Genomic DNA, 115,343 nt, shown 5'->3' with positions numbered 1-115,343 from the left:
TTAATCATCTGATCAACAGCACGCCCGGCATGCAGCAAATTAACTTGCCCATTCTCATCAATTTCTGATGATTTATCATTAATAAGGTTTTCAATCAGCGTTGCCGTCACATTGTTGTAGTAGGGGCGGGCGCCTTCGCCAAAAATGTGGGGCAGTATCACGTTCGTAAATTTGGAAGCGCGTTGCTCAAATGCGACCTGCGCGGCCCGTTTCGAGCGACCATATACTGAATCATTTTTTGAATGGATTGAATTTGCATATATAATGTGTGGCTTTGCGTTTACTGTTTCACATGCCCACAGCAACCGATTTGCGATATTTACATTTGCTGTTTCAAGTGCTGTTTCCTCCGCACGGTTCACACCTGCAAAATGCAAGACAACATCGGCCGACTGAATAGCGCGCAAAAGCTCGTTATCATCGGCAAATTTTTGTCGATCAATTGCCGATATCTGGTATGGGCTTGGATCACCCTTAAAATTTGCAGCACAATTTTCAGCGTGCAAATGGGCAGCAGCATGCCAACCCAACAAACCGTTTGCGCCAGTGACTAATACTTTTTTTAAAGTCATCTGTTCTTCCAACTCGCAAGCTCAGATTGCAATTCAGGAAGAGAAAGGAGCAGTTTCTTAATCCCCTCCCGGTCTAGTTGTTGCGTGTTGTGTGAATGATAGTCTTCAAAGTGAACAGCGGTTTGATCACCTTCGGTAAAATACGGTTTGTAATTTAGGTCTCGTTGGTCAAGTTTAATCCGAAAATAATCACCCATATCGTCAGCCTGCGCCAACTCTTGGGCGCTAGCAAGCGTCTCATAAAGTTTTTCTGCATGACGCCAGCCAATCGCTTCAACAGCATGATTTGGCACTTCAAACAATTCAATTAAAGCGCTTACCAAATCCTCGATTGTGGACGCGGGCGCCTTTTTAATGAAAATGTCCCCTTGATGTGCATGTTCAAATGCATAATGGACGAGGTCAACTGAGTATCTCAAGGGCATTAGAAATCGTGTCATTCGAGGCTCGGTAATGGTAATCGGTTTGTCAGATTTTATCTGTTTGACAAATAGAGGGATCGCAGACCCCCTCGAATACATCACATTTCCATATCGGACACATGAAATTGTGGTTTGATTCCCCTCTCCCAACTCTCTAGCAGCAGCTTGTGCCACTTTTTCCATCATTGCTTTTGACATGCCCATAGCGTTTACCGGGAATACCGCTTTATCCGTCGACAGGCATACCAAGTTCCTCACATTGTGGCCAATTGCAGCACGAATTACATTTTCGGAACCTAAAATGTTGGTCTTCACAGCCTCAATCGGGAAAAACTCGCAACTCGGCACCTGTTTCAACGCTGCAGCGTGAAATACGCAATCAACACCTCTAACAGCACGCTCAACGCTCTCGCGATCTCTGATGTCACCGATGTAAAACTGGACTCGATCGTCGCGCAATTCATTTCGAAGCGCATCCTGTTTTTCTTCGTCCCGACTAAGGATTCGAATTTCATCGGTGTCGTTGTCAAGCAGACTGCGCAACATGGTTTTACCAAATGAACCTGTGCCACCCGTGATCAAAATTCGTCTTTTTGAAAAATTCAAAGTTCTGTATCCTAAATTGCTATTCATGTTCTCTGGGCATTGGCCTATCAGATGGATGATTCAATTTGATTGTGGTTGTACACTCAAAAATCCATTTTTATGAATCCTTTTATGATTAGTATGTCAACAGTATGATTGGCGGAGCAGCACCCTTAAAAAATGAAAAATGTTGTAATCAATTTAGTTCATATCATTTTTCTGGTTGGGTGTTTCATCCTGCCAATGATATTTGGTTCGGCGGCAGGTGCCGCAGCACTTCTCATCAGCTTAGGCTGGACGATTTATCTTTTATTCTTGAGAAATTACAACGTTCCAACACACCAGTTTCAGATTATTTGGACCTGCATTGCACCAATGTTTTTCATTATTTTCAGTTTATCTAGTATTGGCTGGGATTCAATGAAATATGGCTTCAACACAATAGCGTTTGTATTAGCCCTTGGTGTTTTTATACATTTCAGTTCATATAGAATAAAAAGTTATATGGAATATCTACCTTTATTTGCGACGTTAGGTCTTTTATTTGGAGTTATTTGGGCCCATCTTCAACAAGATCTTGAAATTACGAGAAGACTAACACCACTTATTGGCGGAGGATCTAATCTGGCAGCGCGAATTGCAATTTTGCTTGCTGCGTTTTCCACCATTTTCATATTATTGAACCACACCAAATTGATGAAGGCAGCTGTGTATGTCATCATTCAAATCCTGACTATACTTTTGGTAATTTACGCAGGATCACGTGGAGCCCTATTGGCAATTCCTATCCTCATCGTTGCACCAATTATTTTTGTTTTGCCTTGCCTTTGGCTAAGATCAGTTGCTGTATGGATTTGCATTTTTGCAATGATTGGCATTGCAATATTTGGATTTTCGTATTTTGACCCAAACGAATTGGCGAGTGACCTTAAAACGCGACTATTGTCAGTCGCAAATGGCGAAGGTATGGATGCCTCGACTGAACGTCGCTATCAAATGTGGCAGGTGGCGTTTCAATCTTTCCTCGAACATCCGATAATCGGCACAGGTTGGCATAGTTTCATTGAAGTTACAGAGGGCACAATACTGGAGAGTTATGCTGAAAATGGAAACTACTTCAATTTCCACTCCGACATCGCCAATTTTGCTGTTGCAGGCGGTATTATTGGCCTTTTACTTTATTTTCTGCTCTTGTTTGCACCGCTTATTTTCTGGGACACACCTAAAGATCATCCCTACTTCCGGGTGCGCCTTTATTGGGCCGTGATTATGCCTATCTTGTATCTTGTACTAGGCCTCACGGATATGGTGATGGGGTTTGACTATCCCACCATGTTTTACGCTTTTACCTTTGCGATTATCTGGGGGCTGACTGAACAAAAGAAGGGATCTGACATAAAAAATGGAGCACAAACTTTGGTGAATTAAACCGATCGGCACAGTTGAAGTCAACATTAGGAGCCATAGGATATAGCCCTTTCTTTTCAAAAAGATAGCAGAATGACATCTTGCTTCCGAGTGAGGAATGCGCGTGCTGTTCTAAAGTGCAAATTCTTCGTCTCTCGCTAAGCGGGCGAAGATACTGCGACCGAGATGGAGCGTGCCAATTTGTGCTTTTTTTGCCATGCCAGACAAATAGCCAGGTGGATTATTGACCTCACCAGCAATGTGTTTTTCGTAAGTTAGTCCAATAGCCACAGATGATGAATGAGGGCCTAGCTGTGTGGTTAGACGTGTCCAATGATCTGGAGCGATACCGATCATCAATCCCATTTGCTGTGAAGCCCTTCTTAAATCCTCCCAACCTCGGAGCGGACCACAAAGCTCTGTTGCTAGCTTTAAATAGTTGGGGCAGGCTTGGGTGAATGTTTCAAATGTAAACCCACGCTCTGACGGTTCATTATTTGGCACATCTGGTTTGGCTTTACAGTTTGAATGAGATTGAATTGTATTTTGTATGTGGGGTTCAATTTTGAGCTGACAGGGGTTCGCTTCTGTGGCGATTTTTTCAGATGAAACTATTTGTGTTGAGGCCAAATCCAATGCCCTGGCGAATAAATTTTCGATAATGTGATAGAGATTTGTGAGTTTCTCCACAATCGCATTCAGTGTCCCCTGCCCGTTTTTTGATTTCGGCAAATTGGAAAGCAGTTCATTGAACTCTCGCTCCAATCGTTCCCATGGACCTGAGAGACCGGCTTCAAGGGCCTCCACAAGCCGTGTCCGGATGGTACGGCGGGTGCAGGTAAGCTTTTTGCGCAATTGCTGCTCTACGGCTCGTTCAGCCATGATTTTGTGGTGAAGCGCCTCCAACTCCCCTGCCCTAGCGGCCAAGGGGCTGAGATCAAACCCATAGGCCTCCACAATGCGCCCTGCCCCATCGCGGTGGCCATAACGTTTGCCATTTGGACTGTCGTGGAAACTGATGAGCCCGAGTTCACCCAAGCGGCGCAAATGGCGTTTAAGGGCTGGCAGACTAAACCCTGTCTGATCCATCAAATATTGATTGGACGGCCATACAATTGCGCGTTGCCCCTCTTCCCAGTCTTGGGGCTTTGAAAAGGCAAATAGAATATCGAGCAACATAAGTTGCGCAGGTTTCATGCCGATATGCGCCGCCACTTTTTTTACAGCTATGATTGCCTTCGATTTGGGTACAGAAAGCCCCTCGCCGACTTGCGCATGCATCTCTGCAGCCACAAGGCCCGGCGTCGGCTTGCGCCAACCTAAATTTTGCATGGTTTTTTAAAATTCAGACAAAGAAATACACCCTGCCAAACATGAATGCTTGACATTTTTTTCCGAAAGTGATTCCTTGATAGGTGCTTAAGTTATCGAGGAAGGCTTTCGAACCGTCGGGTTTGGAGGCCTTTTTCTTTGCTTAAATTTCCTTTCCTGGTTCGTTGTGGTTTAAAAACCTTGTCAGTTGACAAGGTCTGTTATTGCCCTTTGCGGAGCTGGTTGTATTTGGCCAAAAGCGCATCCATCTCGCGCTCTAAAAAACTGGCAAATTCAACCTGATGTTGCTTCTTCAGTTTGATGCGAACCTCGTTTTTGCCTTTTTGCATGGTGCCCACTTCTCCAAGCGAAACTGATGGCGCGCGGGCCTTCGTTGGCTTTTCCGGTTTGGCAAGCTTTATAATAAGGCCGAATCGGTCATCCGGGGATAAGTTTTTTTGCACCTTGTCAGCTGACAAGGTTTCCAAAAGCTGGTTTTCGTCGGTGCCGTCCTTCAAACAATCAGCCAGTTCAATCCAGCGTGGTCGACCAATGCCTGGCGCGCGGCCAATCAGTTGGATCAGTGGCGTGCCCACCTGTTTGATGACATAGCGGAATTTAGACAGCTGGGCGTCATCAACACTCAGCGCCGCTTTAATGTCCTTGGGCTTGAGGCCGGCGCGATGCATTTCATCTGCAAACAGGGCGCGTTCAATCCAGCTTAGATCCTGCCGGTTAGCGTTTTCGATGCCTTGGGCGACCACAAGGTCACGATCAGAATAATCGACCAAGATCGCTTTGACGGGCAGCCCCAATTCTTTCAGGGCCCGCCACCGACGATGGCCATAAACAATCTGATGACGGTCCGGCTGTCGTGGGTGCATGCGCACGGTGATGGGGACCTGTTGGCCCTCATCGCTCAAGCTTTGTTTGAATTGATTGAATGCCTCCACATCATCGTCCGGCAAACGATCCTGAAATGGCGACGGGTCGATCTTATCGGCATCAAGCCTTAAAATCTTGTCCGCGCTCTGCGCGTCCGCCAGCAATTGGTCGCGTTCTTCTCGTAATTGAGAAAGCGTGCGTTGTGTGGTGCCAATAATGCCTGCGGCAACCCGGCCCGGCGTCTTTTGTTTTTCGTCAGGTTTTGGGTCGGGCGTGTTGGTTTTCGGTGTGTCGCCCGTTAAATCGCCAAAGCTAGAAACAATGGATTTGCGCTTGCTCATTTTCGTCCCCATGCATCATGGATTAAATCGAGCATGGCGCCATTGACCAAATCCATGGCTTCGCGCGCCCGCTTCAATGTGTTGCGCTGCACTTCGCCCGCTTCCACTTCATAAATGGAACGCTTGCCCAATCCAGCCGCTTCCACGGCTGTGCTTTCAAGTGCCGTGGGCAACAACACATCAGTGGCAAAGAGGTGGCGCAATAGCCCCACAATTTGCGCTTGCGCCTGATCGTTCGGGTCGTGGCGCGTCACCAAATAGCGCATAAAATCTTTTTGCATGGTGGCGCCTGCATTGCGGATCACGCCCACAAGGTCGCCCATCATCAGCAAAAATTGGTTCATGGACGCCACGTCCATCATCGCGGGGTGCACAGTGACCAGCAGACCGGTGGACGCATAGAGCGAGGCGAGGGTCAAATAGCCAAGGGAAGGGGGCGTGTCCAAGATCACGATGTCATAATCATCGTCGACCTGTTTTAGCGCCTGATCCAGTCGTTCAAAAAAGATCGATCCATGATTGTTTTCGTTGAGCGCCAGCACCCGCGGCGTGTCATATTCAAACTCCATCACCTCAATATTGCCGGGAATCAGATCCAAGCCGGGGAAATAGGTTTTGCGGATTACTTCGCGAATGGGGCGTTGTTGATCGTCATAGCGCAAGGCAGCATAAATGGTTTCGTTGCTGGCCACATCAAATTCTGGCTGGGTGCCGAACATGGCGGACATGGAGGCTTGCGGGTCCAAATCAATGGCCAAAACCCGATAGCCATGTAGCGCCAAATAATGGGCGAGGTGCACGCTTGAAGTGGTTTTTGCGCTGCCGCCTTTAAAGTTGGCGATGGCCAAAACCTGCATATGTTCACCGTCGCGCCGATGCGGCAGATAGGTGAGGGCATCATTGGGGTTTTTCTCGGCAAAGTATTGCCGCAGCTCGTTAATTTGCTCCAGCGTATAGGCGCGGTGGTTGTTTTCCAGCCGTTCAGGGGTGGGGCCTTTGCCCTCAATGGAAAGGGTGCGCAAACTGGACTCTGAAATCGAGGTGAGCTTCGCCACCTCCGGCGTCATAAAACGGCGCAAAGATTTTTGCGCCTGCGGCGGATACATGCGCTCGCGCAGATTTTGCAACTGATTTGACAGCATCTCTGCATGCCGCAAAATCTTGTCGACGGAGTCTTCCTCATTTGGGTTGACGCTGATTAAATCTTCTGTTGCCATTTTCTGCTCTGACGTAAAAAATCACTTGGACGGTCTTTTTGCGTCAGAAAGTTGCCACAGATTCGTGATTCCGTCCAGAAATTTAAGGTTAATGCTTGGTTAAGGGGTGGGCAAGGCCTCTAAGTGGTCCCGGATCACTAAAGATATGCCGTGGGGCACTCGCGCATATCATGCCATTCCGCCCTCAAAAATGTGCCAAAATTCGTTCAAACACGACAGGGCCGTACACCCATTTTTCGCGGCCTACGGCCGCGTTTCGCTTTGGAACAAAGCGGGTCGAAATTTTTGGTTTTTGGGGCCGATTCTGCGGGTATCCTAGCATTTGTTGGGGCAAGGCCATAGGGCCGGGCACCCAATGGGCGCCCGGCGGGTGTGTTAGATCATAGCTAAGGCGAGATAAAGGGGCAGGCCGAAGGTGAGGTTGAAGGGGAAGGTGATGCCCAGGGAGAGGGATAAATAAATCCCGGATTTGGATTGGGGCAGGGCCAACCGCATGGCGGCGGGGACTGCGATGTAGGAAGCTGAAGCGTTCAGCACCATAAACAGGAAGGTGCCGCCGGTGGATAGCCCGATGGGTTGCGCTACGGCCCAGCCGATCAGGGCGCCGAGCAGGGGCATGATGATGCCGAACGCTAGAATGCCCCAAGAAAGGTCTGCGCGGTTCAACAGGAGGCTGCGGCCGGCCGATAGGCCCATATCCAGCAAAAACAGGCACAAGACGCCGGTAAAGGGCAGCACAATGAAAGGTTCGATCTGCGCCAGGCCGGGTTTTCCCGTTGCGGCACCGATCAAAAAGGCGCCCACCAGCAGCACTATGGAGCCATTGGCAAGAATGTGCCGCGCCAAATTCGCGTCCACCTTGGTTTGGCTTTTGCCGCGGCTGGCAAGCCAAAGGGCGGAAACGATGGCGGGTGCTTCCATGATCGCGGCCACCGCGACCAGATAGCCTTCGCTGTCCATGCCGCTGGTTTCCAGCAGGCTGGCGGCGGTGACAAAGGTGACGATTGAAATGGAGCCGTAGTGGCCAGCCACGGCGGCGGCGTTGATCCGATCCAGCTTGGTGATGGCGCGCAACAGGGCATAGGCCAAGACGGGCAACAGGAGGGACAGGAGCGCACCCGCTGCCAAACTTGCGAGCAATTGCCCGGATATCCCGCTTTCTGCCACGCTGACCCCGCCTTTAAACCCGATGGAGAGCAGCAAATAGATCGACATGACCTTGGCCGCACCCTCGGGAATGGACAAGTCGCTGCGGGCAAAAGCAGCCACCAAACCGAGCACGAAAAACAAAATGGTGGGGGCCATTAGATTGCTGGCCAACATGTCGAGGGAAAAGGTCATCAATTCTCCTTTCAAGAGGGGGCGGATTTGAACCGGTCCTGCTCTTGACGGAGTTGGGATATAATTACAAATATATATAAACGTTGATATGCATAGGATGAAGCTATGGTAAGGCCGACCATTCGCCAGCTCGAATATATTGTGACGGTTGCTGATGTGGGGCGCATTGGCGCGGCGGCGGCCAAGCTGCATGTGAGCCAGCCCAGCCTTTCAGCGCAATTGGCGGAAGTGGAGGCTGACCTGGGGGTGGCGTTGTTTCATCGGGATCGACGCGGGGCGACACCCACTGAAGAGGGGCGTGAAATTGTGCGCCGGGCGCGGCTTATCTTGCGCGATTTGGCGGATTTGCGGGCGGCGGCGAGCGGGGGAGGGGCCTTTGTGGGCCGATTGCGCCTGGGCGTTCTGCCCTCGATCAGCCCCTATTTGCTGCCCAATGTGGTGAAGCGGCTGCACTCAGATTATCAGGATTTGCGGCTTGTGGTGCGCGAAGAAAGCACGCGGGACCTGGATGAGGGCCTGCGCTCGGGGCGGTTGGATATGATCATTTCCACGCCGGAAGATCATGCTTCCGGGTTGGCCACGCCCTTGTTTAAAGAGCGTTTGTGGGCGGCGCTGGCGCTTGATGATCCGCTGGCGAAAAGCGGGGCGGCGATCCGGTTGGATAAGCTGGCCAACCGCACCTTTTTGACGCTTGGCCCGCAACATAGGCTGTCGCACATTGTGGCGGGATTGGCCGGGCAGGTGGGTGGACATCTCTCTGACGAATATGAAGGCACCAGTTTGGACGCGATCCGCGCCATGGCCGCCGCTGGGGTGGGGGTGGCGATTTTGCCCGAAATCTACACCAAAACTGAAGCCCAACGCGGCACGGATGTCCGGCTGCGCCGGATTGATGTTGCCCGGGCTCAGCGGGATATTGCCCTCGTGGAACCACACCGCAGCACGGCCAGCCAAAAAAGCGGGGCACTGGCGCAAGTGTTGCGCGAGGAAGCCGCCAAACTGCTCAGCAAGTAACAATCAGGCTGTCAGGCCCAATTCCTGATCACTCGCGCGATGCGCATATTTATCCTTTGGCGGCCACGGCCGATCGCGCCAATCGGGCGTAAACGCAAAGCTCGATTTCTCACGTCCCGCCAACAGCGCCCCATTGCCGGCCCCCAAGGCGTAATCATAATAGAGTTTCACAATTTCTTCGCGGCTGACCTGTTGTGTCGCCGCGTGAGCAACGCAGGCATTGCGCAATTTTAACAGCCGGGCAAACTCTTCTGTTTGCGGGATGTCGAAATCCTCAAAATAGTCCAGAAACCAGAACCGCATAAACAGTGGCGTATAGACGGCTTCCGCCAGCCCAAACTCTTCAAAAAGGAAAGTGTTGTTGGGGCTATGATGGGCCAGAAAATCGTTTAGCGTGCGATAATGGCTGAGCATTTTATCGATATAGGATTGCCGCTCGTCAGGCTTCTGGTTCATCACCATCATATAGCCGGTCATGGTCAACGGCCCTTCAAAGGCAATCAGCATATTTTCAACCGCATGGCGCAGCGGATCTTGCTGGCGTATCGGCTTGTCCCCGATCACTTCGTCCAGATAGCGCAGGATCACCAGGCTTTCTTTCAAGATGTCCCCATCCGCCGTTTCCAAAACGGGGAGGGATGTTGTGCCGCGCGTTTTGGCCAGCAATTCCGGGTCGCGCGGCTTGGTGATGTCCACCACATGAAAGTCAACTGCGTCTTGCTGACCTTTTAGGTCCAGCAAGATTTCAAGCCGTTGGGAAAAAGGACAAACCGGAATGTGGTACACGTTGATCTTTTGGCTCATTTGGTCTGTCCTTTTCGATTGGTTTATTGCTTTACGCCCACACCATGACGCAGGATCATAAAGATGAATAGGCCCATTGTGGCAATGGTGACAATTGACCCCACCTTAGCCAAAGTTTCCCCCGCGCCGCTGATGGCCATGGCAATGCCGGGCACCAAGATGATCACCGCCAACAGGCTGATGCCCAAATGGATGGGCGCGAGTTTTGTTTGGGCGGCACCGGGCGTTAGCGCGTAATAAATGCCGTAAATTGTGAGCGTGACAAAACCGATCAGGTTCAAGTGCCCATGGGCAGGCGACAGGGTGTGATCATGGGTGGCAGACATTTGAATGCCCCATGCCATGCCCGCCAGCGCACAAAGCGCGCCTGCGGCAAAAAACCATTTTGATAAATCTCTCATTCTTCCTCCTCCATTTTCTGAACCAGAGCTCTCCCATTGCCCAATTGTTAAAACTGACGCTAAAATAAGCCAAATTGATTTTGCTTATTTAGGTTATTGATCAGATGAATTTCGCGACTTTTGATCTGAATTTGATGCGGGTGTTGGACGCGCTGTTGCGCGAGCAATCCACGGTGAAGGCGGCGCAAAAACTGAACTTGTCGCAATCAGCGGTCTCCAGTGCGCTGTCGCGCTTGCGGCATACGCTTGATGATCAATTGTTTATTCGTCGGGGCAACCGACTGGTGCCCACCGACTATGCGCAGAAAATTGCGTTGCCCTTGCGGGAGGAGCTGGATCGGCTTGAAGCGCTGTTCGCGCAACCGAAATCTTTTGACCCTTCCGCGGAGCATATGGATTTCCGCATTGCCGCGTCTGATTTTTTTGCTGAGCTTTTGATGCCGGTCCTCGCCAACGATATGGCAAGTGCCGCTCCTAACATACAACCCAAATTGATTGATTTGGTGCCCGATCGCTATATTCAAACGGTGGAGCAGGGCAGTTCCGATTTGGCATTAATTCCAGATGAAACCGTGGGCAACTGGGCAGAAAAAGAGTTTCTGTTTCACTCGGCCTTCGCCGTGATCGCAAGGCGAAATCACCCTGCGCTTCAAAAAGCCAACATTAAAGCCGGCGAATTGATGCCGCTGGATTTATTCTGTGCGCTGCGACATGCCCTGTTTTCGCCAGAAGGCAACTCCTCCGCCATGGGCGATGCCGCCTTGGCCAAACTTGGCCGCACGCGAAAGGTGGGCATGACCTTGCAGGTTTTTTCCGGCGTCTGCCGCGTGGTGAGCGAAAGCGATATGATCGCGCTGATTCCCTGGCAGTTGGGTCAAAAATGGGCCGATCAGATGCAGCTCGACATTTTTGTGCCGCCCATGCATGTCCCCGTCGTCAAAATTGTCGGCGTCTGGCACAAACGCTCCACCAACAACCCAGCCCACCGCTGGGTCCGCGAGCAAATCTTTGCAGAAATGAAAAAGCTGGATGCGATCCAGCCCGACCTGTCCGCATGGCCGCAGGCTGGGGCGTAAGAAGTCGCTGAACAACTGATAGACGGTAAGGGGTCGACGCGTGTCTTTGCCGGCCCATATCGACAAATGCGGCGCGATGATTGATACTTCTCAGCAATATTTTGAAGCATTTGGGCTGCACCCTTTTTACGACCACGATTTTTTTGAATTTTATTGAGACATTTTATGAGACTTTTGACCGTACTTCTCGGCTTGCTTGTGACTGTTCCCCTCACCGCGTGCACCTCACTCAACGAAATGACGCTCAGAGATATTTCTAGTCCCGAGCCGGTGGCGATGAGTGTAACGACCGAAGTGAACCCGCATAGCGGATTGAAGAAGTTCGGGACCAAACCCGTCTATTTAAGGACCAAGAATAATGACATTCTCTACTTACTAAGGGGGTGGCGAAAGTCTGAGTCCAACGCGTTTAAGTCAGCACAAATTTATGTGACCTTTCCCTTGTTGGACAATTGGGTGTTTTTTGACGCGGCGCATAGCGAAGGCAAGGCTTTGGACGTCACGGTGTTAAGCCGCAACGTTAGAAGCTGCTCACAAGATGGGTGCAACATAAGTGAAAGCATCGCCATTCACCTGACGCAGGGTCAATTGCGCCAATATGCCAAAACGGGTTTTTTAGGCGAGATAAGTGGTCGGAACGGAGCTGTTGTCCTCCGCATTCCGGCTAAGTTTTTCCAAGGCTTTTTGATGCGATTTGATGCCGTCTAGCGGCGACCAAAATTCCCCTAAATCGCCTTCATATTCACCCGTTTTGAAAGCTCTTCCGCGCTTTCCACGCGCTCGGAATAACGGTCAACGAGATAGTCGGCTGTGCCGCGGGTGAGGAGGGTGAATTTCATCAATTCTTCCATCACGTCCACGACCCGATTGTAATAAGGGGAGGGGAACATGCGGCCCGCTTCGTCGAACTCATTGAAGGCTTTGGGGACCGAGGATTGGTTGGGGATGGTGATCATGCGCATCCACCGGCCCAGCACCCGCATTTGATTGACGGTGTTGAAACTTTGCGAGCCGCCGCAGACCTGCATCAATGCCAAGGTGCGGCCCTGGGTGGGGCGCACGCCACCGATGGGGGCGAGGGGGAGCCAGTCGATCTGGGTTTTCATCAGCCCGGTCATATTGCCGTGCCGCTCCGGCGAGCACCAGACTTGCGCTTCTGACCAAAGCGAGAGTTCGCGCAACTCCTGCACCTTTTCATGCTCTACATTGTCTTCATCCACCAGCGGGAGACCTTTGGGATTGAAGAGTTTCACTTCCGCACCTAAGGCTTCCAATATCCGCGCCGCTTCCTCGGTCAGAAGCCGGGAGAAGGAACGTTGGCGCAAAGAACCATAGAGCATCAGCACGCGCACTGGATGGGCGGGCTGGGCCGCGAACAATTTGCTGTGGTCAATCGGGTGCAGCTGGTCGGCGACCAGATTGGGCATATCGGGTTTTGGATCGGTCATTGGGTTGTTATCCGGGGAAATGTTGCTTGGTGCGGTTGGCCAGGGCGACGAGTGACAGCATCACCGGCACTTCCACCAACACGCCGACCACGGTTGCGAGGGCCGCGCCGGAATTGAGGCCGAACAGGCCAATGGCGACCGCGACCGCCAGCTCAAAAAAGTTGGAGGTGCCGATGAGGGCACAGGGCGCGGCGATGCGGAAGGGTACCTTCATTTTCCATGCGGCCAGATAGGCTACTGCAAAAATGCCATAGGATTGCAGCAACAAGGGAATGGCGATCAACAGGATCAACAGGGGGTTGGCCAAAATAACATCGCCCTGAAAGCCGAATAACAGCACCACGGTGGCCAACAGCCCGGCAATGGAGGCGGGCTTGAGTTTGGCGGTGAACTCATCAACGGCAGCAACACTATGCGCGCGGGCGATCAGCGCTTTGCGGGTGAGATAACCCGCCACAAGCGGCACCAGCACATAAAGCACCACGCTCAACACCAGCGTGTCCCACGGCACGGGAATATTGGTGACGCCCAACAGCACCGCCACGATGGGGGCATAGGCGAAGATCATAATGAGATCATTGACGCTGACTTGCACCAAAGTGTAGTTCGCATCGCCCTTGGTGAGGTGGGACCACACAAACACCATGGCAGTGCAGGGCGCGGCGCCCAACAAAATCAGCCCGGCAATATAGCCATCAGCTTCGGCAGGGGGGATGAAGGCCGCAAAGATATATTTGAAAAAGACGACGCCCAACAGCGCCATGGTGAAGGGCTTGATTAGCCAGTTCACCACCAAGGTGATCGCTAGGCCCTTCGGTTCTTTCGCCACATCTTTGATGGAGCTGAAATCGACCGATACCATCATCGGATAAACCATCGCCCAAATCAAAATCGCCACAGGCAGATTGACTTTGGCCACTTCCAACTGCGCCAGAAACTGCACCAATCCGGGCATCACTTGCCCAAGACCGATGCCGACAATGATGGCGAGGGCGACCCAGATGGAGAGGTATTTTTCAAAGGTGCCAATGCCGCCCGGCGCGGCGGTGGTTTGCTTTGGGGATGACATTTATGCGTCCTCTTTCATCTGGCCGATGGCCATCATTTCTTGTTTTAATGCAGTGGGGTCAAGCTGATCGAAAGGTAATGCTAGGAACCGCGAAATCCGCGCTTGCAATTGGTCATAGGCCAGATCAAACGCAGCTTCGACCGCCTTCGGCGGCGCGGTCACCGCGGCGGGATCTGGAATGCCCCAATGGGCGGTGGTCGGTTTGCCAGGCCAAATCGGGCAGGTTTCGCCAGCGGCATTGTCGCAAACCGTAATGATATAATCGAGCGTTGGCGCATCGGCCCCGGCAAACTCGTCCCAGCTTTTAGATCGAGCAAAGCCTGTATTGATCCTATGCTTTTCCAGTGTTTTTAGAGCTTGGGGGTGCGGCGCGCCTTTGGGCTGCGACCCGGCGGAAGAGGCAATAAAGTCTGGGGCGCCGAGATGGTTGAACAGCCCTTCGGCCAAAATAGAACGGGCTGAATTGCCCGTGCACAGAATGAGAATGTGAGCGGCTTTACGCGTCATCGCAATTGTCCGTTGAACAGGTGATTTGTTGAATAAATGGCTGGCATAATTGCGGCTGGCCACCACAACAATCTTCCAGCAAAAAGGAAAGCATGGCGGTGACCCCATCCATATCCGCATAATAGCGAATAGTGCGGCCCTCGCGCTGGTTTTTCACCAGGCCCGCATTCAGCAGCACCGAAAGATTGGCCGACATGGTGTTTTGCTTAACCTGCAGCTTTTCGCCAATTTCCCCTGCCAACAGCCCATCCTCACCGGCTTTCACCAGCAGGCGGAACACGTCAAGCCGGGTGGCTTGGCTCAGGGCGGCAAAGGCCTGGGTTGATTTGTTTGTATCCATATATCATGAATAATTGATATATTTGAGTGGGTCAACCGACTTTCCGAAAAAGGGAATAATCGATGGCCTAGTGGCTGGTCATGGGGTGAGAGCTCACCCAGAGTTCAACGCTTTCTTCAGCGCTCACCACCTTGGAGAAATGTGGTTCTGTGGTGTCATGATGGATCGTGTCGCCGGGCTTCATATGATAGATCTTGTCGTCCAAATGATATTCCAGTTCACCGGATATCAAATAGCAAAATACTTCGCCCTTATGCTGCATCTTCTCCGCCACATGCCCTGGTGGTCGATGAATGATGCAGGGGTAAAACAGGGCACCCGAAAATCCTGGCCCGAGCTTTTCATACCAACGGCCATTTTCCCCCAAGCTATAACTTTGACGCTCATCAGCTTTGGTGAGCGGTTCAAACGGTTCGCTCACATTCAGCAATTGCTCGATAGAGGTGTTCAGCACCCGCGCAATCCGCATAAAGGACGACAGAGATGGCGCGCTGATGCCGCGTTCCACTTGCGAGATAAAGCCCACCGTCAGCTCGGTGGCGTCGGCCACATCCACCAACGTTTTGCCCAAGGCTTTACGGCGCCGCCGAATGGCAAAACCGATTTCTTCATTGCTGGGTTCGGGACGGGAATTGCTCACGGTGGGACCTTTCGAAAAACGCGGCTGAAAAGCCAATGTGCAACGGCAGCACTCGAAAGACAAGTCCTATAGCATTACTATAATAAATTTTAGCTTGACTAAATAAGAATAGGTCGTCAGTTTGAATTGGATACAATCTGCAATAGTGCAAAATTCATCTCTGAGGGAGGAAACTAGGATGAAAAAACTATTGATGGCGACCGTAGCTGCCGCCGCAATGTTTTCAGCAGTGCCCAGCATGGCCATTGAACGCGGCGGGTCTTTGACCTTTGCGCGCTATGATGATTCCACGCTGATCGACCCAATTTACGCTGACCGCAATCCAGATATTTGGATGGTCACCAACCTTTACGACACTTTGTTGCGCACCGAGGCGGACGGCAAAACCGTGACCTCTGGTTTGGCCGAAAGCTATGATGTGGCTGAAGACGGGCAAAGCGTGACGCTGACCTTGCGTGACGGCATCAAGTTCTCTGATGGTACGCCGATTGAGGGCAAAGATGTTGTCTTCTCGCTTACCCGTGCCTCGGATGCCGATCTCAGCCCATGGGCTGGATTGCTGAGTTCAATTGACGAGGTGACCGCCGATGGCAACCAAGTCACCATCAAGCTGAACCGCCCCGACCCAACCATCGTTTTGATGTTGGCCACGTTCAACACCGCCATTGTTTCGGCTGATGCGTTTGAGGCAGCGAACGGTGAAACGGATCAGGAAAAGGCTCAAAGCATCGCGATTGATGGCTTTGTGGGGTCCGGTCCCTTCATGATGAAATCCCATCAGCGCGGCACCTTGATGCAGTTCGGGGCGAACCCGCATTATTGGCGCGAAGGCGAAGATGGCGAACCCTTGCCTTATATGGATGGCATCAACTTCCTAGTGATCCCCGACGATGCGACCCGCATTTTGAAACTGCAGGCTGGTGAAGTCGATGGCGCTGAATTTATCCCGTTTGCCCGCGTGGGTGAATTGGAAGCGGATCAGAACATCAATATGGAGCTGTTCCCGTCCACCCGTATTATCTATTCGCCGATCAACACCCGCGAAACCCGCGCCGATGGTTCTGCCAATCCGTTGGCGGATATGAAGCTGCGTCAAGCGCTTAACTATGCGACAGACAAGAACGCGCTGGTGCAATTGGTGCTACAAGGGGCAGGCAAGCCTGTTTCATCTGGCTTGATGGCGTCCACCACCCAATTGGCCACTGATAATGGCCCGATCTATCAATATGATCTGGATAAAGCCAAAGCGTTGATTGCCGAGGCGGGTGTGCCGGATGGTACCGAATTGACCCTGACCATTCTGGCAGGCTCGGCTGATGACGCGATCATTTTAAGTGCGTTGCAGCAAATGTGGTCACAGATCGGCATCGATTTGAATGTGGAACAGGTCGATGGACCCACACGTGGCGCGAAAAACCGCTCTGGTGAGTTCGACATTCACACCTATGGCTGGGTGAATGATGTGAACGACCCGGCGCAGGTGGCTGGCTGGTTGGGCTATTACCCAACAGCAAAAGCGGTCGGCACAGGCTGGAACAATGAAGAGTTCAACAGCCTTTATGAAGCCTCCAATGTGGAAATGGACCCGGCAAAACGCGCTGAACAATATGCGCGGATGCAGGACATCTACAATGAAGCAGCACCATTGCTCTTTATGTATGAAACGCCATTTGCGGTCGCTTTGTCCTCAGATGTGCAGGGCTATGTGCAAACCCCATTGGGCAATAATGAGTTCGCATCCACCTGGATCGATCGCTAAGTCCTCCTCCTATGGGTCTTCATCTCACTGACCCTAACCTCGGCATGTGGGCGCCTTGGCGCTCACATGTCCTTTGAGATCAATTATGTCGACCATATCCTATTTCTTTTCACGACTGTTGCAGATCATCCCGACCTTTTTGATTGTGATGGTCATTATATTTTTGCTGGTGCGCGCCTTGCCGGGCGACCCTGCCATTGCGATGGCCGATGCAAAGGCCACCACAGAACAGTTAGAGCAAATCCGCCAGCGTTTGGGGCTTGATCAACCGCTTTGGATGCAATTTGGCATTTTTGTCAAAAATGTTTTTACCGGCAATTTGGGCGATTCCATTCTGATGAAAGCGCCAGTCACTCAAGTGATTTTGGAGCGCTTGCCCGCCTCAGGCTTTCTCACCCTTTACGCGGTGCTGTTCTCTTTGCTGATTGCGGGGCCGTTGGCTTTTGTCGCCGCGCTTAACCGCAACACATGGCTCGACACATCCATTCGCACGGCGTTTCAAGTCGGGCTATCTACACCCGTCTTTTATATTGGCTTGTTATTGCTCACCTTTCTGGCCGCGCAGTTGCGCTGGTTTCCGGTGGGCGGGTATGGCACCACCTTTTTGGAACACATGTATCATTTGCTTTTGCCGGCGCTTACCGTGGCACTCTACACCTCTGCGATCATCATGCGCAATTTGCGGTCCTCGGTGATTGAAGTGGTAGATGCGGAATATGTGCAGTTCGCCCGCGCCAAAGGCCTGCCAGAACGAATTATTCTGGGTCGCCATGTGTTGCGCAATGCGTTGATTTCAACCGTCACCCTGTTGGGCCTGTCCATCGGCAATTTGATGAGCGGCACCTTGGTCACCGAAACCGTGTTTGCGGTGCCCGGCGTGGGCCGTTTGATGCTCGATGCGATCTTTGCCCGCGACTATCCGCTCATTCAGGGTCTCACGCTCACCTTCGCCGTGCTGGTGTCCATCATCTTTTTGCTCACGGATCTGATCCAGGCTTGGCTCGATCCCAGATTGCGGGTGGCGTAAATGGTCAAAAAACTCTTTTTCCGCTTGCCGCGTAAATCGCACATGGTGGCGCTCAAGCGCCCCAGCTTTTTGCTCGGCCTTTTTATTCTGATCAGTTCCATCTCGCTGGCACTGTTTCCAGATCTGTTCGCGCCTTATGATCCGAACGTGTTTGATTATACGGCGATCAAACAACCGCCTTCGGCGCTGCATTGGTTCGGCACCGACAATTTGGGGCGAGACACTTTTTCGCGGGTGATCTGGGCCTATTCGGTCAATATGCAAATGGCGCTGTTCGCCACCATTTTTTGCTTGGCCATCGGTATCTTTGTCGGGGCGTTGGTGGGCTATTATGGCGGGGTGGCCGATATGATTTTTGGCCGCTGCGTTGACGCGATCATCACCTTTCCCTTTTTGGTGTTGGTGATTGCGGTGGTCGCGGTATTGGGGCCGGGCCTCACCAATATGTATATCGCCATCACCCTTGTGGGTTGGGTCTATTATGCGCGGTTGATGCGCGCTGAAATCATGGGCCAACTCGGCAATGATTATGCCGCCGCGGGCAAGGTGATGGGCTATTCTGATCGCCGCATCATCTTCCGCCATTTGCTGCCCAACGCCATCACCCCGGTGATTGTCTATTGGATGACCGATATGGCGCTGGCCATTTTGCTCGGTTCTTCCCTTGGCTATCTCGGCTTGGGCGCGCAACCGCCCCAGGCAGAGTGGGGCGTGTTGATTGCCGAAGGGCGCAACTTCATCACCACCGCATGGTGGCTCAGCCTGATGCCGGGCATTGCGATTGTGTTGACGGGCCTAGGCTTTTCACTGGTGGGCGATGGCATCACCGATTTGATGCGGCCACGGGGATAGGGGACAGATATGACACAATCAAATTCAGCCCTTCTATCGGTCAAGAATCTCAGCACCTCCTTTCATGTGGGCGGGCAAAAACTCCGTGCGGTTGACGAGGTCAGCTTCGACCTAGCGGCGGGGGAAGTGCTGGGCATTGTGGGCGAAAGCGGTTCGGGCAAATCCATCACCTTGCGCTCCATTATGGGGCTGGCGCGACGCTATGGGGAAGTGACCGGCGAAGTGATGTGGCAAGGCGAAAATCTGGTCACCAAGCCCGAAGCGCAAATGCGCAAAATTCGCGGCAAAGACATTGCGATGATTTTTCAAGAACCCATGTCCTCGCTTAATCCGTTGCTGACAGTGGGCGTACAGATCAAAGAAAATCTGGTGGCCCACACAGAACTGGACAAAAAAGCACGGCACCTTCGCGCCATCGAATTGTTGGATCTGGTTGGGATTCCCGATGCATTGCGACGCTTGAATGATTACCCGCACCAGTTCTCCGGTGGCATGCGCCAACGGGTGATGATCGCCATCGCCTTGGCCTCCTCACCAAAATTGCTATTGGCGGATGAACCCACCACTGCGCTTGATGTGACCATTCAAAATCAAATTCTGAAATTGATTTTGGACCTGTCGCATGAGTTGGGCATGTCGGTGATTTTGGTGACCCATGATCTGGGCGTTGCGGCGCAAACCTGTGATCGATTGGCGGTGATGTATGGCGGCAAGCTGGTGGAAAAGGGAAGTACGCGCGATGTGCTGCGCAACCCGTTGCATCGTTACACCATGGGATTGCTGCAATCGGTGCCGGAAAATGTCGAGCCGCGCACCCCGCTCTTTTCGCTGCCGGGCACGCCGCCCAGCCTGATGAATTTGCCAAAAGGCTGCGCCTTTGCCCCGCGCTGCGCCCATGCTGTTGACGCTTGTGTCGAGACAAAGCCGCCACTTGAAGGTACGCAACATCAAGTCGCCTGTTTCAATCCCACCCAACCGCCCGTTGGGGCAGGGGGGCAATCATGACCGAAGTTCTCAAAACCGAGAATATCGTGCTGCATTTTGCCAAAAATCGCTCTCTTGCAGATTGGGTGATGCGGCGACCGCAGCATAAAGTGAAGGCGCTCAATGGCGTGTCGCTGCGGCTGGAAAAAGGCGAGACCCTTGGCATTGTGGGCGAAAGCGGGTGCGGCAAATCCACTTTGGCGCGGGTGCTCGCCGGGCTTTATCAACCGCAGCAGGGTGCGATTGAGTTTTATGGCGAGACCATCCTCAACGCCAAAGGCAAAGCTCAGCGCGACTATAACCGCCGGGTGCAGATGATCTTTCAAGATCCCTATTCGTCTTTGAACCCCCGGATGCGGGTGGGGGACATGTTGCGAGAGGCCCTGAGTGTGCACAAGATGCGCGCCGAACGTGACATCCCCGCCCGCATTGCCGAGCTGCTGGAACTGGTGCGCCTGCCGCAAGATGCGGCGGACAAATTCCCGCACCAATTTTCCGGTGGCCAGCGCCAGCGCATCGCCATCGCCCGCGCCTTGAGCGTTGAGCCGGAGGTGCTGATTGCCGACGAACTGGTTTCTGCCCTTGATGTGTCGGTGCAGGCGCAAGTGGTGAACTTGCTGCTCGGCTTGCAGGAAGAACTTGGGCTGACTGTTTTGTTTGTGGCGCATGATTTGCGCCTGGTGCGGCATGTGTCGCATCGGGTGGCGGTGATTTATCTCGGGTCTGTTGTTGAAATCGGCCCGGCGAAAGAATTGTTTGCCGCGCCGCGCCATCCTTATTCCGAAGCTTTGTTGAGTGCGGCCCCATCGCTCGACCCAGACGATAAGGGCAATGCCATTCCCCTCAAAGGCGAGTTGCCCAGCCCACTCAACATTCCCACCGGGTGCGCCTTTCATGGGCGCTGCCCCCTCGCAACAGATGTGTGCAAAACCACGTTGCCGCTATTGAAGGGCGACCCGGCAAAGGGTCAAGTGGCGTGTCACCATCGTGATCCGATTGAATGAAAGTCTTCCCATGTTGAATAGCTCCCCCCAAGCGAAGCGCCTGAGCGATATTCGCGACGCGCTGAAACGCCAAGATTTGGACGCGTTGATTGTGCCGCGCTTTGATGCCCATATGGCTGAATATGTGGCGGATTGCGACAAACGTTTGCTGTGGGCGACCGGCTTTTCCGGGTCCGCTGGGCTGGCGCTGATCACACAGGATCAGGCGGTCCTTTTTGTGGATGGGCGCTACACGGTGCAGGTGCGCGAGCAATGTCCGGAAGGCTTGTTTTCTTATCGTCATTTGCATGATCAACCTTTGGCGGATTGGCTCAAACATACCGAACAACGCGGTTTGCGCATCGGTTTTGATCCGATGCATATCCCTGCCAGTTGGCATAAGGACCTCTGCGCCGCCACGACCCAGTCGCACAATCATCTGATCGCGACCGAAGACAATATCATCGATCATCTCTGGACCGAACAGCCTGCCCCCGTTGCAGACAAAGCCCGCCCGTTTGGCGCGCAAATGAGCGGTGAACATTCTGCCATCAAGCGGAAACGCATTGCGGCGCATCTGGTGGCGCAAAACATTGATGTGCTGGTGGAAAACCAGCCCGACAATATCGCCTGGCTCTTGAACATTCGCGGCAACGACATTGCCTATAATCCCTTTATCAACTCGTTCCTGACCTTAGATCGGGAAGGGGCAGTGCAATGGTTTGTCGATCCGCAAAAGGTGCCGCAGGACCTGACCGACTTTGAGTTGGATGGCGTTGAAATCTGCGCGCCGGAACGGTTTTTGCCCGCCATAGCCGACCACGCGGCCAGCGACAAAGTTTTGGGCTATGACCCGCAATTCACCCCCGTTGCTGTTCAGTTTGCGGCAGGTGAGGGCGGTCAGATCAAGCATGGCCGTAGCGCCATCACCCTGACCAAAGCCATCAAAAATGCCACCGAGTTGGGCGGCATGCGCGATTGCCACAAGCGTGACGGCATTGCGTGGACCGAGCTTGGCGCATGGCTGCATGGGGAAGTGGGACCGCGATTTGAAGCGGGCAACCCGATCACCGAATTGGAAGTGGCGCAAAAGATTGAACAGCTGCGCGCTGAGCTGCCCGGTTTTGAACAACTCAGCTTTGATGTGATTTCTGGGGCCGGGCCAAATGGGGCCATGTGCCACTATAAAGTCACCGAGCAATCCAACCGTGCGCTCGACCCAAGCGAAATCTATTTGCACGATTCCGGTGGTCAATTTGCCGATGGCACCACCGACAGCACTCGGACCTATAATTTTAGTGAAACTTCACTTGAATTTCGCAAAAATTACACTTCGGTTTTACGTGGGTTTTTGGCGCTGGCGACTCTCAAATTTCCGCAAAAAACTTTCGGCCATCACATCGACGCCATCGCCCGCGCGCCGCTCTGGTCGATCAAAAAAGACTATGATCACGGCACGGGCCACGGGGTTGGCCACAATCTTTCCGTCCACGAGCAACCTCAACGCATCGGTCGCGCCTTCAATGATATGGAGTTGGTGCCCGGTATGGTGCTGAGCATCGAGCCAGGTTATTACGTGGCGGGTGAGTATGGTATCCGGATTGAAAACCTGTTCGAGATTATAGACTTAGGCGATGGCTTCTACGGGTTTGAAACGCTGAGCTATATGCCCATCGAAACTTCTTCAGTGATCCCTGAAATGCTCGCGCAACCGGAACGTGATTGGCTCAATGACTATCACAAAACATGTTTTGAATTGCTCAAGGATCAAGTTAGCGCGCAAGCGCAAATCTATTTGCAGCAGGTGACACAACCCATTTAAGGGGCAAGGGCGTTGTGCCTATTTTTCACGGCTTGTCTGCATATGGTGACAAAAAGACTGTTTTGTAATCGTTTTTCATGATATTGTGAATTTAGACCTAAATTTCACAATGAATGTGCACTTTTCATGCAAAACGACCAGAATCATCAATTTTCAGGCGCCGTCCGCATATTTCACGAGCTGCGCTTGCCTGAGGCGGCGCAGCCGGTCGGCTATGCGGCGTTGATTGATGCTTATGGTCTTGCGGTCCCGCTGCCGCTCACCCTTTGTGCCATCGGGCAAAAACATCAAGTCTTTGAAGCTGAAGGGTGGCGGCTTTATACGCCGCGCCACGCGCCAAAAGCCAGCCTTCAGGGCCACCTGACCTTCGCGCTCAAATATGAGGGCTTGGATTTGGCAGTGTTGAAAAAACTGTTCGAAACGCTGCCCGCGCGTGAATTTGAAACGATGATCAAAGCGCAACCCAGCAGTGCCTATATGCGGCGGGTTTGGTTTTTGTATGAATGGTTGCTCGACAAATCATTGGATTTGCCAAACGCCAAAAGCGGCACCTATGCCAAAGTGGTGGACCCGAAGCTGCAATGGGCCATTGAGGGAAAAACCTCCACCCGTCATCGTGTGCACAATAATCTGCCGGGCGACCGGGCCTTTTGCCCCATGGTGCGCCGCACCAAAAAGATTGATCAATTTGTTGCGGCAGAGTTTGACGCCGAGGCGCGGACGATTATCGGGAAAATCTCCAATTCCATTTTGGCGCGTACCGCTGCTTTTTTGCTGCTCAAAGATTCTAAATCAAGCTACGCCATTGAAGGGGAAGCGCCGCCGCACGATCGGATACAGCGGTGGGGCAAAGCCATTGGCGAGGCCGGGAGGCACCCGCTGGACGAAGACGAGTTTTTGCGACTGCAGCGATTGGTTTTGGGCAAAGACCCTCGCTTTATCCAATTGGGGTGGCGCACTGAGGGGGGCTTTGTTGGTGAGCATGAAATGGACACCCGACTGCCCCTGCCGGAACATATCAGCGCTAAGCCTGAAGATTTAACAGATCTGATGGGCGGGCTGATTGCCTTTGATCAAGAATATGCAGATGGACTGGACCCCGTGATCGCCGCGGCGATCTTGGCCTTTGGCTTTGTCTATATTCACCCGTTTGAAGATGGCAATGGGCGCGTGCACCGCTATCTCATCCATCACATTTTAAGCGCGCGCGGCTACAATCCGCCAGGCATGGTGTTTCCCGTTTCGGCGGCGATTTTGGACCAGATCGAAACCTATCGACGCGTACTTGAAAGCCATTCAGCCCGCATCCTGCCATATATTGAATGGCGCACCACGGTGCATATGAATGTGGAGGTGACCAACCAAACAGTCGACCTCTACCGCTATTTTGATGCCACGCCCCATGCTGAATTCTTGTTCGCCTGCGTGCAACGCACCATCACCCACGACTTGCCGCAAGAGGCAGCATTTTTGACCAAATATGATCAGTTCAAATCACGCATAGAGGCCCACACCGAAATGCCGGCCTCTATGGTCGATTTGCTGTTCAACTTCCTCAAGCAAAATAACGGCAAACTCTCCAACCGCGCCCGCCAAAAAGAATTCGCGGCGCTGACCGATGAAGAGGTGAGGGCGTTTGAGGTGATTTACGGGGAGGAGTTTAGCGGTTAGGCGTCCCCAGATTGCAGCCAGATGACATCGCCAATTTCGTCTTGCGGTTGATAGCCGGTATTGGCGTTTTGCAATAATGTCCGAATTTTCGGCAAATCATATGCCGCACAGGCATCGAACAGATCTTTAAGAAATTGCTCCAGTTCCGCAGACGGTAGGCTTCGCTCTTGCGCGCACATGATACGTTCATGGCTTGTTGGTGTTGGGTTTTCACCAATCAAAAGCTCTTCATAAAGCTTTTCACCGATCCGCAAGCCTGTGAACACAATTTCAATATCCCCGTCTTTTTTCACCGCGTTGTTGCCATCGGCGATATAGGGCTTGAGACCTTGTAGCCGGATCATGCGTTGCGCCAGATCGACAATTTTGACCGGTTCACCCATATCCAGGACAAAAACCTCACCACCCTTTGCCATAGCCCCAGCTTGAATGACAAGTTGCGCCGCTTCGGGGATTGTCATGAAAAAACGGTTGATCTCTGGGTGTGTTACCGTCACGGGGCCGCCGCTATCAATTTGGCGCTGAAACCGCGGGATTACTGAGCCTGATGAGCCCAGCACATTGCCAAAGCGGACCATGGAAAACCGCGTTCTATTTGATTGGCTCGCATGGGCCTGGCAAATCAGCTCTGTTACACGCTTGGTTGCGCCCATAATGTTTGTGGGCCGTACGGCTTTGTCAGTTGAGATCAAGATGAAGGATGACACCCTGGCGGCAAGTGCCGCTCGCACGATCGTGTCGGTGCCAAATATATTATTTCGAATGCCTTCAACCACGTTTTGTTCAACCAAAGGCACATGTTTATATGCGGCAGCATGGTAGATTGTGTCTACCTTGAAGCGCTCAAGAATGGCTTTGATGCGTTTTTCATTTTGCACCGAACCAAGCACTGGTAAAATCTCAACATTGCAATTTCGGTCGTTCGCCTCGAGTTCATCATGGATGCGATAGAGGGCATATTCCGATACTTCGAGCAGCACCAATTGTTTGGGGCACTGGCTTAAAATTTGGCGGCAAAGCTCACTGCCTATCGACCCACCTGCGCCAGAAACCAACACGGTCTTGTCTTTGATATTTGCGGAAAGAAGATCTTGGTTCGGCGGCACAGGGTCCCGTCCCAACAGGTCTTCAGGCTTAACTGTTTGCAAGTCAGCAATTTCTGCTTTGCCCGACACGAGATCTCGCATGCCGGGGATTGTGCGCACTTGCACCTCAAATGGTTCAAGGCGTGTGATGATCGCTTTACGTGCACTGACGGGGGCGCTGGGCAGTGCCAGCAATATGGCCTTAATACCGTATTTTTCGATCAGACTACCAATTTTGTCTGGTCCGAATACGGGGATGCCAGCCACCTCGACCCCCCGAAATTCTTTGGCGTCATCGATAAAGGCAACGGGTTGAAATTCAGCACCTTGTTTGAGCGCGTTCAAAAGTTGCCGACCGGATTCGCCCGCGCCATAAATGAGAACATTGTCGTTGAGTTTTGCCCGCTGTTGGAAATAGAGCGCACGCAAAAGAAAGCGCACGCCGCCAATCAGGAAAAAGGCGATAAAGGCATAGATAGCTGGCACCGAGCGGGGTACTGGCAAGTTCAACAACTGACTGAACAGCAACATCATCGCTGCTGAGACCAAAATGCCCGTTCCAATGGTGAGCAGGGCCTGACCACCAATATATCGAATGACAGCGCGATATAGTCCTATACGTGCGAACAGAAAAATACTGGCTGGAATGATAAGCAAAAGGATCGTCCAACGATCAGCGTACGCAGCGAACCAGATTCCGTCTAATCGCAACATCATCGCCAGCAGATAGCTGAATGTGATGAGAAACACGTCCACCGCAACTTGAATGCTGCGTTTTGCCCAGCGATTGAGACCAAAAAGAAAGGTCAGGAATTTATTTATCATTTTTGTGCCGTCCCAATGTCGGCTTCAGACTAGTCGGGTCCATTTGATTTGCCTATCTCTTAAAGCACGCGCATGCTTTTTCAAGACAATTTGTGACATTTGTGAGCCGCCAAACATAATCTGGTTTGGGGGACAAAGGAACGTGGCCACTCTTTATCATTTAGGTGCAATCGTTGATGCCGTTTATGGAAACTGATCAAACCCTTCATAGGTTTCATAATGTTGATGCCAGTGCGGGCGTTCTGATTGGAAAATGCGGCGGCGGATGGATACGTTGGGGTCGCCTTCAAGTCCGCCGGCGGGCACCATGACTTGTTTGCCGTTGGGGCTGATTTTGGGCACGCCACTGCCACAGATTTTGCAAAAGGTTCGGGCGAGTTTACGGCCGGGCAAATCGTAGCGGCCAAGATGTTCTTCGCCCTGTGTCCAACGAAATTTGGCGCTGTCGGTGAAAAGGTTGGAGGCGAAGGCTGAGCCGGTGATCTGACGACACTGATCGCAACTGCAAAAGAACATTTTGTCAAAACTGTTCTCAACCTCATAGCGCATTGCGCCGCAAAAACAGCGTCCAGTCAGAATATCGCTCATAAATTTTGTCCCTTTCAAACCAGTTTGATGGTGCGGTAATATTGAGCATTTCAGATTTGGCGTGGTTCGTCACCCCGATGATGCGGAATTGACTTCACCGCGAAAATTGCGGCACAAAGGTTTGGGCGATGAGGGGCAACAGCGTGGCGCGCATGACGACAAAACAACCAACGTTGAAAATGATTGCGCAACGCACGGGCTATGCGGTGACGACGATTTCCAAGGCGCTGCATGATGCGCCCAATATCAGCGTGAAGACAAAGCGATATATTCGCGAAATTGCCGAAGAGGTGGGCTATCAGCCCGATCGGGCGGGCCTGTCGCTACGCACCGGCAATACCCACAAAATCATTTTGCCCATGCAATTGTCGGATGACATTTCAGATTTCTCGCGGCGGTTGATTTTGGGCATGGCGCGGATATTGGAAAGCACGCCTTATGAACTGGTGTTCCACCCGATTTTGCCGGGTCATGATGAATTGGAGCAGGTGCAAAACATTGTACGCAATCGAGCCGCCGACGGCATCGTGTTGGCGCAAACGGCGCCTGACGATGCGCGCGTGCAGTTTGCACAATCTTATGATTTCCCCGTGGTCACTCACGGTCGAACCCGGTTGGAACCTCCGCACGCTTATTATGATTTTGATAATGAGACATTCGCCCATCAGGCTGGTCTACGCTTGGCCGAGTTGGGATGTACGCAGGTGGCCCTGCTGACCCCGGAATGTGAGTTCACTTTCTATCTGCATTTGCAGGCAGGCTTGCAACGCGCGGCGCGCGAGGGCGGGTTTCAAATTGCGGATTATTGGAACAAGGCCAGCGGCGGTGATGATTATATTCATTGGTTGCGGGCGCAAAGTGCCAATGCCGTTCAAACCAAAACCATGCCGCAAGGGGTGATCTGCTCGTCAGAAATTGCAGCCTTGGCCATCATGGATGGGGTGACAGAAGCCGGCGGCGAGGTGGGGCGCGACGTGCACATCATCGCCCGGAAAACCTCAAATCTTTTGGATTATTTGCACCCGCGCATTGATTGGGTGGAGGAAGATCTGATTGTGGCGGGCGAACATTTGGCGCAGCTTCTGCTCCAACGCATCAATGGGGCGGACCCCAAAGATTTGCAAATTATCGGTTCGCCCGCCCCAAGCTGGGGAAATTAAACCCGCGCCCTAATCCAAGGCCGCAGCCAAGGTGACGATCTCAAAGGGCGCCAATTCAATCTCCACCAATCCATCTTCATTGCGCGGGAACGCTGCCACCACTTGCTCCAGCAAATTGGTGCGCTGCACGTCGCCCAAGCGCTCATCAAATTTAACGGTAAACCGCGTGCGTTTGCCGCTTTCTTCACAAAGGCGGAAAACCACGCCTGATTGATCTTCGCTAATCTTTGCCGCGTGCAAAATCACGTTGGGAGCTGACCAACCGATTAAGCTTCCTGGTTGTGTGGCGTTGCCCGCACCTTCTTTTAGAGGTGCATGCACTTGCAGCGGACAGGCGAAATCAAGCGCTTGCTGGTTGATGGCCACCACCGGGTGTGGATCATCGCTGACTATGATTGCATAGCGACAAAGATGTTCTTCCTGATCGGCGGTTGGGTGTGGGTAGATCCCGGACTTGATGAGGGTGAGGCCAAAATGGGTGTCGGTGGCGCTATAGCCATATTTGCAATCATTGAGCACACCGATCGCGAAGTCGGTTTCCTCAAACGCGACCCAACGGTGCATGCTGGCTTCAAACCGCGCCTGATCCCAACTGGTGTTGCGGTGCGTGGGGCGCGTCACATGACCAAACTGAATTTGTGATTTGATCTGATCGCTGACCACATCAAAATCAAATTCGGCTTTCAGCAATGACTGGCTTTCCTGCCAATCGGCATAAAAATCAAATTCAACCTGCCGCGCATCCACCTGCAAGGAGATAATTTGCACAAGGCGTGATTGATTATAGGCGCGCTCAATGCGCAAGGCCGCGCGGTGCGGGCCAGTTTCGATCACTTCGATTTTGGTCGCCGTGTCGATGGCCCATGATTTTTCTTCGTAGAACCAATCAATGTCCCACGCGTCCCAATTAAGGGGCTTGTCTTGATAGACTTTCAACTGGTTGCCCAAGGTGCCTTTGCGCAAAAGCTCGCGCCGGGCGCGTTTATCGAAAATGCTGGTGATCTCGCCATTGTTCGCCACCTCGACGCGCAAGAAGGCATTTTCGAGATGGTGTTGATCGATGGAAAGTTCGGCAATTTGATCGGCAGCTTTTGGGGCAGTGGTGGCCGTTTGACGGGCAAAAGGTGCGATCTGCTCAATGGGCGCCACCTGATGGCGCTGGCCATCGGCCCGGTGCACAGCTTGGAGCGCACGGGCACCGTACCCGAAATCAACGGCGGTGGCGGCTGTGTCCGCTTTAAACTGCACCAGTGCATTTTTGCGCACAACGCCCTGGCTGTTCAACAGCTGAGTTTGGGTCTCAAACGCCAATGGCGACAATTTTTGCCGCAGCGCTTCGCCCCGCTCAAACAGGTCCGCATAGTCCGCATCACTATCCACATAGACCTGCGGGATGGAGGTGCCAGGCAAAATATCGTGGAACTGATTGAGCATCAAAATCTTCCACAATTCATCAATTTCAGCGAGGTCGGCTTCAATGTCATGGCCGTTCAGTTTGGCCAGCACGCTCAGCAATTCAAGTTCGCGCAGTATATGTTCGCCTGCCGCATTGTTGCGTTTGTTTTTGGCCAGCGAGGTGAGGGTGCCGCGGTGATATTCGAGATAAAGCTCGCCCACCCAGCGGGGAAACGGCGTGTCGCTGTTGGCGATGGTTTGACGCAAGCGATCAAAATAGGGGCGGATGCCCTCTAGCTTCACTTTGGGCAGACCGGGCACGCCTTTTTCCATGCGCTTGGCATTTTCAAGCATCACCTTGCAGGGACCGCCGCCGCCATCGCCATGACCAAAGGGCACCAGCACATTTTGGTTGAGGGCTTTTGGCTCATAGCGGTTCCATGCGCCAACGGTTGAGCTGACATCCAAATGGGGGCCATAATCTGTGCGATGGTCGCCGCGATGGCCCTTATCGTCGGTCTGGGCAGTGATCAAATAGGCAGTGACGTTGGTGCCGTCGATGCCCTGCCACTCAAATGTGTCATTGGGCATGCGGTTGGTGTCGTTCCACGAGCATTTAGAGGTGACGAAAATATCGAGGCCCGTTTGGGCCATCAATTGCGGGATCGCCGCCGTGTAACCGAACGTGTCGGGCAACCACAAGACGCGCGGGGTGAGGCCAAACTCGTCTTGCTGAAACTTTACGCCGCGCAGAATTTGGCGCACCAGGGACTCACCGGAGATGATGTTCACATCCGGCTCAAGCCACATGGCGCCTTCAATTTCGAACTGGCCGGATTTGACGTGTTTTTTGATGCGTTCAAACAGGTCAGGTGCATCCTGTTTCAGCCAATCGAACAGGATGCATTGATTGTACATGAACACAAAGTCTGGATATTCATCCATGAGCTTGCAGGCGGTGGACATGGAGCGCACCATCTTTTCGCGGGTTTGCGAAATTGGCCAAAGCCACGCCACATCAATGTGGGTGTGGCCGACGGCGGAAATGGTGGGCGCATGGGTTTCTTGATCAAACGCATTTTGGGCGATCTCAAGGGCTGCCTCAACCGAGGCCGAAAAGGAGGCGTCGCGGGCGCGGAGATCAAGGCTGTTTAGAGCCCGATCGATCACATTGAACAAATGGTGGCGACGTGCATCATTTTCATCAAGGCGAATGGCGGCTTCAAATGAAATGGCGAGGTCATAATAAAGATCGGCGGCGGCATCATGTTGTTCGCACCACACAAGGGCCACGCCGAGTTGGCGTTCAATCTCGGCCGTGTAGGCGTTAATGTGGATGGTGGCGCGGCCGGCCGCGCGCTGGGCTTGTGGCAAATAGAGTTCGCGGTGAAACCCGTCAAACGCCTGGCAGATTTGTCCGTCGAGATAGACTTGGCATTGCGGATCGGTGCGCCCCAGAAGAATTTCATTTTTGGCGATCAGCTTCAGATAGGGGGTGATGCCCTTCTCGGCAGCTGGCACGGTGATTTCGCCGGCAAACCAATGATGCCCTTCCGGCGTACCCCAGGCAAAGTCGCCTTCAATTTGTGGCCAATTTTGCCAAGATGCGGCCAACATTTCGGCGGCGGGGGCTTCGCTTTGCTGTTCATGCAGCGGGACCTGCGCCACATGTTCGCGCCATGCCATTTGCTTGAGCAAGTTGAGGTGATGTTTGAGTTTTTGTTCTTGTTTTTGATTACGCATAGATTTCGGCTTGCTCAGTATAAGATGAAATAGGGGCGAGATAGGCGGCACCGCGCGCTGCTTGCAGGGCGCTGTCGGTGACAATCTCGAATGTGGTTTTGATTTCTTTGGAAAAGCACAAAGGTTCGACTTGGGCAAAAATGTCCTGCCACAATGTGGTTTGTGCCGCCATGCCGCCGCCAATGACAATGCGGTGGGGATCGACCAGTTGAATGATGGTGGCCAAATATTTGGCAAAACTGCGCTTGAATTGATCAAGGCTGGCCTGCGCTGCATTGTCGTTCGCTGCTGCGGCCGACACAATTTCAACGGCGGTTTTATGCTGATCGGTTTGCCGCAAATGGAATTGCGATAGGCCGGTGCCCGATAAAAGTTGTTCGGTGCATCCGTGTTGACCGCAATAGCATTCAGGCCAATCAGGGGTGAGGTCCGGCAGAAGGCTCAAAGGCACGTGGCCTGCTTCCGCCGCCAAGCCGCCCGCGCCTGAGATCAAGCGACCATCATGCACCAGGCCGCCCCCAAGACCCGTACCAACGGTGAGGGCATAGACCATTTCCGCACCCGTTTGGCGCTCATGATGGGCACAGGACAAGGCAAAGCAATTGGCGTCATTTTCAATGATCACTTCCTGCTCCAGGGCGTTGGCGAAATGGGCCGCAAGGTCGTGCCCGTTCAACGCCAGAATATTGGCATTACGCCATAGATTTGTATCCGGATGGGCGCTGCCGGGCGCACATATGCCGATAAATTGGAGCGGGCCGAAATAGGCGCGAAAATGGGTCAGGCCATCCACCAGCACTTGGGTGATGTCGGCCAAGCCCTTGGGCGTGTTCACCCGCCGCTCGGCCACCAGCTCGCCATCGCGCAGCAGCACAAATTGGATCTTTGTGCCGCCAATATCGATGCCGAGCCGGGGAGGAGAGGCTGCGCTATCGACCATAAATGTCCTCATAACGCACGATATCGTCTTCGCCCAAATAGGCGCCATACTGCACTTCGATGATGTCTACGGGCGCATCGGAGAAATTCTCAATCCGGTGGATTGCACCTTTGGGAATATCGATAGATTGCCCGGCTTCCAGATCAAACTTTTCCTCCCCCAACGTAACGGTAGCGGTGCCTTGCGCCACCACCCAATGCTCGGCCCGATGCTTATGGCTTTGCAAGGAGAGTTGGCCAGAGGGCTTCACCTTGATGATTTTGCTTTTAAAGCCTTCGCCTTCGGTCAAAACGGTGAAGCTGCCCCAAGGACGTTCTTCATGGATTGGGTTGGTTTGCTCACTCATACTATTTCTCCGAAATGGATTGGCCGTCAGCGTTGAAACGGTGCAGATCGTTTGGCTGGAAGATGCAGCCGATTTTTTCGCCCAGGGCCGTGCGATCGATGCCCGGTACGCGGACAACGAAAGGCTGTTTGGCCCCGTGATTGATGTAAAAGATCGTGTCTGACCCCAACCGTTCCACCACATCAATGGTGCCGATCAGATGCGCGTTGTCGTCCGGCGCGGTCACCTGAATATGCTCGGGGCGAATGCCATAGGTTTTGGCTTTTGGGTGTGTCAGCGCTTTGGGCAAACTCAGCGCCGGGTCATCATGGGACACAAAGTTCATTTTGGGGGAGCCCAAAAAGCCTGCCACAAACAAATTGGCCGGATTGCTGTAAAGATCGAGTGGGGTGCCCACTTGCTCGACATTACCCGCATTCATCACCACAATGCGGTCAGCCAACGTCATGGCTTCGACCTGGTCGTGGGTCACATAGACCATGGTGGTGCCCAAGCGTTGGTGCAGCTTGGCAATCTCAATCCTCATTTCAATGCGCAAGGCCGCATCCAAGTTGGACAAGGGTTCATCGAACAAAAAGATTTGCGGATCACGCACAATGGCACGGCCCATGGCCACGCGTTGGCGTTGCCCGCCGGACAAGGCTTTTGGAAAACGATCCAACAGTTTGTCCAATCCCAAAATGCCTGCCGCATGGGAGGTGCGTTTTTGCTTTTCCGCCGCATCGCGTTTGCGCAACTCAAGGCTAAAGCCCAAATTGCGTTCTACATTCATATGCGGATAAAGCGCGTAGGATTGGAACACCATCGCGATGTCACGCTCGCGCGGCTCAAGATCATTGACGCGGGTTTCGCCAAAAATCAAATCGCCAGAACTGACCGGTTCCAACCCGGCAATCATGCGCAGCAAAGTGGATTTGCCACAGCCTGATGGACCAACAAGCACGACAAATTCGCCTTTGTTGAATTCAAGAGAAATGTCTTTGAGCACGTGCACCGGCCCAAAGCTTTTATTGATGCTGTTGAGAGTTATCGCAGTCATAATCAGCCTTTCACAGCGCCTGCGGTCAAGCCTTGGACCAAGAACCGCTGGATAAGAATAAAGAAGATGCAGCTTGGGATGAGGGCGAGGGTGCCCGCGGCCATCATCTGACCCCAGTCCACTGCAAATTTGGAAACGAAGGTTTTCAGCCCCACAGGGAAGGTCATCTTGTCATCAGAGTTGATGAGCATCAGCGCGAACAAGAGCTCGCTCCATGCCGCGGTGAAGATGAAGCCCAATGTGGCGGCCAAGCCGGGCAGGGTGAGCGGAAAGATCACCTTGCGCAGCGCTTCAAACCGGGTGCAGCCGTCAATCATCGCGGCTTCTTCCAAATCTTTGGGGATGCCGTCGAAAAAGCCCTGCATCAAGAAGGTGGCAAACGGCACGTTGAACGCGGTGTACACAATGATCAAACCGGTCAGACTGTCCAAAAGACGCAAGCCCGCCATGATCTTGTAAATCGGTGCGATGATCATCAAGAGAGGGAACATCTGGGTGATGAGCATCAGCGCGATAATGATCGCTTTGCCGCGAAAGTGAAACCGCGAAAAGGCATAGCCTGCGGCCGTTGCCACCAATGTGGTGAAGAAGGCCGTGCCCAAACTCACAATCATCGAGTTTTTGAAATAGACCAGAAAGTCTGTCAAAAACAGCACCGAGGTGAAATTGTCCAGGGTGAATGTGGAGGGCCAAATATGGGTGCCTTCTGTGTAGATCAACCGATCCGGCGTGATGGCGATTTTCACCAGCCAATAGATGGGGAACAGCGCAAACAGGACATATAGGATAATGGCCGCATAGCGCAGGGTGCCCGCAACTGAAAACGAAGTGCGACTTGCCATTTTATATTCCTTTCACAAGGTGTTTGCGCATTTGCAAAATCAACATGGCATAGGCCAACAACAGCACCAGCAAAGCGATGGCGAGGGTTGAGGCATAAGCAAAGTCGAGCCTTCGGAACGCGGTCGTGAAAATGTAGGACGAGATGATGTGCGTTGAATTTGCCGGTCCGCCACCAGTCATGATGTAAATCAGGTCAGCGAAGTTTGCGATCCAGATGGTGCGCAACATCACTGTAATGGCAATGGTGGGCGCCAAAAACGGCACGGTGATTTTGGTAAAGCTTTGCCACACGCTGGCCCCGTCGATGGAGGCTGCTTCATAAAGATCGCGCGGGATCGATTGCAGCGCCGCCAAAAGGGTGATGGCGAAAAACGGAATACCAAACCAAATATTGGCAACGATGGGACCCCAAAGGGCCATTTTTGGATTGGCCAGGATATTTTGTGGCTCATCCATAATGCCAATCGCCGCCAGCCAATGGGGAATGGGGCCGATAATGGGGTTGAACAACCATGCCCAATTCAGGCCGGACAAGAAGGCCGGCACGGCCCAAGGCAAGAACACCAATGCTTGCACCAAACCACGGCCCGCAAAGGGGCGGTTGAGCAGCAAGGCCAAGCCGAGACCAAGGAAGAATTGGAAGAAGAGAGAGCCCAGGGTCCACCAAAATGTGTTGGTCAAGGCCTTCCAGAACAGTCGATCCGCCCACAATTTCTCGAAATTGGCAAAGCCAACCCAACCGGTTTCAAACGGGTTGAGCAACGAGATTGATTGGAACGCATAGGAAATGCCCACCACCAAGGGGACCAGCATCACCAATGCGATCAGGATAATGGCTGGGGACAGATAGAGATAAGGCTCAACCAACCAATGAAGTTTTTTGAGGGGTCTCCCCCGGCCTTTGCCGGGGGAGGTAGGGAGCGCCATCGTCATTGTGCGGCTTTCCATGCTTTATATTCAGTTGTGAGGAATGTTGCCCATTCTTCGGCCAAATCCTCAGCGGTGCGTTCGCCCAACAGGGCCTCTTGGCTGGAAGAGATCGCCAACTCTTTGAACACGCCGAATTTTTTCAAATATACGGGCATGATGGTTGGGATATATTCTTCACCATTGAGGGTGTCGAACCAGCCTTTATATTGTGGTGTGGCGAAGTGAGAATCTTGCTCTGCGCCTTCGTGAATTGGGATCACACCAACTTGCTTGGTCCAAGTGAGGTTGGCTTCAGGTGAAGACAAGTGTTGCACCAGATCAACCGCTTCTTGCTGATGTTCTGTGGTGTTGAACACAGACCAACCGGCAAAACCGATGGTTGGGAAGGCTTTGCCTGACGGGCCAACTGGCATCGGTGTCACAGCAAAATCTTCTGGGTCCATACGTTCAGCAACTGAAATCAGCGCGTCTGGATCTTGGTCCAAGAAGGCACATGTGCCGGAATAGAAGCCTGCAACGATCTCGTTGAAGCCCCAGTTCACGCTGGCATATGGTGCATATTCTTTTTGGTACATATCGATCAGGAACTGAAGGCCTTCGATTGAACCAGGCTCATTAAGACGGCTTTCGCCTTCTTCCGTGAAGAACTCGTTAGAGCCATTCATGGTGGCCGCATACATGATCCAAGCGTTCAAACCGCCGCCGCCACCGCGTAGGCAGTAGCCTGATTTGCCGGGCAATTCAGAGACCTTGCGCGAGGCTTCCATGAATTCTTCCATGGTGTGTGGTGGGCCATCAACGCCTGCTTCTGCCAACAATTTCTTGTTGTAGAACATGGCGCGCAGATAAAAGCCGTAAGGAATGGTGTAGGCTTCGCCTTCAGCCAAACGGGCCATATCGAGTGTTTTTTGCGCCAGCGTGTCGCCATGCTCCCAACCAGAGATCGCGTCTTCAAGGCTGAGCAACATGTCGTTGCCAGCATAAAGAGCCAACCACGCATCAGGCATTTCCACCACGTCAGGCACTTCGCCGCCGGCAACCATGGTTGAAAGCTTTTCAAACGCTTCGCCCCAAGGCAATGAGATGATTTCCACATCCACATCAGGATTGTTGGCTTCATATTCAGAAACCAATGTGTTGAGTGTCTCGGTCCGAGCTGGACTTGTGATCACTTCAACAAGTTTAAGTTTTGTTTCAGCCAAAGCGGTGCCTGCAGACAAAGTTGCTGCAAGAATGGCGCTTGTGGCCATTGTACGAAATAGGTGCTTCACTATTTCCTCCCTTTAAGTTGCACCACAATTGTGTGGCACTTCGCATTTCCGGCGATGCCGGAAAACCTCTAGTTTAACGTTGTACTTACGACATACATCGTTGTACTGACGTTGCAAAAATGAGGCGACCTGATGGGGCCGCCAAAACTCAGCCCAGCAATTCTTTGGTTTGCTGTTCTGTGCTGTCCAAAATTTCCTCCATGGCCTTCACAGCGGCCGGGGCATCGCCCGCGATCACCGCCGCGGCCAAAGGCTTGTGCAAAGGAATGGAGGGCAAGCCATAGCTATCATCCATAAATGGCTCGATATAATGCTGGTGAAAGGCGCCGTGCACCTGCTCGATCAATTGCGAGAAGAGCGGGTTGCCAGACGCGGCATAAATGGCGCGGTGAAAATTGGCATCGGCTTGCCGCCAGGGCAGCCCCTTATCCACCACATCAAGCAATGTGTCCAATGTGGATTGAATGGCCGCGCGGTCTTTTTCGTTGGCATGCAGCGCTGCCAAATGCACCACTTCTTTTTCCAACGCCCGCCGCACCTGCTGTGTCCGCAACAGCCCTTCGGCTTCAAATTGCAACACCACGGGCACATGCACCGAGTTGGGCACAATATCCATGGCCAAAATGGTGCCCGCACTGGTGCGGCGTTCCACGATGCCCAGATTTTCCCAAACCTTTAGCGCTTCGCGCACGGTGGAGCGACCCACCTGCAAGCGCGCGGCCAGCTCGGTTTCGGTGGGCAGTTTATCGCCCTCTTTCAGGTCCGCCTGCTCGATCATTTCGGCCAAGGCTTCCAAAACCTCCACATCACGGGTGCGCCGCTTGATCGGGCGCAAAAACTGCGAGGCTGAACCTGATGTCGCCGCAGCTGATGTTGATTTTGGGGTCAAGGCCATGTGTTTGTCTTCATCTGTTTATTCGTTTGTCCGACAAACAAGCATAGTGAAAAAATGCTGTCAAGATTTTTTGTGCAGGCTGTGTACAGAATTTCGTGCAGCGAAATGTTGGATGCGCGGCAAACCCAGACCGTGCGGGCCGTCGGGCAGGGGGCTAAACCGTTCCGAACAGGTCTTCAATTACAGGGCAAACATCCGATTTGTTTTGGCGACATTGTCCATTTAAGTCGGCCAAGGTTTTCTCGAGCTTTTGTAAATCCGCGATCTTCTCTCGCACTTGCACAAGGTGGTCGGCGGTCATTTCGCTGACTTGCGCGCACGAGAGGGCTTGTTGGTCGGTCATGGTCAGCAGCGAGCGGATTTGTTCAATGGAAAAGCCCAAGCTGCGCGCCCTTTTGACAAATCCAATGCGCTTTAGATGCGCCTTGGCATATTGCCGATTGCCCCCGGGTGTCCGGTCTGGCGCCGGCAGCAACCCAATGCGTTCATAATAGCGGATGGTCTCAATATTCACGGCTGTGATCGTTGAGGCCGTGCCGATGGAATAGGATTTTTCGGTCATCACGCAACCTTGCAGCATTTTTCTCTTGCATCTGTAGTTACTACAGATCGTAGACTTGTACAAATGACGATCTGTTGAGCAATGGATTGCATAGTGTGACGGACCGCAATGCGGGGTTGGAATGCCGCCTGCACCTGATCAGCCATTTGCTTCGCCGTCGTCAACATAGAATTCGCTGAGCGGAACGATCAACGGGATAGCCCCGATACTGAACTGAGGTCACCGAGATGGACCGGATGATGTGTTCAATATCCATCCCGTTGATTGGCGAATTTTCAACCCTCAAAGCAGGTCGGAGAATGACACAGCATGGCTGAGCAGACCTCGCATTTGAATGATGCAACGCGGGCGCCCGGGACATCAAAAGCTGGTGTCGCAACATTGGCTGGCCTATTGGCGGCCATCGGCGCGTCGAGCTGCTGCATAGTACCGCTTTTATTGTTCAGCCTGGGGGTGAGCGGCGCATGGATCGGCAATCTGACCGCGCTTGAACCCTATAAACCTGTTTTCATCCTGATCGCCCTCGGTCTTTTGGGATATGGCTATTGGCAGGTCTTTCGGCCCAAACCTGCTTGTGATGCCGATGAGGCATGCGCGCGGCCTTTGCCAAATTATTTGGTGCTGGCAGGGCTCGTGCTGGCGACGATTTTGGTGCTGGTGTCGTTCTTTTGGCCGTGGATCGTGCCCTTAATTCTTGCCTGATGGATTGGAGATATTCGATGAAGAAATTGCTTATTCTCGGCACCGGTCTTTTGGTGTCCGGTGTGGGGGCCAGCTTCGCGGCCGAGCAGAAGGTCACCCTTTCTGTGCCCGGCATGTATTGCGCCAGCTGCCCCTTTATCGTGAAGGGCGCGATATCGCGTCTTGATGGCATTGTTTCAGTGTCGGCCGATGCCGATTTGCGGCAGGCGGTTGTTGTGTTTGAGGACACGGCAACAAGCTTGGATGACATTTTATTGGCCACAAAAAATGCCGGATATGAATCCGAACTTTTAGCGGCAGATGAAGAGTGAACCCTTCGCGCGCATCCTTATTGGTTACATACAAAAGAGGAGATAAATATTGAAAACGCCGCAGCAGGACGTGAACACACAGTCCAAATTGACGTGCCCGGCATGTGGACATGCAGAGACCGAGACCATGCCAACAGACGCGTGCCAATGGTTTTATGAATGCAAAAGCTGCCATATGCTTTTAAAGCCAAAGCCCGGCGATTGCTGCGTTTATTGTTCTTACGGCACCGTGCCTTGCCCACCAATTCAAGCGGGCAAAAGCTGCTGCCCCTAAAACCCGACTGACAGGCCAAACTTAGCGCTGAGGGCGCGATAATTGGGGTCCCCAATGCCGTCATAGGCAAGGCTGAAATCAAGCGACTGATTGGCATCACCTTTTAGCGTGAAGCCAAATTCCGTTTTGGCACGTAAATGTTGGCCTATGGTGCTGGCCCCGTTTGCAGCGGCAGAGTCAAAGGTCCAAATACCATCCAGAGTGACATAGGGGGTCATGGTCCAATTATTGTCCAAGGGCTGCGCCCAAGCGAAGGTGGTGCCGAATGTTAGATCGCCCAACCGTGTTTCTTGTTCTGCGATGGAAACGCCAAAACTGTTCACAAATGCATCGGTGCGCTCATAGAAATAGTTGAGGCTAACATCGGGTCGCACAGTGAGCTGGTCCAATTCGACTTCACCAAACAAAGACGCATTGAACAGGCCGCGGGTGGCGCCGAACTGATCTTCGGTGGTCCCGACCGTTGCGATATTGTTATAGGAACGACCAAGTTTTGCACTGATGTCGAGATAAAGATTTTCGCTGATCTCGCCTGTATAGTAAGGACCGACCATAAAGCCCAAACCGTTGGTGTAAGCCGTGCTGCCGATCACATCCGCATGGGTGTAATCAATGGAAGCGCCAATGCCCAAAATGCTGGTTGGGGTGATCAAATAGTCAACGCCCATATGCAGGGTGGCAAAGCTGCCTTCATCAAAATCCGTTTCGAAACGGCTGAAGGTTGCCTCTGCCCAGGCATCCCATCCCTTTGCCAAACCTTCTTCTTGTGAAGTGGGATAGTTCACCTCAATCGCATCATTGGCGACACTGACGCCAACGGGCAGATGGCCTGAATCCGGCGCTTTATAACCCAAGACATTCAATCCACCGGGTTGTGGTGCGGTGCCTTGGACTCTGGCCAAGCGACGGCTTTGGCGAGGCTGGTTACCCACAATCTGGCGCGCGCGGCCATCGATGAAATTTTGCACTTGCTTGGCGGTTTCGCCAGCACTATCGGACATGGAGAGTGTACAAACAATGGTCTGCCCAGAGGCCAAATTGAGTGCGATTGTCTTTGTCCTTAGGTCAATCTGCACTGCTGGATTGTCACAGCTTGCATTGGTGATCACGAAACCCGTAGACGGGACATAATTTGCTGAATAGGTGCTGGGGTGTATATGGAATTGACCTGTGCTGCCATACCCACCTGTCACATTGATCATATGATTGAGGTTTGGTTCCGAAGAGGACAGAGAGACATTGCCATCGGCATTTGAGTTAATCTCAAATTCAAGTGTGGCTGGCGGCGTGTTCCCAACAATCACATTGAAGCTTTGTAGCACTTTATTGCCAGCATCATCCTCCGCTTGATGGGTAACTGTAGTCGTGCCGACGGGGAAGGCACTGCCGGATGCAAGGCCGCTCGTACGCGTTATCGTGACGCTGCCAGAGTTATCTGTCGCGGTCGGCATTGGATAGGTGACAATCGCAGAATTCTCATTAAAGGGGACATCTATAGTGATATCGCTCTGGGTTGAAGTGAATACGGGATTTTCATCATCATTGACTGTAACTTTGAACACCTCGGTGAAGGAATTTCCGACCGAGTCTTCAGCGTATGCCTGCACTTGAGTTGTGCCGATAGGAAATGCAGACCCTGAATCCAATCCAGTAGTCGGCGATGTTGTAATAGTGACAGGAAGGACGCCATCCACATTGTCAGTCGCGCCTACACTGAACGTAACAACTGCTGTATCTTCGCCAGGGTCGGTTGTGGTCACAATGTCAGATATGGACGTAACGACCGGCAACTCAGTATCAACGATTGTAATGTCAAAACTTTCCGTGCTCACATTTCCCACGGTGTCTTCTGCACGAACGGTTACAGTGGTGGTGCCGAGTGGAAATGCATCGCCGGACTCTAAACCTGTTGTGGGGGACGTACTGACTGTGGTCGCCACCGGACCGTCAACGGCATCATTGGCACTGTGCGAGAAGGTCACGATAGCTGTGTCCTGACCGGGATCAGTTGATTGAATGATTTGTGTGGGAATATTTATGACTGGCGCCGTTAGGTCTCTCACGCCCGACAGAACATTCGATGCATTATTGGCGTTTCCAGCGAAATCATTTGCTCGACTGGCTGGTATGCTGATTGAATATGGCCCTTCACCGGACAAAACCACATTGGCCCAATAGGCGTCTTGGCTACCGCCAAAACCAGCGATAGAAGTGGCCGTGCCGCTCAACTGAATATCCGAAACATCAAAGCCAGTTACGGTCTCATCAAAGTCGATTTCTATGGGAACCGTTGCAGCATCTGTTGGTGAGGATAAGGACGTTGAAAGTGTCACGTCAGGCGGGTTAACATCATAATAGTAAGTTGATTGCTCGCCGTTGATCACCGTATCATCTACCATCGGATTACCCGCCAAGTCGGTGACCGAGTGAGTGGGACTGACGACCATTCTCACCTCGCCATCAACCGTATGGGATGCGAAAGGAACGGTGCGGGTAAATCGATAAACGCTGGGCGACACTTGTGTCATTGAGCCAGTCATGGAGTTCGAAAGCGCACCATATACGTGTACTCTGGTGTCTGCCACATCCACACCGGTCACAGCTTCTGTAAATGTGACTTCCCATGTGAAGACGTTATTTGTTGAATAGGGTGAAATCGGATCATAAAGAGTGATGGATTGAACCCTGGGCGGCGTTGTATCCTGCGCATTGGCTTGGATCGCAAATACATTCGATGCGAGCAGAACAAGTGCAGTTAAGGCGAAGGAATGAAGTAGGCGTTTCAAATTCGGTTCCCATCAATACAGGCGTCAAAAAGCAATCAAGCAGTCGTAACTGCTTGGAGAAATTGGCTTGTAAGATGAGATGTTCCACGCCTGCTAAACTGCAACAATCCCCATTTGGGACCAAAATTTGCCTGCGGGCTGAAATTGTCGGCAACGCTTAGTTAGAACCCGACGGACAGCCCAAACTTGGCGCTGAGGGCGCGATAATTTGGGTCCCCAATGCCGTCATACGCAAGGCTGAAATCAAGCGTCTGATTGGCATAACCATTTAGCGTGACGCCAAATTCCGTTTTGGCACGCAATTGCTCGCCTATGGTGCTGGCCGCGTTTGCGGCGGCAGAGTCAAAGGTCCAAATACCATCCAGTGTGACATAGGGGGTCATGGTCCAATTATTGTCCAAGGGCTGCGCCCAAGCGAAGGTGGTGCCGAATGTCAGATCGCCCAACCGTGTTTCTTGTTCTGCGATGGAAACGCCAAAACTGTTCACAAATGCATCTGTGCGCTCATAGAAATAGTTGAGGCTAATATCTGGCCGCACAGTGAGCTGGTCCAATTCGACTTCACCAAACAAAGACGCATTGAGCAGGCCGCGGCTGGCGCCGAACTGATCTTCTGCGGTGCCGACCGTTGCGATATTGTTATAGGAACGACCAAGTTTTGCACTGATGTCGAGATAAAGATTTTCGCTGATCTCGCCTGTATAATAGGGACCGACCATAAAGCCCAAACCGTTGGTGTAAGCCGTGCTGCCGATCACATCGGCATGGGTGTAATCAATGGAAGCGCCAATGCCCAAAATGCTTGTTGGGGTCATCAAATAATCAACGCCCATATGCAAGGTGGCAAAGCTGCCTTCATCAAAATCCGTTTCGAAACGGCTGAAGGTTGCCTCTGCCCAGGCGTCCCACTCCTTTGCCAACCCTTCTTCTTGTGAAGTGGGATAGTTCACCTCAATCGCATCATTGGCGACACTGACGCCAACGGGCAGATGGCCTGAATCCGGCGCTTTATAACCCAAGACATTCAGGCCGCCGGGCTGTGGCGTTGTGCCTTGGACTCTGGCCAAGCGACGGCTTTGGCGAGGCTGGTTCCCTACAATCTGGCGTGCGCGGCCATCGATGAAATTCTGCACTTGCTCAGATGTGTCAGCAGCACTGTTGACCATGGTGAGTGTGCAGACAATATTTTGGCCGGACACAAGACCAACCTGAACTTCATTTAGGCTTGGAAGCACTTGCCCGTCAGCGCTATCGCAGCTTGAGCTGGTGAGGACAAAGCCAGCGGGCAAGGCGTAAGTTGCTGCATAGCTGCCAGGGCGCACCAACATCTGGCCAGTTGTGCCGGAACCGCCAGTTACACTGATGGTTTGATTGAATGCAGCGGCCGATGAGGAGAGGACAATATCGCCGTCCGCACTCGAATTTACGCGCACCTCAAGTGTACCGGGAGGAATGCGGGCCACGGTCACATTAAAACTTTGGTCGACAAAATTGCCTGCCGCATCTTCCGCCCGATGGGTGATTGTTGTTGTGCCAACTGGGAAAGCGCTGCCAGAGGCCAACCCACTTGTCCGCGCAACAGTGACGCTGCCGGAATTATCTGTGGCGGTTGGCGTGGGATAAGTCACGATCGCAGAGTTCTCATCAAAAGGAATATCAATATTGATATTGCTTTGGGTTGAGGTGAACACGGGGTTCTCACCATCGCCAACAGTGATGGTAAATTGCTTTGTATCAGAATTGCCCGCCGCATCTTCTGCGCGAACTGACACGGTGGTGGTGCCGATGGGGAAGGCGGAGCCTGAATTGAGCCCTGTCGATGGCGACGTGGTGATGGTGGGCGTGATCGAGCCGTCGACAATGTCCACCGCACTTGCGGTGAAATTGACAATAGCCGTGTCTAAACCCGGATCAGTTGTGGTCGTGATATCAGCTGGCACAGTGATGGCAGGAATCTCATTGTCATTCACCGTAATATCAAAAGTATCTGTGGTCACGTTGCCCGCGGCATCTTCTGCTCGCACCGACACGGTCGTGGTGCCGACAGGAAAGGCGTCGCCTGAATCTAAGCCCGTTGTCGGGGATGAGGAAATGGTTGGGGTCAAGGTGCCATCAACATTATCCGTTGCGCTGGTGCTGAAGCTCACGACAGCATCGGCCTCGCCAGGATCAACTGAGACCACAATGTCTGAGGGCACGGTGACGACGGGTGGGCCATTATCAGTTACAACGACGCTAAAGCTGTTGGAGCCCACATTGCCAGCGCTATCTGTTGCGGTGGCGGTGACCGTTGTGGTGCCGACCGGGAAAGCATCTCCAGCGTTTAGACCTGTGGTGGGAGATGTGGTGATGGTTGTTGGAATTGAACCATCAACATTGTCGTTTGCCGAGGTGCTAAAATATGGGGTCCCGGTATTGGCAGTTGGGCCTGTATTTGCGGTAACAAGCAAAGGGACACTCACCACTGGGGCTTCATTGTCAACCACGGTGACGGTAAAGCTATCGGTGGTAGAATTGCCGGCGGCATCTTCCGCGCGGTAGGTTATAATCGTGTCGCCCAAAGGAAATGTTGCGCCGGATGCGAGACCTGCGGTGCGCGTTGGGGTCACCGCACCATCAATATTGTCATTGGCGGTTGGCGCTGTGTAGGTCACCACGGCCGTGTCGGCACCGGGATCAGTGTTGACACTGAAATTTGACGGCACGGTGAGAACTGGTGGTGTGGTATCGCCAGTGTAGCCACCAGGTACGTTCTTACAACCGGAAGCATCATAATTGGGATCGGACACTGGGTCATAGGGATCAAAACTGGCTGAGGTAAAGAGTACCGCTCCGTTGGCCGCATAAGGCGGGCTGTTTGTGGAGGTTGTACTTTCAACTATCTGGACCCGGAAAGGTCGTTTTGTGGGCGCAACCACGCTGTCTGTGGAATTGGTGGAGGTGCCGATACGAACGGGAAAGCCGTATTGTATCGACGCCCTTGGGTACTCGTAAGCAAGGCCAAGGCTGGCAATAACATTATTGTCCGCATCAATAATACGCAGAACAGAATAGTCATAGGGAAATGCCCCCCCGTCTGTCCGATCATTTGTTGTGGTTTGGAGTGTGTATTGCAGACTGACTTCAGCATCCGTGCAGGCGGTTCCGGAGGTGTCTGTTGCGTTTTGGGCGCTGCTGGTCGTGATGCTGGTTACAGATGTCGCCATGGCCACATTTGAAAGCAACAACGCGGTTGCCGCGCCCAAAAAGAAACGTCCGGCCAGCTTTGACCTTGATCGAAGTTTCAACATTTTCCCCATCCAATTTGCTTAATCGGCGCTGCATTGATTGCGCGCGAAAACCAGCACGTTGAATGAGATGTTTCATGCCCATCCGAAGCCAACAATCCCCATTTGGGACCTATTGCCGAATAAACTATTCTGGGTTGGGTGCCGCCAGTAATGACCCGCGCCGAGAGGCCGGGGGCGGATTGAAAGACTGCGTCGGCGGGTCAAGCGCCAGCGGCATCATCCAGTCCCATTCGGCCAGCATGTGGTGATGTCCCATGCCGGGCAATTCATGCAATGTTGCATTTGGCAATTGGCTGGCCAATTGCCGCGCACCGGCCAACGGCGCATGTTGGTCTTCTTCGCCATGAAAGAGCGTGATTGGCGTTTGGATGGAACCAAGATCGAACAATCTGGGTCGGGCGTGGAGTTTAATTTCTTCAATGAAGTGCTCAATTTCTGCATCATCAAACACATCCATCAAGCGCCGCGACCGTTCTAGGAAAAGCGGGCAGGTGAAAATGGCTCTCTCGTGCGCGCACTTCGCCAATCGCGCTGTTTTAGCATTAAACCCATCAATGTCTTTGCGCATCGATCGAGATAAGAGCGGCAAAACCCGTTCCAAAAGTTGCGGCCATTTGCGCGCCACCACATGTATGAGGTGGTAGGAGAAGTCCATCTCGCGCCAATTGTTATGTTTAAATTCTGGATTGCTGGGTGACACCAGCATCATATGGGGGAACAGGTCAGGCCGCGCATGTGCGATGCCAAGGGCCGTGTGCGCACCATAGCCATGGGTCAGGACGGGAAGTTGCGAAAATCCCAATTCTGCAAAAAGCTGCCCGACATCCTCTGCAAGTTGCGCAAAGTCTGTCCAGATGGCCCCCGGCTTTGGGCGGGTTGAATAGGCTTGGCTGTTTGCGATCAAGCGCAAATTCATTTGTTTAAGCTGGGCCGACACCTCATTGTAATGACCGAGGCAATCCAATGTGCCGCCGCGGATCCCATCGATATAAAAGATCGGCCGCCCCGACTCCGGCCCCAAAGTGAAATAACGATAGGTACGCCCATTGGGCAACAGCGCAAAGCGCCGCAAGGCGCGCACCGGCTCGGTGGGTTGTGTCGGGGTTGGCAACAGCATGAGCGGGTTCAACAACAAGGCGCGGATCAGCTTTGCCTGTGAGCTCTGCCCGGATTTGGAGAAGATGGACTTGAGATATTTGCGGCTGGTTTCATAGGTGATGTTGAGCGCCGCCGCCGCCTGCCGCAAATCAGTTGTGCGCAAAAAAGCGATCAGCAACTGCGTTTCGGCTCCGCTTAAATCATGTTGCGCGGCAAATCGATGGACCACATTGGTTAAGTCGACCGCGCGCGACAGCAACACATGATGGGCCGGGCTGGCGATGTCCAATTGCTGCGTTTGCGTGCGGGGCACTAGAATGTAGATGTGCGGGTGACCGTCGGTGGTTTCCAGCCAACTCTCGACCGTGTTTTTGGCAACACAACGGGCCAACCGGGTACGCACATTTTGGGTTGCTTGCTGACCGCTTGCCCCATCCGTGTTGTAAACCACGGTGCCGTCGTCATCTATCAATTGAATATCTGGCCCGGCTTGCCCCAGCGTGTCCTGCACCCGCCGACCTGCCATTTCCGGGCCGACCAATTGTGTGTTTAACACATCTGCCCGATCAAAATGATCCAGCAATTCCTTATTCTGGGCCGCAATCTGTTCGGCGGTGGCCGTGCGGTCCACATGATCGGCCAGCCCAAGCACCAATTCCGGCCAACTGCCACCATCTACCAGCGATTGATAAATTCCATGCACAAGTTCAGAAGGCGCTTGATTCATGTCGATCAGAATTTCCCAAAAAATAGGGGCCGGAACGGCCCAAGAGTACTAGACATCGATTTCAGAGCCAGCCGCTTGAGGCAGTGGTCCGCAAATCAATATGGGCAAATACTAACCCAGCAGACCATAAGCCTCAATAAACCTAATCGATAAAGCACAATCAATTGGGAAATGTCGGGGCGGTTAGGCCCCTATTTCTTTTAACAAGTCATCTGTTGTGACCTGCCGACAATAGCCTTTGATGGTGTTGAGCGAGTTGGTGTGACGCTCTGGCGTATAGGTGGCGCACGCGTCGGTCACCTGCGTGACCAGATAGCCCAAATCGCACGCATCGCGAATGGCGCTTTCCACACATTGATCGGTGATGATGCCGGAGATGACCAATTGTTTGACGCCCAAATTGCGCAACACATAATCAATGTGGGTGGACACAAACACTGAAGACGAAGATTTGGGGAACACAATTTCGTCGTCGGTAGGGGCCAATTCGTCAATCACTTTGCCGTCCCAAGAGCCTTTGGGCACATTGAAGCCGGTGATTTTATAATCAAGCGAACGGTCGCGCCCATCAAGGGTCAGGCTTTCAATGGTGGTATAAAGCACCTCGATGTTCTTCGCGCGAAAGCCAGCTTGAAGCTTTTGCATGTTGGGCACAACATGGCTTTCCATCTGCTCAAAGAACCAACCATGTTCTTTTTCAAACTCATCATCGCTCATATCTTTAAACTCGCCGCCATTTCGTTTGGCCGCAAAGTTTTGCACATCGATAAACAAAAGCCCTGATTGAGCCGGTTCCAAGGGAATATTGCGTGACAAGATGGTCATAGTTTTGTTTCCAATAATTGTGTGGTGGCCTTGGCCAATTGCATGGCCCAGCGGTTTTGCCCCTCAGTATCTTCAATTTGATCATTGCGGATTTCAATCAAAGAATGAGGAATATTGTTGGTTTCGCCGTGCTGCGGCACAAACCAGTCGCTTTCATCATCAATTTGATAAGGCTCATTCATGCCAATGGCGAGGTCTGGTTGTTCTTGATGAATAAAGCTGGCCAGTTTGGTCGGCGTTGCCACATCGCCGCGATAGAGAAAAGCGAGGGGCCATGGCCGCGCCTCATCGCCCAATTGCGGCGTGAAGCTGTGAATGGACAACACCAAGCGAAAGCGCTTCGAGTGGATGGCTGCTTCGACCGCATGGTGAAAGGGCCAAAAAATCTCATCAATGCGCTGTTGGCGCGCCGTACGATCTAAATTCTGGTTGCCAGGGATCGGTATATTGTCGGCGACTTCAGGCATGGCATCTGGCGCTTCGGGCGGGCGATTGCAATCCACCACCAAACGGCTATAGCGTTGCAAGATCGCCGGGGCATTGAGCAATTTCGCCATTTCCCGGGTGACGGCCGCCGCGCCAATATCCCAGCCGATGTGCTTGTCCATATCGCTGTTGGAGAGCTGCAAGCCAAACAGCTTTTCCGGCACTTTTTGCCCCGCATGTTCGCACACCAACAATATATCGGCGTCGCCTTCGGGGTTAAAAAAGTCAATGGGGTTCGGGTCAGCGTCTGTCAAAAGACGCTGAGCATGTCTGTTCAAACTCATTTTGCGTCTCCTAGACTTTTTCGGCTTTCAACGAGGCAGCAGGCAAGAGGCCATTGGGGCGCATCAGCAACACCAGCACCACGAGGCCAAGGCCGATCGGGTCTCTAAATTCTTGCAATGCAGGCGGCAGGAAGGCCGCGAGATAAATCTCGATAAAGCCGAGTAAAAATCCGCCCGCTACTGCGCCGCGCAAGCTGCCTAACCCGCCCAAAATGGCGGCGATAAAAGCCTTGAGCACGGGGGTGAAGCCCATAAGCGGATCTACTGATGCCCGCTGGCTGACCCATAGGATGGCGGCCACCCCAGCTAGCAAGCCGGAAATGGCAAACGCCCCGGCAATCACTGTGTTGGCGCGAATGCCCATAAGCCGGGCAACCGCAAAGTCTTCAGCGGCAGCGCGCATGGCGATGCCATATTTCTGCTTGGACAAAAAGCGATCCAAAAAGATCAGCATGATGACGGTTGAAATGATGGCGACCAATTTATTGACGCCGATCACCAAGCCACCAATGGTGATGCTGCCGGACAGGGCTTCGGGCAACAAAACCGGTTGCGAGCGCACGGAAATGAAGTTCTGGAATATCACCTGCAAAATCATCGCCACGGCAAACGAGGTGACCAGCATGGTCGCCCCCGAACTGTTGCGCACGGGCCTGAAGGCCACGCGCTCCATCAACACCGCGGCAAAGGTGGAGGCGAGAAGAGCGAGCGGCACGGCAAAAACAAATGAGATGCCCGCCAAGCCGCAATACATGAGCACATAGCCCGCAATGGTCATCAACTCGCCATGGGCAAAGTTGATCAGGCCCATAATGGAAAAGACCACCGCCAGGCCGAGCGCCAACAGCGCGTAGGTGCCGCCAAGGGCGAAGGCATTGACCGTTTGTTGTAAAAAGAGTTCCATTTTACGCGCCCCCTAAATAGGCATTTTGCAAATTATTGCTGGCGGCCAATTCTTTGGCGTCGCCAGAGGTGGCGATCTGACCATTGGCCAGCACATAGGCACGGTTGGCCACTTCAAGGGCCATGGAGACGTTTTGCTCCACCACCAAAATGGTCACGCCCTGCTGGTTCAATGTGGTGATCAATTCAAAAATCTGTTCGATAATTTTGGGTGCGAGCCCCAAGGACGGTTCGTCCAACAGCAACATTTTCGGGTTGCTCATCAAGGCGCGCCCCACGGCCAGCATTTGCTGTTGTCCGCCTGAAAGCGTGCCCGCAAACTGGTCGCGCCGTTCCGCCAAAATGGGGAAGAGTGTATAAACTCGATCCCAAGCGGCAGCAATTTCTTGCGGGTCCTTCATGCCGAATGCGCCCATTTGCAGGTTTTCTGCGACGCTGAGCGTGCCAAAAACGCGGCGGCCTTCGGGCGACAAGGTCATGCCCAAACCGGGCAACATTTCGGGCCGCAAATTGGTGATATTTTGTCCGTCAAATTGCACCTCGCCGCCAAAGGTGGGCACAAGCCCGGCAATGGCATTCAAGGTGGAAGATTTACCGGCACCGTTGGCGCCGAGCAGGGCAATAATCTCGCCCTGCTCAACTTCGAAATTGATCCCGTCAACCGCCTGGACCGCGCCATAGCGCACATCAAGCGAACGGACTTCTAATAGCGGTTGAACCATGATCAGTGCTCCTTAAGCCCTACTGCATCCGAGGCGCAGGAATGATGTCTGGGTTAGGTGAAGGCTGACCAATCAGCTGGCGCTCGCCATCCATAACCCCGATCAATGTGACTTCACGCACAGGCATACCGTTGGTGCCTTTGTAGGTGATCAGGCTTGTCGCGCCCTGCACATTTTCCAAATTGGCAATCGCATCGCGCAATTCTTGCGAGTTGGCATCTGGACCGGCTGCAAGGCTTGCCGCCTCAATCACTTTCGCCAAATCATAACCAATCGCGTTGAACACGGTTTGTGACTCTTCGCCATAGGTTTCTTTATATTTGGCGTTGAACTCAGCCATCGGGCTGTTTTCAGTTGGGTGACCTGCGGTGGTGAACACCAAGCGATCTGCTGCTGGCCCAATTGAGAACGTGGTTGGGCTATCGATGCCGTCAGAGCCAATCACCTGACTGGTCACACCCGCTGCACGCAGGGCTTTGATGAAGGATGGGAAATCTGGCTCGTAAGCAGATGTCATCACCACATCCGGCTGTGGGTCCATATTGGCAATGCGGGTGGAAATCGCAGAAAAGTCCTGCTGGCCAAGTGTGTAGGTGTCTTTGCCCACAACTTCACCGCCCAATGTTTCCATCACATCCGCGAAGTAGAGCGGCATGGATGTATATTGGGTATCTGGCGAATAAACGATATAAGCCGTTTCCATCCCTTGGTCATAGGCCCATTGCGCAGACACGGTGGCTTGCACATTGTCGCCTGGGAAGTTGGCAAACATATAGTCGCCGCCGATCATCGGCAGAGTTGGCGATGATGCACAGGTTGAAATGGCCGGCACTTGCGCGCTGCCCACAATTGAAATGGCTGCCAATGATGGGTCCGCATCACAGGGCAGGATCAATACTTTGACGCCAGCATCAACCAGCTCTTGGGTGGCAATGGCGGTTTGTGCAGCGTCCGACCGCACATCCTTTTCCACCAACTCAATTTTGAGCGTGCCACCAATGCCGCCTGCTGCGTTGATTTCATCAACGCCCATTCGCAAGCCTTCAACAACCGGGCCGTCATAGTGCGCCAAGGCGCCTGTTTGCGCGGTGGCGACGCCCACTTTAAGCGTTTCAGCATGGGCGCTGCCGGTTACGGCCATGGCCAACATGCTGCTCATCAGCAAAGTTTTTTTCATGTCTTCCTCTCCTTTTATGGCGGATCAGCTAGGCTGACCGCCCCAAATAGGCTTCCACAACAGCCGGGTTATTTCGGACTTCTTCAGGTGTCCCCTCAGCAATCATTTTGCCTTCGTTTAAGACCGCGACGCGGTCACAAAGTTCATTGATCAGTTTTAGATCGTGATCGACGATCAGGATGCCGATGCCTAACTCCGCGCAAAGCTTGCGCAGCGTTTCCATCAGATCATCTGTTTCTTCGCGGTTCATGCCCGCGGCGGGTTCATCCAAAAACAGCAAGGTTGGTTCGCAGGCGAGGGCGCGGGCAATTTCCACCCGGCGTTGATCGCCATAGGAAAGCGTACCGGAATCTTCATCCGCGCGATCCAAAAGACCCAACCGATGCAGCGCGGCGTAAGTGCGTGCCTCTGCGTTTTTGCCCTGGCGGGTCGAGAGCGCGGCCACATGCACATTTTGATAAACTGTCAAATCCGGGAACAGGCGGATATTTTGGAAGGTGCGGGCGATGCCAAAATTGGCGACCTCATTGGATTTGCGCCCGATCAATTCTGTGTCACCCAACTTAACGCTGCCCACTGTTGGTTTGAGCACACAAGACAGCATGTTCATCACCGTGGTTTTGCCCGAACCGTTGGGGCCAATCAGGCCAAAAATTTCACCCGGTTTCAGCGTGAATGACACATCATTCACCGCAGTTAGACCACCGAACTGCATAACCAGTCCACTTGCTTGCAGTTCGGTGTGCTCTTCAATCGGCTGAGATGCCGTGGGAGCATTCTGGGGTGAGATTTCGCGGTCGAACAGGCGTTCTTCCCATTCTTTAAGGCCGGCCAAACCATTGGCCTTGCGGAACATGGCGAACAGGATGATCAAGCCAATGCCGATTTGGGTGGTGCCGAAAATGGTGGGCATTTCAAACCCGAACAGGGTGAAGCCACTTTCAAATCGGCGCAATATTTCCGTGATCAATGTGATCACGACCGCCCCCGTGAAGGCGCCTGTGACAGTGGACATGCCGCCCACAATCAACATCGACAACAAGAAGAACGTGTCTGTGAAATAGAATTTTTTCGGGCTGAAGGCCCCAAGAAAGTGGGCCAGCAACGCCCCGGCCAAGGCCATGATCATGGCACTGACGATGAAAGATACAAGGCGCTCTTTTTGAATATTAATGCCTACGGCGTTGGCGGCGATGGCATTGTCGCGCCCAGCGCGCAAGCGCAAGCCTGAAATTGAATCGCGGTAAAGCCGTGCGGCGATCAGCGCAATGACACAGGCGATGGCCGCCGTCCAAAGCGTTGTTTCACGCGGTACACCAAAAAAGGTTTGCGCCCCACGGGTCACATCGCGCCAGCCAATGGTCACCCCGTGCACAATAATCAAAAGGCCAAGGGTGGCGATGGTCGCGGCTGACCCTTCAAGCCGACCGATAGCCGCCCCGATAATGGCCGCAACCACACCAACAAATAGCACGGCAATGAGGGTTGCCAGTACAAAGTCGAGCTGTGTGGTTGCAAGCCAGCTTGGGAGGTTAGGAAGGGTTGCCGTTTTCAAGGGGACGGGCAGGGTAAGCAAAGATGCACAATAGGCGCCGATGCCCATAAAGCCCACATGGCCAAAGCTCAAAATGCCACTATTGCCGCTGTAAACGCCAATGCCAGCCACCCCGATCAGGGACACAAAAAAGACGATCATTGTGCGTTCAAGCGCACCTGAGCCGAAACTGGCGAGGCCGGCAATGGCCAATATCACCATGAAAATCGCCGCAGATGCGAAAACAATATGGCGTTTTGGTGCTGTGATCATTTATTCTCCCCCACCAGGTTGGTTGTCCTTAGGATTTGAGAAAACTTTTTCAAAGTCAACACATAATTTTTTAATTGACGAATTTTTTTCATTTGCGATAATGGGCGCTATTGGGAGGACAATTATGACGGTTCGCGTGCAAATTGCGGAAAAATCAGACGAATTTACCGCCAATGAGCGCAAGCTCAGCGCCACGATTATGGCCGACTATCCGTTCGCGGGTTTGGCGCCAATCCAGGTTTTGGCTGAGAAAACAAGCGTTTCCGCGCCGACGATTTCGCGTTTCGTCAATAAGCTGGGCTATGGGGGGTTCCAAGAATTTCAACAAGAGCTGATCGCTGAATTAAAGGAGGGGCAAAAGTCACCCGTTGATTTGCACCCCACACGGCGACAGGTCGAAGGCGACTATTTGCAAGGATTTTTTCAGCGGGCTGAGCAATTGCTGCACGACACGTGCGAGATGATTTCGGCCAGCCAATTTGAACGGGTATGCCAATTGCTGTCGGACGACAAGCGCGGCCTGTATTTGATTGGTGGGCGCATGAGCGACCCGATTGTCCAATATTTGTCGCGCCATTTGCGGCAATACCGCGCCAATGTGTTTCACCTGCCGTCTGATCCTGAAGTCTGGCCTGAATATTTGCTCCGCATGCGCCCCAAAGACATTTTGGTGACCATCGATTTTCGGCGTTATCAAAAATCACTCGCCGAACTGGCACAAATGGCGGTGCACAATCGCGGGGCCCGCGTGGTTTTGGTGACCGACAAATGGATGTCGCCCATTTCCAAAGACGCACAAGAAGTTTTGCCGGTGCCCATTGATAGCGGCACCGTGTGGGACAGCTACACCGCTGCATTGGCCCTGGTAGAGGCCATTGTTGCCCGCGTAACCGAAACCAATTGGGATCAAACCCGAAACCGCATCGAAGCCTGGGATGCGGCCCGACTGAATTTTGAAGGAAAACGACATGAATAGAAGCCCACTCATTTTCGCCGCAACCTGTGATCCTTCCGGTCAAGTCCGGGGCAAGGCATTTCCGGCGACCGAGCGGGAAAGCCGGATGAACAAGGGCGTCGGATGGGTGCCAACCAACAGCCTGATCACGTGTTTTGATACCATTGCCCCATCACCATTTGGCGCACTGGGCGACACTGTAATTGTGCCCGATGAAACGGCTGAAATAAGTGTGAATTTTGGCACCGACGCCCCAAGTGAGCGGCTGGCGCTGGGCGATATTTGCAACCTCGACGGCACACCATGGGCCTTGTGTCCGCGCTCAATTCTTCAATCCGCCCTTGATCGGTTGGATCGGGTTGCTGGCCTTCAGGTTAATGCTGCGTTTGAGCATGAATTTCAAATGCCGGACTTGGATTTACAGCCCGGCGAGGCCTTCAACTATGGCGCTTTTGCCAAAAATCGCGACTTTGGTGAGGCCCTTGTGGCAGCGATGGGCGACGCCGGAATCACACCGGACACCTTTTTGAAAGAATATGGCGCGCGTCAATTTGAAGTGACAAACGCGCCATCGCAGGGCAAAACCGCGGCCGATTGGGCGGTTTTGCTGCGCGAACTCACCAAGCGCCTGGCGCATATGATGGGTCATCACGCCAGCTTTGTGCCGATTATCGATCCGGATGGGGTGGGAAATGGCGTGCACATCCACATCAGTTTCTTGGACCAACAAGGTGCCCCCGCCACCTATGACAAAGCCCATCCATTTGGCATGAGCCAAAAAACCGGGTCGTTTATCGCCGGTATTTTGAAATATCTGGATAGCTTTTTGGCATTAACCGCACCGAGCGACATTTCCTACATGCGGCTCACCCCGCATCGCTGGAGCGCTGCCTATAATAATCTGGGCTATCATGACCGGGAAGCCGCCGTGCGGATATGTCCGGTGACGGCGACCAGCGAGAAGAAAATAGCCAAGCAATATAACTTTGAATTCCGCGCAGCCGATGCCGCCGCGTCGCCCTATTTGGCGCTGGCTGCACTTGTGCATGCGGGTGCGCAAGGCATCGAAGAAAAACTGCCGATTCCCGAAGTCGGGCAGGAGGATTTGTCCGAATTGGATGCACAGACTTTGGAAGCGCGGGGCTATATCCGGTTGCCCCAATCCCTGAGCGAAGCACTTGATCGTTTCGAAGAAAATGACACCGTTCGCTCCTGGTTTGATCCACAGTTTAGCGACGTTTATCTGGCCATCAAACGTGCGGAGATCGAGCATGTAAAGAACATGTCTGATGTGGAGAAATGCCATCTTTATTCAAAGGTCTATTGATCTTCGCAGTGCCTGATCGAAACCCAGAATGATTTGATTGGCCCAGCAGGACAGTCTGCGCGGCGCGTTCACGACATAAAACCAATCTGACGAATGGAGCGAGCATGACCGACACATCACTTTTTGCGCGCGATGGAGCGGCCCTGTCGCCGCTTCAAAAGCTGCGGTTCTTTCCACTTGCTGTCACAGGCGGCGCGGGAAGTGTGCTGATCGAGGAGGGCGGACGGGAACTGTTGGACCTGTCTGCATCCTGGGGTGCTGCAAGCCTTGGGCACAGTCATCCGGCCATCCGCGCAGCTGTCGACCGGGCGCTGGCCAATCAAGCTGGCGCATCGATCCTTTCGGGCACAAATGCGCCTGCCGTAGACCTCGCCGAAACTTTGTTGCGATTGACGCCGGGGTCGGATGATCGCCGCGTGTGGCTCGGGCATTCCGGCAGTGATGCAAATGAAACTGTTGCACGGGTTGTTCCAGCGGCAACGGGGCGGTCCCGCATTATGGCATTTTCGGGTGCCTACCACGGCGGCACGCAGGGGTCGATGTCCGTTTCAGGGCACACCGCGCAGGAAGGCGCGACAAAGGCCGGCGGCCTGACGCTGGTGCCATATCCTGATCCCTTCCGCCCGTTTGAAGGCGACCCTTCTGGCGAAGCCTTACTGGCACATATTGAACATCTACTCGCGACCAGCTGTCCCGGCGACGAGGTCGCTTGCTTCTTTATGGAGCCGATCCAGGCCGATGGCGGGTTGATCGTTCCCCCCGAAGGTTTCCTGGCGCGGCTATCGAAATTGTGTGCGCATTACGGGATATTGACGGTTTGTGACGAGGTCAAAGTGGGGCTTGGGCGGACCGGCCTTATGCACTGTTTTGAGTATGAGGGCTTTGTGCCAGACATTGTCGTGTTCGGCAAAGGGTTGGGCGGCGGCTTGCCAATCTCGGCCGTCATCGGCCCATCTTGGATCATGGACCATCAACCAGCGTTCTCCATGCAAACACTTCATGGCAACCCCATTTGTGCATCAGCAGCAATGGCTGTGCTGACGACCATTCAGTCAGATGATCTAGCTTCAAGAGCGCAGGCAACCGGCAACATCCTTATGGACGAGATTTCTCTTGCGACATCTCAGCTACCAGAAGTTGGCGATATACGCGGGCGGGGATTGGCCATTGGAGTTGAGCTCGTCAAAAATGAGGATGGTAAACCACACCCGGATCTGGCGCGAAAAACCGTTTATCGCGCATGGCAGCTTGGCGCCGTCTTTTATTATGTTGGCATGAACTCCAACGTGCTTGAACTGACGCCGCCACTCATATTGTCTGAAGACGAAGCAAGAACCGGTGGTCGGATATTGGTGCAGGCGATAAAAGATGTCGTAGCAGGCAAAATTAGTGACGAAGACGTAGCCGATTTCGCCGGTTGGTGATTGGCGGCACTTGGCAGACCACCGTCGGCCTAAACAACCTCTTTGCAAAAACTGGCAGCACATAATGCTAACGATTTGCATTTCGGATGCGGATGCAAAAATTTGCATAAGCGCTTGAGTTTAATGTATCACTATGGGCCTTAGGTGAGGAGACCCATGAGAGCAATATTGTTTATGATCGCCCTGCTGGCCGCAGTGTTGGGCGCGTTGAGTAGCGGATATGCACAGGCTCAGCAGCAGCAATTGCGTATTCTTACTTCCATGTCAGCGCGGGTGTTTGAACCGTTTGTCAAAGCGTTTGAAGCACAAAATCCGAACATCGATGTGTTGGTGCTGAACAAAAACACCAACCATGCGCTTGGCGAAGTTGCCTTGGGCAATGGGCGCAAGTTCGACATTTTTTGGGCCTCATCGCCGGAAGCGTTCGACATGCTCGATGATTTTGATCATCTGGCGCCCATGGACGGCAAGGTGCACCATGCATTTGCCTTGTCTGCAGTGGGGTGGAGTTGGAAAAAAGATCATCTCGCAAAAGTGCCGCAAAGTTGGAATGCTTTGTTGGAGCGCAAATATGAGGGGCGCATTGGCATTGCGCGTCCGTCGCGATCTGGCACGACCCATTTGATCGTCGAACAGTTTTTGCAGGATCGCGGATGGGAAGATGGGTGGCAATATGTGCTGCAGCTCAGCGCCAACTTTGCCACCATCACCTCGCGCAGTTTTGGAGTAATTGACGGGCTGAAATCCGAGCGGTTTGACATTGGCCTCAATATCGACTTCTTGGCAATTTCTGAAGATGATTTGGCGTTTCAATATGGGCGGCCCGTGATGCTGGTGCCCGGACGTATTGCGAAACTGAAAGGCAGCGGCGCCCCCGAACTGGCCGATCAATTCATCAATTTTGTTCTGTCAAAAACCGGACAGCAAATCCTGCTCACCCCAAAAATCAACCGCATTCCAATCGAACCGGAAATCAGACAATCGATTGATTATCGCGCCTATCCGTCATTGGATGCGGCCTTGCGGTTGAGCTGGGCTTCTTATGACCCCAAATTGGCGGCGCGGCGCTATTGGATGGTCAACGAAATATTTGATCAATTCATCACCAATCAATTTGGCCGCCGCCGCGCGATTTGGCGGGACCTTCGGCTGATTGAGGACGATCCAGAACTCGCGAAAAAACATCGCGCGAAGCTGGATTTGGCCCGTACCTATTTGTTGACCATGCCCATCGCGGAACATGAAGTGGCGATCATGCAACCAAGCCCAATGCCCGGGCCGGGCATGCGCTATGCGCCCATGACAGCGGAGCAAAAGAAGTTTCAGGTGCGGTGGCAATCGCAAGCGGAAATGCTGCTTGGCTTGGCCGAAAATGAACTGCGCGAGATCAAAGAATGAGTGCACTGAGCAAGGCGCGCGATCGGTTGTTCACCTATTTACCCGGCGCCTACAGCGTGTGGGGTCGGCTCTTTGCGTCTTTCCTTTTAATCTCCGGCATCCTGTCGATCATCGCCTTTGCCGCCGTTTTGCGCTTTACCGATATTAGCCAAGACATGTCGGAATTGGTGGAACAGCAAATGCCAGAAATCGTGCAGGTGAATGAGGTGGCGGCCGCAGTGACCGAACTGGCCGCGCAGGCGACCATTCTCAGCGAGCCGCGTTTGCGCAAAGATCGGCAGGCCTACCAGGAAGATTTGAACGCACAATTGTTGGACCTGTCGGCCACCATCAATCGAGTGCGCGATCCCGAACTGCTCTCAGCCCGCGATGAAATTGAGGCCCACATCCGGTTGCTGTTGCAATTCTCTGATCAGCAATTCAGCCTTGAGGAAAATCTTGTGGCCAAGGCGGCCAGTTTGCGGTGGTTACAGGCTGATTTTCAATCGGAGATTTCGCCGCTGCTCCTCGATATTTCATTTAATATCGACAATGCCGTGTCGCGGATAGAGGCCTCACAAGGGGCAGAGGGCTTTCGCGATGCGTTCGATCTTTTGAGTGCCGAAAGCGAAAAACGGGACCTGGTGCAAGAGGTGGGCCGCGAAGGCAGCTTCGCCATCAACGCCATGCTGCAAGGCACAAGCGCGCAAAGCCGAGAGAGCCTTGCCCAATTCTCAGACATTACCCTTGAAAGTCTTGATCGGGCCAGTCGCCTGCTGGACGAATTGGGCGATGCGGACACGTTGATCACCCTTGATCAGTCGCTGTCGGCGCTGCGCGAATTAGCATTGTCACCACAAGGCATTTTTGCCATAGCGCAACAATTGATTGAGGCCCGCGAAAAGGTGCTGCTTGAGCTTTCGGCAGCGCAAGAAAGTCTCTCCCAATTTCAACGGACCCTTTCCGAAACAGGCAATCAGCGCCGCGCCACCGCCATTGGTTTGGCCGATCAGGCCATTGCCGAAATGCAGGGGGCCAGCGCCAATATTGTCGCTTTGACCGTGACGGGTTTGATGGCCACCTTTTTCATTTTGATCTTCTATGTGCGTCGCCGCATTGTGGCCCGGTTGCAGCACCTGTCCGTTGCCCTTCGGGCCATTGCCCGGGGCGAATTGACCCAAAAAACCCATCCGGTGACGGGCAGCGATGAAATCGGGCGCATGGGCCATGCGGTGGATGTGTTTCGGCAATCGGTGATCGAGCGCGAGGAAAGCCTGCGCCGTCTGCAAAATGAAATTGTCGAGCGCGAGCGCACCAACAAAAAGCTGCAACAAACGCAGGTGGAATTGGTGCAAGCGGGGAAACTTGCGGCCTTGGGCCGGCTTTCGGCCGGCATTTCCCATGAGCTTAATCAGCCCATCGCCGCCACACGCTATGCGGCCCACAATAGTCTCACCCGCCTGGCAAAGGGCGCTGATCCGCAGACATTGGAGAAACCGCTGCAAAAGATCGTGCGGCTCACCGATCGCATGTCGGCACTGGTCAAGCAATTCTCGCACTTTGCGCGCCGCTCCGATTATCAAATCAAGCCAATCTCGCTTTATCCGGTCATTGAGCGGGCGATCGAAATTTTTCAGGCGCGACTGGCCGAAAAACCGGAGATTCAGATCTCCACGCAAGCTGCTGAGCTGCAGCAAAAGGTGAACGGCGACCCGCTTTTGATTGAGCAGGTGCTGGTTAATCTGATTTCCAATGCCATTGACGCCATCGACGAAACCGAGCAGAAGCACGGCAAGATCATCCTGTCCGGCCGGATGGAAGGGGACCTGTTTATGATCGATGTGATCGACAATGGGGCCGGCATCCCTGAACTGGAGCATGATATTTTCGAACCCTTCGTCACCTCAAAAGATGTGGGCAAAGGGACCGGGTTGGGCTTGAGCATTTCATACACCATCGCCCAGGATTTGGGCGGTGTGCTATATTTGAAGAACAATGACGACAAAGGGGCCACGGCCACCTTGGGATTACAACGAGCATCATGAGCACTGCACAAAAACAACAAGTGATGCTGATCGATGATGATCAGGACCTTTTGGAAGAAATCGCCGATACGCTTGAGCTAGAGGGCCACAATGTGGTGACCTATGCCCGCGCAGATTTAGCATTGCCCCACATTACCAGCCAGTTTAACGGCGTGATCGTGTGCGACATTCGCATGCCAAAAATGACTGGGCTGGAACTGCTTGATCATTGCACCCAACTGGATTCAAAACTGCCGATCATCATGATCACGGGCCATGGCCAAGTGGCGGAAGCCACAATGGCCATGAAGGCCGGCGCTTATGATTTTTTAGAAAAGCCTGTTGCGCCGGATCGGCTTTTGACCACCTTGAGCCGGGCGCTTGAACGGCGGCAATTGGCGCTAGAAGTGCGCGCGCTTAAAGGCATGGTGGGCGAAAATGACCTCAGCTCCCGAATTGTGGGCAACGCCCCCGAAACCAACCAACTCCGCGAACAGGTGGCCGCGCTAACTGATTTGAATGTCGATCTGATCGTGCGGGGCGAAACCGGCACGGGTAAAGACGTGGTCGCGCGTGCCTTGCACGATCTGGGCCCGCGCAAGGCAGGTCCGTTTGTTGCGGTCAATTGTGCGGCGCTGCCCGAAACGCTCGTCGATAGCGCCTTTTTCGGACATGAACGCGGCGCTTTTACCGGCGCCGATCAGGTTCATGTGGGATATTTTGAGGCGGCGAACGGGGGCACATTGTTCCTTGATGAGCTGGAATCCATGCCGCTCAGTTTTCAAGTGCGTTTGCTGCGCGTGTTGGAAAACCGCGAGGTCACACGGTTGGGGAGCCAAAAATCCTTGCCGCTCGATTTGCGCGTGGTGGCTGCGGTGAAAGGGGAGCTGGACGATCTGGTGGAGGAAAGCAAATTGCGCGCCGACCTGGTCTATCGCCTCAACATCGCCTCGCTGGAAATCCCGCCCTTGCGGGCACGCCGTCCAGACATTGAACTTCTATTTATGCATTTTTGCGAACGCGCGGCAGCGCTACATCACCGAACGGTGCCCGTGCTCAATGATGAATTGCGGGCACGATTGTCCCGCCATAATTGGCCGGGCAATGTGCGCGAGCTTAAAAACACGGCGGAACGGTTTGTGATTGGCATGCCGCTGAACTGGAGCAAAGCCGAGCCTGACGTGTCGCAACCCACTATTGTGGATGCTGGCCTGGACGAGGCCGTGGGGAAATTTGAAAAATCTTACATTGAAGCGGCCATCGCCGCGTGTGATGGCAACATCACCCAAACGGCCGCTCTGTTGGATGTCCCGCGCAAAAAACTCTATTTGCGCATGAAGAAATATCAAATTGAAAAAGCCGAAATTGACACAGATGAGTGAGTCAGAAAGGGGACAATGAGTCATTTTTGACACACAAATCCCGCACCTGCGAAATCACTAAACCTATATATTTCAATATCTTATCTTAATCTAAAACTTGGCACGCCGTTTGCAATGAAGAAGGCGCGGAGGATTCCGCATACCTAAATTCGGGAGGAAAAACGGTATGAATTTATTGCGTAATGCATTGCTTGCCAGTGTTGCTTTTGCAGCGACGGCAGGTACGACATCAGCAATTGCAGCTGAAAAGCTCGTTGTTGTCACCTCATTCCCCAAAACACTGACCACACCCTTTGAACAAAAGTTCGAAGAAATGTATCCGGATGTGGACGTTGAAGTGGTGAACAAATCAACTTCATCATCAGTGAAATACATTCAGGAAACAGCATCATCCAACACAAGCGACATTTTCTGGGCTTCGGCACCAGACGCGTTTGAAGTGTTGAAATCAGATAATTTGCTGCAGCAAAGCGGTGTTTCAAACGAAAATATTCCGCCGGATGTTGCGGGCTATCCAATGAACGATCCGGATGGCTTCTATAATGGTTTTGCCGCCGCTGGTTACGGCATCATGTACAATGAGCGCTATTTGGACGCTAAGGGTCTTGAGCCTGCCATGCAGTGGGTTGATTTGGCTGCGCCTGAATATCACGGCCATGTGGGCATGTCTGCGCCATCACGTTCAGGCACAACTCACCTAACGGTTGAAGCCGTGTTGCAAGGCGATGGCTGGGAAGACGGCTGGGCCAAATGGAAGTTTATCGCGGGCAACTTTGCCACCGTTACAGAGCGTAGCTTTGGTGTGCCAGATGGTGTTAACTCCGGCCAGTTCGGTTTGGGCATTGTGATCGACTTCTTCGGTCTTGCCTCAAAAGCTTCCGGTTTCCCCGTAGACTTTGTCTACCCTGAAACAACAGCGATCGTGCCGGCCAATGTGGGTGTCATTGCAAATGCACCTAACCCCGACACAGCGAAAGACTTCATCGCTTTCTTGCTGTCTGTTGAAGGCCAAGAATTGTTGTATCGTCCTGAAATTCGTCGTTTGCCGGTCAACATTGATGCCTATGCAAATGCACCAGAGAATTTCCCCAACCCATTCAACGGCACAATCAAAGCATCTGTGAACTTTGACGTGGAGAAATCTGGCGCACGTTACAATGTGGTCAATTCCTTGTTTGACGTGATGATCACGTACCGCATGGATGATCTGCGTGAAGCCGTGCGTGCTGTGCAATTGGCTGAGGAAAAACTTGGTGACGGCAGCAACGCCGAAGCACAAGCTTTGATCGATGAAGCCCGCGCATTGATCGCGGAAATGCCAATCGATGAAGCCACATCAATGGACCCAGACTTTAACGCCATCTTCAAAACGAAGCGTAAAAAAGCTGAGGACGTTGTTGAAGGACGTCAGGCCGAAGTTGAGCAAGATTGGGATGCTCAAATCGTTGCCAACTACGCCAAGGCGAAAGAACTCGCCAATAAAGCAGCCTCAATGCTGTAACTGACCCAAAGATGCGTTGGCCCCATTCGGGCCAGCGCATGCTCTGGCACAAAGGTATTCCATCATGACTCATCAATCCGCTGGCGCGGCACCTGCACGCCGCCGCTTGACAGATGTGCTGTTTCCAAAACTCTCGGGCACGGTGCTCGCAGCCATCTTTATCGCAACGCTTTTGTTCGGCTTTCTTATTTTGCCCGTGGCCAAGGTGATTTATGTCGCCTTTGTCGATCCGCAAACAGGCGGCCTGACGCTTCAGAACTTTGGCGACTTTTTTAGCTCCGCCCTGTTCCGAGAAAGCTTTTTCAACTCATTCTACGTGTCCGCTATGTCGGTTGTGTTGGCCAGTGTCTTTGCTTTGCCTTTGGCCTATATCACATCCCGATTTGAATTTAGCGGCTCGATGCTTATTCAAAGCCTTGGCTTTATCCCCCTGATCATGCCGCCTTTTGTGGGCGCGATTGCCATGCAATTGCTGTTTGGCCGCAATGGTACATTCAATCTGCTGCTGGCAAATATGGGGATCAACATTCCCTTTATGGAGGGGCTGAACGGGGTGATCTTGGTGCAAAGCGTGCACTATTTCCCCTTCATTCTGATCAATTTGTCGGCCAGCTTGCGCAACATTGACCGCTCGATGGAAGAAAGCGCCCAAAATCTGGGTGCGCACGGTTTGCGCCTGTTCCGCCGCGTGGTGTTCCCCTTGGCCGCACCAGGTTATTTGGCTGGCGCGTCGCTGGTGTTCATCAAAGTGTTTGATGATTTGGGCACGCCCTTGCTGTTGAACGTCAATAATATGTTGGCGCCGCAGGCTTATCTGCGCATCTCCTCGATCGGTATTTCTGATCCGATGGGCTACGTGATTTCCTTTATTCTTGTCGCCTTCTCAGTCTTCTCCCTCTGGGCCAGCTTCTTGCTGATGCGCGGCAAAGACTATGCCACCACACAAAAGGGTGGGGGCGGTTTGAGCCGTCGCAAGCTCTCAACCAAAGAGAACATTGCCGCCTACTCAATTGTTGTATTGATCCTGCTGTTGGTGCTTTCGCCGCATATCGCGCTGGCGCTGCTCGCTTTCGGTACCATTTGGTCCTATAGCCCACTGCCTGATGGGTACACGCTGGAAAACTTCAGCACCATGTTTAGCCAATCAGGTGTCTATATCAAAAACACACTGGTCTATGCGGGTCTTGCTGCGCTGATCGATGTGATCCTTGCGACCGCAATTGCCTATATCGTGTTGCGCACCAAGATTATTGGTCGCCAATGGCTCGACTATATGGCCACCGCAGCACTGGCTGTGCCTGGCGTTGTGCTCGGCATCGGTTATTTGCGGACCTTTAATGATCTGGAAGTGCCGTTGGTGGGTAAACCCCTTGCTTCATGGTGGGTGATCATCATGGTGGCGCTGACCATCCGGCGTTTGCCTTATGCTTTGCGGGCGTGTACCGCCGCGTTGCAACAGGTCAGCATCTCCTTGGAAGAAGCGGCTGAAAGCCTTGGGGCCACACGCTCCAGCACCATTCGCCGCATTGTTGTGCCTTTGATGTCCGGTGGTATTTTGGCTGGCTTTGTCACCAGCTTTGCCACCGCAGCGGTGGAACTCTCTGCCACCATCATGCTGGTGTCGACCGACCAAGATGCGCCGCTGGCTTATGGCATCTACTTGTTTATGCAAAGCCCATCAGGGCGTGGTGCAGGTGCCGCCTTAGGTATCTTCGCTGTCATCATCGTTGCCGCGGGGACACTGCTGGCACAATACATCATTGATCGTGACCGGAAAAAACGGACGGGCGAGCGCTAAGCGCCGCCCCTGTGGAGGAAAATTATGACTTTATCACAAAAAAGCACAGCGATTTCGATCCAGGACGTTCACCTCTCCTTTGGCAGCACCAAGGTGTTGACCGGGGTGAACCTAGAAATCAAAGCGGGCGAGTTCTTCGCCTTTTTGGGACCATCTGGGTCCGGCAAATCCACTTTGTTGCGCGCCATTGCAGGCTTTGGCCCGCGCCCAAGGGGCAAAATTCTTGTGGGTGATCGCGATCTGGCGGGCTTGCCGCCTTGGGAGCGTAATGTGGGCATGGTGTTTCAAAGCTATGCGCTTTGGCCGCACATGACTGTGCGCAAAAATGTGGCCTTTGGCCTGGTGGAAAAGAAAGCACCGCAAAAGGAAATAAACGAAAAAGTTGAGGCGGCCCTATCCCTCGTCGGCTTGCTAGATTATGCCGAGCGCATGCCGTCTCAACTTTCAGGTGGTCAGCAACAACGCGTTGCGCTCGCTCGCACCATTGTGGTGGAACCTGATGTCTTGCTCTTGGATGAACCCCTGTCCAACCTTGATGCAAGCCTTCGGGTGCAAATGCGGCGCGAGCTTTTAGCGTTGCAACGCAAATTGGGGCTGACCACCATTTTTGTGACCCACGACCAAGAAGAAGCCAACACAACAGCCGATCGAATGGCCGTGTTGGACCAGGGTGTGGTGCAACAGGTGGGCACACCACAAATGTTGTATGACCACCCTGAAAACCTGTTCGTGGCCAACTTTTTGGGCACCGCCAACATTTTGGAAGGCAATATGGTCAAGGGGCCAGAAGGCTCAAGCATCATCTTGAAAACGGGCGAACAGATTGCCATTGATTCCTCAATTTTAGGCCAAGGCAATCTGGTGTTGCGCCCCCAAAACATCATGGTGCGTCCTGAAAACGCAAACACGGCCCTGCGCGGCAAAATCAGCCACCGCGAATTTTTGGGCGGGCAGGTGCGCTATTTGATTGATGTGGCGGACACACAAATGGTTGTGGATCAAAGCCACTCAATTGACCAACCGGTGATGGAGATTGGTGCTGAGGTTGCCCTCGACATAAATCGCAATAGCGGTGTATTCCTGCCTCAAAAAGAAGTGACAGATGCCGCATAAATATAAAGCCATCATTTTTGATCTCGACGGTACGCTGGTGGATAGTCTTGGTGACTTCCACCACGCGGCCCGCGTCATGCTCAACAGCATCGGCCATGCGCCAATTCCAGCGGAAGTGGTCAAAACATTTATTGGCAATGGGCAAGAAATGTTTATTGCCCGCTGCCTGGTGCATGTGGGGGCCAACCTCACCGCACAGCAATTGATTGATGCCACCAAAGTGTTTGAGCAGGCCTATGATGAGGCAGACGGTCAGTATAGTCGGTTGTTCGACGGTGTAGAGGCTTTAATCCAGTTCTTTAAAGCTGATGGGGCCAAAGTGGGCCTTTGCACCAACCGTCCGGTGGCCCGCGCACACAAAATCTTGGCCAGCTATGGCATCGCCGACTATTTCGATGAAATTGCGGGTTTTGAAACCACTGAAAAGCCTAAGCCCGCACCCGATCCGATTTTGCATTGCCTCAAGCAATTTCAATGTGCGCCCTCACAGGCTTTGTTTGTGGGCGACAGTGATGTGGACGCAGAGGCCGCGGATAAGGCCGGGGTGGAATTTGCGTTTCATACACAAGGATTTGGCAGCCTGAAATCGCAGCCCTGCCAGATATTGATTGATCATTATACAAAGATCGATTTTTTACCCACCAAAGAGAAAGCCCAGCCTTAGGCCGGGTTTGCTCTATGTTTCGATTTTTGTTGATGCGGCCCGCTGGTTTACGACGGGCCGCATTTTACAATTTACACCACCAAGACGGGGCACTTGGCCAGCCCGGTCACTTTATGTGACACGCTGCCCAACAAATAGTCTTCAACGGACCCCATGCCACGGCTGCCAATCACGATCAGATCTGTCTCGTGTTTTTCGGCAGATTTGACAATGGTGCGTGCCACGCCACCGGGTGACACAAAGGCATGAACATCTTCACATCCAGCCGTAAGCGCCATCTTTTTGGCCCGGTCGGCAACCTCTGTCGCATGCTCGCGCATGATGTCATCAAGATTGCCCGGCTCGTTGGGGCGCACCATCGACAAGGACGCCTCAAGCATTGAATGGTGCCGATAAACGGTCAGGATGTTCAGCCTCGCATTTTCACCGGCTGTTTTGACCAAATCAATGGCCATTTTTAATGCCTTTTCCGCACCGGCAGAGCCATCAAACGGGACCAATATGGATTTAAACATAATGTCCTCCTTTATTTCGCAAAGGCCAGATCACGCAGGAACAGCGCAATTTGCGGGAAGAAGATCATGGCTACAGCCACACCGAGCAATATGAAAATGAACGGCGGCGTGCCGCGCACCACATCCATATAGGGGCGTTTAAACACCGCGATGGCCGTAAAAATATCGCAGCCAAACGGTGGCGTCGCTGAACCAATGGCGACTTGCAGCGTGATGATTGTGCCCACGAGCACGGGGTCAAGACCCAAGGATTTCACCACAGGTGCAAATACGGGAACCAAGATCAAGATCACCACAATCGGGTCAACGAACATGCAGCCGATGAAGAAAGCAATGGAGATGACGAACAACACCTCTATGCGTCCCATTTCGGTGATGCCGATGGCGCCCAGCAATTCCTGCGGCACTTGCGCAAAAGAAATCACCCAGGAAAAAGCCGCGCCGGCCGCCACCAGAATGAAAACAACTGCGGTGATCAAGCCTGTGGATTTTGCCGTTTCATAGACATTGGTCAGTGACAAGGTGCGGAACACCACAACCTCAATGAACAGGGCATAGAGCACACAGGCCGCCGCCGCTTCGGTGGGGCTGAAAATGCCGCCATAGATACCGCCAATAATAATGACCGGGAAACCCATGGGCCAAATGGCGTCGCGTAAACTCACGAGGCGCTCGCTCCATGTGGCTTTTTCTTCCGTCGGCACATTGTTGCGCACCGCATAGATGTAGCTGTAGATCGAGAACAACACCAAGATCAAAAGCCCAGGGCCGATGCCCGCGATGAACAGCTCAGCGATTGAGGTTTGTGACACCACGCCATAAATGATCATCCCGATTGAAGGGGGGATCAAAAACGCAATGTCGCTTGAGTTGACGATCAACGCCAACACAAAGCTGTCTTTATAGCCAGCCTTCAACATGCGCGGCCGCATGGGCGAACCAATGGCAACCACGGTTGCTTGCGTGGAGCCGGAGACTGCGCCAAACATCGTGCAGGCCGCCGCAGTGGACACGGCAAGCCCACCTTTCAGGTGCCCCACAAAAGACATCACCAAATTGATCAAACGGCCCGCCGATTGACCCCGCGTCATGATGTCAGCCGCAAAGATAAACATGGGCACGGCAATCAGTGAGGCCGGTCGGATACCGCCCATCATTTGCTGTACCATGGTTTCCATCTGGCCGAAGCCATTGAACATCATAAAAAAGCCGATGCCCGCGCCCACGAGCAGCGGCACCATCATTGGAAATCCAAGCAGCAGCAGGATAACCATCGCAGAAAAAACTATTGTAGCCATGATCTCCCCCTCAGACTTCCGTTTCGCTTTCATCATATCCCTCAAGCACCGCGGTGGAGAGATAGATGTCTTTTGATGTGATGTTCTTAATGGCCGTCAGCAAATATTGAGCACCCGTCATGAAGAGCCCAACAGGTACCCAGACCAAAATGATCCAAACTGGAATTTGCAATGAGGGTAAAACCCGGCCGCGAGACGCCTGCGTGCCAATATAATTGATCGCGTAATAGCAAAGGGCAAACATCAAAGCGGCGGTGACCAACGATATGATGATCATCAGCAGCTTGCGCAGCTTTGGCGGCAGTGCATCATAAATCGCCGACATGCGAATGTGCCGACCATGGCGGGCGGCATAGCTGATGCCCGCAAAGGTGATCAGGATAATCAATATCCGGTTGAGTTCTTCTGAAAAAAAGATCGAATTGCCAAGAAGATATCGGCCCACCACATTGGCAACCGTGTTCAAGGCCATCAGCAATACGCCAATCGCCAAAAAAAGGGATTCAACGCGGCCAATCACCGTGTCGATTACCCCTAAAAAACCCGGCAATGCTGACTCGAGTTCTTTTAAGTCCTGTTCGTCGCTCATCGTGTCCTCCCCTACACAGATCAACACTTGCCCAGCCCAATCAAGGGCCGGGCAAGTTAAGCTTTCAGGTCTGACTATTCAGCGGTTGCTGCCAAGTCTTCCTTCATCTGTTCGAGGATCGCCTTGCCGCTTTCACCAGTCATTTCGATGAATTTGGCTTCAACGTCCGCCGCAGCCTCTTTAAAGCACGCGCGCTCTTCTTCGCTGAGCACGGTCACTGTCATTTCAGGCTTGGCTTCCTTGATCTTGGCCAATTCTTCATCAGCCAGCGATTTTTGGAACTCCACAATATGATCATAAGCTGCATCAGCCGCATCTTCGATCACTTGCTGCTCTTCTTCACTCAAAGAATTATAGAAATCCTGGTTGGCCATAAGGGCCGTGGTGAAGTTGTTGTGGCCAGCATAAGTAATGTGGTCGGTCACCTCATAGATCTTGGTTGAATAGAGGAAGAAGGTTGGGTTTTCTTGGCCCTGAATGATGTTGGTCTGCAAACCGCCATACACTTCGCCCCAAGGCAAAGGCGTTGGTGTGGCGCCAAACGCTTTGTAGCTTTCAACCAAAAGCGGGTTGGTCATCACACGGAATTTTACCTCGTTCAAATCTTCACAAGTTTTGACGGGGTCTTTCGTGGTCATGGCCACTTCGCCTTCAGGATACATGGAAAGCAACTCAAGACCCTGCTCAGCATAAAGCTCCTCAAAGTCCTCATTGATGGCCTTACTTTCTTTATAGAAGCGGGCCAAATGGGCTTGGTCGGTTGGCAGCAGATAAGGCACGAAGAAGACTTGTGCTTCAGGGATCAGCGCGCCGGTAAAACCGGGGGACTGGTTCACAAACTGCAAAATACCAGCTTGTGCCTGCTCCATAATATCAGCAGATTCACCCAATGTGCCGAACGGGAAAAGCTGAATTTCATGATCTGAATTTGCTTCAACTTCTTCTTTAAATTTCTGCGCATAAACGCCTTGAACGTCCGTTAGTGCTTCCTCAAAAGCATAGCGCCACGTTGCGGCCTGAGCAGCAGAAAAGCTCATTGCCAATACGCTGACACCCGCCAGCGCGCCAAGCGTGCGTTTCGTGAAATTGTTCACAATTACCTCCCAATAATTTGTGGTATTTGTCCACGATGGACAAATGCAACTCCTCATCAGCACGTCGCAATTTACGTGCCGAGCGCGCCCACTATTGCGCGGCAAAACAACGCTGTCCACCCCTGGGGATTTCCGGTACGCCCTTGTTTTTATAAGGTTTCAAGGTTTTTGACCTCGAATCCTTAGGCGCAAATTTTCAAATTAGTCTCAAAGTTATTTAACAAAACTGGACCCTTTTGAGGGGCGAAAAAAGTCAGATTTCGACCAGCTATTTTTGGTCCAACGCCAAACGGTCCAGAAGTGTGATTGTTACAAAAAATTGAGCGAATTCACGTGCTTGGCATTTAATTATCATAATAAATGGCTTGGGCATAAATCGTATGCGCCGCGCGAAATGGAGCACAAATTTCGACGCCTCAGCACGCTCGTTTTTCTCATTCTGCAGGCCGCAAAAATGCTGACAAAATGTCTAGCTGATTTCAGCCATTCTTTTTTCTAATCGGGTCATCAAAAAAATTACTTCCTGCTGTGAGGTTGGGGACAAATCTGCTCCCGGCTGTCGTTGAGAAGCATGGGCAATTACCCCACGCCTGGCCAAAATAAACTTGCGCACAGCCAACCCAAGGGCAGGTTGTTGCTCATAACGCATCAGCGGCAAATAGGCGTCGAATAGATCATGGGCTTTGTCATATTGGTCGACATTGCAGAGGCGACAGATCTCGACCATCATCTCAGGGTAGGCAAAGCCAGTCATGGCCCCATCGGCACCGCGTCGCATTTCTTCTGGAAGGAAAACCCCGGCATTGCCGCAAAGAATAGACACCCGTCGGCGCCCTTTCTTTTCTGCCTCGCGCAAATCGGAAATCTTTTGTAGCCCTGGCCAATCCTCATGTTTCAGCATCACGATGGAGGGATGATTTTCAAAGATCGTCCCCATGGTGGCCGATGAAATACTAACCCCGGTTGCAAGTGGAAAATCTTGTAACACCACCGGCACATCCTCGCTTATGGTTTTGACCAAATTGGCATAATAGGTGATGATTTGCTCATTGGTTTTCAGATTACCGGGTGGGGCAACCATCACACCTGCTGCACCTTCATCCATCACCGCTTTGGTCAATTCGCCAATGGCGGCGAGACCGGGCGCAGACACGCCCACAACAATGGGTTTGCCCGCAGCGCGCTTGATGATCTGCTTGGTGATGGCCAGAGATTCCGACTGGGTGAGTTTGGGTGCTTCCCCCATCATCCCCAGAATGGTCAGCCCGTCCGCGCCTTTGTCGAAATAGAAGTCGACCATGCCATCAAGACTGTTGTGATCAATCTGCCCGTCTGGCGTAAACGGCGTGGCGGCAATGACAAAAACGCCTTTGGTGTTCGCATTAATCATGCTCATGACGGGTCTCCTCATCCTCAAACCAATGACCATTGCCGCGCGGCACAAAGGTGCCGCTGCCCGGCTGGCTGCAAATGTTTTCGCCATCCCAGGCCAATTGCCCGCGCACATAAGTGCGGTCCACCGTGACACTGAACACGCGGCCATCAAACGGGCTCCAATTGAGATCGTCATGGGCGTTGGCCGAATCCCAAATCTGTGGTTGATGCTTTAAAATGGCGAAGTCGGCATCTGCGCCGATGCGAATGGCCCCTTTTTGCGGGAAAAGGCCAAAAAATCTGGCGGGGCGTTCGCTCAGCATTTCGGCGGTGAGGGCGGCCGCGTCGAGCCCGCGCTGTTCAGCGGCGGTGTAAAAACAGGGCAACAGCGTTTCCATCCCCGGAACGCCAGCGCCTGCATCAAAAATTGACGGGGTCAGCTTGTTGTCGATAGGCCAACTGGAATGGTCCGAACTGATCAGCGCCACGCGACCCGCCAATATCTCTTCCCATAAGGCGTCGATCTCGCCGGGCCGGATCGGCGGGTTCACCTTCATTTTTGCGCCAAGCTCTTCGCCATCAATTTCTGGATCAAACCACAAATAATGCACGCATAATTCGCCGGTGGCGCGATAACCATCAAAGGCATAATTGTCGACGAGTTGAAAGCCACGCGCCGTGGTGAGGTGCACAATGTGTGCGTGCGCATGGGCGGCAGCCCCAAGCTCTAGGAACTGCGCGGTGGCCGACATTTCCGCAGATGCAGGGCGGCTTTCAGAATGGGCCACAAGGCCATTTTGACCCGCTTTTTTGGCCGCAGCCATAAAGGCATGGACCATTTCCTGATCTTCATTATGCACCCCCAGCGGAATGTTGGTCGGCGCCAATGTTTCAAAAATACTCAGGATTTGGGGCGTTTGAATGCGTGGGAAGCGCGTGGGATTGCTTTCAAAAGTAGAAATCTTAAACGCCACCACACCGCCCTCAATCAGTGGGGCAATTTCGCTGTTGTCCTGCCCTGGTGCGACAGTGGCATAGAGCGCCATATCGGCGTAGGCGACCGCGTTGATGGTGGTAATTTTCTCGTCCAGCCGCGCTTTGGTGTTGAGCGGATCAGGGTTGTCATAAGGCATATCAACCAGAGTGGTCACGCCGCCCGCCACGGCCGAGCGGGTTGTGCTTTCAATGCCTGGCAAGCCGCCATATGAGCACGCATGGGTTTGGCCATCGACGACACCGGGCAAAATAAGACCGTCCGTGACAATATGAACTTCTGCCGCGTCGGGCGCATCGCCTTGACCGATCGCGGCGATCTTGCCTTCCCGTACCCCGATCCAACAGGCATCATGACGACCATCCGACAGCATGGCTGGCCCTTGCAACACCAAATCAAACATCAAACGTTCCCCCCATAATTCAGATCAAGTGCGTTGATGGCGTGCATCACCCCCGCTTGCACGGGGTCGACCACTGGCAACTGCAACAGCGCCTGCAAATCTTGCCGATAGTTGCCCAGCCCGGCACATCCTAAGATCAGCACGTCGGCGCCGTCTTGATCCCGCAATGCCCGTCCGGTTTCCCCCAACCCTTCAATCACATTGCTGGTCATCAACTCAGGCACAGTGATGTTTATGGCCCTGTCGCCTGCAAGGCGTTTGTCGAGTTGTAAGTGCTGCAAATAGCGCAAATGCCGCCCAATGGATGACGGGCCCATGGAGATGATGCCAAATGCGCTGCCCAAGCTAAGGGCGGTGAGGTAGGCACTTTCAGCAATGCCAAAAACTGGCTTGTTGGTCGTCGCCCGCACCTTTGCGATCCCCGGATCAGAAAAACAGGCGATCACGAACGCATCCGCGTCGGACGCGGCGACTGCCTCCAGAATGTGCGGCACCACTTCTGCCACATGTTCATCGGTTTCAATGCCCGGCGGCGATTTCGACAGCTCGATGCAAATAATGTCGTGAGATGTCCGCCCGTCAATCTCTGCCAAACAGTGCGCCATGGATTGGGTCACTGACTTTGAACTATTGGGATTAATCACCAAAATCTTCGGCATTTCGCGGTCTCCTCAGTGGAGAGGCTAAAATATTAGCTGATATATCACAAGAATATTATTTTGACTTTGAGATGGTGATTGGTGAAAAGGAAGGGCATGCCCCGCTGCGAGGACAACCAAAATGAGTGCTGACAACACAATGAAAAAATCTGTTTCCTTGACTGAGCAAGCCTATTTGTCGCTGCGTGAACAGGTGATCACATGCGAGTTGGCACCGGGCACCGATGTTTCAGAAAAAGAGCTGGCCGAGCGGCTGGCGATGAGCAAAACACCCGTGCGGGAGGCCATGGGGCGGTTGTGTCTTGAGGGGCTGATGGAATCTTTTCCCCGGCGTGGCTATCGGGTCAGCCCGGTGACGGTGAAAGACATGAATGATCTGTTCGCGGTGCGCGGCATTTTAGAAGGCGCAGCGGCGGCGTTGGCGGCGCAAAACCTGACGGATCAAGAATTGGACCAACTCGCACAATTGGCTAAAGCCGAATATGTGGTGGGGGAGGGGCAAAGCACCAAAGGATTTGTCGCCAGCAATGAGATGTTTCACGCCGCGATTGCCCGCGGCTCAAAAAATCCCCGTTTGCACAGCCTGATCATGAGTCATTTGGAGGAGGGAACCCGCTTTTTATATATGGGTACCCGCGCCCGTGATGTGAATTTTGAAACCCATAGCGACCATAATCAAATCGTCACCGCTTTGCGCACACGAAACGGCGAGACGGCACGACAGGCCATGCTCGACCATAATGAGCACACACGAGAAGGCTTGTTACAGGCCCTGATCTCGCAAACGGAACTCAGTGTGACGTTTTAGCGATGTTTGGAAGTGAGTGTGTGAACAATGCCAGTTTTATTAGGCTTTTGAAGCGGCATCTTTTGCGAGGCGCAGCGCTTTAAGGCGGGCTGTGTTATCGCTGATGGACTTAGCTTTTTGTTCTTTGTCGCTTAGCTTGATATCTGGTGCCCGTTGAATGGCAGCAAATCTTTTTTCAGCGCGATCTCGCGCATCATCTGTCATTTTGGTGATCTTTCAAAGACAAAAGGGCCGCACGAATGCGACCCAATATCGTCTTAGTCAACCAAAGAAAGGTTGGCAGCTGATTGCTTGCCATCACGGCCGCTCTCTAGCTCATAAGAAACTTTCTGACCTTCAGCGAGGCCTGAAAGACCTGCACGCTCTACTGCAGAAATATGAACGAATGCGTCCTTGCTGCCGTCTTCTGGAGAAATAAAGCCGAAGCCTTTAGTTGTGTTGAAGAATTTAACTGTGCCGGTTGTCATGGCATATACCTTATTTAGATAGCTTGGCGCTCAAATGGCGCACAAGTGAATTTCCCATGGGCAACATGCCCAAAGGTTGCAACGTTTTAGAAATCAGAGAGAAGCCAAGCAAACCGGTAGTCCGGCAGATCAGATCGCCAATGATGGCGTTAAACGTGGGGCTTATATGCGCCTTATTCGCTCAAATAGCAAGCGAAATAATTCAAACATGTTTCCGCCCGGCAAATTCGCCGCTGTTGGAAAGCTGCCAGAAGCACCCCAAAGCGCTGCTTTTCGAGGCACCCGAAAAATTCCTCAACTGATCTTTATGCCTGCCGACGTCTCGATAATGGCCAGACGCGCCAACGCTTCGGGGGACCAAGTCTCGCTAATTTCATAAAATGTTTCGGCGCGCCGATCATTTTCAGGCAGGCGAACCCACGGCTGTTTGGAACAGGTATAAATGTGCACGTCTGGTGGCATTTGGTCCGGGTCATCAAGGGTGCCCACGCGGATAAACCGGATATTTTCCCGCAGCCCGCCCATATTATAATTGCTCCACACAGCAATTTTGCATTTGGCGCAACGGGTGATGTCCTGCCCTGTGCCACTGGGTGTTGGAACGGTTATTTCCTCAACCTCGCCAGAAAGCAGCGTCACCCGATCCGCTTCGAACAAAGCATTCAGTGCAAAGGCGGTTCCAGAATTTTTCTGACAGCCGCGGCAATGGCAACAATGCACAATCAAGGGGTCCGACGACACCTGATATCGCACATGGCCGCATATGCAGCCACCTTCGCTTGCTATTGAATGGTTAGTCATCGTGATCTCCATTATTGATTTTGCACTGGCAGAACTGTTCCAAGAGCAATTATACGATCAGCAGATCGTAACTTCCAACGTCGAAGGTGTTGCGCGGCGGCAAACATCTGCGACCGGGGAATGTGTCACTGCAAAATCAACAATCTCCCGCAGCACATCTGCTTTTACGCCCACGGCACCAATCTTAACACGGGTTCTAAGGCTTAAAGAGCCTGCGGGAACCGATTTATCCATGCCGAACAAACCCCGGTCATCGTCAACGCTATCGGCGGTCACTTCGAGCGTGTCTAAGGCAATCCCGAGCTCGGCTGCGCGCAATGCGATTCTGGTGGCATCGCAAGTTGCCAATGCAGCGCGCGACAACCAACCGGGGGAGGGGGCGGAACCGCCCCCGCCAACCGCTTTCGGCATGTCGGTGATGATGGTTTCGCCATTTACGCCCGTCGCCCGACAGCGCAGATCATCTTCCATCACCGCAGTGATGGGCGTGCTGGTGCTTTGGGTGTTTTCAGGGTGTTCAGACAGGTAAGAAATAACGTCCTTGACCGAGTTTTGAATGTGCTCGACAGACATCGCAAATTCCTCTTCATCAACAATATTGAATTTGGGTTCTATTTCGCTTCAATAGGCACCATGACATGTGCAAGCGGTGTCTCGCCCCACATGACATAAGGGCCGCCAGCAAATGGATCTCTGGGCAAGTCAGCCAGCATATCCATGTTTGGAAACAGCATCATAATATGCGGTCCATCCTGCACCCACACACCACCATCATTGGGGTCGGTGGCCATCGGATTGTCATTATTGACCATTGCATCCCCTTGAAGCATGTATGACACGCCGACCACGTCCGTAGAGAACTCGGTTCCTGCGCCAACGGCCGCCATCCATTTCATCCAAACGGCGTCGTTGCACATGGGGTGCTCGTCGCCGGGGATCAAACCAACACCGGGCAAACACACCCAGCCGTTCGTGCCTTCGCGCAATATTGTGCCATCCACATCCATAATTGTTGCCTCGGCAGAAACGTCCGACGGGGCGGCCGACATGGCGCGCGCAATTTTGTCATCCACGCTTTCCGCAAAGCTGAGTGCGGGCCCCCAAGCCAGTGTCAATGTGATCGCGCCTAAAAGCGCTGCGCGGCTCTGTTTTTTGATGGTCATGGTCATTTGATCTTCTCCCTATTTGTTTTGGTCGCGGCGTCGCTTGAACGGCTCTCTCCTAGAGCCAGCGTGCCTGTCAGGTCCGTTTCCGCTTGCAAATAGGGTTGCACTCGATCATGATTTTGGGAATTCGGGAAAAATCGACACCGGCTTTGCAATAATGCACACAGCGGGGAACATTGGATGCAATGGGACGATGCGCGAATATTTCTAGCGGTAGCTCGTGAAGGGTCCTTTAGCTCTGCGGCCAAACGGCTGGGGGTGCGTCACTCAACCGTGTCGCGCCGTATTCGTACGTTAGAAAAAACGCTTGCCGCACCTTTGGTTGAACGTAAATCGACCGGCTATGTTTTGACCGACGCTGGTGAAGAGTTAAGGCACGCAGCACTCCGAGTTGAAAAAGAGATTTTGTCTTTTGAGGGGGCCGTTGGAGGGCAAGACGAGGACATTGCGGGGGAGCTTCGTGTGACCGCCATAGCCAATATGGCCTCAACCGTCTTAATGCCAATTTTCGCGCGTTTCAGCGCAGCCTATCCAAAGATTGAGCTGAATATTCAAGTGACCAACAATTCTGTGCGCCTTGCTGAGCGCGAAGCGGATATCGCCATACGTCAGACCAACAGCCCTGTTGAAACACTGATCGGAACGCGCCTGACAACGGTGGCATCTGCCGTCTATGGCGCGCGGGCCTATTGTGAGGCTGTTAAATCCGGGCAAGCGCCAGAAAAATGGATCGGTGTGGATTGCTGCGATTACCACAAAAACTGGACCAAAAAGGCATGGCCGAGTGCCGACCACGAGTTCTACGTTGATGAAACCTCCCTTACGCTGGCAGCGCTGAAGGCGGAGTTGGGCGTTGGCTTTTTGCCATGTTTTTTGGGGGACAGTGAGCCGGAATTGGTCAGGTTTCACAAGCCAGAGAAGCAGCATGAGCTTGGCCTTTGGCTGCTCTACCACCGAGACTTGCGCAACACCAAACGCGTGACCTTGTTTCGGGAACATATGCAGCGCGAAATTAAGAGTGTCACCAATCTATTCGAAGGCGCTTTGCCCGCCCCGCAATAGCGCCAGCCCAACGCCAATGAGCGCAAATAGACCCGCAGCATCAGTACCCCCAAAGCAGCCCAAACTGTAAAATTATCGAAATCAAAGACCGATATTATGGCGAATGGATTGACGATTTGATCTAAACCAATATAACGCCTCTAACCATTTGGACCTTGGTGAGATGCCAAGGTGGCTCTTCCAGCCGCCGATCCGCTGGACAATCATAAATATGAACTCCAAACACAAATAAGCCAAACGCGCTTATGGGTATAAATCATTATGATGAATTTCTCTTATTACCGCCAACAATGGTTCGGTAACATTCGTGGCGATGTGTTGTCAGGTATTGTGGTCGCCCTTGCCCTCATTCCTGAAGCCATCGCCTTTTCTATTATTGCTGGGGTGGACCCGAAGGTCGGGCTTTATGCCAGTTTCTCCATCGCGGTAATCATCGCCTTTGTGGGCGGTCGCCCGGGCATGATTTCTGCGGCCACTGCCGCCACTGCCGTGTTGATGGTGACCTTGGTGAAAGAACATGGGCTGCAATATTTGCTTGCGGCCACCGTGTTGGCCGGTTTGCTGCAAATCGGAGCAGGCTTTCTCAAGCTGGGCTATGTGATGCGCTTTGTGTCAAAGTCGGTGATGACCGGGTTTGTGAACGCCCTCGCCATTTTGATCTTTATGGCGCAATTGCCTGAGCTGGATCCCAGCAAGGTGCCGCCGCTCACCTATCTTTTGGTGGCGTTGGGCTTGGCGATTATCTATTTGTTCCCCCGCATCACTAAAGCGGTGCCGTCGCCGTTGGTCACCATTATTGTGCTGACCGTTTTGGCGGTTGCCTTGGGCTTGGATGTGCGCACCGTTGGCGATATGGGCGCGTTGCCCGATACGCTGCCTGTGTTTTTGATCCCAGACATTCCGTTGAATTTTGAAACCTTGCAGATCATCTTCCCTTATTCCTTGGCTGTTGCCGTTGTGGGGCTGCTCGAGAGTTTGATGACACAGCAGATCGTTGACGATTTGACCGACACCAATTCTGACCGCAATCAGGAATGTATCGGCCAGGGCATCGCCAACACCGCCACCGGTTTTATCGGCGGCATGGCCGGTTGTGCCATGATTGGCCAATCCATCATCAATGTGAAATCTGGCGGCCGTGGCCGACTTTCCGCTTTTATTGCGGGTTCAGTTTTGCTGGTGATGGTGGTGATCCTTGACGATATCGTTTCGATCATTCCCATGGCGGCACTTGTGGCGATCATGATCATGGTGTCGATCGGCACATTCTCCTGGTCATCGATCAAGAATTTGAAAGAGCATCCCAAATCATCATCCATCGTGATGTTGGCCACTGTGTTCTTCGTGATCTACACCCATAACCTCGCCATTGGCGTGATGGTGGGCGTGTTGCTCTCGGGCATTTTCTTTGCGTGGAAGATCGCGCAATTGTTCCGTGTGCGCACTGAAATCAATGAAGAAGGTAGCCATCGGACATACTTTGTTGAAGGCCAATTGTTCTTTGCCTCGAGCGAGGATTTTATGAAGTCGTTTGACTTTAAAGAAGCGCCTGAAAAAGTTACCATCGATGTCAGCCGCGCCCATATTTGGGATATTTCGTCGGTGGCGGCGTTGGATATGGCGGTGCTTAAATTCCGTCGTGACGGGGCCGAAGTTGACATTGTGGGGCTGAACAAAGCCTCTGAAACCATTGTCGACCAACTCGCCATTCACGACAAACCCGGTGCCCTTGACGAATTGATGGGCCATTAAAGGAGCGTAACGATGCAAAGCCAAACCATTTTAGCCTTGGTTGATGGATCTGCTTATTCTGAAAGCGTGTGTCATTACGCCGCCTGGATGGCCCAACGCACCGACTCGAAGGTGAAGGTCTATCACATTATGGGGCGGCGCTCAGCGTCTGCCTCTGATGATTTGAGTGGCGCCATTGTTTTGGGTGCCCGCACCCAATTGCTCGACAAGCTCAGCGCCCTGGATATGGAGCGCTCCAAACTGGCGCAGGAGCATGGTCGGGCCATTCTTGAGGATGCGAAGTCGATCATCCAAGGTGATGGCGACATTGAAGTGCAAACCCGTTTGCGCCAGGGCGACCTAGTGGAAACTATTGCCGCCAAGGAAGAAACCGGCGACATCATTGTAGTGGGCAAACGTGGCGAAGCCGCAAAAATGGCCTCAGGTCATTTGGGGTCAAATCTGGAACGGGTGATCCGCGCCAGCCATAAGCCCGTTTTGGTCGCCAATCGTGCTTTTACCCCGGTGGAAAAAGTGCTGGTGGCATTTGATGGCGGTGCCTCTTCCTTGAAGGCGGTTGATCAAGTGGCCACTTCGCCGCTTTATAAGGGCCTGTCGGTTACGCTCGCCTATGTGGGCAAACCTTCAGACAAGGTGCAAACAGCACTCGATGCGGCCGCGAAAAAGCTCAGCGATGCCGGGCTTGAAACCGACCAACAAGTGCTGAGCGGAGATGTCGACAAGAAATTGGCGGAGCTCGCCAATTCGCAGGATTATCAATTGCTGGTGATGGGCGCCTTTAGCCACTCGCGCCTGCGGTCCCTATTTATCGGCTCGACCACCATGGAGATGATCCGCGCCTGCAAAACAGCGATCATGCTGGTGCACTAAACGGTTCGCCGGTGACGCGACATTATTGGCCGACACGGAAAGCGCCCGTGTCGGCTTTTTTATGCCCGGCCTGATCGCGCGAAAAGTGCAATACGCAACTCTTTGTCGACTTTGGGAAAAGTCAACGCTACACAGGAAGCCAAAATGGGAGAGGGCATATAAATGAAACACTTACTGTTGGCCGGCGCGTTGGCGCTTTTTTCAACCCCAGCCTTGGCGGCACTTGAGATTTGCAACAACACCGCACTAAGCCTCAGCCTGGCCATCGGTTATGCCAGTGAAGATGAATGGGTTTCTCAAGGATGGTGGAACATAGCCGCAGGGGAGTGCAAAACCACCGTTAGTGGCGACCTGAAAAGCAGATATTATTATTATCACGCCATGGCTTCGGGCACCCCGTTCGCCAGTGGCGACTTTACGTTTTGCACCACCAACGACGCTTTTTCGATTGATGGCGACGAAAACTGCGCGGCACGGGGGTATGAAGCCACAGGCTTTCGCAAGCTCGATACGGGCGAGACGGCAACGCACTTCACACTGACATTGAACGACAATCGCGACAGTGAAAAAGATGCGAGGGCGAAGCCCACTTCGTCGTCGAGCTCCGCACCCGGCACCTATGGCGATCCCTATTCTGACAATGTGATCTTGCAGGGATGCAGCAATGATGGTGAACGTCAGTGCAATTTCCATGCGGGCGGCACAAACTTTTTTGTTTTTGACGATGGCCGCACCCCTCAACTTGCGTTCACGGTGATGGAAGCACTTGATCCGGGCACCCCCCTGTTCATCGATGGGGACCTTGAGGCTATCTATGACCGCACCGCCGACATGGTGCTGCGCGATGTCACCGTGCGCCCTTGGACCGAATATGATGCGCTGCTGAATAAATTGCAGGGGCAGTGGTATTCGGAAGATGACCCCAATTCGCAATTCACCGTTTTAGGGGCCGAACGCGAAAACACCTATGAAGGCAGCTTTAGCGGCGTGGATTATTTGTGGATGTCTGACAGGTGCGACCGCTTTGAAGGCGAGGGCCCCTATCTTTATGTGCGTGAGGAGGAATCCGGTGAGAGCTATTGCTACCAGCTATCCTATGTCGATCAGCGTCAGCTCGAATTGATGTATTTGCCCAGCGGCAATATTCTGCGCTACCGCAAGCTGGACTAAAAATAGACGGCGCGACCCGCAGGTTCTGGGGGTCACGCCAAGACTTAACGTTGGGCGATATAGCGGGCAATCTTGTCCGCTTCTGCGGCACTGGTGCGCAGGCCCATTTTGGTGCGGCGCCATAAATAATCTTCAGCCGTTTGCACCCATTCCTTATCGACCACCCAATCCAGCTCGCATGCGTAAATGCCATGACCAAAATGTTCACCCGCCTGATTTTCACTTTCAATGCCGGAAAAAATGGTCAGGGCATCAGTGCCATAGGCTTTGATCAGCCGCCGCGCAGTTTTTTCATCCAAAAAGGTGCTGTTCGCCTTTAGCTTTTCGATCAGCGTGTCGCGGCCATCGTGCGGGAAGTCACCACCGGGCAGGGGCACGCGCGCGGTCCACTCGCCCTGAATATGGGGAAAAAAGTGCGCGCATTTGGCAATCGCGGATTCCGCCAAGCGGCGATAAGTTGTGATCTTGCCGCCGAAAATATTCAGCGCCGGGGCATCGGCACTTTCATTGAGTTTGAGCACATATTCGCGGGTGGCCGCAGTGCTGGAGCTGGCATTGTCATCATAAAGCGGGCGCACGCCAGAATATGTCCAAAGAATATCCTGTTCGCTAACAGGTGTTTTGAAATAATTTGACGCGAAGTCGCACAAATATTTCTGTTCTTCCGGGGTACATTCCGGCGGCTGAGAAATATCCTCATGGTCCGCATCGGTGGTGCCGATCAAGGTGTAATCTTCCTCATAAGGAATGGCGAAAATAATGCGTCCATCCTCGCCTTGGAAGAAATAGGCCTTGTCGTGATCGAACAGTTTTTTCGTGACAATATGGCTGCCGCGCACCAGCCGAATGCCTTCTTTTGTGCGCATATCAGCCACATCATGGATGATATTTTCCACCCACGGGCCGCCTGCATTGATCAGCATTTTGGCCTGAAACTCCTGCGTTTCACCACTATTTTGATCTTTTGTGGTCACTGTCCATATGCCGTTGGCCGAAGTGGCGCTGACCACTTTGGAGCGGGTCATTATCTTGGCGCCCCGCGCCGCCGCGTCACGCGCGTTCAGCACCACCAGACGTGAATCTTCCACCCAGCAATCGGAATATTCATAAGCCGTCTCAAACTTATCCTTGAGTGGCTTACCCTCCTTAGCCTCGCGCAAATCGAGGGTTTTGGTGCCCGGCAAAATCTTGCGGCCACCTAAATGATCATACATGAACAGCCCGAGCCGAAGCAGCCAACCGGGGCGCTGTCCCTTCATCCAAGGCATCACCGTGGAGAGCAATTTGGACGTTGGCGTCTCACTTTCAAACCGCATGTCTGGATGATAGGGCAACACAAACCGCATGGGCCACGAAATGTGCGGCATGGCCACCAATAGGTTTTCCCGCTCGATCAGCGCTTCACGCACCAGACGGAACTCAAAATATTCAAGATAGCGCAGACCGCCATGAAATAGTTTGGTGGAGGCGGAGGAGGTGGCTTGGGCCAAATCATCCTTTTCCGCCAGCGCCACAGACAAGCCGCGCCCCGCCGCGTCACGGGCGATGCCGCAGCCATTAATGCCGCCGCCCACAATAAACATGTCATAGGGCTGATTGGGATCTGTGTTGCTCATAAATTTTGTCCTGCAATAATTATCTGGGTGCCCGCCGCTTCGGCTGCGCGGGCAAAAGCGTCAGAAGGCGCGCCGTCCATGACGATAAAGTCTAATTCGCCAATGTCAGCGATGCGCACCGGCGCGTTAATTTCAAACTTGGATTGATCGACCACCAAAATGCGCGTGCGGGCATTTTTTAAAATGGCGCGCGCCACGGCCACTTCGCGGGCGTCAAAATCGAGGATTGTGCCGTCATCATCAATAGAGGAGGCCCCGATCACCGCATAGTCGGGCCGATAGCCGGAGATAAATTCAACCGCATCTTCACCCACAACGGCCCCATCACTTTGGCGCACGGTGCCGCCCACCTGCACAAGGCTGGCGAGGGGCGCTGACTGCATAAGCCCGATAATGTTGATATTGTTGGTGATCACCCGCAAGCCTTCATGCTTGGTGAGGGCGCTGGCCACCTGCTCGGTGGTGGTGCCGATATTGAGGATCACCGAACAATTGTTGGGAATAAGCTCAGCCGCCTTGCGCCCGATCTGGCTTTTGGCCGTGATATTGTTCATGCGCCGGGCTTCATAGCTGAGTGATGCTGTGGACGCCAATCGACGCGCGCCGCCATGCATGCGCGTGGCCAACCCGCGCTGACACAAAGTTGCCAAATCGCGGCGCACAGTTTGCTCGGTCACATCAAAAAGCTGCGCCAGATTGATCACATCAACCTGACCCTCGCGGTTCAACATGTCCAATATTCTTTCAACCCGCTCGGGCTGTTGCATGGGTTTAATCTCCAACTTTCGTTCAAACAATAGTATGTTCGAACGAACATGTAAATTGCCTAAACGAATATATTGGTCTTTAAAAATATTGCCAAATTCCGCCATAAAGCCCGGAATTGCGGGATTTATTTAACTACTAAAAAAATAGTTTGACAAATTTAATAGTTCATTCGAATATGAATTGTGGCTGGGATATCCGGTCAGGACTTTTGGGAGGAACCTATGAAGAAGCAACTTCTTGGTGCTGTAGCGGTGATCGCCGTTATGGCCGGGGCGCATTCAGCCTATGCGGGCGCGGATGAGGCCAAAAAATGGATTGAGGCTGAGTTTCAGCCTTCAACTTTGAGCAAAGACGAACAGATGCAAGAGATGCAGTGGTTCATCGATGCTGCACAGCCTTACTCAGGCATGGAAATCAACGTTTTGTCAGAAGGCATTCCAACACACTCTTATGAGAGTGAAGTGTTGGCGAAGGCCTTTTTCGAAATTACAGGCATTAAGGTCAATCACCAGATTTTGGGTGAAGGCGAAGTGGTGCAGGCGGTGCAAACCCAAATGCAAACCAACCGCAACCTTTATGATGCCTATGTCAACGATTCAGATTTGATCGGCACCCACTCGCGGATGCAATTAGCGGTAAACCTATCTAAATTCATGTCAGGCGAGGGGGCAGATGTCACCAACCCGACATTGGATCTGGATGACTTTATGGGCACCCAGTTCACCACGGGGCCTGATGGCGATCTTTATCAATTGCCTGACCAGCAATTTGCCAACCTTTATTGGTTCCGCAAAGACTGGTTCGACAATGAAGAATATCGTTCGGCCTTTAAAGAGCGCTACGGCTATGAACTGGGCGTACCCGTGAACTGGTCAGCCTATGAAGACATTGCTGAGTTTTTCACCAAATATGTTGTCGATATTGATGGCACCACCATCTACGGCCACATGGACTATGGCAAACGCGCACCTGACCTTGGTTGGCGCATGACCGATGCGTGGCTTTCCATGGCGGGCGCTGGCTCACCCGGCTTGCCAAATGGTGTGCCGATTGATGAGTGGGGCATCCGCATGGAAGCCGACACTTGTAACCCTGTGGGCGCATCAGTGACCCGTGGCGGGGCGACAAACGGTCCTGCAGCGGTTTATGCGATCCGCAAATGGGACGAATGGTTGCGCAACTACGCGCCCCCAGCTGCGGCCTCATTTGACTTCTACCAATCATTGCCAGCATTGAGCATCGGCAATGTGGCCCAGCAGATCTTCTGGTACACCGCATTTACAGCCGACATGGTGAAGCCGCGTTCAGAAGGCAATTTGACCGTTGATGAAAATGGCACGCCATTGTGGCGCATGGCTCCAAGCCCACACGGCCCTTATTGGGAAACCGGCCAAAAAGTTGGCTACCAGGACGTGGGTTCATGGACCATCTTGAAATCAACACCAATGGAACGTGCAAAAGCAGCATGGCTCTATGCACAGTTCGTTGTGTCTAAAACCGTTGATGTAAAAAAATCACATGTTGGTCTGACCTTCATTCGTGACAGCTCAGTAAATCATGAGAGCTTCTCTGAGCGTTCAGAAAAGCTGGGTGGTTTGGTTGAATTTTACCGCTCACCTGAGCGCAACAAATGGACACCAACTGGCGTGAACGTTCCCGACTATCCAAAGCTGGCCCAAATCTGGTGGCAGCAAATTGGTGACGTGAACTCAGGTGCCTTCACCCCGCAAGAGGCGATGGATCGTCTGGCTCAAGAAATGGACATCACAATGGCCCGTATGCAGGCAGCTGACGAAGCGGCTGGCGTATATGGTGGCTGTGGCCCACGCTTGAACGAAGAGCGTGATGCTGAATGGTGGATGGCCAATGGCGGTGCCAAGCCGAAGTTGGACAATGAGAAGCCACAGGGCATGACCGTGCGCTACGAAGATCTCGTGGCCAGCTGGGACTAAACATCTCCCCTAGATGCAGGCAGTTTCATTCTGTCCTTGTCAGGTTGGGGCCTATGGGCCCCGACCGTTTCAAATTCAACCAGCCGCAGGCTGAAGGTGGCATCGCGAATATGCCATGAACAACAGGAACGGGTGTGTAATGGCACTGGAACTCAAAGACATTACCAAAAAGGTTGGCGGGCAGACCCACATCAAACCCACCAATCTGGTGCTGGAAAGCGGTCATTTTAATGTACTGCTGGGCGAAACCGGCGCAGGTAAAACTTCGTTGATTAAGATGATGGCTGGGCTGGACCCGATCGCTGGCGGCCAAGTTTTAATGGATGGCGAAGATGTGACCGGACAATCCACGCAAAAGCGCAATATTTCGCTCGTGCATCAGTTTTTCGTCAACTACCCACATATGAGCGTTTTCGAAAATATTGCCTCCCCCCTCAAAGTGACTGGCATGGCCAAGTCCGAGATTGAGGACAGGGTTGAAGAGGCCGCAAATATTTTGCAGCTCAAGCCGATGCTCAACCGCAAGCCGCATGAGCTTTCCGGTGGGCAACAGCAGCGCACCGCACTGGCGCGCGCGATTGCCAAGCAAAGCAAAGCCGTGTTTCTGGATGAGCCATTGGCCAACCTCGATTATAAGCTTCGCGAGGAATTGCGCGATCAATTGCCCGAATTGTTCAAGGGGCGCGGCGCGGTGGTCGTTTACGCGACCTCTGAACCGGAAGAGGCACTCTTGCTCGGCGGCAAAACCGCGTTGATGCAAGATGGAAAGGTGGCGCAATTTGGCCCGACTGCCGACATATATCGCGCGCCCAATAGCCTTATGTCCGCCGGCATTTTTTCCGATCCCCCGATCAATATGGCGGAGATCACCAAGCAAGGCCGCACCGCAAGCATGGGCAAAGACATCCGATGGGAGCTAAGCGGCAAACAAGCTGATCTCGCCGATGGGCTTTATAAGCTGGCCGTGCGTCCGCACCATGTTTTGCCGTTTGAAACCGAAGAAGCCAACGTGCCGATTGTCGGCAAAGTGTTGGTGACCGAGCTAAGCGGTTCTGAATCTTCCGCACACTTTGCGGCGGATATGGCCAATTGGGTGTCTCTCGCCCGGGGCATTCATCGCTATCAGGTGGGCGAAAACCATCAATTTTTCATGGACCCGAACCAGTGCTTTGTTTTCGCATTGGACGGCACCTTAGTGGGATAGGACAGAACATGGCAAAAATCACCCTGTCTCAATTGCGACACAGCTATTTCGACAACCCGAAAACCCCTGATGATTATGCGCTAAAGGAAATCGACCTTGATTGGGATGATGGCGGCGCCTATGCGCTGTTGGGACCATCCGGTTGCGGCAAATCTACACTTTTGAACATCATCTCAGGCCTGCGCGCGCCATCCGAAGGCCGCATCCTTTTTGACGATCAGGACGTGACCGATCTGCCGCCAGATCGTCGCAACATCGCGCAGGTTTTCCAGTTCCCAGTGATCTACGACACGATGAGTGTTTACGACAATTTGGCGTTTCCGCTGCGCAATCGCCAAGTTGCCGGACATTTGGTGGACAAGCGGGTGCGTGAAATTGCGCAAATGCTGGAGGTCGAAGATATGCTCGACCACCGGGCTGCGGGTTTGTCTCCGGACAATAAGCAAAAAATCTCCATGGGACGTGGCCTGGTGCGCGACGATGTGAATGTGGTGATGTTTGATGAACCGCTCACCGTGATCGATCCGCACTTGAAATGGAAGCTGCGCTCAAAGCTCAAAGAGCTGCACCAACGGGTGCGCGCCACCATGATTTATGTGACACACGATCAAACCGAGGCCCTGACATTTGCCGACCAGGTGGTGGTGATGCAGGAAGGGGAGATTGTGCAGATCGGCACGCCGGTCGATTTGTTTGAACGCCCGGCCCACACCTTTGTGGGGCACTTTATCGGCTCGCCCGGCATGAATGTTTTGCCGTGCGAGGTTAAGGCAGGCGGCGCCTTTATTGAAGGGCAGAATGTGGCCCTTGAAGGCGACATTGACCGCAATAAAGCCGGCAAAACCCAAATCGGTATTCGCCCTGAATATGTGGCGCTCGGTGATCAAGGCTTGCCGGCCATAGTGAAAAAAGTGGCCGATGTGGGCCGCCATTATGTGGTGGAAGCCCTGATGGGCGAGCAAAAAGTCTCCGCCATCATCAAACACGATGTGCCCAATCCGGGGGAGCAAGTGCATCTGCAATTCAAGCCCGCGCAAACGCGGCTTTATATGGATGACTGGTTGGCCACAACCGCGCGGGAGGGTAGCGCATCATGAAAACCGAAAATCAAAAAGCATGGTTCTTTGTGCTGCCGGTTCTGTTGCTGGTGGCCTTCAATGCGCTGATCCCGATGATGACCGTCGTCAATTATTCGGTGCAGGAAACCTTTGGCGACAATATGTTTTTCTGGGAGGGCCTGACCTGGTTTGAAAACCTGCTGCGGTCCGAACGTTTCCACGCTTCTCTTGGGCGTCAGTTCCTATTTACCGGGTTGATCCTTGCCATTGAAATTCCTCTTGGGATCGCCATTGCCATGTCCATGCCGCGCAAAGGTTTTTGGGTGCCATTTTGCCTGGTGATTATGGCACTGCCCATGCTCATTCCCTGGAATGTGGTGGGGGCGATGTGGAATATTTTCACCCTGCCGGACATCGGGTTGATGGGCTATTTCCTCAACCATGTGCTGGGCATTTCCTATGACATGACACAAAATGTGTTTGCGGCATGGGTGACCATCATCATCATGGATGTGTGGCACTGGACCTCTTTGGTGGTGCTGTTGAGCTATGCGGGGTTGGTCTCAATCCCCGAAGCCTATTATCAGGCAGCGAAAATTGATGGCGCGAGTAATTTTGCAGTCTTCCGCTTTATTCAACTGCCGAAAATGAAAAATGTGCTCACCATTGCGGTGCTGCTGCGCTTTATCGACAGCTTTAACATCTATACCGAGCCGTTCGTTTTAACAGGCGGTGGGCCGGGCAATTCCACAACACTGTTGTCGATTGATTTGGTCAAGATCGCCTTGGGGCAATTCGATCTGGGCCCGGCAGCGGCGATGTCGCTGATTTACTTTGCCATCACACTTTTGGTCAGCTGGCTGTTCTACACGCTGATGACCAAAGACGATGCGCGATAGGAGAATATCATGCAAAAACGTTCCATCGTCACCATCACCTATATCTTGTTTTTGTTGCTGCCGATCTACTGGCTCGTGGCCATGAGTTTCAAACCGACAAACGAGATTTTAGGTGGGTTCTCGCTGTTCCCGCAAACATTCACCTTGGCGAATTATAAGGTTATTTTCACCGATCCGACATGGTATTGGGGCTATATCAACTCCATCATCTATGTGACGTTGAATACCCTGATTTCGGTGGCTGTGGCACTGCCTGCGGCTTATGCCTTTTCGCGCTATCGGTTTTTGGGCGACAAGCAATTATTCTTCTGGCTTTTGACCAACCGCATGGCCCCTGCGGCTGTGTTCGCCTTGCCCTTCTTCCAGCTTTATTCGGCTGTGGGCCTGTTTGACACCCATTTGGCTGTTGCCTTGGCTCACACCTTGTTCAACGTGCCACTGGCCGTGTGGATTTTGGAAGGCTTTATGGGCGGGGTGCCGAAAGAGTTGGACGAAACCGCCTATGTGGATGGCTATTCCTTCCCACGCTTTTTCACCACTATTTTCATCCCGTCCATTAAGGCCGGGGTGGGGGTCGCGGCGTTCTTCTGCTTCATGTTTTCGTGGGTGGAGTTACTGTTGGGCAAAACCCTGACGGCAGTAGCCGCCAAACCCATCGCCGCCACCATGACCAAAACGGCCTCCAGTGCTGGCTATGAATTGGGGCTGCTGGCAGCTGCGGGCACGCTCACGATTATTCCCGGGGCGATCGTGATTTATTTCGTACGTAATTATATCGCGAAAGGTTTCGCGATGGGGAGGGTTTAATCATGAGTTGGATGGCATGGACTTGGCCAACAGCCTTATTATTTATCGGCATCTTCAGTGCCATGGGCGTGTTGACCATTCTTGAAATCAAATCCCCGGGCGGGGCCGAGCGCAAAGGCGCGCTTGGCCTGGTCACCACCCGTGGCGATAGATTGTTTCTCTCGCTCTTGGGCAGCGCTTATATCTTTCTGGCCTGGCTTGGCTTTTTTGGCACGCCGCTTTGGGCACCATTGGTGATTGCCATCTGCTGGGCAACATTCTGCTTTTGGAAAGTCTAACCCCAATGCCGACGGACTATATTCTGGCGATTGATCAAGGCACGACATCGACCCGTGCAATCATCTTTGATCAATCGCTCAAGCCCATCGCCACCGCGCAGGAGGAATTTGAACAGATTTTTCCGCAGTCTGGTTGGGTTGAACATAAGCCTGAAGATCTATGGGACACAACGCGCCGCATGTGCGCACAAGTGCTCACGAAAGCGGATGTTAAGGCGCGCAACATTGCCGCCATTGGCGTGACCAACCAGCGGGAAACCACCATTGTTTGGGAAAAGGCGACAGGAAGACCGATCTATAATGCGATTGTGTGGCAGGATCGGCGCACGGCTGATTTTTGCCAACAGCTCCAGCAGGCAGAACATGAGGATTTGGTTCGCGCCAAAACCGGATTGCTCCTCGATCCGTATTTTTCCGCAACCAAGATCAATTGGATTCTCAATGAGTTGCCAGACGCACGGGCCAAGGCAGAGCGCGGTGAGCTCTTGTTTGGTACAGTCGACAGCTATTTGATCTGGCATTTAACTGGCGGGAAGGTGCATGCGACCGACGCCACCAACGCGGCCCGCACCATGCTCTATAACATTGTGACGGGCGAATGGGACCGTGAGCTTTGCGCGCTTTTTGATGTGCCCATGTCGATGCTGCCGGAAGTGAAAGACAGCGCAGATGATTTTGGCCGAACCCAGCCTGATTTGTTTGACGGGGTGGACATCCCCATTCGCGGGGTGGCCGGGGACCAGCAGGCTGCCACGGTGGGACAGGCCTGTTTTGAACCCGGCATGGCCAAATCCACCTATGGCACAGGATGTTTTGTGTTGTTAAACACGGGGGATCAGCCCGTTTTTTCCCAAAATCGCTTGCTCACCACCATTGCCTATCAGCTTGACGGCAAGCCAACCTATGCCCTTGAAGGCTCAATATTTGTCGCTGGGGCCGTGGTGCAATGGTTGCGTGATGGCTTGAAAATCATTGGTGACGCTGCGGAGACCGACACTCTCGCTGCTGCCGCTGACCCGGCACAATCGGTTTATTTCGTGCCTGCCTTTACCGGATTGGGCGCACCCTATTGGGACGCGGAAAGTCGCGGTGCCATTTTTGGGCTGACGCGCAATTCTGGCCCCGCCGAAATCGCCAAGGCCGCATTAGAAAGCGTCGCCTTTCAAACCCGTGATTTGGTTGAGGCCATGGATGAAGATTGGGGCGGTGCGGGCGCCCGGGTTTTGCGCATTGACGGCGGCATGGCCAATAATCAATTCGCGATGCAAAAACTGGCGGACCAATTGCAAGCGCCAGTTGATCGCCCGCAGATCACAGAAACGACGGCGCTGGGCGCGGCCTATCTGGCCGGGCTAGGGGCAGGGCTTTTGGAAACCCCGCATCAGTTCACCCGCCAATGGCGCTCGGCGCATCAATTCATCCCTTTGGTCGACAAATCAGCCGCCGATCAAGATTATCAGGGCTGGCAAAAGGCGGTGCAGCGAGTGCTTTACAAAGGTTGATCAGCACACGGCTTGCCAAACCTAGATATTTAGTACTAAATTTATCGTATCAGTACCTTAACAGAAAAAGCAGCTCTATGGCCCGCAAGCATGATCCCGATTTTCTAACCAGTGTAGAGTTGGAGTTTATGAACGGCCTGTGGGCAATTGGCAGCGGCACGGTGCGCGAGATTATGGCCAATATGGAGGCGCAGACGGATCGCGCCTATACGTCCGGGGCCACCGTTATGCGCATTCTGGAGCAAAAGGGCTTTGTGTCCAGCTCGAAAGAAGATCGCGCCTTTGTTTATCACCCCACTGTCAGCAAATCAGATTATCAGGGCCGCTCAATCCGGCAAATGTCCAAATCCTTGTTCGGCAACACCCCAACCGCGCTTGTGGCCCGGCTGGTGGATGATGAAATGCTGACCGACGATATGATTGAACAAATCCGCGACATGCTCGACACAAAGCTAGAGAAAAACGATGATTAGCGGCTTGGTGCATTTTTACTTCGACCTTAATATTGCACTTCTCGCTGCATTCAGCATTTGGCTGATCACGCGATTTTCACTTCGCCTCATCGGTTACCGTTTTTCCTTTTCGGCGGAACAGTCGCTTATTTTCTGCTTTATTGGCTTGGCCGTTTTGGCCCCCATTGTTGCGCGATTTGCGCCAATGCTCTTGCCGACCAACTTCAACATCACGGATTGGCTCGTTTCCTGGTATTTAGGCGGCGGCGTGCAAATGAGCGCGCGCGAGTTCCAAACGGTGATCAGCGCCAAGAGCTCGTTTATTGACCAGATTTTGCACCCCAATCATGTCCTCAGCCTGATTTTTGCGGCGCTGATGGGCCTGGCCTTCACCTATTTTGTGGTGCGCTTGGCGCGCAGTGTTTTCGGGCTCGCCAGCATTTTGCGCCATAGCTATGTGATCCATAAAAACGGGCGCGTGCACATCGTGGCCTCCGATCAGGTCAGCGTGCCGTTCACCACATTGGGCTTGCGCCATTATTATGTGGTGGTGCCAATCACCATGCTCTCGCATTCGGAACAAATGCGCATTGCCATCGCCCACGAGATTCAGCACATTCGCCATGGGGATGTGGCGTGGGAATATATCTGGAGCGTGCTGCACCCGCTCCTATTTTGGAACCCGGCCTTTTTGATGTTCCGCAAGCGGTTGAACATTTTGCGCGAATTGATTTGCGACGCCGCCTTGTTGCAGCGCACCAGCTTTTCGAAGCGACGCTATTGCGAAACATTGATCAGCGTTGCACGCAGCATGAGCACGGCGCGCAACAGTTCAAGCACGCTCACTGTGCCTTTTGTTGAACCCAAGCGCCATCTGGCCCGCCGCGGCCAATCCAATCTTGAATACCGCATCCTTTATGCGTTGGAGCTGCCAAGCGCCAAGCGCAGCATTGGGCTGAACAGTTTAGGCATTTTCGTGCCGCTCGTTCTGGCCACGCTGTTTGTTGTTTTGCTGCTCCAGGGTCCCAGCGAGTGGAGCCATGATCGGATCATGCTCTCCACCATCGCCAATCTTGAGCATCTAGAAAGCCTCAATCGCGGCAATTAGGATAAACTCTGTTTCAGCGCACCCCAGCTGCGCCCTTCACTGCATTAGTCCGCCTGTGTAAACAGGTGTGATCACGGCGTTTTACGGCGAGAACATCAAACGCACCCGAAGCCCTGCAAACTTTTTTCAAATTTGACCCTTGCCGAAACCGGTTTCGGAACTTTTACTCGATTGTGGAGGAGGAGACGAGCAGATGAGTGCTATTGGCAAACGCACGACCATTGATGATCTGGCGCGTTCACTTGGGCTGACCAAAAGCACGGTGAGTCGCGCGCTGAATGATTATCCGGATATTTCGGAAAAAACGCGATTGCGCGTGCGCAATGCCGCGACAGCTTTGTCCTATCGTCCGCTCTCTCACGCCCAAGCCATCAAAACAGGGCGCGTGCGCTCGATCGGCTTGGTGCTGCAAGTTTCTGAACATGACGGCCACCGCCCGTTTCTCGCAGACTTTTTGGCAGGCATCACCGAAGCATCCGCTGCGCAGGATTGGACCTTGACGCTGGCCACCGCCAACAGCACTTCGGACGCAGTGCGCTTGCTCGAGAAACTATCGCAAGAGCGCAAGGCAGATGGCTTCATTTTACCGCGGACCTATAGTGAGGACCTACGGATCGATGCACTACGGGCCGCGCATATTCCGTTTGTGCTCTATGGGCGCACAGACAATATCGCCGATTGCGCATGGTATGACATTGCCGGTGAAGCGGCCATGTTTGAAGCCGTAGAAACGCTTTATAATTTGGGACATCGCCGCATCGGTTTTGTGCCAGGCGGCGCAGGCTATCACTATGCCAAATTGCGGCTACACGGATACCGCGATGGCTTGGCCGCGGTTGGCCTTGATTTTGACGATCAGCTGGTCTCCGCAAATGCAGTTGATAAGCCGCAAGGGTTTAATGCCGTTTCCCAATTGTTGGCGCTGAAACAGCCGCCCACCGCAATCGTTTGTTCGGTCGATCATGCTGCCGTTGGCGCGTATGACGCCATTCGATCACTGGGCCTGAAGGTTGGACATGAAGTTTCGCTGATCTCTTATGACGGCATCCCAGAGGGGGCGGTGCTGTCGCCAGAGCTCTCCACTTATTCTGTAGACACAAACCTTGCCGGCGCCCGCCTCGCCGAGCTCTTGATCCGGCGGGTGCGCGGAGAGCCGCCACAGGATTTACGAGAAATCGGAAAGGCACGTTTTTTGGATCGTGGATCGCACGGTCCCGTGTTGCTCTCGTCAGCTGACTTGGCAGCACAAATTGCACGATAACCACATCATCGGGAGGAATAGATGAGGAAAACGACAACACTTATGACGACGGCCGCTGTGGCTGTGTTGATGTCATGTACATCCATTTACGCGGATAGTCTGCGTTTTTGGACAACAGAAGAACAGCCAGAACGCTTGGCAAAACAGCAAGAAATGGCAGCTCAATTCAAAGCTGAAACCGGGACCGACGTGGAAGTTATCCCTGTTTCTGAAAATGATTTGGGCACACGCGCCACCGCCGCATTTGCGGCAGGTGATTTGCCAGATGTGATTTATCACACGCTGCAATATGCATTGCCTTGGGCGGAAGCTGGCATTTTAGATACAGATGCGGCCACTGAAGTGATTGAGGATCTGGGCGTCGATACATTCGCACCTGGCGCCATCGCCATGGCCGCCTATGAAGACGGCACAGCTTCTGTGCCTGTCGACGGCTGGACACAGATGATCGTTTACCGCAAAGACTTGTTTGAGGAAAAAGGCCTAGCGGCACCAACAACTTACGCCAATGTTGAGGCGGCACTTAAAGAGTTGCACAATCCACCTTCCATGTTTGGCTTTGTGGCGGCAACCAAAGTGGACGAAAACTTCATGTCTCAAGTGCTGGAACATGTGTTCTTGGCCAACGGAGTTTCCCCCGTATCGAGCGATGGGTTCTTCCCGCTGGACGAAGCCAAAACCACCGAGGTACTGGAGTTTTATAAAGCGGTCGTTGAAGCCTCACCACCGGGCGATCTTTATTGGAAGCAATCGCGTGAGCTTTATTTCTCCGGCAATGCGGCGATGATCATTTGGTCGCCGTTCATTCTGGATGAATTGGCAGGCCTTCGCGATAGTGCGCCACCAACCATCAATGATGATCCAACCTCGCCAGCGCTCGCGTCGAAAACAGGCGTTGTGACCAACTTTGCAGGACCATCAAATCCAGACGGCGCCGCCTGGGGTGACATTCGCTATTTCGGCATCACTGCCGACGCGGACACAGACACGGCGATGGATTTTGTGAAATATTCAATGGATCAAGGCTATACGCAGACATTGAGCATTGCGCCGGAGGGCAAGTTCCCTGTGCGCCGTGGCACAAGCGAAAACCCAACGCAATTTGTTGATGCATGGGCGAAGCTGCCCGTTGGCGTTGATCGCAAAGCCCCATTGGGTGATCTTTACGCGCAGGATATGATTGATGAAATCGTTGGTGGCTTGGATGTTGCCCAGCGCTGGGGCGTGAAAGAAGGCCAATTGAGCCTTGCGTCTAAAATCATCAACTCACAAATCATCAACCGCGTGGTGCGCCAGTATCTGGACGGTGATGTTTCAGCCGCTGATGCTGTAGCCGCCATGAATGATGAATTGTCCCAAGTTGAATAATTGATGTGCCCCGGCGCTTCGGCGCCGGGGCCGTTCAAAGAAACGAAACCATGCAAGACAATCTGAACCGTCCGACCGCAAAAACACCTATGGCCAAGCGCGAAGAACGCTTAGCGTGGGGCCTTTTGGCGCCCACACTGATCAGCGTCGCCCTTGTTGTGGTGCTGCCGCTTGTCGCCATTTTCTGGATTAGCTTTAAGCCGATTGAACTGGCCGATTTGCGCCCACCAACGCCCATCGTAAAAGAGGCGTTGCGCGGCTCGGCTGAGAAGTTGCGCATTGAATATCGTTTGCGCAATTCCAGCAGATCCGAGGCAATTCGGGACGTAAAAATAGTTGATGAGTTGCCCGCCGAAGTGACTTTGCGCGAGCCCTTGCCGCAATCCTGTGCACTTGATGGACGCCAACTCACCTGCAGTTTTGAACGATTAGAACCCGGCCATAATGAGAAGATCATCTTTCCGGTCACTGCCGACAACGAAGATGCGGCAGAAGAGATTGTTGAAAGCTCAGAACCGCAGGTCACTGGCACGGCGGATAACATTTTGACCAATTTTGAATTCACCCTTGAGAACTTTGCGCGGGTTTTTGATGGCAGCCAGTTTATTTCTGTGCTTGGCGTGACGTTGTTCTACACCGTATTCGGCACCATTGGCGCGCTCGTCGTGGGCCTGTTCGCAGCTTTGCTTTTGGACAAATCCTTTAGGGGGCAGGGCATATTGCGCGGACTTTATCTTTTTCCCTATGTCGCGCCGGTGATCGCCGTGGCCTTTTCGTGGCTCATCCTATTCGACCCGTTTTCCGGGTCCGCCAATGCGCTGTTGATCCAAATGGGCGTGACCGATGAAGCGATCAATTTTTTTGGTGATCGACCGCTCGCACTGATCATGGTGACGGTGTTCGAGATTTGGCGTTATTTCCCCCTTTCTTTCTTGTTCATTTTGGCGCGCATGCAATCCATCGACAGTGAAATGTATGAAGCAGCAGATATGGACGGCGCCAGCCCGTTCCAAAAGTTTTGGTATCTCAGCATTCCGCAATTATTGGGCATTTTGTCGGTGTTGTTTTTGCTGCGCTTTATCTGGACCTTCAACAAATTTGACGACATCTTCCTGCTCACCGGCGGCAATGCGGGCACGCGAACCTTGACTGTGAGTGTTTACGAAGAAGCATTTGCGATTTCGAACATTGGCGCAGGGGCGGCTGTCGCCGTGGTGATCTTTATGTGCCTTGTGGCGTTCTCCTTGTTCTTCTTCCGCTTCATTTCACAGGAGGAAGGGCTATGATCAAATTACGCAGAAAAGCGATCACCTCTATTTTTGTTGGGTTGGTGTGGACCTTTGTGGCCGCAACGATCACTGCCATTGCGTTGAGCTTTGCGACTGGCTTGCCTTACAAACCAGATATGGTTTGGATCGTTATTGGTGGCGCGCTGACTGGGTTTTTCGTAACCCACAGTCGATTGGCTGCATTGGCCAGCGGCGTGGCCCTTGCCATTGCGGGCATGCTCGGCTTTGGCATTGTGACCAGCGGCGATGCCGCAGCGGTGCTCACCAACAGCTTCACCCATCTTTTGTCAGCGACCATTGCTGTGGGTGGCACTTATGCCATCACTAAAGTCGCGCCCAAAGGGGCATTGTCGCGCCATGAATTTGAAGAGATCATCATACGGTTGCTCACGGCAATTGGATATGTGTTCTTCACTGCCATTGTGCTGATCCCCTTTTATGTGATGGTAATGACCAGCTTTAAAAATCAATCTGAGTTGGTGCAAAACCCGTTGGATTTCTCCCTGGATTTATCAAAAGGGTGGGGCCTGTTCCGCTCCTATGTCGAATTGTTCGCCGACTTTAATTTTGGCATTTATTTGGCCAATTCGATGGTGATTTCAATTCTCACCGTGTTCATCACGCTGGCCTTTTCCATTCCCGGCGCTTACGCCGTGGCGCGGCTGCGGTTTTCCGGCCAAGCTGCATTTTCACGCTCCATTTTGCTGATCTATATGGTGCCCATGATCGTCTTGGCCCTGCCGATCTATATCGCCTTTTCGCTGACCGGATTGCGCAACTCGATCTTTGGGATCATTTTGATCTATCCCGTCACCACCATTCCCGTGGCGCTTTATATGCTGCAAGGCTATTTCCGCGGCCTGCCGGGCGAGATTGAAGAGGCGGGGTTGATGGATGGGTTGTCGCGCTTGGCCGTGATTTGGAAGATCACTTTGCCTTTGTCGCTCCCGGCCATCGCCTCGGTTTCACTCTATGTGTTTATGATCGCGTGGAACGAATTTTTGCTGGCCTTTATGCTGCTGGACGACCCGTCCAAATTCACGCTGACGCGGGGCATTGCCAGCCTCAACTCCTCTGAAATTCCCCGACAACATCTTATGGCCGGTGCGGTGATCGCAACCGTACCGATCATGGCGCTGTTTTTGGGGCTTGAACGATTTATGACCAAAGGCCTGACCGCAGGCTCTGTCAAAGGGTAATTTATGACAAAGACGATCGATTTAGACGAACAGGCGCGCGACATTTTGAAAATGAATGATCGCGGCGGGTACACCATCCCAACCAAAGGGCTTTACCCCTATCAGTGGAATTGGGATAGCGCCTTTGCCGCGCTTGGCTTTGCGCAGTTTGACTGCGCGCGCGCCTGGGCCGAATTGGAGACGCTGTTTAGTGCCCAATGGGCCGACGGCATGGTGCCCCATATTGTGTTTCACAAGGCCGATCCCGGTTATTACCCCGGGCCAGATGTTTGGGGTGGCACCGGGCCAATTCCTTCATCCGGCATCACGCAACCACCAATTGCCGCAACCATGGCGCGGCTGATTTTTGAAAAGGACCAAACACTAGGCGAAGAGCATTTGCGGGCGCTGTTCCCCAAGCTGCGCCGCTGGCATAGTTGGTTTATGCAATGGCGGCTGGACCGAGGCGCCGTTTGCGTGACCCATCCATGGGAAGCGGGGCGTGACAACACGCCGGAGTGGGATGCGCCGATGGCTCGCATCGACCCGACAGATGTGGGCGAATATGTGCGGCGCGATACCCAGCATGTCGACGGCTCTATGCGCCCGACAAAATATGATTACGACCGCTATATCTGGCTGGTGCAAATGGGGCGGCGCCTGCATTGGGATCAGCAAAAACTGTTAGACGAAAACCCGTTTCGTGTTGCCGATCCCACCATGACTTTCACCTTGTTGCGCGCACAGCGCGACTTGCTGGCCATGGGGCAAATGCTTGGACTTGATGTTGGCGGCATCACCGAAGAAATTGAGATTTTGGAGCAGGGCGCGCAAACACTTTGGAATCCTGAGCTTGAAAGTTTTGATGCGCGGGATGCCCACAGCGGCGAATGGGCGAATTGCGTATCCAATGCCTCATTCTTGTGCTGGTATGCCGGTCTTGATTCAGAGGGACAAACCAAGCAATTGCAGCGGGTGCTCGACAAAGTGCAATATGGCGTACCCAGCCATGATCCCGAAAGCGACAAATTTGATGGCCGTCGATATTGGCGCGGGCCAACTTGGGCCGTGATGAATCTGCTGATCGGGCTTGGCCTCGAGGAGAGAAACCATCCGCTTGCTGAACGTGTGCGCATCGCCACGAAAACGCTGATCGAGGAGAGCGGTTTTTCTGAATATTTTGATCCGACGGACGGCAGCGCTGCTGGCGGACAAGGATTTACGTGGACAGCCGCCGTTTGGCTTAGCTGGGCTGGCCGCACCTAAGGAGGATATGATGGGTTCAATTGAGTTGAAATCAGTTGAGAAATGGTATGGCGATGCGCAAGTGATTAAGGGCATCGATTTATCCATCCATGAAGGGGAATTCCTCGTTTTTGTCGGGCCGTCAGGCTGCGGCAAATCCACCTTATTGCGCATGATTGGCGGCTTGGAGGATATTTCGCGCGGCACCCTGGAAATCAATGGCAAGGATGTCACCGGCCACCCGCCGGCCAAGCGCGGCCTGGCCATGGTGTTCCAAAGCTACGCGCTTTATCCGCATATGTCGGTATGGGACAATATGGCCTTTGGGTTGAAAACCGCAGGTGCACCAAAGGCTGAGATTCAAGAGAAGGTGGATTATGCGGCACAAACGCTGCAACTCGAGCCCTATCTGCAGCGCCGGCCCAAAGATTTGTCGGGCGGCCAGCGCCAACGCGTAGCCATCGGTCGCTCCATCGTGCGTGACCCAACGGCCTTTCTGTTTGATGAGCCCCTATCAAATCTCGATGCGGCACTTCGGGTCGAAATGCGGCATGAGATTGCCAAACTGCACCGATCGCTGCAATCCACCATGATTTATGTGACCCATGATCAGGTGGAAGCCATGACCTTGGCTGACCGCATAGTTGTGTTGGAGTTTGGCAAAATTGCCCAGGTGGGCACGCCGCGCGAGCTTTATGAGCGGCCGCAAAACACCTTTGTCGCGCAGTTTATTGGCAGCCCGAAAATGAATCTGATGTCCTGCACCACGCAGGACGGGGCCTATAAACTAGATGGCGCGCGCGGAGGCAATTATGATTTTACCGATAATGCCATCCAGATCGGCGTCCGCCCCGATCACATTGCATTGGGAAAAGTGGGAACGGGCCAATGCGATGGCGTTGTGGATTTGATCGAATATCTCGGCTCGGACAGCTTTGTGATTGTTGATTGCGGTGCGGTAGGCCGGATCAATGTGCGCTGCGTCGGCGGCACCGAACTCGACATTGGTGAAAAGGTGGGCCTCAGCTTTGATGCAGATAAATTGAGCTTTTTCGACAAAGACGGCATGCGCGTTTCGTGATTTCACCCACCAACTGGTTGAGTATTTGATTGATGCAAAGCGATGCCACCCGCCTGCTGCAAAACTTGTTTGAACAAGCCGTCGCAACCGCAGATCCGATGAATTGTTTGGCGGCCCATTTACCGCCGCCGCCGAAAGGGCGCTTGATCGTGATTGGAGCGGGCAAAGCCAGCGCGCGGATGGCTGAGGCTGTTGAGCGCCATTATGATCAGCCCTTGGAAGGGTTGGTTATCACGCGATATGGCTATAGCCGTCCAACCCAGCAGATTGAGATTGTGGAAGCGGCACATCCGGTGCCCGACCAAGCCGGTGTGGACGCCACCCGCCGTATTCTAAATCTTGTCGACAATCTCACCCCTGATGATTTGGTTCTGGCGCTGATATCTGGCGGCGGGTCGTCGCTCTTATGTGCCCCACGCGATGGCCTTAGCCTCGCGCAAAAGCAACAAATCAACAAAGACTTGCTGGCCAGTGGTGCCCCTATTTCACAAATGAACGTAGTGCGGCGGCATTTATCTCAGGTGAAGGGCGGCAAACTCGCCGCGGCGTGTGCGCCGGCGCAAGTGCTTGGCTTGATCATTTCCGATGTGCCCGGCGATGATGTTGCCGTCATCGCGTCCGGACCCACAGTGCCGCAGCCGCCGTCAGCAAATTCGGTGTCAGATATTTTAGAGCGCTGGGGCATAGACCCGGCTCCGTTCGCCCAATTTTCCGTAGACCCAGATCAAGATTTTGAGGCTTTAAAAGATAAGGTAAGCAACAAAGTGGTGGCCGCACCGTCTCAGTCTTTGGCCGCCGCGAAAACAGTGGCTGAACAAGTTGGATGTGACGTATTGATGTTGGGCGATGACCTTGAAGGCGAAGCCCGCGAGTTGGGCGCCGCCCATGCCCATAAAGCACTTGAGATTGCCGCAAATCGCGCGGCCACGCAAAAACCACTGCTGATCCTTTCTGGAGGCGAATGCACCGTTACCAGAACCGGAAATGGAGTGGGGGGCCCAAATGCAGAATATGCACTCGCTGCGCTTATCGCCTTGAACGGCAATCCTCGCATCACCCTGCTGGCCGCCGATACAGACGGTGTGGATGGCGCGGCAGAAGTTGCAGGCGCATTTGTTTTGCCCGACAGCTTACAGCGCGCGACAGATCTCGGCTGCGCTCCGCAAGACTATTTGCAACGAAACGATGCACACCACTTTTTTGAGGCCTTGGGCGATCAGTTTATCACTGGCCCAACACTGACCAACGTAAACGACTTCCGCGCCATCCTAATCGAATAGCATCGCGCGACGACACAAGCGTGCTCCAATTAGGCACCAGGTCTACTAGACGCGCTCTTCAAAATAGGCTGCGTGTTTGCGACGCAATATTTCCAGATGCGGTTTGATCCCGGTCAGGTGTGCACGCAAATTCTTTTCGGCAAGAGGCAGATCGCCTGCTTCTAACGCGGAAAGAATTTCGTAGTGTTCACCGCGCACGCGTGCACGATGTTCTTGTGACAAGGTGAGATAACGCACGCGGTCAAGATGCGCTTTGTGATCTTGAATGAGACCCCACACATGCTCATGCCCCGCATGTTCACACACCAAGCGGTGAAATTCTTCATCCAAAGCGTGAAAGCCGGCGGGATCGGTTGAGTCGAGGGCGTTTTGCTGGGCGGCAATATTTTCACGCAGATGTGCAATCAATGACGCGCCATTGGTTTCAAATGCGCGCCGCAAACATTCCACTTCCAAGGCAATCCGCACAAAGGCCGCATTAAGAACTGCGGCCTCTGAAATCTTGGTCACCAAGGTGGCCCGCTGAGGGCGCACGGCCAGCAGCCCGATTTTCGAAAGACGATAAAACGCATCGCGCACCGGCTGACGCGAGACATCCAGCCGAGCGGCCATTTCGGCTTCAGACAATTTTGTCCCCGGCGGCAATTCCAAAGAAATTACAGCTTGATAGAGCGTGTCAAAAATTTGGTCGGTTGCAGTCTGAGGCGGCGTTGTCGCCAAAGAAGCAAGTCTGGTCCCCATCACATCGAGCTCCGTTTCTATTGTGAATTTCTTTCTATCCGCTTTTTTGGTTTGACTCAACTAGTAATCTAGCATATTAGTCGGCTAGAAACACAAAAGTGGACGGATATTGATGGCAATTTTGGACCCAGACAGACTTTTTCCGGTTGACCCAAATGTGCGCTCTATGGCGCGGGGGCTTTACCAGTCTGTTTGCGACTTGCCGATCATCAGCCCCCATGGCCATTGCGACCCAGCCTGGTTTGCGCAAAACCAACGTTTTTCCAACCCCGCCGAATTGTTTGTCGTGCCCGACCATTATGCGTTTCGCATGCTGGTGAGCCAGGGCATTGAATTGGATGCGCTGGGCATTCCCAAAGCTGATGGTCAAAAAACCGAGCGCGATCCGCGCGCCATCTGGCGATTGCTGGCTGAGAATTTTTATCTGTTTCGTGGGACGCCCACCGCCATGTGGCTGGAGCATTCATTTGAACATGTGTTTGGCCTAGATGCGCCACTCACGGCCGACAATGCCGATGCATATTATGACCATATCGACCAAAAGCTGGGCGAGGAAGATTTCCGCCCACGAGCGATTTTTGAGCGGTTTAATATTGAAGTTTTGGCAACAACAGAATCGGCTTTGGACGATCTGAAGTGGCACAAGCAGATCGCGCAAAGTGACTGGACGGGCAGGGTGGTGACCACCTATCGGCCGGACGCTGTGGTCGATCCTGAATTTGAGGGCTTTCACGCCAATATTGAGCAGTTCGGCGCCATCACTGGCGAAGACACCACCAATTGGCAAGGCTATTTGAACGCCCATCGCGCGCGGCGTGCCTTCTTTAAAGAACATGGCGCCACCGCCAGCGATCACGGGCATCCCACCGCCCGCACTGCCGATCTCGATCAATCCGAAGCGGCGGCCCTATATCAAAAGGTGATCAGCGGCACTTTTTCCGCCAATGAGGCAGATCTGTTCCGTGGGCAAATGATTACGGAAATGGCGCGCATGTCTTTAGACGACGGCCTGACGCTGCAATTGCATCCGGGCTCGCGCCGCAACCACAGCCAAGATGTGCTGGCCACATATGGGCGCGACAAGGGCTTTGATATTCCAGGACGCACAGATTATGTGGACGCGCTGCAGCCCCTATTGAATGCGGTTGGCTTTGAGCCGGGTCTAACCATCATCATGTTCACGCTGGATGAAACAACTTATGGCCGCGAGCTGGCGCCGTTGGCGGGGGTTTATCCCGCGCTTAAGCTGGGGCCGCCCTGGTGGTTTTTTGACAGCTATGAAGGCATCAAACGGTTCCGCGAGGCCACAACGGAGACTTGCGGATTTTACAACACAGTCGGGTTCAATGATGACACGCGAGCCTTTTGCTCTATCCCCGCGCGACACGATGTGGCGCGCCGGGCCGACTGTTCTTATCTCGCCCAATTGGTCGCCACTGGCCGATTGCGCGAAAACGAGGCGTATCAGGTCGCTTATGACCTGACGTATGGACTGGCCAAAAAAGCGTACGCGCTTTGATCAGTTAATTGGTTTCAATTTCTTGGGAGGAAAACATGAAACATCTTAAAACCAGTGTCGTCGCCCTGTTGGCGTCTGCATCATTCGCAACAGCGGCGACCGCTTGCGACATCACCCTCAAATCATCTGACACCCACCCTGAAGGCTATCCGACCGTTGCAGCGGTTCAGTATATGGGCGAGCTTTTGGAAGAGCGCTCAAATGGCCGAATTTGCGTTGAAGTGTTCCACTCCGCGCAATTGGGTGAAGAAAAAGACACCATCGAGCAAACCCAGCTGGGCGTGATCGATCTGAACCGTGTAAGTCTTGGGCCATTCAATAACATTATTGAAGAAACCAAAGTGTTCTCGCTGCCCTATATTTTCCGTGGCACGGATCACATGCACAAAGTGGTTGACGGCGAAGTCGGTGAATCCATTCTGAACGAATTTAGCAATCACGGACTTGTTGGCCTTGCTTATTATGATGGCGGCTCACGAAGCTTTTACAACAGCAAAAAGCCCATCACTTCCATCGAGGATGTTGAAGGTTTGAAATTCCGCGTGATGCAATCTGACGTGTTTGTGGACATGGTAAGCGCATTGGGCGGCAACGCGACACCATTGCCTTATGGTGAGGTTTATTCCTCAATTCAAACAGGTGTGATCGACGGTGCAGAGAATAACTGGCCCTCATTTGAATCATCTGGTCACTACGAAGTGGCAGGCTACTACACCCTTGATCAGCATTTGATCGTGCCTGAAGTGTTGGTGATGAGCAAAAAGTCTTGGGACGGTCTTGCCCCTGATGATCAGGAACTCATTCGCGACGCAGCGAAAGATTCTGTGCCCGTCATGCGCGAGCTCTGGGCTGCCCGTGAAAAGGCATCTGAGGAAAAAGTACGCGCTGCAGGCGTGGAGATTGTTGAAGACGTGGATAAGACGCCATTCATCAACGCCATGGACCCCGTGTATGAAAAACACGTAAAATCCGACAAGCTCAAAGATTTGGTCCAAAAGATCAGAGCAGTTGAGTAAATTTTAGGATGCGGGCCGGGCTGCCTGGCCCGCATTTTCGGATTGGAGTTCACAATGGTCGATTTTGTACTCGCTTTCTCGCGCATTCTGGCCGTGTTCTCTCGCCTTGTTTTGTGGATGGCTGGCGCCGGGTTGGTTGCCATGACGGTTTTTATCGGCATGCAAGTGTGGGGACGTTTTGTTCTGAATGATACCCCAACCTGGACCGAAACGTCCTCCATACTGCTGATGGGCTGGGTGATTTTCCTCGGCGCTGCCGTTGGTATTCGCGAGGGAAATCACCTCAGCTTTGATGTCCTGCTCTATGTGCTGCCGCGCCCATTGGTAAAAATCTGCCACTCTATTTCCGATCTGGTGGTGATCGCGTTTGGCGCCGGCATGATCGGTTATGGCTTGCAACTTGCGGCCACAACGTGGGCCACCACCATACCCAATTTGGGCATCACCGGCGCCACCAGCTTCTTTTCGCTGATTTTTGGCGGGGTGTTGATGGTTTTGTTTTCCCTGGAACGGTTATTGCGACGCGTTGTGGGCTTGCACACGCCCCGCTTTGGCGACGACGTGATTGAGGAATAATTTATGGAACTTGTTGTTCTTTTCGGCACATTCACCGGGCTTTTGTTGATCGGGGCTCCCGTGGCCTTTTGTCTTGGCGTGTCCAGCTTTGCCACCATCGCCTTTTTGGGGCTGCCCCCCGTTGTTGTTTTCCAGCGGCTAAACTCCGGCATTTCAGTTTTTGCGTTGTTGGCAATTCCCTTTTTCATTTACGCTGGTGAGCTGATGGTGCGCGGCGATATTGCCCGGCGCCTTGTGGCACTGGCGGGCGCGGCCGTGGGGCATTTGCGCGGCGGTTTGGGACAAGTCAACATCACTGCATCAGTCATGTTTGGCGGCATCTCAGGTTCCGCAGCAGCTGATGCGTCAGCCATTGGTGGCTTGATGATTCCGCAAATGGCGGAACGCGGCTATGGCCGCGACTATGCCGTCAATATTACTGTGGTTTCATCGATCATTGCGCTGATGCTGCCGCCCTCGCATAATCTGATCATCTATTCGATTGCCGCCGGCGGGCGTATGTCCATCGCCGACCTGTTTACAGCTGGGATTATTCCCGGGTTGTTGCTTGCCGTGGCTCTTATGATTGTCGCCTGGTTTGTGGCCAAAAAGCGTGGCTACTCCACCGAGCCATTTCCGGGCGCGCGCGCCGTGTTCGGCCTATTGGTTGGAGCCTTGCCCGGCCTCATTCTGGTGGCGATCATGTTTGGTGGCGTGCGCTCCGGCGTGTTCACCGCCTCTGAAAGCTCAGGCATTGCCGTGATTTACGCGATTGCGGTCACCATTCTCGTTTATCGATCCTTGCCGTGGAACGAGTTTGTTGCCGCCACACTGTCCGCCGTCAGAACATCATCAATGGTGCTCCTCGTGATCGGCTCTGCCGCCGCCTTTGGCTGGCTGCTCGCCTATTTGCGCGTACCCGCCGAGTTGGTGCAATGGATGAAAGGCGTTTCACAAAACCCACTTGTCATCCTGTTGATGCTCAACATCATTCTGTTGTTGCTTGGCACCTTTATGGACATGTCACCCTTGATTGTGATCACCACGCCGATCTTTTTGCCAGTGGCGTTGGCCTATGGCATCGACCCGGTGCAATTCGGCATCATTTTGATCCTCAATCTGGGGATTGGCCTTTGTACGCCGCCCGTAGGCGCCGTGCTGTTTGTCGGGTGTGCCGTCGGCAAAATCAGAATTTCGGAGGCCATCAAAACCATTTGGCCATTCTATTTCGCCGCCATCTTTGTGTTGATGATGGTGACCTATATTCCAAGCCTTTCACTTTGGCTTCCCTCCGTTTTCAAATGAGATTGAGATGCTAAAAACCTATCCAGCAATTGCTGCAGACCGCGGCGTCACACGCCAAGTCTTGAGCGAACACAAAGACCTAATGATCGTTTCATTTAAGTTTGAAGCGGGGGCTGAAGGTGCCCTGCACAACCATCCTCATGTTCAATCCACTTTTGTGCGTAGCGGCAAGTTCCGCTTCACGTTGGGGGAGGAGCAGATTGAGGTTGGCCCAGGCGACTCCTTCATCATTCCATCAGAGGCGACACATGGCTGTGTTTGCCTTGAATCCGGCGAGCTGATCGACAGCTTCACCCCGCGCCGCGACGACTTTCTTTAAAAGGAGCCACCATGCCAAATGTAGAAACACGTCACGCGATTGACCCGGTCTCGGCGAAATCATTCGACACCCAATCCTTGCGACAACATTTTCATGTAGATGGCTTGTTTGTCCCCGGCACGCTCAAGCTCGTCTATACCCATTATGACCGCATGATGCTTGGGTCAGCCGTGCCAACTGACAAGGATATTGTGCTCGAACATGTGGCGGAAACCGGCACCCCCGGTGTGCTTGACCGACGTGAAATGGGCGTTTTGAATATTGGCGAGGCGGGCACGATCACTGTCGACGGCACGACCTATGAAGTGGGTGCGGGCGAGGTGCTCTATATTGGCCGTGGCGCAGGACCAATTACGTTCAGTGCCCCTGGACGCTATTACATTTTGAGCGCCCCGGCACATCACACCTATCCCACCAAGCTGATCAAAATTGCTGATGCCAGACGGGTTGAGTTGGGTTCAGCGGAAACAGCAAATGAGCGCGTCATCATTCAGTTCTTACACCCTGAAGTGTGTGAAAGCTGCCAGCTTCTCATGGGCTACACCCAATTTGCGCCTGGTTCAGTGTGGAACACCATGCCCGCGCACCGTCATGATCGACGCATGGAAGCCTATCTCTATTTTGATCTCTCAGAAGAACAGCGCGTGTTCCACTTTATGGGCGAACCGGACGAAACTCGCCATATGGTGATCGCCAATGAGGAGGCAATTATTTCGCCACCTTGGTCGATCCATAGTGGGGCAGGCACTGGTGCTTACACATTCTGCTGGGCGATGGCCGGAGATAATGTCGATTTCACCGATATGGACATGGTTCCCATGGAGACGCTGCGATGAATGCTTTCACTCTTCAAGGCAAGCGCGCTTTGGTGACCGGCGCCAACACCGGCATTGGTCGGGCCATTGCCATTGGTTTGGCGGAGGCGGGCGCCCATGTGGTCGCTGCCGGGCGTTCATCTTGTGATGAAACCGTCGCCACGATAGAGGCGGCGGGCGGCACTGGCGAAGCGCTTTATATGGATCTGGCGGACGGCACCCATGGGGTAGCGGCGCTGCAAGAGGCGGGCGACATCGACATTCTGGTCAACAATGCGGGGATCATCCGGCGCGAAGATTCCGTCGACTTTGCTGAAAAGGACTGGGATGAGGTGATGGATGTCAACCTCAAAGCAGTTTTCATGTTGTCTCAAGCCTTTGCCAAATCTGTTTTTGCCCGCTCGGCAACAGGTCGCATTGTCAACATCGCTTCACTGTTGAGCTTTCAAGGCGGCATTCGTGTGCCCTCATATACCGCGTCCAAACATGGCGTGGTGGGGTTGACCAAAATTCTCACCAATGAATGGGCCGCCAAAGGCATCAATGTGAACGCGGTGGCCCCCGGTTACATCGCCACCAACAACACCAAGGCCTTGCGCGAAGACCCAAAACGCGCTGCCGAAATTCTGGGGCGTATTCCAGCCGGTCGCTGGGGCGATCCCGCTGACATTGCCGGCGCTGTCACCTTTTTGTGCATGCCCGCATCCACCTATATTCATGGCGCGGTATTAAATGTTGATGGAGGCTGGCTTGCCCGCTAATCCCCGTCTCACACGAACATTACCTGCCGCTAAAGCTGGCATTGTGCATTTTGGCCCCGGCGCTTTTTTCCGCGCCTTTGGGGCGATTTACACCAATGATGTGATGGACCCAGCCAAGGATAAATGGGGCATTGTTGCCGTCAGCCTTAAAAGCCCAACTGCGCGCGATCAATTGATGCCGCAAGGCGGCACCTATACCGCGATTGAACGCGGACCAGATGGGGAAAAGACCCAAAAGATCAATTCGATTGTGAATGTGTTGGTGGCGCCGGAAGACCCACAGGCGGTATTGGCGCAGATGGCCGATCCTGCGATTGAGATTGTCTCACTGACCATCACAGAAAAGGGCTATTGCTACGCGCCTGCCACCAAGCGCTTAGACCAAACCAACGCCGACATTCAGCACGACATTTCAAATCTCAGCACGCCCCGCACAGCGATCGGCTTTATCGTTTCTGCCCTCAATCAGCGGCGGCAAGCGGGGCAAAAACCGTTCACACTATTGTCGTGCGATAATTTGCCGTCCAACGGCCAATTGCTTCGCAATTTGACGCTAGAGTTTGCAAAGCTGGTGGACCCGACGCTGGCACAATGGATCAGCACCCATGCCACATTTCCCTCCACCATGGTCGACCGGATTACACCCGCCACCACACAGGCGGACATTGACCGCCTGGCGGAAACCGAAAGCTATGTCGATCTTGGCTGCGTGGTGCATGAACCCTTTCGCCAATGGGTGATTGAGGACAATTTTGTTGGCGCACGACCCAACTGGGAAAAAGCCGGGGCGCAAATCGTGGCCAATGTCGACGCGCACGAGCTGATGAAATTGCGGTGCTTGAACGGCACCCATTCCAGCCTCGCCTATCTTGGGTATCTCGCCGGATATGAATTGATAAGTGAAACTGTGGCCGATCCGTCGTTCTCAAAGCTTTGCCACCAAATGTGGCAGCAAGAAATCACACCCACACTTCCCACGCCAGAAGGTGAGGATTTGCCTGCTTATTGTCAGGCGCTCATGGAGCGGTATGAAAACAAGGCCATCAAGCATCGCACTTGGCAAATTGCCATGGACGGCAGCCAAAAATTGCCGCAGCGGCTTTTGGGCACCGTGCATGATTGCCTGCAAATGGGCCGCGTGCCGAAAGGTCTAAGTTTGGCGATTGCTGGTTGGATGCGGTTTGTCGGCGGTGTTGACGAAAAAGGCCAGCTTATTGAGGTGCGCGATCCGATGGCCGAACAACTAAAACATGCCTATGACGCAGCGAATGATCCGGCAGAAAAGGTGCTGTCGCTTTTGGCGATCCACCAAATCTTTGAGCCCCAATTGACCGAAAATCAGCAATTTGTAAGCGCTGTGCAGGCGGCCCTGTCCGGGCTGATCCACAAAGGTGCGCGCCAAATGGTTGCGGAGTTAACACAATGAAACAAACATGGCGCTGGTTTGGCCCATTGGACAAAATCAGTTTGAAGGAAGTGCGGCAGACTGGAGCAAGTGGCATTGTCACAGCGCTGCATGAAATTCCCTATGGTGAGGTGTGGCCACGCGAAAAAATCGCAGCTCGAAAAGCTGAGATAGAGGCAGCAGGTCTCACTTGGGAGGTTGTCGAAAGCTTGCCCGTGCATGAAAAAATCAAGCATGGACAAGGCGATCTTTCCGCACTGTTCGCCAATTACCGCCAGTCCATGGCGAATTTGGCGGCCGAGGGGATCACAACCATCTGCTATAATTTCATGCCGGTACTCGACTGGACGCGCACCACCCTTGATGCACCAGAGGAAAATGGCGGCACAGCATTGCGCTTTGAACTGGCAGAATGCGCCGCATTCGACCTGTTTATGATGGGGCGTGAAACTGACGATTACACACCGGACATTGTCGCAAAGGCGAAAGACTGGTGGGAGGGTTCGACCGAAGCGCAACGTGCGCAGCTCACCCATTCAATCATGTCCGGTTTGCCCGGTGCTTATAAGCGGTATGATGCAGCTGGTTTGCACATTGAGCTGCAAAAATGGGCTGGGTTCACAGCCAATGATCTGCGCAATTCACTTACGCGGTTTTTGCACGAAATCATGCCAACTGCGCGTGAACTCGGGATCAAAATGTGCATCCATCCGGATGATCCGCCGCGGCCGCTTTTCGGCTTACCCCGTATTGTATCCTGTGCAGAAGATTTGGCCTTTTTGCTCCGCATTGACGAGGCACCCGAAAACGGGCTCACCTTATGCTCGGGCTCGCTTGGGGCTAACCCGAACAATGATGTGCCAGCCATTGCCGCGCAATATGCTGACCGGATTCACTTCGCCCATTTGCGCAACGTCAAGCGCGACGCCGATGGATCGTTTCAGGAATCTGAGCATCTTAATGGCGATGTCGATATGGTCAGCTTGGTGGCCAATCTGCTTGCTGAAGAACGTACCCGCGCCACAAATGGCCGCGCGGATGCTGAAATACCATTTCGTCCCGATCACGGGCATGCTCTGTTGAACGATGATGAGCGCGGGACCCATCCAGGTTATCCACTTGTTGGCCGCCTCAAAGGTTTAGCAGAACTGCGCGGGGTGATTGCAGGGCTCCGCCATGGGGGTGGCTGAAATGCGGCCGCCACGTCAGCTTCACCCGGATGACAATGTTGCGGTGTTAATTGACAATGCCCCAAAAGACAGCCGCCCACTGGGCGAGGGGGAGGCTCTCACTGCCGCCTTGGCACCCGGGCATAAAATCGCAACCCGTGCCATTGCTTCGGGCGAACCGATTATCAAGTTGGGCCAAACTATTGGCTTTGCCGCGGCTGAAATTGCACTCGGGGCTCATGTCCACAGCCATAATTGCGTGTTCCGCGCGCACGCTGCCGAATATGATTCAAGTGCAGGGCTTGAGGCGGCAAGGGCTGCCATCCCAAATGTTACATCGCGCCAGTTTGCTGGATTTCAGCGCGACAACGGACAGGTCGGCACCCGCAACATGATCGCACTGGTCTCCACCGTCAACTGTTCGGCCACCGTCATTCGGCAAGCGGCGATGCAGGTGCAACAGTCGGGTATTTTACAGAACTATCCGAATGTAGACGGCATTGTGGCCTGCACCCACAGCCTTGGTTGTGGCATGGATTCGGAAGGCCCCGGCTGGGACAATTTGCAACGTGTGCTTTGGGGGTATGCCAATCACCCGAATGTTGGCGCTGCCCTGTTTGTTGGGCTTGGTTGCGAAGTCATGCAGATTGCAAAGCTCAAGCACAGGTTTGGCAGCAAAGACCAGACCCGCATTTCAGGACTTACAATTCAAGAATCCGGCGGCACACGCGCCACCATTGTGCAGATTGTGGCCCAGATCCATCAGCTCTTGCCGCAGATCAATCAAATCTCACGCACACCTTGTAACCTTGAGCATTTAACCATCGGTCTGCAATGCGGCGGGTCAGACGGCTATTCTGGCATTACCGCCAACCCGGCTTTGGGCTATGCCAGCGATCTGCTGGTGGCGCATGGGGCAACGGTGATCCTTTCGGAAACGCCTGAAATTTACGGCGCGGAGCAGCTTTTACTGCAGCGCGCTGCCAGCAAAGAGGTGGCCAACAAGCTGCTGAAGCACCTCGACTGGTGGCAAAATTATGTCGACATCAATAACGGTACGCTGGACAATAATCCCTCGCCTGGCAACAAGGCTGGCGGCCTGACCACCATTTTGGAAAAGTCCCTCGGCGCCGTCGCCAAAGCGGGCAACACACCATTAAATGACGTGGTTCATTATGGCGAAAAACCAACCGCCAAGGGGCTCGTGTTCATGGATACCCCGGGCTATGACCCGGTTTCTGTAACGGGCCAAATCGCCGGTGGTGCCCAACTAATTGTGTTCACAACCGGTCGCGGCTCGGCCTTCGGTTCCACCCCCGCGCCAACCCTGAAACTGGCGACCAACGACCGCCTTTTTGAAACCATGCACGAAGATATGGACTTGAATTGCGGCGACATGATCAGCCAAAATATCAGTGTTGAACAAAAGGGACGGGAAATTTTCGAACAAATCATCGCCACCGCGGAAGGCGCAACCACCAAAAGTGAACAGCTCGGCCTTGGCGATCATGAATTTGTACCCTGGCAAATCGGCGCCGTTATGTAAGCTGACACCAATCCACTTCACCTCGGCGGCGCTTGATCGACCTTAGACGTGGGATCGGTTGGCTGCAGGAAGTCTATATTATTTGTTCCATAAGATATGTTATCCGAACAACTTGCATAAGCGCAAAGCTAAAATGTCACCTAGATATAAAATCATTATCGTCGAACGACAACGATCCTGACAATTAATGCCCTATCCAAACCAAGCGCACAGTCAATGATTGTGATTGCAGATTTCTTCGAACTAAGTACTCACTATTCAAATAGTCTGTTCAAAAACCTTTAGCTCAGCTGAATGAAATAGCGGTTGAGTTACAAATTCAGCAAGCTGAGAAAAATGGACTTGATGCACCAAAACTGTCTGACCTGAAGAAAAAATTTGCAGTGCACATCATGCATCAAAAGGATGCAAGTCGCGAACATAAAACTGACAAAGAACGCGACGATCGAGAACACGCCAAAAGCGAAAAATCTAATGAAAAAGAACTTTAGCAAATCCTTATATACGTGGGACAGCACCTCCTTTTTTGTGGGACAGGTCGCAAATTTGGTGGGACACCTCAGAAATACCTTGGGCCACACACCCCTAACCCATTGAAATCATTAGTTTTAAAAAAACATGCCATTAAAAACCGATAAAATCACTATTAACTTGCTGAAAAACATCGGTTTTTCGGCCTCGACACAAGGGTGCGTAGCGTGTGACCTCTTTTACATTCAGAATGAATGTTCTGAGCCTGATGCGCCGCAACCATGGCTCGCATGTGAAACGGGCAGCGTCCTTCTCGCTGCTCCTTTCGAGCCTCTAAAGCGTGAGAACGATTTGGAGGTGAGCCTGCCAAAAACCATCAACGTGATGGCTTTTGCGCTCGCCATAATTTTGGCGATAGGCATCTCTCCATCTGTAGCCAATGATTGGGGCAAAGACGGTGATTTCAAACTCGCGGTAAAAACTGAACCCAACTCGATTTGGAATTTTTCCAAAAGCGAGTGGGAAAAACAGCACTTCTTTGAAAAGTCGGTTCGAGGCTATGAGTTCAAGCTAGCAAAGCTGCCTTCTCGATATGAGGGCAAGACAAGGCGTGATCAGCTTCTATCGCTGATCGCCTCAGTCGAAGCCCCTCACCGGCAATATGATGCGGTTCATTACAAGGCCAAGGTGAAGCCCCCTGCACTGCCTTCAACCTTGACCATTGGCCAGATATTGCGGTGGATCGAAGATACACCAGGGCAATTTCACGCCATAGGCCGGTATCAGATCATTCCTGATACTTTGGCCTATCTGATTGAAGCTGAATCGATCTCACCTGGGGCTGTGTTTGATAAGAGGCTTCAGGATCAGCTCGCCATTCGCCTCTTGATGGATGCGGGACTTGGAAAGTTTGAAGCTGGAACACTCTCCATAGAACAGTTCATGGACCGCGTTGCTGGTGTTTGGGCTGGATTGCCACTTCAAAATGACAAGTCAGCCTATGATGGCATTGCGGGCAATCGCGCCATCATCAACCGCGATCAATATAAAGCCGCTATGAGCGCGATTTATGGCTAGAAGCTATATCCCACCAAAAAGATGAAAAATCGTCTGTATGGCCGAAAAAACGGCCATATCAGCGAAATTTTCATGCTCTGAACCACCACATTTCAAGAAATTGACAGAACAGACCACCTTATGGGGAGACAACTTACAAAACTACAAAAGTGAAAATTAGCAAAACAGCAAAACAGCAAAACAGCAAAACAGCAAAACAGCAAAACAGCAAAACAGCAA

The 115,343-nt window shown here is 53.0% G+C and carries 105 protein-coding genes and 1 other annotated feature (1 of these 106 only partly in view); of the genes, 57 read left to right on the top strand and 48 right to left on the bottom strand.

What is annotated here, in order from left to right; all coding sequences use genetic code 11:
- Together G549_RS0118220 and G549_RS0118215 are read right to left on the bottom strand one after the other, a co-directional pair.
- On the bottom strand, positions 1–572 hold the 5' portion of the coding sequence (locus tag G549_RS0118220; RefSeq protein ID WP_036223614.1) for a polysaccharide biosynthesis C-terminal domain-containing protein. 562 nt of this gene lie to the left of the window's left edge; the window shows 572 of its 1,134 coding nt (coding positions 1–572); it begins with the start codon at positions 570–572; the stop codon falls past the left edge of the window.
- Positions 569–1,627, bottom strand: coding sequence for an SDR family NAD(P)-dependent oxidoreductase (locus tag G549_RS0118215; protein WP_051214132.1), 1,059 nt, complete (start codon positions 1,625–1,627; stop codon positions 569–571). The genes G549_RS0118220 and G549_RS0118215 overlap by 4 nt, the downstream gene beginning before the upstream one ends.
- A gap of 132 nt (positions 1,628–1,759) precedes the next feature.
- Here G549_RS0118215 and G549_RS0118210 point away from each other — a divergent pair, with 132 nt between their 5' ends.
- Positions 1,760–3,007, top strand: a complete 1,248-nt coding sequence (locus G549_RS0118210) for an O-antigen ligase family protein (RefSeq protein ID WP_036223612.1) — start codon at positions 1,760–1,762, stop codon at positions 3,005–3,007.
- A 111-nt stretch (positions 3,008–3,118) separates the two neighbouring features.
- Here G549_RS0118210 and repC read toward each other — a convergent pair whose 3' ends face one another.
- The 4 genes from repC to G549_RS0118185 form a co-directional block, all read right to left on the bottom strand.
- A complete protein-coding gene (gene repC / locus G549_RS0118205; RefSeq protein WP_027836214.1) occupies positions 3,119–4,318 on the bottom strand; it encodes a plasmid replication protein RepC in 1,200 nt (399 codons plus the stop codon).
- A gap of 200 nt (positions 4,319–4,518) precedes the next feature.
- Positions 4,519–5,523, bottom strand: a complete 1,005-nt coding sequence (repB, locus tag G549_RS0118200; RefSeq protein WP_027836213.1) for a plasmid partitioning protein RepB — start codon at positions 5,521–5,523, stop codon at positions 4,519–4,521.
- Positions 5,520–6,740 carry a plasmid partitioning protein RepA gene (gene repA / locus G549_RS0118195; RefSeq protein WP_027836212.1) on the bottom strand — a complete coding sequence of 407 codons (1,221 nt, stop codon included), beginning with the start codon at positions 6,738–6,740 and terminating at the stop codon, positions 5,520–5,522. Before repA ends, repB begins: the two co-directional genes overlap by 4 nt.
- Positions 6,741–7,115: 375 nt before the next feature.
- Positions 7,116–8,081 carry a sodium-dependent bicarbonate transport family permease gene (locus tag G549_RS0118185; RefSeq protein WP_027836211.1) on the bottom strand — a complete coding sequence of 322 codons (966 nt, stop codon included), beginning with the start codon at positions 8,079–8,081 and terminating at the stop codon, positions 7,116–7,118.
- Positions 8,082–8,186: 105 nt separating this feature from the next.
- Between G549_RS0118185 and G549_RS0118180 the strand changes: the two genes are divergently transcribed.
- Positions 8,187–9,095 carry a LysR substrate-binding domain-containing protein gene (locus G549_RS0118180; protein WP_027836210.1) on the top strand — a complete coding sequence of 303 codons (909 nt, stop codon included), beginning with the start codon at positions 8,187–8,189 and terminating at the stop codon, positions 9,093–9,095.
- 3 nt (positions 9,096–9,098) lie between these two features.
- Here G549_RS0118180 and G549_RS0118175 read toward each other — a convergent pair whose 3' ends face one another.
- Both G549_RS0118175 and G549_RS0118170 read right to left on the bottom strand, forming a co-directional pair.
- Positions 9,099–9,899, bottom strand: a complete 801-nt coding sequence (locus tag G549_RS0118175) for a glutathione S-transferase family protein (protein ID WP_027836209.1) — start codon at positions 9,897–9,899, stop codon at positions 9,099–9,101.
- A gap of 23 nt (positions 9,900–9,922) precedes the next feature.
- Positions 9,923–10,300 carry a hypothetical protein gene (locus tag G549_RS0118170; protein ID WP_027836208.1) on the bottom strand — a complete coding sequence of 126 codons (378 nt, stop codon included), beginning with the start codon at positions 10,298–10,300 and terminating at the stop codon, positions 9,923–9,925.
- Between the two features lie 104 nt (positions 10,301–10,404).
- Between G549_RS0118170 and G549_RS0118165 the strand changes: the two genes are divergently transcribed.
- Positions 10,405–11,376, top strand: a complete 972-nt coding sequence (locus tag G549_RS0118165; RefSeq protein ID WP_027836207.1) for a LysR family transcriptional regulator — start codon at positions 10,405–10,407, stop codon at positions 11,374–11,376.
- 165 nt (positions 11,377–11,541) lie between these two features.
- Positions 11,542–12,084, top strand: a complete 543-nt coding sequence (locus G549_RS0118155) for a hypothetical protein (protein WP_027836206.1) — start codon at positions 11,542–11,544, stop codon at positions 12,082–12,084.
- A gap of 17 nt (positions 12,085–12,101) precedes the next feature.
- Here the strand turns inward: G549_RS0118155 and arsH are convergent, their stop codons facing one another.
- The 5 genes from arsH to G549_RS0118130 form a co-directional block, all read right to left on the bottom strand.
- Positions 12,102–12,824, bottom strand: coding sequence for an arsenical resistance protein ArsH (gene arsH / locus G549_RS0118150; RefSeq protein WP_027836205.1), 723 nt, complete (start codon positions 12,822–12,824; stop codon positions 12,102–12,104).
- Positions 12,825–12,831: 7 nt separating this feature from the next.
- The gene (gene arsB / locus G549_RS0118145; RefSeq protein WP_027836204.1) at positions 12,832–13,893 is read right to left on the bottom strand and encodes an ACR3 family arsenite efflux transporter; all 1,062 of its coding nucleotides are present in this window, start codon (positions 13,891–13,893) and stop codon (positions 12,832–12,834) included.
- Complete coding sequence (locus G549_RS0118140; RefSeq protein ID WP_027836203.1) at positions 13,894–14,400, bottom strand: arsenate reductase ArsC; 507 nt, start codon at positions 14,398–14,400, stop codon at positions 13,894–13,896.
- The gene (locus tag G549_RS0118135) at positions 14,390–14,740 is read right to left on the bottom strand and encodes an ArsR/SmtB family transcription factor (protein WP_027836202.1); all 351 of its coding nucleotides are present in this window, start codon (positions 14,738–14,740) and stop codon (positions 14,390–14,392) included. Before G549_RS0118135 ends, G549_RS0118140 begins: the two co-directional genes overlap by 11 nt.
- A gap of 67 nt (positions 14,741–14,807) precedes the next feature.
- Positions 14,808–15,380 (bottom strand): helix-turn-helix domain-containing protein, encoded by a 573-nt coding sequence (locus G549_RS0118130; RefSeq protein WP_117397169.1) that lies wholly within the window; start codon positions 15,378–15,380, stop codon positions 14,808–14,810.
- A 178-nt stretch (positions 15,381–15,558) separates the two neighbouring features.
- Here G549_RS0118130 and G549_RS0118125 point away from each other — a divergent pair, with 178 nt between their 5' ends.
- The 7 genes from G549_RS0118125 to G549_RS0118095 all read left to right on the top strand — a co-directional run bounded on the left by G549_RS0118125 (position 15,559) and on the right by G549_RS0118095 (position 24,478).
- Entirely contained in the window at positions 15,559–17,139 is a 1,581-nt protein-coding gene (locus G549_RS0118125) for an ABC transporter substrate-binding protein (RefSeq protein ID WP_027836200.1), read from the top strand.
- A gap of 85 nt (positions 17,140–17,224) precedes the next feature.
- Positions 17,225–18,166 carry an ABC transporter permease gene (locus G549_RS0118120; protein ID WP_027836199.1) on the top strand — a complete coding sequence of 314 codons (942 nt, stop codon included), beginning with the start codon at positions 17,225–17,227 and terminating at the stop codon, positions 18,164–18,166.
- Complete coding sequence (locus tag G549_RS0118115) at positions 18,167–19,018, top strand: ABC transporter permease (RefSeq protein ID WP_027836198.1); 852 nt, start codon at positions 18,167–18,169, stop codon at positions 19,016–19,018.
- 9 nt (positions 19,019–19,027) lie between these two features.
- Positions 19,028–20,023 (top strand): ABC transporter ATP-binding protein, encoded by a 996-nt coding sequence (locus G549_RS21040; RefSeq protein ID WP_051214130.1) that lies wholly within the window; start codon positions 19,028–19,030, stop codon positions 20,021–20,023.
- Positions 20,020–21,006 carry an ABC transporter ATP-binding protein gene (locus tag G549_RS0118105; protein WP_027836197.1) on the top strand — a complete coding sequence of 329 codons (987 nt, stop codon included), beginning with the start codon at positions 20,020–20,022 and terminating at the stop codon, positions 21,004–21,006. Before G549_RS21040 ends, G549_RS0118105 begins: the two co-directional genes overlap by 4 nt.
- Positions 21,007–21,016: 10 nt before the next feature.
- Positions 21,017–22,807: an aminopeptidase P family protein gene (locus tag G549_RS0118100; protein WP_027836196.1), complete on the top strand. Its 1,791-nt coding sequence runs from the start codon at positions 21,017–21,019 to the stop codon at positions 22,805–22,807.
- Between the two features lie 126 nt (positions 22,808–22,933).
- Positions 22,934–24,478, top strand: a complete 1,545-nt coding sequence (locus G549_RS0118095; RefSeq protein WP_027836195.1) for a Fic family protein — start codon at positions 22,934–22,936, stop codon at positions 24,476–24,478.
- Here the strand turns inward: G549_RS0118095 and G549_RS0118090 are convergent.
- Complete coding sequence (locus G549_RS0118090; RefSeq protein ID WP_027836194.1) at positions 24,475–26,388, bottom strand: polysaccharide biosynthesis protein; 1,914 nt, start codon at positions 26,386–26,388, stop codon at positions 24,475–24,477. The two genes, G549_RS0118095 and G549_RS0118090, sit on opposite strands and share 4 nt — an antisense overlap.
- Before the next feature lie 183 nt (positions 26,389–26,571).
- On the bottom strand, positions 26,572–26,976 hold the full coding sequence (locus G549_RS0118085) for a GFA family protein (RefSeq protein ID WP_027836193.1): 405 nt from the start codon (positions 26,974–26,976) through the stop codon (positions 26,572–26,574).
- A 152-nt stretch (positions 26,977–27,128) separates the two neighbouring features.
- Here G549_RS0118085 and G549_RS0118080 point away from each other — a divergent pair, with 152 nt between their 5' ends.
- Positions 27,129–28,136, top strand: coding sequence for a LacI family transcriptional regulator (locus tag G549_RS0118080; RefSeq protein ID WP_169449677.1), 1,008 nt, complete (start codon positions 27,129–27,131; stop codon positions 28,134–28,136).
- A 9-nt stretch (positions 28,137–28,145) separates the two neighbouring features.
- Here the strand turns inward: G549_RS0118080 and G549_RS0118075 are convergent, their stop codons facing one another.
- From G549_RS0118075 to G549_RS0118035, 9 genes are all read right to left on the bottom strand, one after another.
- On the bottom strand, positions 28,146–31,274 hold the full coding sequence (locus G549_RS0118075) for an alpha-mannosidase (protein WP_027836191.1): 3,129 nt from the start codon (positions 31,272–31,274) through the stop codon (positions 28,146–28,148).
- Positions 31,267–32,214 (bottom strand): ROK family protein, encoded by a 948-nt coding sequence (locus G549_RS21035; RefSeq protein WP_051214126.1) that lies wholly within the window; start codon positions 32,212–32,214, stop codon positions 31,267–31,269. The genes G549_RS0118075 and G549_RS21035 overlap by 8 nt, the downstream gene beginning before the upstream one ends.
- Positions 32,204–32,560 carry a phosphomannose isomerase type II C-terminal cupin domain gene (locus tag G549_RS0118065; RefSeq protein ID WP_051214124.1) on the bottom strand — a complete coding sequence of 119 codons (357 nt, stop codon included), beginning with the start codon at positions 32,558–32,560 and terminating at the stop codon, positions 32,204–32,206. The genes G549_RS21035 and G549_RS0118065 overlap by 11 nt, the downstream gene beginning before the upstream one ends.
- A gap of 1 nt (position 32,561) precedes the next feature.
- Complete coding sequence (locus G549_RS0118060; protein ID WP_027836189.1) at positions 32,562–33,599, bottom strand: ABC transporter ATP-binding protein; 1,038 nt, start codon at positions 33,597–33,599, stop codon at positions 32,562–32,564.
- Positions 33,600–33,601: 2 nt separating this feature from the next.
- On the bottom strand, positions 33,602–34,441 hold the full coding sequence (locus tag G549_RS0118055) for a carbohydrate ABC transporter permease (RefSeq protein WP_027836188.1): 840 nt from the start codon (positions 34,439–34,441) through the stop codon (positions 33,602–33,604).
- Position 34,442: 1 nt separating this feature from the next.
- Positions 34,443–35,375 (bottom strand): carbohydrate ABC transporter permease, encoded by a 933-nt coding sequence (locus tag G549_RS0118050; protein WP_027836187.1) that lies wholly within the window; start codon positions 35,373–35,375, stop codon positions 34,443–34,445.
- Positions 35,372–36,622 (bottom strand): ABC transporter substrate-binding protein, encoded by a 1,251-nt coding sequence (locus G549_RS0118045; RefSeq protein ID WP_036223607.1) that lies wholly within the window; start codon positions 36,620–36,622, stop codon positions 35,372–35,374. Before G549_RS0118045 ends, G549_RS0118050 begins: the two co-directional genes overlap by 4 nt.
- 169 nt (positions 36,623–36,791) lie before the next feature.
- Complete coding sequence (locus tag G549_RS0118040; RefSeq protein WP_051214122.1) at positions 36,792–37,538, bottom strand: FadR/GntR family transcriptional regulator; 747 nt, start codon at positions 37,536–37,538, stop codon at positions 36,792–36,794.
- 154 nt (positions 37,539–37,692) lie between these two features.
- Entirely contained in the window at positions 37,693–38,100 is a 408-nt protein-coding gene (locus tag G549_RS0118035; protein WP_027836184.1) for a MerR family transcriptional regulator, read from the bottom strand.
- Between the two features lie 309 nt (positions 38,101–38,409).
- On the opposite strand from G549_RS0118035, the gene G549_RS0118030 reads away from it, so the two are divergent.
- From G549_RS0118030 to G549_RS22105, 3 genes are all read left to right on the top strand, one after another.
- Positions 38,410–38,802: a mercuric transporter MerT family protein gene (locus G549_RS0118030; protein WP_027836183.1), complete on the top strand. Its 393-nt coding sequence runs from the start codon at positions 38,410–38,412 to the stop codon at positions 38,800–38,802.
- A gap of 17 nt (positions 38,803–38,819) precedes the next feature.
- A complete protein-coding gene (locus G549_RS0118025) occupies positions 38,820–39,113 on the top strand; it encodes a cation transporter (RefSeq protein WP_027836182.1) in 294 nt (97 codons plus the stop codon).
- Between the two features lie 70 nt (positions 39,114–39,183).
- Entirely contained in the window at positions 39,184–39,387 is a 204-nt protein-coding gene (locus G549_RS22105) for a GDCCVxC domain-containing (seleno)protein (RefSeq protein ID WP_084634264.1), read from the top strand.
- Here the strand turns inward: G549_RS22105 and G549_RS0118015 are convergent.
- From G549_RS0118015 to G549_RS0117975, 9 genes are all read right to left on the bottom strand, one after another.
- Complete coding sequence (locus tag G549_RS0118015) at positions 39,384–42,173, bottom strand: HYR domain-containing protein (RefSeq protein ID WP_084634257.1); 2,790 nt, start codon at positions 42,171–42,173, stop codon at positions 39,384–39,386. The two genes, G549_RS22105 and G549_RS0118015, sit on opposite strands and share 4 nt — an antisense overlap.
- A gap of 161 nt (positions 42,174–42,334) precedes the next feature.
- Positions 42,335–45,463 (bottom strand): HYR domain-containing protein, encoded by a 3,129-nt coding sequence (locus G549_RS21615; protein ID WP_051214120.1) that lies wholly within the window; start codon positions 45,461–45,463, stop codon positions 42,335–42,337.
- Positions 45,464–45,587: 124 nt separating this feature from the next.
- Positions 45,588–47,288 (bottom strand): bifunctional helix-turn-helix transcriptional regulator/alpha/beta hydrolase, encoded by a 1,701-nt coding sequence (locus G549_RS21610; protein ID WP_027836179.1) that lies wholly within the window; start codon positions 47,286–47,288, stop codon positions 45,588–45,590.
- Between the two features lie 183 nt (positions 47,289–47,471).
- Positions 47,472–48,113, bottom strand: coding sequence for a cysteine hydrolase family protein (locus G549_RS0118000; protein ID WP_027836178.1), 642 nt, complete (start codon positions 48,111–48,113; stop codon positions 47,472–47,474).
- On the bottom strand, positions 48,110–48,883 hold the full coding sequence (locus tag G549_RS0117995; RefSeq protein WP_027836177.1) for an N-formylglutamate amidohydrolase: 774 nt from the start codon (positions 48,881–48,883) through the stop codon (positions 48,110–48,112). The genes G549_RS0118000 and G549_RS0117995 overlap by 4 nt, the downstream gene beginning before the upstream one ends.
- A 10-nt stretch (positions 48,884–48,893) precedes the next feature.
- On the bottom strand, positions 48,894–49,787 hold the full coding sequence (locus tag G549_RS0117990; RefSeq protein WP_027836176.1) for a branched-chain amino acid ABC transporter permease: 894 nt from the start codon (positions 49,785–49,787) through the stop codon (positions 48,894–48,896).
- Position 49,788: 1 nt separating this feature from the next.
- Positions 49,789–50,508, bottom strand: a complete 720-nt coding sequence (locus G549_RS0117985) for an ABC transporter ATP-binding protein (protein WP_027836175.1) — start codon at positions 50,506–50,508, stop codon at positions 49,789–49,791.
- 19 nt (positions 50,509–50,527) lie between these two features.
- A complete protein-coding gene (locus tag G549_RS0117980; RefSeq protein WP_027836174.1) occupies positions 50,528–51,685 on the bottom strand; it encodes an ABC transporter substrate-binding protein in 1,158 nt (385 codons plus the stop codon).
- A gap of 28 nt (positions 51,686–51,713) precedes the next feature.
- Positions 51,714–53,492, bottom strand: coding sequence for a branched-chain amino acid ABC transporter ATP-binding protein/permease (locus G549_RS0117975; protein ID WP_027836173.1), 1,779 nt, complete (start codon positions 53,490–53,492; stop codon positions 51,714–51,716).
- Positions 53,493–53,616: 124 nt separating this feature from the next.
- Here G549_RS0117975 and G549_RS0117970 point away from each other — a divergent pair, with 124 nt between their 5' ends.
- The 10 genes from G549_RS0117970 (at position 53,617) to G549_RS21005 (ending at position 67,057) form a co-directional block, all read left to right on the top strand.
- On the top strand, positions 53,617–54,468 hold the full coding sequence (locus G549_RS0117970; RefSeq protein ID WP_027836172.1) for a MurR/RpiR family transcriptional regulator: 852 nt from the start codon (positions 53,617–53,619) through the stop codon (positions 54,466–54,468).
- Entirely contained in the window at positions 54,461–55,774 is a 1,314-nt protein-coding gene (locus tag G549_RS0117965; RefSeq protein WP_027836171.1) for a glutamine synthetase family protein, read from the top strand. The genes G549_RS0117970 and G549_RS0117965 overlap by 8 nt, the downstream gene beginning before the upstream one ends.
- 104 nt (positions 55,775–55,878) lie before the next feature.
- Positions 55,879–57,198, top strand: a complete 1,320-nt coding sequence (locus G549_RS0117960; RefSeq protein ID WP_027836170.1) for an aspartate aminotransferase family protein — start codon at positions 55,879–55,881, stop codon at positions 57,196–57,198.
- A gap of 156 nt (positions 57,199–57,354) precedes the next feature.
- A complete protein-coding gene (locus G549_RS21010; protein ID WP_084634256.1) occupies positions 57,355–58,596 on the top strand; it encodes an ABC transporter substrate-binding protein in 1,242 nt (413 codons plus the stop codon).
- Positions 58,593–60,620, top strand: a complete 2,028-nt coding sequence (locus tag G549_RS0117950) for an ATP-binding protein (RefSeq protein ID WP_027836169.1) — start codon at positions 58,593–58,595, stop codon at positions 60,618–60,620. Before G549_RS21010 ends, G549_RS0117950 begins: the two co-directional genes overlap by 4 nt.
- Entirely contained in the window at positions 60,617–61,981 is a 1,365-nt protein-coding gene (locus G549_RS0117945; RefSeq protein ID WP_027836168.1) for a sigma-54-dependent transcriptional regulator, read from the top strand. The genes G549_RS0117950 and G549_RS0117945 overlap by 4 nt, the downstream gene beginning before the upstream one ends.
- Positions 61,982–62,147: 166 nt before the next feature.
- Entirely contained in the window at positions 62,148–63,482 is a 1,335-nt protein-coding gene (locus G549_RS0117940) for an extracellular solute-binding protein (protein ID WP_036223595.1), read from the top strand.
- 64 nt (positions 63,483–63,546) lie between these two features.
- A complete protein-coding gene (locus tag G549_RS0117935; RefSeq protein WP_027836166.1) occupies positions 63,547–65,280 on the top strand; it encodes an ABC transporter permease in 1,734 nt (577 codons plus the stop codon).
- A 24-nt stretch (positions 65,281–65,304) separates the two neighbouring features.
- Positions 65,305–66,393 (top strand): ABC transporter ATP-binding protein, encoded by a 1,089-nt coding sequence (locus tag G549_RS0117930; RefSeq protein WP_027836165.1) that lies wholly within the window; start codon positions 65,305–65,307, stop codon positions 66,391–66,393.
- Positions 66,383–67,057 carry an HAD family hydrolase gene (locus G549_RS21005; protein WP_051214115.1) on the top strand — a complete coding sequence of 225 codons (675 nt, stop codon included), beginning with the start codon at positions 66,383–66,385 and terminating at the stop codon, positions 67,055–67,057. Before G549_RS0117930 ends, G549_RS21005 begins: the two co-directional genes overlap by 11 nt.
- 71 nt (positions 67,058–67,128) lie before the next feature.
- On the opposite strand, the gene G549_RS0117920 is transcribed toward G549_RS21005, so the two are convergent.
- The 7 genes from G549_RS0117920 to G549_RS0117885 form a co-directional block, all read right to left on the bottom strand.
- A complete protein-coding gene (locus tag G549_RS0117920) occupies positions 67,129–67,572 on the bottom strand; it encodes a universal stress protein (RefSeq protein ID WP_027836164.1) in 444 nt (147 codons plus the stop codon).
- A gap of 11 nt (positions 67,573–67,583) precedes the next feature.
- Positions 67,584–68,870 carry a TRAP transporter large permease gene (locus G549_RS0117915; protein ID WP_027836163.1) on the bottom strand — a complete coding sequence of 429 codons (1,287 nt, stop codon included), beginning with the start codon at positions 68,868–68,870 and terminating at the stop codon, positions 67,584–67,586.
- A gap of 10 nt (positions 68,871–68,880) precedes the next feature.
- Positions 68,881–69,459 carry a TRAP transporter small permease gene (locus G549_RS0117910; RefSeq protein ID WP_027836162.1) on the bottom strand — a complete coding sequence of 193 codons (579 nt, stop codon included), beginning with the start codon at positions 69,457–69,459 and terminating at the stop codon, positions 68,881–68,883.
- Positions 69,460–69,533: 74 nt separating this feature from the next.
- Positions 69,534–70,553 carry a TRAP transporter substrate-binding protein gene (locus G549_RS0117905; RefSeq protein ID WP_027836161.1) on the bottom strand — a complete coding sequence of 340 codons (1,020 nt, stop codon included), beginning with the start codon at positions 70,551–70,553 and terminating at the stop codon, positions 69,534–69,536.
- A 469-nt stretch (positions 70,554–71,022) separates the two neighbouring features.
- Positions 71,023–71,949 carry a dihydrodipicolinate synthase family protein gene (locus G549_RS0117895; protein ID WP_027836160.1) on the bottom strand — a complete coding sequence of 309 codons (927 nt, stop codon included), beginning with the start codon at positions 71,947–71,949 and terminating at the stop codon, positions 71,023–71,025.
- Entirely contained in the window at positions 71,936–73,324 is a 1,389-nt protein-coding gene (locus G549_RS0117890; RefSeq protein ID WP_036223591.1) for a dihydroorotase, read from the bottom strand. The genes G549_RS0117895 and G549_RS0117890 overlap by 14 nt, the downstream gene beginning before the upstream one ends.
- The gene (locus tag G549_RS0117885) at positions 73,324–73,983 is read right to left on the bottom strand and encodes an aspartate/glutamate racemase family protein (RefSeq protein ID WP_027836158.1); all 660 of its coding nucleotides are present in this window, start codon (positions 73,981–73,983) and stop codon (positions 73,324–73,326) included. The genes G549_RS0117890 and G549_RS0117885 overlap by 1 nt, the downstream gene beginning before the upstream one ends.
- A gap of 121 nt (positions 73,984–74,104) precedes the next feature.
- On the opposite strand from G549_RS0117885, the gene G549_RS0117880 reads away from it, so the two are divergent.
- Entirely contained in the window at positions 74,105–74,791 is a 687-nt protein-coding gene (locus G549_RS0117880) for a GntR family transcriptional regulator (protein WP_027836157.1), read from the top strand.
- Positions 74,792–74,830: 39 nt separating this feature from the next.
- On the opposite strand, the gene G549_RS21875 is transcribed toward G549_RS0117880, so the two are convergent.
- The 5 genes from G549_RS21875 to G549_RS0117850 form a co-directional block, all read right to left on the bottom strand.
- Positions 74,831–74,995, bottom strand: coding sequence for a hypothetical protein (locus G549_RS21875; protein ID WP_156905582.1), 165 nt, complete (start codon positions 74,993–74,995; stop codon positions 74,831–74,833).
- A gap of 53 nt (positions 74,996–75,048) precedes the next feature.
- Entirely contained in the window at positions 75,049–75,258 is a 210-nt protein-coding gene (locus G549_RS0117870; protein WP_027836156.1) for a cold-shock protein, read from the bottom strand.
- Between the two features lie 294 nt (positions 75,259–75,552).
- A complete protein-coding gene (locus G549_RS0117860; RefSeq protein WP_027836154.1) occupies positions 75,553–76,059 on the bottom strand; it encodes a GFA family protein in 507 nt (168 codons plus the stop codon).
- 57 nt (positions 76,060–76,116) lie between these two features.
- Entirely contained in the window at positions 76,117–76,632 is a 516-nt protein-coding gene (locus G549_RS21605) for an OsmC family protein (protein WP_051214113.1), read from the bottom strand.
- Positions 76,633–76,670: 38 nt separating this feature from the next.
- The gene (locus G549_RS0117850; protein WP_027836153.1) at positions 76,671–77,228 is read right to left on the bottom strand and encodes a hypothetical protein; all 558 of its coding nucleotides are present in this window, start codon (positions 77,226–77,228) and stop codon (positions 76,671–76,673) included.
- A 177-nt stretch (positions 77,229–77,405) separates the two neighbouring features.
- Between G549_RS0117850 and G549_RS0117845 the strand changes: the two genes are divergently transcribed.
- The 4 genes from G549_RS0117845 to G549_RS21600 all read left to right on the top strand — a co-directional run bounded on the left by G549_RS0117845 (position 77,406) and on the right by G549_RS21600 (position 82,079).
- The gene (locus G549_RS0117845) at positions 77,406–78,287 is read left to right on the top strand and encodes a LysR family transcriptional regulator (protein WP_027836152.1); all 882 of its coding nucleotides are present in this window, start codon (positions 77,406–77,408) and stop codon (positions 78,285–78,287) included.
- 147 nt (positions 78,288–78,434) lie between these two features.
- Positions 78,435–78,492 (top strand) — a sequence feature (sul1 is cis-regulatory element that is thought to sense ions involved in sulfur or methionine metabolism; They are found in Alphaproteobacteria).
- A gap of 56 nt (positions 78,493–78,548) precedes the next feature.
- Positions 78,549–80,039 carry a SulP family inorganic anion transporter gene (locus tag G549_RS0117840; RefSeq protein WP_027836151.1) on the top strand — a complete coding sequence of 497 codons (1,491 nt, stop codon included), beginning with the start codon at positions 78,549–78,551 and terminating at the stop codon, positions 80,037–80,039.
- 12 nt (positions 80,040–80,051) lie between these two features.
- The gene (locus G549_RS0117835) at positions 80,052–80,909 is read left to right on the top strand and encodes a universal stress protein (protein WP_027836150.1); all 858 of its coding nucleotides are present in this window, start codon (positions 80,052–80,054) and stop codon (positions 80,907–80,909) included.
- A gap of 162 nt (positions 80,910–81,071) precedes the next feature.
- Positions 81,072–82,079: a DUF1036 domain-containing protein gene (locus tag G549_RS21600; protein ID WP_051214111.1), complete on the top strand. Its 1,008-nt coding sequence runs from the start codon at positions 81,072–81,074 to the stop codon at positions 82,077–82,079.
- A 44-nt stretch (positions 82,080–82,123) separates the two neighbouring features.
- Here G549_RS21600 and glpD read toward each other — a convergent pair whose 3' ends face one another.
- A complete protein-coding gene (gene glpD, locus G549_RS0117825) occupies positions 82,124–83,695 on the bottom strand; it encodes a glycerol-3-phosphate dehydrogenase (RefSeq protein ID WP_027836149.1) in 1,572 nt (523 codons plus the stop codon).
- Positions 83,692–84,462 (bottom strand): DeoR/GlpR family DNA-binding transcription regulator, encoded by a 771-nt coding sequence (locus tag G549_RS0117820; protein WP_027836148.1) that lies wholly within the window; start codon positions 84,460–84,462, stop codon positions 83,692–83,694. Before G549_RS0117820 ends, glpD begins: the two co-directional genes overlap by 4 nt.
- A 222-nt stretch (positions 84,463–84,684) precedes the next feature.
- Here G549_RS0117820 and G549_RS0117815 point away from each other — a divergent pair, with 222 nt between their 5' ends.
- The 16 genes from G549_RS0117815 to G549_RS0117740 all read left to right on the top strand — a co-directional run bounded on the left by G549_RS0117815 (position 84,685) and on the right by G549_RS0117740 (position 102,425).
- Complete coding sequence (locus G549_RS0117815) at positions 84,685–86,415, top strand: ABC transporter substrate-binding protein (RefSeq protein ID WP_027836147.1); 1,731 nt, start codon at positions 84,685–84,687, stop codon at positions 86,413–86,415.
- A 139-nt stretch (positions 86,416–86,554) separates the two neighbouring features.
- On the top strand, positions 86,555–87,619 hold the full coding sequence (locus G549_RS0117810; RefSeq protein ID WP_027836146.1) for an ABC transporter ATP-binding protein: 1,065 nt from the start codon (positions 86,555–86,557) through the stop codon (positions 87,617–87,619).
- 8 nt (positions 87,620–87,627) lie between these two features.
- Positions 87,628–88,716: an ABC transporter ATP-binding protein gene (locus tag G549_RS0117805; protein ID WP_027836145.1), complete on the top strand. Its 1,089-nt coding sequence runs from the start codon at positions 87,628–87,630 to the stop codon at positions 88,714–88,716.
- Positions 88,713–89,576: a carbohydrate ABC transporter permease gene (locus G549_RS0117800; RefSeq protein WP_027836144.1), complete on the top strand. Its 864-nt coding sequence runs from the start codon at positions 88,713–88,715 to the stop codon at positions 89,574–89,576. Before G549_RS0117805 ends, G549_RS0117800 begins: the two co-directional genes overlap by 4 nt.
- 9 nt (positions 89,577–89,585) lie before the next feature.
- Complete coding sequence (locus tag G549_RS0117795; RefSeq protein WP_027836143.1) at positions 89,586–90,383, top strand: carbohydrate ABC transporter permease; 798 nt, start codon at positions 89,586–89,588, stop codon at positions 90,381–90,383.
- A 2-nt stretch (positions 90,384–90,385) separates the two neighbouring features.
- Positions 90,386–90,661: a DUF2160 domain-containing protein gene (locus G549_RS0117790; RefSeq protein WP_210162450.1), complete on the top strand. Its 276-nt coding sequence runs from the start codon at positions 90,386–90,388 to the stop codon at positions 90,659–90,661.
- 5 nt (positions 90,662–90,666) lie between these two features.
- Positions 90,667–92,163, top strand: a complete 1,497-nt coding sequence (gene glpK / locus G549_RS0117785) for a glycerol kinase GlpK (RefSeq protein ID WP_027836141.1) — start codon at positions 90,667–90,669, stop codon at positions 92,161–92,163.
- A 77-nt stretch (positions 92,164–92,240) separates the two neighbouring features.
- Positions 92,241–92,636, top strand: a complete 396-nt coding sequence (locus tag G549_RS0117780; protein WP_027836140.1) for a BlaI/MecI/CopY family transcriptional regulator — start codon at positions 92,241–92,243, stop codon at positions 92,634–92,636.
- Positions 92,629–93,723, top strand: a complete 1,095-nt coding sequence (locus G549_RS0117775) for a M56 family metallopeptidase (RefSeq protein WP_027836139.1) — start codon at positions 92,629–92,631, stop codon at positions 93,721–93,723. Before G549_RS0117780 ends, G549_RS0117775 begins: the two co-directional genes overlap by 8 nt.
- A gap of 193 nt (positions 93,724–93,916) precedes the next feature.
- Positions 93,917–94,984, top strand: coding sequence for a LacI family DNA-binding transcriptional regulator (locus G549_RS0117770; protein ID WP_027836138.1), 1,068 nt, complete (start codon positions 93,917–93,919; stop codon positions 94,982–94,984).
- 21 nt (positions 94,985–95,005) lie between these two features.
- A complete protein-coding gene (locus tag G549_RS0117765; RefSeq protein ID WP_027836137.1) occupies positions 95,006–96,352 on the top strand; it encodes an ABC transporter substrate-binding protein in 1,347 nt (448 codons plus the stop codon).
- 50 nt (positions 96,353–96,402) lie between these two features.
- Positions 96,403–97,638: a carbohydrate ABC transporter permease gene (locus G549_RS0117760; protein WP_027836136.1), complete on the top strand. Its 1,236-nt coding sequence runs from the start codon at positions 96,403–96,405 to the stop codon at positions 97,636–97,638.
- The gene (locus G549_RS0117755; RefSeq protein WP_027836135.1) at positions 97,635–98,840 is read left to right on the top strand and encodes a carbohydrate ABC transporter permease; all 1,206 of its coding nucleotides are present in this window, start codon (positions 97,635–97,637) and stop codon (positions 98,838–98,840) included. The genes G549_RS0117760 and G549_RS0117755 overlap by 4 nt, the downstream gene beginning before the upstream one ends.
- 3 nt (positions 98,841–98,843) lie before the next feature.
- Positions 98,844–100,085, top strand: coding sequence for an MGH1-like glycoside hydrolase domain-containing protein (locus tag G549_RS0117750; protein WP_027836134.1), 1,242 nt, complete (start codon positions 98,844–98,846; stop codon positions 100,083–100,085).
- Between the two features lie 10 nt (positions 100,086–100,095).
- Positions 100,096–101,145, top strand: a complete 1,050-nt coding sequence (locus G549_RS0117745; RefSeq protein ID WP_027836133.1) for an ABC transporter ATP-binding protein — start codon at positions 100,096–100,098, stop codon at positions 101,143–101,145.
- 32 nt (positions 101,146–101,177) lie between these two features.
- Positions 101,178–102,425, top strand: a complete 1,248-nt coding sequence (locus G549_RS0117740; protein WP_027836132.1) for a glycerate kinase type-2 family protein — start codon at positions 101,178–101,180, stop codon at positions 102,423–102,425.
- A gap of 45 nt (positions 102,426–102,470) precedes the next feature.
- Here the strand turns inward: G549_RS0117740 and G549_RS0117735 are convergent, their stop codons facing one another.
- On the bottom strand, positions 102,471–103,166 hold the full coding sequence (locus G549_RS0117735; RefSeq protein ID WP_051214109.1) for a GntR family transcriptional regulator: 696 nt from the start codon (positions 103,164–103,166) through the stop codon (positions 102,471–102,473).
- A 112-nt stretch (positions 103,167–103,278) separates the two neighbouring features.
- On the opposite strand from G549_RS0117735, the gene uxaC reads away from it, so the two are divergent.
- The 11 genes from uxaC (at position 103,279) to G549_RS21595 (ending at position 115,124) form a co-directional block, all read left to right on the top strand.
- Positions 103,279–104,685 carry a glucuronate isomerase gene (uxaC, locus tag G549_RS0117730; RefSeq protein ID WP_027836130.1) on the top strand — a complete coding sequence of 469 codons (1,407 nt, stop codon included), beginning with the start codon at positions 103,279–103,281 and terminating at the stop codon, positions 104,683–104,685.
- A gap of 35 nt (positions 104,686–104,720) precedes the next feature.
- Entirely contained in the window at positions 104,721–105,701 is a 981-nt protein-coding gene (locus G549_RS0117725) for a TRAP transporter substrate-binding protein (RefSeq protein WP_027836129.1), read from the top strand.
- Positions 105,702–105,755: 54 nt separating this feature from the next.
- Positions 105,756–106,277 carry a TRAP transporter small permease gene (locus tag G549_RS0117720; RefSeq protein ID WP_027836128.1) on the top strand — a complete coding sequence of 174 codons (522 nt, stop codon included), beginning with the start codon at positions 105,756–105,758 and terminating at the stop codon, positions 106,275–106,277.
- 3 nt (positions 106,278–106,280) lie between these two features.
- The gene (locus tag G549_RS0117715; RefSeq protein WP_027836127.1) at positions 106,281–107,561 is read left to right on the top strand and encodes a TRAP transporter large permease; all 1,281 of its coding nucleotides are present in this window, start codon (positions 106,281–106,283) and stop codon (positions 107,559–107,561) included.
- Position 107,562: 1 nt separating this feature from the next.
- Positions 107,563–107,880: a cupin domain-containing protein gene (locus G549_RS0117710; RefSeq protein WP_210162451.1), complete on the top strand. Its 318-nt coding sequence runs from the start codon at positions 107,563–107,565 to the stop codon at positions 107,878–107,880.
- An 11-nt stretch (positions 107,881–107,891) separates the two neighbouring features.
- On the top strand, positions 107,892–108,716 hold the full coding sequence (kduI, locus tag G549_RS0117705; protein WP_027836125.1) for a 5-dehydro-4-deoxy-D-glucuronate isomerase: 825 nt from the start codon (positions 107,892–107,894) through the stop codon (positions 108,714–108,716).
- A complete protein-coding gene (gene kduD, locus G549_RS0117700; protein ID WP_027836124.1) occupies positions 108,713–109,456 on the top strand; it encodes a 2-dehydro-3-deoxy-D-gluconate 5-dehydrogenase KduD in 744 nt (247 codons plus the stop codon). Before kduI ends, kduD begins: the two co-directional genes overlap by 4 nt.
- The gene (locus G549_RS0117695) at positions 109,446–110,882 is read left to right on the top strand and encodes a mannitol dehydrogenase family protein (protein ID WP_027836123.1); all 1,437 of its coding nucleotides are present in this window, start codon (positions 109,446–109,448) and stop codon (positions 110,880–110,882) included. The genes kduD and G549_RS0117695 overlap by 11 nt, the downstream gene beginning before the upstream one ends.
- Positions 110,879–112,051: a mannonate dehydratase gene (gene uxuA, locus G549_RS0117690; protein WP_027836122.1), complete on the top strand. Its 1,173-nt coding sequence runs from the start codon at positions 110,879–110,881 to the stop codon at positions 112,049–112,051. The genes G549_RS0117695 and uxuA overlap by 4 nt, the downstream gene beginning before the upstream one ends.
- 1 nt (position 112,052) lies before the next feature.
- Positions 112,053–113,576, top strand: coding sequence for a UxaA family hydrolase (locus G549_RS0117685; protein WP_027836121.1), 1,524 nt, complete (start codon positions 112,053–112,055; stop codon positions 113,574–113,576).
- 855 nt (positions 113,577–114,431) lie between these two features.
- Positions 114,432–115,124: a lysozyme family protein gene (locus G549_RS21595; protein ID WP_169449676.1), complete on the top strand. Its 693-nt coding sequence runs from the start codon at positions 114,432–114,434 to the stop codon at positions 115,122–115,124.
- Positions 115,125–115,343: the final 219 nt, after the last annotated feature.

The sequence above is a fragment of the Maritalea myrionectae DSM 19524 genome, assembly GCF_000423365.1.
In the GTDB taxonomy this organism is placed as follows: Bacteria; Pseudomonadota; Alphaproteobacteria; order Rhizobiales; family Devosiaceae; genus Maritalea; species Maritalea myrionectae.
Note: the sequence above shows the minus strand (reverse complement) of the source record. Positions and strands in the feature narration are given on the sequence as shown.

Bases quoted from the DNA above. Each gene is read 5' to 3' on its own strand.
- G549_RS0118215 (WP_051214132.1), bottom strand. From the start codon at position 1,627: ATGAATAGCAATTTAGGATACAGAACTTTGAATTTTTCAAAAAGACGA.
- G549_RS0118210 (WP_036223612.1), top strand. From the start codon at position 1,760: ATGAAAAATGTTGTAATCAATTTAGTTCATATCATTTTTCTGGTTGGG.
- repC (WP_027836214.1), bottom strand. From the start codon at position 4,318: ATGCAAAATTTAGGTTGGCGCAAGCCGACGCCGGGCCTTGTGGCTGCA.
- repB (WP_027836213.1), bottom strand. From the start codon at position 5,523: ATGAGCAAGCGCAAATCCATTGTTTCTAGCTTTGGCGATTTAACGGGC.
- repA (WP_027836212.1), bottom strand. From the start codon at position 6,740: ATGGCAACAGAAGATTTAATCAGCGTCAACCCAAATGAGGAAGACTCC.
- G549_RS0118185 (WP_027836211.1), bottom strand. From the start codon at position 8,081: ATGACCTTTTCCCTCGACATGTTGGCCAGCAATCTAATGGCCCCCACC.
- G549_RS0118180 (WP_027836210.1), top strand. From the start codon at position 8,187: ATGGTAAGGCCGACCATTCGCCAGCTCGAATATATTGTGACGGTTGCT.
- G549_RS0118175 (WP_027836209.1), bottom strand. From the start codon at position 9,899: ATGAGCCAAAAGATCAACGTGTACCACATTCCGGTTTGTCCTTTTTCC.
- G549_RS0118170 (WP_027836208.1), bottom strand. From the start codon at position 10,300: ATGAGAGATTTATCAAAATGGTTTTTTGCCGCAGGCGCGCTTTGTGCG.
- G549_RS0118165 (WP_027836207.1), top strand. From the start codon at position 10,405: ATGAATTTCGCGACTTTTGATCTGAATTTGATGCGGGTGTTGGACGCG.
- G549_RS0118155 (WP_027836206.1), top strand. From the start codon at position 11,542: ATGAGACTTTTGACCGTACTTCTCGGCTTGCTTGTGACTGTTCCCCTC.
- arsH (WP_027836205.1), bottom strand. From the start codon at position 12,824: ATGACCGATCCAAAACCCGATATGCCCAATCTGGTCGCCGACCAGCTG.
- arsB (WP_027836204.1), bottom strand. From the start codon at position 13,893: ATGTCATCCCCAAAGCAAACCACCGCCGCGCCGGGCGGCATTGGCACC.
- G549_RS0118140 (WP_027836203.1), bottom strand. From the start codon at position 14,400: ATGACGCGTAAAGCCGCTCACATTCTCATTCTGTGCACGGGCAATTCA.
- G549_RS0118135 (WP_027836202.1), bottom strand. From the start codon at position 14,740: ATGGATACAAACAAATCAACCCAGGCCTTTGCCGCCCTGAGCCAAGCC.
- G549_RS0118125 (WP_027836200.1), top strand. From the start codon at position 15,559: ATGAAAAAACTATTGATGGCGACCGTAGCTGCCGCCGCAATGTTTTCA.
- G549_RS0118120 (WP_027836199.1), top strand. From the start codon at position 17,225: ATGTCGACCATATCCTATTTCTTTTCACGACTGTTGCAGATCATCCCG.
- G549_RS0118115 (WP_027836198.1), top strand. From the start codon at position 18,167: ATGGTCAAAAAACTCTTTTTCCGCTTGCCGCGTAAATCGCACATGGTG.
- G549_RS21040 (WP_051214130.1), top strand. From the start codon at position 19,028: ATGACACAATCAAATTCAGCCCTTCTATCGGTCAAGAATCTCAGCACC.
- G549_RS0118105 (WP_027836197.1), top strand. From the start codon at position 20,020: ATGACCGAAGTTCTCAAAACCGAGAATATCGTGCTGCATTTTGCCAAA.
- G549_RS0118100 (WP_027836196.1), top strand. From the start codon at position 21,017: ATGTTGAATAGCTCCCCCCAAGCGAAGCGCCTGAGCGATATTCGCGAC.
- G549_RS0118095 (WP_027836195.1), top strand. From the start codon at position 22,934: ATGCAAAACGACCAGAATCATCAATTTTCAGGCGCCGTCCGCATATTT.
- G549_RS0118090 (WP_027836194.1), bottom strand. From the start codon at position 26,388: ATGATAAATAAATTCCTGACCTTTCTTTTTGGTCTCAATCGCTGGGCA.
- G549_RS0118085 (WP_027836193.1), bottom strand. From the start codon at position 26,976: ATGAGCGATATTCTGACTGGACGCTGTTTTTGCGGCGCAATGCGCTAT.
- G549_RS0118080 (WP_169449677.1), top strand. From the start codon at position 27,129: ATGACGACAAAACAACCAACGTTGAAAATGATTGCGCAACGCACGGGC.
- G549_RS0118075 (WP_027836191.1), bottom strand. From the start codon at position 31,274: ATGCGTAATCAAAAACAAGAACAAAAACTCAAACATCACCTCAACTTG.
- G549_RS21035 (WP_051214126.1), bottom strand. From the start codon at position 32,214: ATGGTCGATAGCGCAGCCTCTCCTCCCCGGCTCGGCATCGATATTGGC.
- G549_RS0118065 (WP_051214124.1), bottom strand. From the start codon at position 32,560: ATGAGTGAGCAAACCAACCCAATCCATGAAGAACGTCCTTGGGGCAGC.
- G549_RS0118060 (WP_027836189.1), bottom strand. From the start codon at position 33,599: ATGACTGCGATAACTCTCAACAGCATCAATAAAAGCTTTGGGCCGGTG.
- G549_RS0118055 (WP_027836188.1), bottom strand. From the start codon at position 34,441: ATGGCAAGTCGCACTTCGTTTTCAGTTGCGGGCACCCTGCGCTATGCG.
- G549_RS0118050 (WP_027836187.1), bottom strand. From the start codon at position 35,375: ATGACGATGGCGCTCCCTACCTCCCCCGGCAAAGGCCGGGGGAGACCC.
- G549_RS0118045 (WP_036223607.1), bottom strand. From the start codon at position 36,622: ATGGCCACAAGCGCCATTCTTGCAGCAACTTTGTCTGCAGGCACCGCT.
- G549_RS0118040 (WP_051214122.1), bottom strand. From the start codon at position 37,538: ATGGCCTTGACCCCAAAATCAACATCAGCTGCGGCGACATCAGGTTCA.
- G549_RS0118035 (WP_027836184.1), bottom strand. From the start codon at position 38,100: ATGACCGAAAAATCCTATTCCATCGGCACGGCCTCAACGATCACAGCC.
- G549_RS0118030 (WP_027836183.1), top strand. From the start codon at position 38,410: ATGGCTGAGCAGACCTCGCATTTGAATGATGCAACGCGGGCGCCCGGG.
- G549_RS0118025 (WP_027836182.1), top strand. From the start codon at position 38,820: ATGAAGAAATTGCTTATTCTCGGCACCGGTCTTTTGGTGTCCGGTGTG.
- G549_RS21615 (WP_051214120.1), bottom strand. From the start codon at position 45,463: ATGTTGAAACTTCGATCAAGGTCAAAGCTGGCCGGACGTTTCTTTTTG.
- G549_RS21610 (WP_027836179.1), bottom strand. From the start codon at position 47,288: ATGAATCAAGCGCCTTCTGAACTTGTGCATGGAATTTATCAATCGCTG.
- G549_RS0118000 (WP_027836178.1), bottom strand. From the start codon at position 48,113: ATGACCATCTTGTCACGCAATATTCCCTTGGAACCGGCTCAATCAGGG.
- G549_RS0117995 (WP_027836177.1), bottom strand. From the start codon at position 48,883: ATGAGTTTGAACAGACATGCTCAGCGTCTTTTGACAGACGCTGACCCG.
- G549_RS0117990 (WP_027836176.1), bottom strand. From the start codon at position 49,787: ATGGAACTCTTTTTACAACAAACGGTCAATGCCTTCGCCCTTGGCGGC.
- G549_RS0117985 (WP_027836175.1), bottom strand. From the start codon at position 50,508: ATGGTTCAACCGCTATTAGAAGTCCGTTCGCTTGATGTGCGCTATGGC.
- G549_RS0117980 (WP_027836174.1), bottom strand. From the start codon at position 51,685: ATGAAAAAAACTTTGCTGATGAGCAGCATGTTGGCCATGGCCGTAACC.
- G549_RS0117975 (WP_027836173.1), bottom strand. From the start codon at position 53,492: ATGATCACAGCACCAAAACGCCATATTGTTTTCGCATCTGCGGCGATT.
- G549_RS0117970 (WP_027836172.1), top strand. From the start codon at position 53,617: ATGACGGTTCGCGTGCAAATTGCGGAAAAATCAGACGAATTTACCGCC.
- G549_RS0117965 (WP_027836171.1), top strand. From the start codon at position 54,461: ATGAATAGAAGCCCACTCATTTTCGCCGCAACCTGTGATCCTTCCGGT.
- G549_RS0117960 (WP_027836170.1), top strand. From the start codon at position 55,879: ATGACCGACACATCACTTTTTGCGCGCGATGGAGCGGCCCTGTCGCCG.
- G549_RS21010 (WP_084634256.1), top strand. From the start codon at position 57,355: ATGAGAGCAATATTGTTTATGATCGCCCTGCTGGCCGCAGTGTTGGGC.
- G549_RS0117950 (WP_027836169.1), top strand. From the start codon at position 58,593: ATGAGTGCACTGAGCAAGGCGCGCGATCGGTTGTTCACCTATTTACCC.
- G549_RS0117945 (WP_027836168.1), top strand. From the start codon at position 60,617: ATGAGCACTGCACAAAAACAACAAGTGATGCTGATCGATGATGATCAG.
- G549_RS0117940 (WP_036223595.1), top strand. From the start codon at position 62,148: ATGAATTTATTGCGTAATGCATTGCTTGCCAGTGTTGCTTTTGCAGCG.
- G549_RS0117935 (WP_027836166.1), top strand. From the start codon at position 63,547: ATGACTCATCAATCCGCTGGCGCGGCACCTGCACGCCGCCGCTTGACA.
- G549_RS0117930 (WP_027836165.1), top strand. From the start codon at position 65,305: ATGACTTTATCACAAAAAAGCACAGCGATTTCGATCCAGGACGTTCAC.
- G549_RS21005 (WP_051214115.1), top strand. From the start codon at position 66,383: ATGCCGCATAAATATAAAGCCATCATTTTTGATCTCGACGGTACGCTG.
- G549_RS0117920 (WP_027836164.1), bottom strand. From the start codon at position 67,572: ATGTTTAAATCCATATTGGTCCCGTTTGATGGCTCTGCCGGTGCGGAA.
- G549_RS0117915 (WP_027836163.1), bottom strand. From the start codon at position 68,870: ATGGCTACAATAGTTTTTTCTGCGATGGTTATCCTGCTGCTGCTTGGA.
- G549_RS0117910 (WP_027836162.1), bottom strand. From the start codon at position 69,459: ATGAGCGACGAACAGGACTTAAAAGAACTCGAGTCAGCATTGCCGGGT.
- G549_RS0117895 (WP_027836160.1), bottom strand. From the start codon at position 71,949: ATGAGCATGATTAATGCGAACACCAAAGGCGTTTTTGTCATTGCCGCC.
- G549_RS0117890 (WP_036223591.1), bottom strand. From the start codon at position 73,324: ATGTTTGATTTGGTGTTGCAAGGGCCAGCCATGCTGTCGGATGGTCGT.
- G549_RS0117885 (WP_027836158.1), bottom strand. From the start codon at position 73,983: ATGCCGAAGATTTTGGTGATTAATCCCAATAGTTCAAAGTCAGTGACC.
- G549_RS0117880 (WP_027836157.1), top strand. From the start codon at position 74,105: ATGAGTGCTGACAACACAATGAAAAAATCTGTTTCCTTGACTGAGCAA.
- G549_RS21875 (WP_156905582.1), bottom strand. From the start codon at position 74,995: ATGACAGATGATGCGCGAGATCGCGCTGAAAAAAGATTTGCTGCCATT.
- G549_RS0117870 (WP_027836156.1), bottom strand. From the start codon at position 75,258: ATGACAACCGGCACAGTTAAATTCTTCAACACAACTAAAGGCTTCGGC.
- G549_RS0117860 (WP_027836154.1), bottom strand. From the start codon at position 76,059: ATGACTAACCATTCAATAGCAAGCGAAGGTGGCTGCATATGCGGCCAT.
- G549_RS21605 (WP_051214113.1), bottom strand. From the start codon at position 76,632: ATGTCTGTCGAGCACATTCAAAACTCGGTCAAGGACGTTATTTCTTAC.
- G549_RS0117850 (WP_027836153.1), bottom strand. From the start codon at position 77,228: ATGACCATGACCATCAAAAAACAGAGCCGCGCAGCGCTTTTAGGCGCG.
- G549_RS0117845 (WP_027836152.1), top strand. From the start codon at position 77,406: ATGCAATGGGACGATGCGCGAATATTTCTAGCGGTAGCTCGTGAAGGG.
- G549_RS0117840 (WP_027836151.1), top strand. From the start codon at position 78,549: ATGATGAATTTCTCTTATTACCGCCAACAATGGTTCGGTAACATTCGT.
- G549_RS0117835 (WP_027836150.1), top strand. From the start codon at position 80,052: ATGCAAAGCCAAACCATTTTAGCCTTGGTTGATGGATCTGCTTATTCT.
- G549_RS21600 (WP_051214111.1), top strand. From the start codon at position 81,072: ATGAAACACTTACTGTTGGCCGGCGCGTTGGCGCTTTTTTCAACCCCA.
- glpD (WP_027836149.1), bottom strand. From the start codon at position 83,695: ATGAGCAACACAGATCCCAATCAGCCCTATGACATGTTTATTGTGGGC.
- G549_RS0117820 (WP_027836148.1), bottom strand. From the start codon at position 84,462: ATGCAACAGCCCGAGCGGGTTGAAAGAATATTGGACATGTTGAACCGC.
- G549_RS0117815 (WP_027836147.1), top strand. From the start codon at position 84,685: ATGAAGAAGCAACTTCTTGGTGCTGTAGCGGTGATCGCCGTTATGGCC.
- G549_RS0117810 (WP_027836146.1), top strand. From the start codon at position 86,555: ATGGCACTGGAACTCAAAGACATTACCAAAAAGGTTGGCGGGCAGACC.
- G549_RS0117805 (WP_027836145.1), top strand. From the start codon at position 87,628: ATGGCAAAAATCACCCTGTCTCAATTGCGACACAGCTATTTCGACAAC.
- G549_RS0117800 (WP_027836144.1), top strand. From the start codon at position 88,713: ATGAAAACCGAAAATCAAAAAGCATGGTTCTTTGTGCTGCCGGTTCTG.
- G549_RS0117795 (WP_027836143.1), top strand. From the start codon at position 89,586: ATGCAAAAACGTTCCATCGTCACCATCACCTATATCTTGTTTTTGTTG.
- G549_RS0117790 (WP_210162450.1), top strand. From the start codon at position 90,386: ATGAGTTGGATGGCATGGACTTGGCCAACAGCCTTATTATTTATCGGC.
- glpK (WP_027836141.1), top strand. From the start codon at position 90,667: ATGCCGACGGACTATATTCTGGCGATTGATCAAGGCACGACATCGACC.
- G549_RS0117780 (WP_027836140.1), top strand. From the start codon at position 92,241: ATGGCCCGCAAGCATGATCCCGATTTTCTAACCAGTGTAGAGTTGGAG.
- G549_RS0117775 (WP_027836139.1), top strand. From the start codon at position 92,629: ATGATTAGCGGCTTGGTGCATTTTTACTTCGACCTTAATATTGCACTT.
- G549_RS0117770 (WP_027836138.1), top strand. From the start codon at position 93,917: ATGAGTGCTATTGGCAAACGCACGACCATTGATGATCTGGCGCGTTCA.
- G549_RS0117765 (WP_027836137.1), top strand. From the start codon at position 95,006: ATGAGGAAAACGACAACACTTATGACGACGGCCGCTGTGGCTGTGTTG.
- G549_RS0117760 (WP_027836136.1), top strand. From the start codon at position 96,403: ATGCAAGACAATCTGAACCGTCCGACCGCAAAAACACCTATGGCCAAG.
- G549_RS0117755 (WP_027836135.1), top strand. From the start codon at position 97,635: ATGATCAAATTACGCAGAAAAGCGATCACCTCTATTTTTGTTGGGTTG.
- G549_RS0117750 (WP_027836134.1), top strand. From the start codon at position 98,844: ATGACAAAGACGATCGATTTAGACGAACAGGCGCGCGACATTTTGAAA.
- G549_RS0117745 (WP_027836133.1), top strand. From the start codon at position 100,096: ATGGGTTCAATTGAGTTGAAATCAGTTGAGAAATGGTATGGCGATGCG.
- G549_RS0117740 (WP_027836132.1), top strand. From the start codon at position 101,178: ATGCAAAGCGATGCCACCCGCCTGCTGCAAAACTTGTTTGAACAAGCC.
- G549_RS0117735 (WP_051214109.1), bottom strand. From the start codon at position 103,166: ATGGGGACCAGACTTGCTTCTTTGGCGACAACGCCGCCTCAGACTGCA.
- uxaC (WP_027836130.1), top strand. From the start codon at position 103,279: ATGGCAATTTTGGACCCAGACAGACTTTTTCCGGTTGACCCAAATGTG.
- G549_RS0117725 (WP_027836129.1), top strand. From the start codon at position 104,721: ATGAAACATCTTAAAACCAGTGTCGTCGCCCTGTTGGCGTCTGCATCA.
- G549_RS0117720 (WP_027836128.1), top strand. From the start codon at position 105,756: ATGGTCGATTTTGTACTCGCTTTCTCGCGCATTCTGGCCGTGTTCTCT.
- G549_RS0117715 (WP_027836127.1), top strand. From the start codon at position 106,281: ATGGAACTTGTTGTTCTTTTCGGCACATTCACCGGGCTTTTGTTGATC.
- kduI (WP_027836125.1), top strand. From the start codon at position 107,892: ATGCCAAATGTAGAAACACGTCACGCGATTGACCCGGTCTCGGCGAAA.
- kduD (WP_027836124.1), top strand. From the start codon at position 108,713: ATGAATGCTTTCACTCTTCAAGGCAAGCGCGCTTTGGTGACCGGCGCC.
- uxuA (WP_027836122.1), top strand. From the start codon at position 110,879: ATGAAACAAACATGGCGCTGGTTTGGCCCATTGGACAAAATCAGTTTG.
- G549_RS0117685 (WP_027836121.1), top strand. From the start codon at position 112,053: ATGCGGCCGCCACGTCAGCTTCACCCGGATGACAATGTTGCGGTGTTA.
- G549_RS21595 (WP_169449676.1), top strand. From the start codon at position 114,432: ATGGCTTTTGCGCTCGCCATAATTTTGGCGATAGGCATCTCTCCATCT.